Origin of the sequence: Alkalinema pantanalense CENA528, from assembly GCF_050753345.1 — a bacterium.
GTDB classification, from domain to species: Bacteria; Cyanobacteriota; Cyanobacteriia; order Leptolyngbyales; family Leptolyngbyaceae; genus Alkalinema; species Alkalinema pantanalense.
Window position 1 is genome coordinate 1 of record NZ_JBLZFX010000007.1, and the last position, 109,887, is coordinate 109,887.

At 49.6% G+C, this 109,887-nt stretch carries 90 protein-coding genes; 42 read left to right on the forward strand and 48 right to left on the reverse strand.

All coding sequences use genetic code 11. The annotated features are described in order from the left end of the window. Both ACN4EG_RS03865 and ACN4EG_RS03870 read left to right on the forward strand, forming a co-directional pair. Positions 1–1,166, forward strand: a 1,166-nt coding sequence (locus tag ACN4EG_RS03865; RefSeq protein WP_431627869.1) for an ISAs1 family transposase, incomplete at its 5' end; no start/stop codon positions are given. Between the two features lie 67 nt (positions 1,167–1,233). Beyond that, complete coding sequence (locus tag ACN4EG_RS03870) at positions 1,234–1,599, forward strand: HEAT repeat domain-containing protein (RefSeq protein ID WP_431627870.1); 366 nt, start codon at positions 1,234–1,236, stop codon at positions 1,597–1,599. On the opposite strand, the gene ACN4EG_RS03875 is transcribed toward ACN4EG_RS03870, so the two are convergent. From ACN4EG_RS03875 to ACN4EG_RS03910, 8 genes are all read right to left on the reverse strand, one after another. Next, positions 1,596–1,787 (reverse strand): hypothetical protein, encoded by a 192-nt coding sequence (locus ACN4EG_RS03875; RefSeq protein ID WP_431627872.1) that lies wholly within the window; start codon positions 1,785–1,787, stop codon positions 1,596–1,598. The genes ACN4EG_RS03870 and ACN4EG_RS03875 overlap by 4 nt on opposite strands. A 258-nt stretch (positions 1,788–2,045) precedes the next feature. After that, on the reverse strand, positions 2,046–4,145 hold the full coding sequence (locus ACN4EG_RS03880) for a C2 family cysteine protease (RefSeq protein WP_431627873.1): 2,100 nt from the start codon (positions 4,143–4,145) through the stop codon (positions 2,046–2,048). 111 nt (positions 4,146–4,256) lie between these two features. Then, positions 4,257–4,799 carry a carbohydrate binding domain-containing protein gene (locus ACN4EG_RS03885; RefSeq protein WP_431627874.1) on the reverse strand — a complete coding sequence of 181 codons (543 nt, stop codon included), beginning with the start codon at positions 4,797–4,799 and terminating at the stop codon, positions 4,257–4,259. A 108-nt stretch (positions 4,800–4,907) separates the two neighbouring features. Then, positions 4,908–7,265, reverse strand: a complete 2,358-nt coding sequence (locus ACN4EG_RS03890) for a CHAT domain-containing protein (protein WP_431627875.1) — start codon at positions 7,263–7,265, stop codon at positions 4,908–4,910. Between the two features lie 3 nt (positions 7,266–7,268). After that, positions 7,269–8,909, reverse strand: coding sequence for a filamentous hemagglutinin N-terminal domain-containing protein (locus tag ACN4EG_RS03895; protein WP_431627876.1), 1,641 nt, complete (start codon positions 8,907–8,909; stop codon positions 7,269–7,271). A 19-nt stretch (positions 8,910–8,928) separates the two neighbouring features. After that, positions 8,929–9,714, reverse strand: a complete 786-nt coding sequence (locus tag ACN4EG_RS03900) for a DUF928 domain-containing protein (RefSeq protein ID WP_431627878.1) — start codon at positions 9,712–9,714, stop codon at positions 8,929–8,931. Between the two features lie 144 nt (positions 9,715–9,858). Next, positions 9,859–11,160 carry a glutamate-1-semialdehyde 2,1-aminomutase gene (gene hemL, locus ACN4EG_RS03905; protein ID WP_431627880.1) on the reverse strand — a complete coding sequence of 434 codons (1,302 nt, stop codon included), beginning with the start codon at positions 11,158–11,160 and terminating at the stop codon, positions 9,859–9,861. A gap of 45 nt (positions 11,161–11,205) precedes the next feature. Next, complete coding sequence (locus ACN4EG_RS03910) at positions 11,206–12,180, reverse strand: DNA adenine methylase (RefSeq protein ID WP_431627881.1); 975 nt, start codon at positions 12,178–12,180, stop codon at positions 11,206–11,208. A gap of 107 nt (positions 12,181–12,287) precedes the next feature. Between ACN4EG_RS03910 and hisIE the strand changes: the two genes are divergently transcribed. The 3 genes from hisIE to ACN4EG_RS03925 all read left to right on the forward strand — a co-directional run bounded on the left by hisIE (position 12,288) and on the right by ACN4EG_RS03925 (position 16,292). Continuing rightward, the gene (gene hisIE, locus ACN4EG_RS03915; RefSeq protein ID WP_431627882.1) at positions 12,288–12,929 is read left to right on the forward strand and encodes a bifunctional phosphoribosyl-AMP cyclohydrolase/phosphoribosyl-ATP diphosphatase HisIE; all 642 of its coding nucleotides are present in this window, start codon (positions 12,288–12,290) and stop codon (positions 12,927–12,929) included. A 5-nt stretch (positions 12,930–12,934) separates the two neighbouring features. Next, on the forward strand, positions 12,935–13,342 hold the full coding sequence (locus ACN4EG_RS03920) for a hypothetical protein (protein WP_431627883.1): 408 nt from the start codon (positions 12,935–12,937) through the stop codon (positions 13,340–13,342). Positions 13,343–13,535: 193 nt separating this feature from the next. Next, positions 13,536–16,292 (forward strand): AAA family ATPase, encoded by a 2,757-nt coding sequence (locus tag ACN4EG_RS03925; RefSeq protein WP_431627884.1) that lies wholly within the window; start codon positions 13,536–13,538, stop codon positions 16,290–16,292. A 146-nt stretch (positions 16,293–16,438) separates the two neighbouring features. On the opposite strand, the gene ACN4EG_RS03930 is transcribed toward ACN4EG_RS03925, so the two are convergent. From ACN4EG_RS03930 to ACN4EG_RS03940, 3 genes are all read right to left on the reverse strand, one after another. After that, positions 16,439–17,095, reverse strand: a complete 657-nt coding sequence (locus ACN4EG_RS03930) for a hypothetical protein (protein ID WP_431627885.1) — start codon at positions 17,093–17,095, stop codon at positions 16,439–16,441. A gap of 599 nt (positions 17,096–17,694) precedes the next feature. Continuing rightward, entirely contained in the window at positions 17,695–18,603 is a 909-nt protein-coding gene (locus tag ACN4EG_RS03935) for an AAA family ATPase (protein ID WP_431627886.1), read from the reverse strand. Between the two features lie 208 nt (positions 18,604–18,811). Further along, entirely contained in the window at positions 18,812–19,006 is a 195-nt protein-coding gene (locus ACN4EG_RS03940; protein WP_431627887.1) for a hypothetical protein, read from the reverse strand. Between the two features lie 121 nt (positions 19,007–19,127). Between ACN4EG_RS03940 and ACN4EG_RS03945 the strand changes: the two genes are divergently transcribed. Genes ACN4EG_RS03945 through ACN4EG_RS03955 form a run of 3 tightly spaced genes read left to right on the forward strand, consistent with a single transcriptional unit; the run spans position 19,128 to position 21,692 of the window. Continuing rightward, entirely contained in the window at positions 19,128–21,194 is a 2,067-nt protein-coding gene (locus tag ACN4EG_RS03945) for a tetratricopeptide repeat protein (RefSeq protein ID WP_431627888.1), read from the forward strand. A 41-nt stretch (positions 21,195–21,235) separates the two neighbouring features. Next, positions 21,236–21,502 (forward strand): DUF4258 domain-containing protein, encoded by a 267-nt coding sequence (locus ACN4EG_RS03950; RefSeq protein ID WP_431627889.1) that lies wholly within the window; start codon positions 21,236–21,238, stop codon positions 21,500–21,502. Beyond that, a complete protein-coding gene (locus ACN4EG_RS03955) occupies positions 21,492–21,692 on the forward strand; it encodes a DUF2283 domain-containing protein (protein ID WP_431627890.1) in 201 nt (66 codons plus the stop codon). Before ACN4EG_RS03950 ends, ACN4EG_RS03955 begins: the two co-directional genes overlap by 11 nt. A gap of 65 nt (positions 21,693–21,757) precedes the next feature. Here the strand turns inward: ACN4EG_RS03955 and ACN4EG_RS03960 are convergent, their stop codons facing one another. Continuing rightward, positions 21,758–22,708, reverse strand: coding sequence for a bifunctional riboflavin kinase/FAD synthetase (locus ACN4EG_RS03960; RefSeq protein WP_431627891.1), 951 nt, complete (start codon positions 22,706–22,708; stop codon positions 21,758–21,760). Positions 22,709–22,908: 200 nt separating this feature from the next. Then, a complete protein-coding gene (surE, locus tag ACN4EG_RS03965; protein ID WP_431627892.1) occupies positions 22,909–23,694 on the reverse strand; it encodes a 5'/3'-nucleotidase SurE in 786 nt (261 codons plus the stop codon). A gap of 220 nt (positions 23,695–23,914) precedes the next feature. On the opposite strand from surE, the gene pheS reads away from it, so the two are divergent. Both pheS and glgA read left to right on the forward strand, forming a co-directional pair. Further along, positions 23,915–24,922: a phenylalanine--tRNA ligase subunit alpha gene (pheS, locus tag ACN4EG_RS03970; RefSeq protein ID WP_431627894.1), complete on the forward strand. Its 1,008-nt coding sequence runs from the start codon at positions 23,915–23,917 to the stop codon at positions 24,920–24,922. Between the two features lie 339 nt (positions 24,923–25,261). Beyond that, positions 25,262–26,674 carry a glycogen synthase GlgA gene (glgA, locus tag ACN4EG_RS03975; RefSeq protein WP_431627895.1) on the forward strand — a complete coding sequence of 471 codons (1,413 nt, stop codon included), beginning with the start codon at positions 25,262–25,264 and terminating at the stop codon, positions 26,672–26,674. Between the two features lie 63 nt (positions 26,675–26,737). On the opposite strand, the gene ACN4EG_RS03980 is transcribed toward glgA, so the two are convergent. Further along, positions 26,738–27,589, reverse strand: coding sequence for a peptidoglycan DD-metalloendopeptidase family protein (locus tag ACN4EG_RS03980; RefSeq protein WP_431627896.1), 852 nt, complete (start codon positions 27,587–27,589; stop codon positions 26,738–26,740). Positions 27,590–28,569: 980 nt separating this feature from the next. On the opposite strand from ACN4EG_RS03980, the gene ACN4EG_RS03985 reads away from it, so the two are divergent. Both ACN4EG_RS03985 and ACN4EG_RS03990 read left to right on the forward strand, forming a co-directional pair. Further along, complete coding sequence (locus ACN4EG_RS03985; RefSeq protein WP_431627898.1) at positions 28,570–29,532, forward strand: glycosyltransferase family 2 protein; 963 nt, start codon at positions 28,570–28,572, stop codon at positions 29,530–29,532. 103 nt (positions 29,533–29,635) lie between these two features. Next, on the forward strand, positions 29,636–30,220 hold the full coding sequence (locus ACN4EG_RS03990) for a prolyl hydroxylase family protein (protein WP_431627899.1): 585 nt from the start codon (positions 29,636–29,638) through the stop codon (positions 30,218–30,220). Between the two features lie 133 nt (positions 30,221–30,353). Here the strand turns inward: ACN4EG_RS03990 and ACN4EG_RS03995 are convergent, their stop codons facing one another. Further along, positions 30,354–31,370, reverse strand: coding sequence for a sulfate/molybdate ABC transporter ATP-binding protein (locus ACN4EG_RS03995; protein WP_431627900.1), 1,017 nt, complete (start codon positions 31,368–31,370; stop codon positions 30,354–30,356). A gap of 277 nt (positions 31,371–31,647) precedes the next feature. Between ACN4EG_RS03995 and ACN4EG_RS04000 the strand changes: the two genes are divergently transcribed. After that, a complete protein-coding gene (locus tag ACN4EG_RS04000; RefSeq protein WP_431627902.1) occupies positions 31,648–32,937 on the forward strand; it encodes a hypothetical protein in 1,290 nt (429 codons plus the stop codon). Positions 32,938–32,949: 12 nt separating this feature from the next. After that, complete coding sequence (locus tag ACN4EG_RS04005; RefSeq protein WP_431627903.1) at positions 32,950–33,945, forward strand: pentapeptide repeat-containing protein; 996 nt, start codon at positions 32,950–32,952, stop codon at positions 33,943–33,945. Positions 33,946–34,009: 64 nt separating this feature from the next. Here the strand turns inward: ACN4EG_RS04005 and ychF are convergent, their stop codons facing one another. From ychF to ACN4EG_RS04025, 4 genes are all read right to left on the reverse strand, one after another. Continuing rightward, entirely contained in the window at positions 34,010–35,101 is a 1,092-nt protein-coding gene (gene ychF, locus ACN4EG_RS04010) for a redox-regulated ATPase YchF (protein ID WP_431627904.1), read from the reverse strand. Positions 35,102–35,478: 377 nt separating this feature from the next. After that, positions 35,479–35,928, reverse strand: coding sequence for a YlqD family protein (locus ACN4EG_RS04015; protein WP_431627905.1), 450 nt, complete (start codon positions 35,926–35,928; stop codon positions 35,479–35,481). A gap of 157 nt (positions 35,929–36,085) precedes the next feature. Beyond that, complete coding sequence (locus ACN4EG_RS04020; protein WP_431627906.1) at positions 36,086–38,008, reverse strand: AMP-dependent synthetase/ligase; 1,923 nt, start codon at positions 38,006–38,008, stop codon at positions 36,086–36,088. Between the two features lie 240 nt (positions 38,009–38,248). Then, entirely contained in the window at positions 38,249–38,746 is a 498-nt protein-coding gene (locus ACN4EG_RS04025) for a hypothetical protein (protein WP_431627908.1), read from the reverse strand. Between the two features lie 961 nt (positions 38,747–39,707). Between ACN4EG_RS04025 and ACN4EG_RS04030 the strand changes: the two genes are divergently transcribed. From ACN4EG_RS04030 to ACN4EG_RS04065, 8 genes are all read left to right on the forward strand, one after another. Beyond that, positions 39,708–40,235 carry a Csu type fimbrial protein gene (locus ACN4EG_RS04030; RefSeq protein WP_431627909.1) on the forward strand — a complete coding sequence of 176 codons (528 nt, stop codon included), beginning with the start codon at positions 39,708–39,710 and terminating at the stop codon, positions 40,233–40,235. 158 nt (positions 40,236–40,393) lie between these two features. Then, positions 40,394–41,203, forward strand: a complete 810-nt coding sequence (locus tag ACN4EG_RS04035) for a fimbrial biogenesis chaperone (protein WP_431627910.1) — start codon at positions 40,394–40,396, stop codon at positions 41,201–41,203. A 122-nt stretch (positions 41,204–41,325) separates the two neighbouring features. Continuing rightward, positions 41,326–43,749, forward strand: a complete 2,424-nt coding sequence (locus tag ACN4EG_RS04040; protein ID WP_431627911.1) for a fimbria/pilus outer membrane usher protein — start codon at positions 41,326–41,328, stop codon at positions 43,747–43,749. Next, positions 43,746–44,237 (forward strand): Csu type fimbrial protein, encoded by a 492-nt coding sequence (locus tag ACN4EG_RS04045; RefSeq protein WP_431627912.1) that lies wholly within the window; start codon positions 43,746–43,748, stop codon positions 44,235–44,237. Before ACN4EG_RS04040 ends, ACN4EG_RS04045 begins: the two co-directional genes overlap by 4 nt. Before the next feature lie 418 nt (positions 44,238–44,655). Then, a complete protein-coding gene (locus ACN4EG_RS04050; protein WP_431627913.1) occupies positions 44,656–44,874 on the forward strand; it encodes a hypothetical protein in 219 nt (72 codons plus the stop codon). A 511-nt stretch (positions 44,875–45,385) separates the two neighbouring features. Continuing rightward, complete coding sequence (locus ACN4EG_RS04055) at positions 45,386–45,613, forward strand: type II toxin-antitoxin system Phd/YefM family antitoxin (RefSeq protein WP_431627914.1); 228 nt, start codon at positions 45,386–45,388, stop codon at positions 45,611–45,613. Next, complete coding sequence (locus ACN4EG_RS04060) at positions 45,610–45,996, forward strand: type II toxin-antitoxin system VapC family toxin (protein ID WP_431627915.1); 387 nt, start codon at positions 45,610–45,612, stop codon at positions 45,994–45,996. The genes ACN4EG_RS04055 and ACN4EG_RS04060 overlap by 4 nt, the downstream gene beginning before the upstream one ends. 270 nt (positions 45,997–46,266) lie before the next feature. Then, positions 46,267–46,512, forward strand: a complete 246-nt coding sequence (locus tag ACN4EG_RS04065; protein ID WP_431627916.1) for a hypothetical protein — start codon at positions 46,267–46,269, stop codon at positions 46,510–46,512. Positions 46,513–46,831: 319 nt separating this feature from the next. On the opposite strand, the gene ACN4EG_RS04070 is transcribed toward ACN4EG_RS04065, so the two are convergent. From ACN4EG_RS04070 to ACN4EG_RS04085, 4 genes are all read right to left on the reverse strand, one after another. Further along, a complete protein-coding gene (locus tag ACN4EG_RS04070) occupies positions 46,832–47,563 on the reverse strand; it encodes a phosphoadenylyl-sulfate reductase (protein ID WP_431627917.1) in 732 nt (243 codons plus the stop codon). 128 nt (positions 47,564–47,691) lie between these two features. After that, positions 47,692–49,230, reverse strand: coding sequence for an FAD-binding oxidoreductase (locus ACN4EG_RS04075; protein ID WP_431627918.1), 1,539 nt, complete (start codon positions 49,228–49,230; stop codon positions 47,692–47,694). Between the two features lie 147 nt (positions 49,231–49,377). Continuing rightward, on the reverse strand, positions 49,378–51,264 hold the full coding sequence (locus ACN4EG_RS04080; protein WP_431627919.1) for a serine hydrolase: 1,887 nt from the start codon (positions 51,262–51,264) through the stop codon (positions 49,378–49,380). 169 nt (positions 51,265–51,433) lie between these two features. After that, positions 51,434–52,321: an RNA methyltransferase gene (locus ACN4EG_RS04085; RefSeq protein WP_431627920.1), complete on the reverse strand. Its 888-nt coding sequence runs from the start codon at positions 52,319–52,321 to the stop codon at positions 51,434–51,436. A gap of 90 nt (positions 52,322–52,411) precedes the next feature. Here ACN4EG_RS04085 and ACN4EG_RS04090 point away from each other — a divergent pair, with 90 nt between their 5' ends. Then, positions 52,412–52,576 carry a DUF2256 domain-containing protein gene (locus ACN4EG_RS04090; protein WP_431627921.1) on the forward strand — a complete coding sequence of 55 codons (165 nt, stop codon included), beginning with the start codon at positions 52,412–52,414 and terminating at the stop codon, positions 52,574–52,576. A 61-nt stretch (positions 52,577–52,637) separates the two neighbouring features. On the opposite strand, the gene glmU is transcribed toward ACN4EG_RS04090, so the two are convergent. The 3 genes from glmU to ACN4EG_RS04105 form a co-directional block, all read right to left on the reverse strand. Further along, positions 52,638–54,050, reverse strand: a complete 1,413-nt coding sequence (gene glmU, locus ACN4EG_RS04095) for a bifunctional UDP-N-acetylglucosamine diphosphorylase/glucosamine-1-phosphate N-acetyltransferase GlmU (protein WP_431627922.1) — start codon at positions 54,048–54,050, stop codon at positions 52,638–52,640. Between the two features lie 399 nt (positions 54,051–54,449). Further along, complete coding sequence (locus ACN4EG_RS04100) at positions 54,450–55,490, reverse strand: response regulator (protein WP_431627923.1); 1,041 nt, start codon at positions 55,488–55,490, stop codon at positions 54,450–54,452. 515 nt (positions 55,491–56,005) lie between these two features. Next, positions 56,006–58,684 carry a DEAD/DEAH box helicase gene (locus ACN4EG_RS04105; RefSeq protein WP_431627924.1) on the reverse strand — a complete coding sequence of 893 codons (2,679 nt, stop codon included), beginning with the start codon at positions 58,682–58,684 and terminating at the stop codon, positions 56,006–56,008. A gap of 193 nt (positions 58,685–58,877) precedes the next feature. Between ACN4EG_RS04105 and dnaA the strand changes: the two genes are divergently transcribed. Then, complete coding sequence (gene dnaA / locus ACN4EG_RS04110; protein WP_431627926.1) at positions 58,878–60,290, forward strand: chromosomal replication initiator protein DnaA; 1,413 nt, start codon at positions 58,878–58,880, stop codon at positions 60,288–60,290. A 398-nt stretch (positions 60,291–60,688) separates the two neighbouring features. Further along, complete coding sequence (gene dnaN / locus ACN4EG_RS04115; protein ID WP_431627927.1) at positions 60,689–61,936, forward strand: DNA polymerase III subunit beta; 1,248 nt, start codon at positions 60,689–60,691, stop codon at positions 61,934–61,936. 474 nt (positions 61,937–62,410) lie between these two features. Here the strand turns inward: dnaN and ACN4EG_RS04120 are convergent, their stop codons facing one another. The 4 genes from ACN4EG_RS04120 to groES form a co-directional block, all read right to left on the reverse strand. Then, complete coding sequence (locus ACN4EG_RS04120; RefSeq protein WP_431627928.1) at positions 62,411–63,052, reverse strand: DUF3226 domain-containing protein; 642 nt, start codon at positions 63,050–63,052, stop codon at positions 62,411–62,413. A gap of 3 nt (positions 63,053–63,055) precedes the next feature. Continuing rightward, positions 63,056–64,111, reverse strand: a complete 1,056-nt coding sequence (locus tag ACN4EG_RS04125) for an AAA family ATPase (protein WP_431627929.1) — start codon at positions 64,109–64,111, stop codon at positions 63,056–63,058. A 185-nt stretch (positions 64,112–64,296) separates the two neighbouring features. Continuing rightward, a complete protein-coding gene (groL, locus tag ACN4EG_RS04130; protein WP_431627931.1) occupies positions 64,297–65,931 on the reverse strand; it encodes a chaperonin GroEL in 1,635 nt (544 codons plus the stop codon). Positions 65,932–66,057: 126 nt separating this feature from the next. Beyond that, positions 66,058–66,369: a co-chaperone GroES gene (gene groES, locus ACN4EG_RS04135; protein ID WP_190574193.1), complete on the reverse strand. Its 312-nt coding sequence runs from the start codon at positions 66,367–66,369 to the stop codon at positions 66,058–66,060. Positions 66,370–67,419: 1,050 nt separating this feature from the next. Between groES and ACN4EG_RS04140 the strand changes: the two genes are divergently transcribed. Together ACN4EG_RS04140 and ACN4EG_RS04145 are read left to right on the forward strand one after the other, a co-directional pair. Continuing rightward, positions 67,420–68,223 (forward strand): exosortase-dependent surface protein XDP2, encoded by an 804-nt coding sequence (locus ACN4EG_RS04140; RefSeq protein ID WP_431627932.1) that lies wholly within the window; start codon positions 67,420–67,422, stop codon positions 68,221–68,223. Between the two features lie 30 nt (positions 68,224–68,253). Next, positions 68,254–68,373, forward strand: a complete 120-nt coding sequence (locus tag ACN4EG_RS04145; RefSeq protein WP_431627934.1) for a PEP-CTERM sorting domain-containing protein — start codon at positions 68,254–68,256, stop codon at positions 68,371–68,373. Positions 68,374–68,716: 343 nt separating this feature from the next. Here the strand turns inward: ACN4EG_RS04145 and arsB are convergent, their stop codons facing one another. The 9 genes from arsB to ACN4EG_RS04190 form a co-directional block, all read right to left on the reverse strand. Beyond that, positions 68,717–69,871, reverse strand: a complete 1,155-nt coding sequence (arsB, locus tag ACN4EG_RS04150; protein WP_431627936.1) for an ACR3 family arsenite efflux transporter — start codon at positions 69,869–69,871, stop codon at positions 68,717–68,719. A gap of 4 nt (positions 69,872–69,875) precedes the next feature. Beyond that, on the reverse strand, positions 69,876–71,138 hold the full coding sequence (gene arsJ / locus ACN4EG_RS04155) for an organoarsenical effux MFS transporter ArsJ (protein ID WP_431627937.1): 1,263 nt from the start codon (positions 71,136–71,138) through the stop codon (positions 69,876–69,878). Between the two features lie 46 nt (positions 71,139–71,184). Then, complete coding sequence (locus ACN4EG_RS04160; RefSeq protein ID WP_431627938.1) at positions 71,185–72,195, reverse strand: ArsJ-associated glyceraldehyde-3-phosphate dehydrogenase; 1,011 nt, start codon at positions 72,193–72,195, stop codon at positions 71,185–71,187. A 169-nt stretch (positions 72,196–72,364) separates the two neighbouring features. Beyond that, positions 72,365–73,459 carry a PstS family phosphate ABC transporter substrate-binding protein gene (locus tag ACN4EG_RS04165; protein WP_431627939.1) on the reverse strand — a complete coding sequence of 365 codons (1,095 nt, stop codon included), beginning with the start codon at positions 73,457–73,459 and terminating at the stop codon, positions 72,365–72,367. Positions 73,460–73,585: 126 nt separating this feature from the next. Continuing rightward, the gene (locus ACN4EG_RS04170; protein WP_431627940.1) at positions 73,586–73,915 is read right to left on the reverse strand and encodes an ArsR/SmtB family transcription factor; all 330 of its coding nucleotides are present in this window, start codon (positions 73,913–73,915) and stop codon (positions 73,586–73,588) included. 152 nt (positions 73,916–74,067) lie between these two features. Further along, entirely contained in the window at positions 74,068–75,303 is a 1,236-nt protein-coding gene (locus ACN4EG_RS04175; RefSeq protein WP_431627941.1) for a GTP cyclohydrolase II, read from the reverse strand. A gap of 112 nt (positions 75,304–75,415) precedes the next feature. Beyond that, entirely contained in the window at positions 75,416–76,612 is a 1,197-nt protein-coding gene (gene mutY, locus ACN4EG_RS04180) for an A/G-specific adenine glycosylase (protein ID WP_431627942.1), read from the reverse strand. A 219-nt stretch (positions 76,613–76,831) separates the two neighbouring features. Further along, positions 76,832–77,152, reverse strand: a complete 321-nt coding sequence (locus ACN4EG_RS04185) for a DUF760 domain-containing protein (protein ID WP_431627943.1) — start codon at positions 77,150–77,152, stop codon at positions 76,832–76,834. Positions 77,153–77,388: 236 nt separating this feature from the next. Then, on the reverse strand, positions 77,389–77,865 hold the full coding sequence (locus ACN4EG_RS04190; RefSeq protein WP_431627945.1) for a Dps family protein: 477 nt from the start codon (positions 77,863–77,865) through the stop codon (positions 77,389–77,391). 498 nt (positions 77,866–78,363) lie between these two features. Here ACN4EG_RS04190 and ACN4EG_RS04195 point away from each other — a divergent pair, with 498 nt between their 5' ends. Then, complete coding sequence (locus ACN4EG_RS04195) at positions 78,364–78,885, forward strand: hypothetical protein (protein WP_431627946.1); 522 nt, start codon at positions 78,364–78,366, stop codon at positions 78,883–78,885. Positions 78,886–78,985: 100 nt separating this feature from the next. On the opposite strand, the gene ACN4EG_RS04200 is transcribed toward ACN4EG_RS04195, so the two are convergent. Beyond that, positions 78,986–79,117, reverse strand: coding sequence for a hypothetical protein (locus ACN4EG_RS04200; RefSeq protein ID WP_431627947.1), 132 nt, complete (start codon positions 79,115–79,117; stop codon positions 78,986–78,988). Between ACN4EG_RS04200 and ACN4EG_RS04205 the strand changes: the two genes are divergently transcribed. From ACN4EG_RS04205 to ACN4EG_RS04215, 3 genes are all read left to right on the forward strand, one after another. Beyond that, entirely contained in the window at positions 79,105–82,221 is a 3,117-nt protein-coding gene (locus ACN4EG_RS04205) for a DEAD/DEAH box helicase (RefSeq protein ID WP_431627948.1), read from the forward strand. The two genes, ACN4EG_RS04200 and ACN4EG_RS04205, sit on opposite strands and share 13 nt — an antisense overlap. Positions 82,222–82,417: 196 nt before the next feature. Continuing rightward, positions 82,418–82,678, forward strand: a complete 261-nt coding sequence (locus ACN4EG_RS04210; protein WP_431627949.1) for a type II toxin-antitoxin system HicA family toxin — start codon at positions 82,418–82,420, stop codon at positions 82,676–82,678. Continuing rightward, a complete protein-coding gene (locus tag ACN4EG_RS04215) occupies positions 82,668–82,880 on the forward strand; it encodes a type II toxin-antitoxin system HicB family antitoxin (protein ID WP_431627950.1) in 213 nt (70 codons plus the stop codon). The genes ACN4EG_RS04210 and ACN4EG_RS04215 overlap by 11 nt, the downstream gene beginning before the upstream one ends. Positions 82,881–82,952: 72 nt before the next feature. On the opposite strand, the gene ACN4EG_RS04220 is transcribed toward ACN4EG_RS04215, so the two are convergent. Next, entirely contained in the window at positions 82,953–84,023 is a 1,071-nt protein-coding gene (locus ACN4EG_RS04220) for an AAA family ATPase (RefSeq protein WP_431627952.1), read from the reverse strand. A 435-nt stretch (positions 84,024–84,458) separates the two neighbouring features. On the opposite strand from ACN4EG_RS04220, the gene ACN4EG_RS04225 reads away from it, so the two are divergent. From ACN4EG_RS04225 to recF, 8 genes are all read left to right on the forward strand, one after another. Beyond that, the gene (locus ACN4EG_RS04225) at positions 84,459–87,308 is read left to right on the forward strand and encodes a cation-translocating P-type ATPase (RefSeq protein WP_431627953.1); all 2,850 of its coding nucleotides are present in this window, start codon (positions 84,459–84,461) and stop codon (positions 87,306–87,308) included. A 1,103-nt stretch (positions 87,309–88,411) separates the two neighbouring features. Next, positions 88,412–90,673 carry a TonB-dependent hemoglobin/transferrin/lactoferrin family receptor gene (locus tag ACN4EG_RS04230; protein ID WP_431627954.1) on the forward strand — a complete coding sequence of 754 codons (2,262 nt, stop codon included), beginning with the start codon at positions 88,412–88,414 and terminating at the stop codon, positions 90,671–90,673. A 12-nt stretch (positions 90,674–90,685) separates the two neighbouring features. Beyond that, the gene (locus ACN4EG_RS04235) at positions 90,686–91,618 is read left to right on the forward strand and encodes an ABC transporter substrate-binding protein (protein WP_431627955.1); all 933 of its coding nucleotides are present in this window, start codon (positions 90,686–90,688) and stop codon (positions 91,616–91,618) included. Between the two features lie 341 nt (positions 91,619–91,959). Then, positions 91,960–94,002, forward strand: a complete 2,043-nt coding sequence (locus tag ACN4EG_RS04240; protein ID WP_431627957.1) for a TonB-dependent hemoglobin/transferrin/lactoferrin family receptor — start codon at positions 91,960–91,962, stop codon at positions 94,000–94,002. A 13-nt stretch (positions 94,003–94,015) separates the two neighbouring features. Continuing rightward, positions 94,016–94,903, forward strand: a complete 888-nt coding sequence (locus ACN4EG_RS04245) for an ABC transporter substrate-binding protein (RefSeq protein WP_431627958.1) — start codon at positions 94,016–94,018, stop codon at positions 94,901–94,903. Between the two features lie 50 nt (positions 94,904–94,953). Then, positions 94,954–96,003 carry a FecCD family ABC transporter permease gene (locus tag ACN4EG_RS04250; RefSeq protein ID WP_431627959.1) on the forward strand — a complete coding sequence of 350 codons (1,050 nt, stop codon included), beginning with the start codon at positions 94,954–94,956 and terminating at the stop codon, positions 96,001–96,003. Beyond that, on the forward strand, positions 96,000–96,818 hold the full coding sequence (locus tag ACN4EG_RS04255) for an ABC transporter ATP-binding protein (RefSeq protein ID WP_431627960.1): 819 nt from the start codon (positions 96,000–96,002) through the stop codon (positions 96,816–96,818). The genes ACN4EG_RS04250 and ACN4EG_RS04255 overlap by 4 nt, the downstream gene beginning before the upstream one ends. Positions 96,819–97,348: 530 nt before the next feature. Then, positions 97,349–98,548, forward strand: coding sequence for a DNA replication/repair protein RecF (recF, locus tag ACN4EG_RS04260; protein ID WP_431627961.1), 1,200 nt, complete (start codon positions 97,349–97,351; stop codon positions 98,546–98,548). Positions 98,549–98,649: 101 nt separating this feature from the next. On the opposite strand, the gene ACN4EG_RS04265 is transcribed toward recF, so the two are convergent. The 4 genes from ACN4EG_RS04265 to ACN4EG_RS04280 form a co-directional block, all read right to left on the reverse strand. Then, the gene (locus ACN4EG_RS04265) at positions 98,650–100,344 is read right to left on the reverse strand and encodes a CocE/NonD family hydrolase (RefSeq protein WP_431627962.1); all 1,695 of its coding nucleotides are present in this window, start codon (positions 100,342–100,344) and stop codon (positions 98,650–98,652) included. 14 nt (positions 100,345–100,358) lie between these two features. Further along, positions 100,359–100,946 carry a hypothetical protein gene (locus tag ACN4EG_RS04270; RefSeq protein WP_431627963.1) on the reverse strand — a complete coding sequence of 196 codons (588 nt, stop codon included), beginning with the start codon at positions 100,944–100,946 and terminating at the stop codon, positions 100,359–100,361. 617 nt (positions 100,947–101,563) lie between these two features. Continuing rightward, a complete protein-coding gene (locus ACN4EG_RS04275) occupies positions 101,564–101,983 on the reverse strand; it encodes a type II toxin-antitoxin system VapC family toxin (protein WP_431627964.1) in 420 nt (139 codons plus the stop codon). After that, a complete protein-coding gene (locus ACN4EG_RS04280) occupies positions 101,983–102,213 on the reverse strand; it encodes a hypothetical protein (protein WP_431627965.1) in 231 nt (76 codons plus the stop codon). The genes ACN4EG_RS04275 and ACN4EG_RS04280 overlap by 1 nt, the downstream gene beginning before the upstream one ends. Before the next feature lie 681 nt (positions 102,214–102,894). Here ACN4EG_RS04280 and ACN4EG_RS04285 point away from each other — a divergent pair. The 3 genes from ACN4EG_RS04285 to ACN4EG_RS04295 all read left to right on the forward strand — a co-directional run bounded on the left by ACN4EG_RS04285 (position 102,895) and on the right by ACN4EG_RS04295 (position 104,464). Then, a complete protein-coding gene (locus tag ACN4EG_RS04285; RefSeq protein WP_431627966.1) occupies positions 102,895–103,107 on the forward strand; it encodes a hypothetical protein in 213 nt (70 codons plus the stop codon). Between the two features lie 222 nt (positions 103,108–103,329). Next, the gene (locus ACN4EG_RS04290; protein WP_431627967.1) at positions 103,330–103,980 is read left to right on the forward strand and encodes a hypothetical protein; all 651 of its coding nucleotides are present in this window, start codon (positions 103,330–103,332) and stop codon (positions 103,978–103,980) included. A 28-nt stretch (positions 103,981–104,008) separates the two neighbouring features. Beyond that, positions 104,009–104,464 (forward strand): hypothetical protein, encoded by a 456-nt coding sequence (locus ACN4EG_RS04295; protein ID WP_431627968.1) that lies wholly within the window; start codon positions 104,009–104,011, stop codon positions 104,462–104,464. Between the two features lie 162 nt (positions 104,465–104,626). Here ACN4EG_RS04295 and ACN4EG_RS04300 read toward each other — a convergent pair whose 3' ends face one another. From ACN4EG_RS04300 to ACN4EG_RS04310, 3 genes are all read right to left on the reverse strand, one after another. Then, positions 104,627–105,136, reverse strand: a complete 510-nt coding sequence (locus ACN4EG_RS04300; RefSeq protein ID WP_431627969.1) for an O-acetyl-ADP-ribose deacetylase — start codon at positions 105,134–105,136, stop codon at positions 104,627–104,629. A gap of 82 nt (positions 105,137–105,218) precedes the next feature. Beyond that, complete coding sequence (locus ACN4EG_RS04305) at positions 105,219–107,510, reverse strand: HD family phosphohydrolase (protein ID WP_431627970.1); 2,292 nt, start codon at positions 107,508–107,510, stop codon at positions 105,219–105,221. Positions 107,511–108,390: 880 nt separating this feature from the next. Continuing rightward, positions 108,391–109,509: a hypothetical protein gene (locus ACN4EG_RS04310; RefSeq protein WP_431627972.1), complete on the reverse strand. Its 1,119-nt coding sequence runs from the start codon at positions 109,507–109,509 to the stop codon at positions 108,391–108,393. Positions 109,510–109,887 lie beyond the last annotated feature (378 nt).

The window sequence follows — 109,887 nt, forward strand, 5'->3', positions numbered from 1 at the left end:
AAGCGTCTGTCTTAAGTGAACGCTTAAGAGAGAGTTTTGCCACACTGAAAGACCCTCGTGTGGAACGGACTCGATTACATCTGTTGTCTGATGTAGTGACGATTGCGATACTCTCGGTTGTGGCTGGGGGAGAAGGTTGGGAAGACATGGAATTGTATGGGATAAGTAAGCAAGCTTGGTTATCAACCTTTCTGGCATTACCCCACGGAATTCCGAGTGCAGATACGTTTCGCCGAGTGTTTGAGCGACTGAATCCCAAGGAATTTGAGGAATGCTTTGAGCAATGGGTGCAACAACTGGTGAGTGAATTAGGAGTGCGCCTAATAGCGATTGATGGCAAGAGTGCTAGGGGGTCGTATGACCGAGAAGGAGGAACGTCAGCGTTGCATCTGGTCAGCGCTTGGGCCAGTGAACATCGCTTGGTGTTAGCCCAAGCCAAAGTGCAAGATAAATCTAATGAAATTACTGCGATTCCTGCTTTATTGGAGTTGCTGGACTTAAGTGGATGTATTGTCACACTCGATGCAATGGGAACTCAAAAAAGCATTGCGCGTCAAATTTATACTGCTGGTGCAGACTATATTCTCAGCTTAAAGTCCAACCATCCCACGTTGTTCCAACAAGTCAATGGATGGTTTCAAGCAACTCAGGCCGACAACGCACTCCCAACACCCCTGTCATGCGTCACTGAAACGGGTCATCATCGCATTGACACACGCACAGTTTGGACGATTCCAGTCCAGCAGTTGACTGCACTGCATCAAGCCGATGAGTGGGCCGGACTACAAACCATCGTCGTCGTCGAGCGCACCCGGCGGTTGTGGAACAAAACCACACACGAAGTGCAGTTCTACCTCACCAGCTTGCCGCATCAAAATCCGCAAATTGCAAGTGCCATTCGTCAGCATTGGGGCATTGAAAATGGTCTGCATTGGGTGTTAGATGTCACCTTTAACGAGGATGCCTCTCGCGTGCGATCTCTGCATGCACCGCACAACTTGTCCTTGTTACGTCGCTTTGCTCTCAATGCACTCTATCAAGCTCCAGGCAAGCGCAGTCTCAAGCAGAAGTCGAAGCGAGCCGCAATGGATGACACGTTTATGCTCCAAGTCTTAGCCGCTGCGTTGCCCGACTCGGGTAAAGACTCCACCCCTAGTTGTCAATAGCGTTTGAGATGCGCTTACCCTGGTATATGCACTTTCGTTTCTATCGAATTGCGAAGGGAGTCAGGAAGTGATTGGTACGCTGACTGAAATAGCAGCCAACAACGCGGAGGCTCCTGCTATCAGAGCACAAGCATTAGAAGGAATTGGTAATCGTCTCTCCACGGAATTACCAGGAAATCTATATCAGCGAGCAGTGGATGTAATGATTCAATCATTGGATGATGCTGAAGCGGAAGTTAGATTTTGGGCCTGTTTTGCTGCGGGTGCGACTCAAACAAAGGAGGCATTACCCAAGCTGCAAGTCTTGGCAAAGAACGATCGAACCATCATCGCTGGTTGGTGGGCGGTGGGAGAGGAAGCCCAAGACTCAATCACGCTGATGAATGGAGGAACCCCTCCACTTCGTCAACCCTACAAACCATCTATGTCCTAATCCCGTAGGGGGCAGGTGAGATAAGGGTTGCAACGAGAGCTTGTCATATTTCCAACGATTGCTTGAGTCGTGGTCATCTCTGTTGTACGCGATGCTGGAGTATTGTTGCTATTGGCATTGGATAAACTACAGGTATACAACGAGATCAACACGATCGGGGTGGCAATTAAATAACGTACAATTTTCATGATTTTGGGTCTCCTTGATCACTTGAGTCAAAGCTGTTGGGAGTATCTGGAAAAGGCTTGCTTTGCTTCAGATAGACACCTATCGGCTTGAGATTCAGATATTACGCAAAAATCTCAAAAATCTCAAAAATCTCTTTTGCACTTTGTTTGCAAGACGATTAACCATGAAAAAAGCCCATCTGAGAGAGACTTTCACCGGATTGGTAAGAGTCCGATCGGACGAGCTAACGATTAGGACAGCAATTCAATACAGCACAGTTAGGCCGTGACTGTGGCATCCCAACTATCAAAGTCTTCCAAGAGCTGGCTCGCCGTCTTGTAGACGATGGGGTATTGCCCAGTTGGGTTGCTCGCACTTTCTGGGTTACTGTGCCAGGGATTGTAGAGGCTGAAGTAACCCGTATTCGCATCATACCCAGCCAGGATATAGGCATGTTTTCCGACAACATCCGCATTGTCCGGTTGAGTGGTGTTGACGACCACCATCCGACCTTGATTGAATGCGGTCATCATTTCAGCGATCGTATTACTGGCCCAGAATAAGGCTCCGCTGCTGAGATCCTGATGTGGCATCGCATTGAGTCCTGTGATGTGAGTCAGTGCATTGAATGCCCAACCACCTGAGATTCCCTCGTAAGTATTGCTACCGTCTTGACTAATTCCCAATAAGCCTAGGGCTGGGAGGTTAAAATATTCTTGGTTTAGTTGAGCGTAGGCTTTTTCGGCTAAGGCGACCCAGAGTTCATTACGCGAATCCCAATAGCCCAAACCGGAAGAATCATTAGCGTAGACAAAAGTACCGCTCTTATAGGTTGGCAGATAACGATCGACGGTCACATAGTTTTCTTGACCATCAACAAAGAAACGGACGGTGAAAGTACCATCAGCGTTATCTGTGAACATATCAGCAATGCGATTGGGCGCATGTAATGCAACCGCGCCAAGGCTAGCCAGGAAATAGCAATCACCGACTGCGCCTTGATCAATATCGAAGTAGCTAATCCCATCCTGGAAGAGTGAGCCTTCAGCTTTTTGGTAAGCGATCGGAGCCTGATGGTATACAGGCAGTAGCACACCGTTTTCTGTGGATAATGTGACTGAATCAATCGTCATGGGAATTCCAGGTCGATCGGTACCCAAAAACCATTTCCCAATCAGTTGTTCCAAATGGGCAGCACTACTCCCCGCCCCGAATCCACCCAGATTCGACTTATTATTGGCAAGGTTCCAGTTCAAAACTTTATTGGCTAAGACCTGAGTGGATTTTGAAATGCCGAGATTACTACCTTGATTTACGATTTTCTGGAGATCCGCTAGTTCAGTGGCATCGACAATGAACGCATCTTGGGCTTGGCGCAGAATATCGCGCATTTCAGTATGGCTGATTACGCCGTCTCCAATGTAAGCCGCCCGCGCTGTCGTTAAAATTGAGTCATCCGTGATGGAATTACTAAACCAATCACATCCCATCATGATCTGATAGTTGCTCTCACTGCTATAAATCTGACTTTGGTTGACTTGCAGAAAATAGCTACCTTCCCCTAATTGACGGTGCATCAAGGTGATTGGCTGATTGGTCTGACCTTGGTAGTAGTAGTCAACAACGACTTCTCCTTCATCCAGCCGCCCGTTATTGTTCCCATCACGCACAAGCCGGAAATCTGTCGTATTTGATGCGCTAGTTAGACTGAGATGGAAGTTCTGAGGTTGATCGAGCGTGAAATGATAACTGTCAGAGCTATTGGAATTATTAACAGTACCACTCACGATCGTGGCACCTGTGAAATTCATTTCTCTGTTCAGCACATCATTGAATTGTTCGTAGGAAACCTTCAACTTGTACTCATTACGGATAGGGGAAGTATTTCTAATTTCAAGATAATACTCACCCATATACATCCCTGAGAAATCGAGCGTTGCGTCAGTAGTATTGTTGATTGCCCACGCACGGCCCAGAATCTCTTCCTCTTCGATCTGCTGATTGCCATTTGCATCCCGGAATAAATGAATAGTCGCATCCCCTGAAAGACTAATGTGAATGTCAGATCCCCCCATGTGGTAAAGCGGAACATTAAACTTGAGCATATCGATCGGGTCACTGCCGCCCACTGCATCACTCATTTGCCATTGACGGTTACCCATCATGGAGGCTAGGGGAGTACCCGCTTGTGCAAACGTATCACCATAGCGATCGTAGTTAAGGACTGTACCCTGACCGATGTCTAGCAAAGAACTTGCTGCATTGGATTTGAAGGTGCTAATTGCGCTTAAATCACTGGGGGTAAGGGCTGTGATAGGAGAGGCTTGCAGCGGTGTTGTGGCATTTAAGGGATTGATCGATCTCATTAGGGTATCCATTATGGGGCTCCTGGCTAGTGCTGGTATGGAGGGCAAAAATTGAAGACTTGACTTGAGTTAAAGACCTATCGGGAGCGCGATCGAGAATTACGCAAAATCGCTAATTTTTTTCTATTCCGTATCGGGACAATAGCTGCTCCCTTCGAGACTCAGGTTATCCACTTGCACCCAAGCATCTGCGCCTGGTGCCCAGAAACCCGCAAAAATGTTGTATTCCGTGGCGTCCCCTGTGCGAAAGCGAACCGTCAACTGTTTGTACTGCGCTTGAGGCCCAAATTTCACTTCCGCCAAAACCGCTTGATTCCCATGACGCACCCCAAAATAGCCATCCTGCACATTGCCCGAAGTCCTAACATAAGCACGAATGACATAGTTGCGATTCGGGACTAACCGCACCTTCTGCCGGAGCGCATTCCAACCCGATGTATTGCGCATCCAGGCATTATTGCGCCCTTCATAGCTATAGCCTTGATTGATATCGATTCCGGCACGACCTTCCGCAACCCAAGGAGGCAGTATCCGGCCAATTTTCTGTTCTTCAAAGCGGCTATCTTTAAGCGGATTAGCACACATCGCTTGGGCAGGAGTTGCGGCCAAATTCCAGCCGAGCAAACCCGTCAAAAGCACGATCGAGCAATGAGCTTGAAATTTCATAGGGAGGCTTCTCCATTGGCAAAGATAGTCACCTATCAGGGCAATGGCGGGACATTATGCAAAGTCTTGAAATTTTTTTTGAGCCATTTTTCGACAGCAGCGATCACATCAACGCCGATCGCTGCCCATGATCAAGAACGGTGCCCAATTCAGCGGTTCTGGATAGGACTTCATGGTTTCCAGCATCGCCGATCGCAATGCTTGCGCGTCAGGAACCTTCTGGCCTTGTGTATAGAACTGTTGCATCAGTTCTGCCGTGGAATCATCCGGCACCTGCCACAGCGAAACAACCACCTGCCTCGCCCCCGCAATCATAAAAGCCCGCGATAAGCCAATCACCCCATCCCCACTAATCGTTCCCCGCCCCGTATCACAGGCACTCAACACCACCAAATCCGCTTGCAACCGTAATTGAGCAATTTCATCACTGGATAGAAACCCGTCATTGCCAGCACTTGGCGCAAAGGCAAGGGCACCGGGAATCCCCGATCGCCGGAAGTCATCTAATAGGCCATGGGTTGCGAAATGGATGAGTTTGGCCTTGGGCATTTGGGCGAGAACCGTTGATTTGAGTGCGTGGGCTTGGGTCAGAACAGGCACCTGTAAACGTTTTCCGATCGCGATCGCTTCTTTTTCGGCAAAGGGTAAGTTGGCGAGGGGCTCTGCTGTATTGGTCGCTAAATCGAAGATTGCTGGCATGACTGGATTCCCCACAATCAATGCTGCTGTGGCGGTGGGAGATGTTTTTTGAGGCGAACTCGCTAAATCTAGGACTTGAATGGAAGGTGCATGGACGATCGTATGCTGCTCAATCAAGAAACGACCTTGTCGATCTTGCAATGCCGCAAAGGGTAAGACAAATAAGCTTTCCTGGGGCACAAACACAACGGTTTGATCGGGCTTTTTAGGCAGGAGATCGGCGATCGGGGTAATTAAAATCTCGTGCAACTTCTGCATTGCCGGATTGTAGGGCACTTCATTACTGTCGGGGGGTGGAAATTCTTGGCGCAGTGGGGCTAAAATTTGACCGCAGACAGGGGGATCTGCCGATCGCATAATGCTACAAAGAGCCGCTGAGACTAGCAAATCAAAATCACTCTGCTGTTTCCACAAAAAGGTTAAATCAACAAAGCGGTAATGGACTGAGCCATTCGGTTGCACCACCCAAATATATAACCCCGCCGATCGTGCCCGTTGCTTCCCTTGAAATTGAAAGGCATCGTCTGGCAGTAAGGCGTATTCCACGATCGTCGCTTTTTGCGCTTGGGCGATTCGCTTGATTCGCGCTAAGTTTGGGGCTTGATTGCTGACATTACGATCGACGGATTGTGCTGCTGCTGTTGACTGCTGCTGCGCCAATTGTTTAGCAAAAGCCTGGGCACGGCCTTGTTCAGAAGCCTCTAAAGCTAATTCTGGTTGATTTTTAGCGATTAAGACCTGCTGCAATAAATTGTAAGTGGCAACTTGGGTATCGAATAGCGCGATCTGCTGCCGATCGCTCAAGCCTTGGCGGAGTTTGTCGCGTAGCTGCACCGCTTGCCGCAAAGCCGACTCCGCCCGATCGAACTGCCGATCTCCCAAATAAGCATGGCCCAAATTATTCAAAGCCGCTGTCTGGGTCACAATATCCTGAGTGGCTTGGGCAATTTTCAAACTTTGCTGGAGGTAGTCGATCGCCTGTTTGTGATCGCGCAAATAGGCAAAAGCTAGACCCAAGTTATTCAAAGCCTGCCGCGTTCGGATTAAGTCTTGATGGGTTTGGGCAAGTTTGAGGGCTTGGCGATAGTCGGCGATCGCAGCGGGAAATTGGCCTCGAATCTGTTTGATATTGCCAAGATTCAGCAAGGTTGAACTTTGACCGATCGAATCATTCTGCTGTTGCTGGAGCTTGAAGCTACGATCGTATTGCTCTAACGCCTTTTGATAATCCTCCGAATAGGCATAGACCACGCCCAGATTGCCTAACACCTTGCTCTGGTGTCGGTCATCGGACAAACCCTGCGCCAGCTTCAAACTCTTTTCAAACTGCACGATCGCTAAATCATATTCCCCTAAATAGGTGTAAAGATTGCCCAGACTATTCGTACCACGCATTTCTCCTGACTTATCTTGAAGTTGTTCAGCGATGTTAAGCGCAGTTTGGATAGCAATTAAGGCTTTTTGGTAGTCGCCAATTGCCGTTCTTTCCAACGTGTTTTTTTCCAATTCGGTTTGAATCACGCTGAGGTTCGATCGAATAGCCTCGATCGCAGCAACATCCCGTTGTTGCTGAACGATCTGCAACGTCTTGAGCCAAAGCTGTGCCGCTTGCTCTATTTGCCCATTTTGATAGGCATTCACACCCTGCTGGAATACAACATCCGGATCGCCGCTAGCCTCCACCGCGATCGCGGACATCATCTGAAGAGAACAGCAGCTAAACAGTAAACTAATCGCTGCAATCCAGCAGCCACGGTCATGGTACATGGCTTATGGCGCTGGCACAATCTGAAGAATCTGGCCTGATTGTGCTGGGAGTGCAACTTTATCCGAAGTACAAGTGATGTTGTTATTATTCGATCGAGCATTCGCAATACTATTCTGCCCAACGGCACAACTAATTTCCGGCGGGCGTGGTTTGGGCGGTATTGCTGGATTACCTAATGGCACAGTACCTTTGAGTCTCAGGGTCGTGAAAATTGTGATATCACGAGTCCCTTTAAGGCTACTATCTTGCAGACTTCCCAGTAATGTCCCATTGCCTTCCGAATCCTGCACAACGACCAACCCTTTTGTATAACTTGCTAACGGGTTTATTTGAGTCAAACTAAAAGCTGCATCAGCTGGTGTACTGATTTGTGCATTCGGATTACTTGGATCAGTATCAAAACTTGCCCCCGTATCTTTATATTTGAACTGGTTTACCTGGGTTTCTGGAAGGCCAGGTAAACCACCGCCTTGGCCATCTAGTAAAAGTCTTTGCCCATTAAGATCGCGAATGACAATCCCATCCGCATCCTTTTGATAGCCGATCGCTTCTGTAAAAGATGTGCCGCCATGATTAATCGTTGTTTTGCCAATGCTCCGAATACTGACTGGCAAGGTGATATTCTCATTCGAGTTAATCGATTCACTAGGGACTGTCCCGATCGCCCTAAACGTCTTCTGTGCATCAATCCACACATCATAAATATCACCTAGCTTATTACGATTAAAAATCTTAATCGAGTCCACTACAATATCACCCGAACTGACCGTGATAGGCTCTGGATTCGCGACGGACAAGATAATGCGCCCATTTGCATCCGTCGTTATTTGGGTCGCACTTTGGACATCGCCACCGGTCAGCAATGTGGGCAAAGTCACGATCGGGGTTGTCCAACGATTTGGAATGGCATCACCCACTTGCATTGGCGTAACTTTCACCGTTAGTTTCAATAGCTGCCCCGGCAAGGTTAGCTCGACCACCTGAGCCCCTTCAACGGTCACGAGTGCCAAGGCTCCATTATTTTCCCAATATTGCGTAGCCACGATCGTTCCCCCAATCAAGGCCAAGGGCTTGTCATCTTGAGTACTCAATTTCCCTGCATTGATAATGACACCAGGATTACTTTCGGTAAACGCAAACTGAGTCGGCGTTCCAGATAATTGAGTAAAATCATTCGCGCCACTTGCGCTGAACCATTGACCATTGCCAAAGCCAATGCCATTGGCTGTAGTACCCACAAAAGCAGACGGTACATTCAACGTTGCGTTATTACCAAAGACAATCCCAGCAGGATTCATCAAATAAAGATTACTATTGCCCCCCGTTAGTTGGATGCGGCCATCCACGATCGAAGCGGCACCCCCACTCACCCGCGCCAACACATTCTGAACCTCTGGCAACACAACGAAATTAGCGATCTGTCCTGTCTCAACATTGAATTGCTGAAAACTGTGGAATAAGTTATTTCCCGATCTCGTCCCGTTCGTAATATCCAATTGATTAGGCGTTGGGCTGTTATTGACGATCGTGCCAATTCCATCCCCTGCCGCGCTAATCTGTGCCAGACTGGGGGCTGCAAAGAGTCCCAATACGCCAAACGCCGATAGGGGTAGACTGCGTAGCAAATACTTGGGAAATTGCATGATCTAAACCTTGGGTGATTTATCGACCAAATTGAGTCGGGTCAAGATTGACCGATCGTAGCAATTCTTCCCAATTACTTTTCAAATTCGGCTCATTTTGTTCACAACCACTCAGCAAATCCAACGCCTCAAACCAAATGCCATTTTCCGCATATTGTTGAGCTTTTCCGATCGGGGTGAGCTCCGCTGCAACCTGTTGCTTTGCTGTTTCTGATAAATCCACCCGTTGTACCATTCCCTCAACTTTTAGGGGAACGCCTTTTCCTGCTTCGCGACAATCGATCAAGAATTCCCAATAGTAAGATTGATTAGTCTGCAACGCAGGCATTTTTTCCGGGAGCGTGACTTTCAACAATCCTGGGCGCGCTGGCAATTGGACAGGTAGACTGTCGATGATATTCCCATGTTTATTTTTTTGACGAATGACGAAACTAGCCTTGAAGCGATCGCCTTGGTTATAGGGGCTATAGATCCAAAAATTGGGCTTTTCTAATGTAGTGAGTCCCCAGACATCTTCGATCACTTTGCCATTCTTCGATCGGGTGGTAGCGGGTACCAACGCCGTCACAGGAACGACGACATCGGGACAAGTATCGCGCCCACCGCCACCGCGCCGTCGGCCTGCGGGAGGATCCCCAGGGGGGAGTTTGGGTAATTTTAGTCTGACTTTATTCGATCGCGCTTTCTGCGATCCCTTCAGAGAAACGGGTTGAGCCATTGCCGCCTGTGGAACGATCGCCGTCAGCAAGACTACGATGCACAATGGCAGGCTGATCATCTTCCGTAGCCAACTAGAACGATTCATAAGTTCACCCAGAAACCCCATCGTCTTGTGCGGGGGGAGCCATCGGTGCACTCTGGGACTACCCCAATTCTCAGACGCAATCATTAGACGCAATGATTGAAAGCCCCTACCCCCGCTCATGCTGAGGGTAGGGAGAATTGTCAATTAAGCCAGTTTGGAGAGCACCGTCCGAGCCGCTTCCAGGGTGCGATCGATATCCGCATCCGTATGCGCCAAGGAGGTAAAGCCCGCCTCAAACTGCGACGGAGCCAGGTACACCCCTTGCTCTAACATTGCGCGGTGGAATTTGCCAAACTTGACGGTATCCGCTTTTTTGGCATCTTCGTAGCTGTGCACTGGGCCTTCACAGAAGAAGAAGCCGAACATTGCACTAATGGATCCACCACACATCGCGTGCCCCGTTTCCTTCCCGATCGCCAGCAGGCCGTTGATCAGCTTCGTGGTGATCTTATCTAGGTATTCGTAGCTGCCGGGTTGCCTCAGGATTTCTAGGGTCTTAATCCCCGCCGTCATCGCCAAGGGATTGCCGGACAGCGTTCCCGCTTGGTACATCGGGCCAGCAGGAGCCACCAATTGCATGATTTCCCGCTTACCGCCATAGGCCCCCACGGGCAAACCGCCGCCAATCACCTTACCCATCGTGGTGAGGTCAGGCGTAATCCCAAACTTCGCCTGCGCCCCACCGTAGGAGATGCGGAATCCGGTCATCACTTCGTCAAAAACCAGCAAGGCACCATGTTCCGTGGTCAGTTCCCGCAGGCCCGCCAAGAAACCCGCATCGGGGGTGATAAAGCCAGCGTTCCCCACGATCGGCTCCAGAATCACCCCGCAAATTTCGCCGGGATTTTCTTCAAACAGCTTCCGCACAGCCTCCAGATCGTTGTAGGGAGCCGTTAGCGTATTCGCGGTAGTGGACTTGGGAACTCCAGGGGAATCCGGCAAGCCCAAGGTTGCCACCCCCGATCCGGCTTTAACCAGGAACATGTCGGCATGCCCATGGTAGCAGCCTTCAAATTTGATGACTTTTTCCCGTTGGGTGTAAGCCCGCATCAGGCGCAGCACCGCCATACAAGCCTCGGTACCGGAATTGACGAAGCGCACCATCTCCACGCTGGGAACGGCATCGATCACCATTTCTGCCAAGATATTTTCCAGTACGCAGGGGGCACCGAAACTTGTGCCTTTTTCCGCAGCGGCTTGGATGGCCTTAATCACATCGGGATGGGCGTGACCGCAGATCGCAGGCCCCCAGGTGCCCACATAGTCGATATATTGGTTGCCATCGACGTCCCAAGCGTAGGCATCCTTCACCCGATCGAAGACGATCGGCTGGCCACCCACAGATTTAAACGCTCGAACGGGAGAACTCACGCCACCGGGCATGAGCTTCTGGGCCGCCGCAAAGATTTCTTCTGATTTGGTTGTTTTGAAAGTCCCCGTGATCAAAGCTCTCTCCTTAAAAGTGCGTCTGCAATGAGGGTCTGTTTTGAATTATCCCACGAGGTTGGAGTGTGCGGCATCGCAGCACCTCTCAGGAAGAACATTGGCCAGAGGGGCAGCCAAGGAAGCAACTAGGGGATCGGCAAGGGGATCGGCGATCGGGGCCGCAAATTCGGGCGCAATCACGATGGCTTCGGCGATCGCCCCCCGCAGGGTTTCAAAGGAGCCGACATGGTAGAAATGCTGGGTCGATCGTAGGTCTAAGCCGTCCCAACATTCAGCCAGATGGGTATTGTGGCGATGGGCGTTGGACAACCACATGGAGAGTGCAAAGCCACAGGGTAAGGCTTTTGCAGTCGCCGCCAGAGCCTCGGCTTCAGCGATCGACCATTGGTTAAAGTAATCCGTATGGCGGCCAATATAGGGTGGATCGAGGTAGACAAAATCCGTCGATCGCGCTTGGGCTAGGCTCTCTCGCCAATCCGCCACCTGGAACTGCCACTGTTTCCCTTGCATTTGCTGGGCCACCCAAGCCACTTGATTGACGATCTTGGTGATGTAGGCCGGGGTAAAGCGTTGGGGCTTGCGGCAAAAGGGCACGTTAAATCCTCCCTTGGCGTTAAATCGCATCAGGCCGTTAAAGCACGATCGATTTAAAAAGAGAAAATCGAAGGAATCGTGGTGCTGATTGAAGCGATCGCGGACTGCGTAGTAGTAGTCTTCGCCCTGACTGCGCAACTGTTCCCCCGCCTGGGTGAGAAATTCGCGCACTTGGCCAGGAGTGATCTGCCCCTGTTGGATCGATCGATAGAACTGGATCACATGGCGATTGGTGTCGCAGAGCAGCGCATGGGTCGGAACCAGATTCAACGCCACCACCCCGGATCCCAAAAAGGGTTCAATCCAACGGGACTCTGGCGTCGGTTGCCAAGCCACATTGGCCGCAATAAAGGGAACCAGCTTCGTTTTGATGCCCTGGCACTTAATAGGCGGGGCTTTCACCGATCGGACAGAACAAGGCAGCATGGGCAAGCACTCACATCACAACGGAGAGACGGGCCAGACAAGAAGAACTTTCAAAGGGGAGGAGGGCTGTGAAATAATATTGATTTGGTCATTTCCAGGATATCGCCATGTCTGACGTTGTTTCTGCCCAGTCCATTCCTGTTGAGAAAATTAAATATAACGAGCAAGGCTTAGTGCCCGCGATCGTACAGGACTATCTGGATGGGACGGTGCTGATGATGGCCTGGATGAATGCGGAGTCATTGCAGAAGACCTTGGAAACCGGGACGACTTGGTTTTGGAGCCGATCGCGCCAGGAATTTTGGAACAAGGGCGCAACCTCCGGTCATACGCAAAATGTTAAATCGATTCGTTACGATTGTGATAGTGACGCCATTCTCGTGACGGTTGAACAAATTGGTGACATTGCCTGTCATACGGGTGAACGGAGCTGTTTCCATCAAGTGGATCATGGCATTACACCTCCACCAGCGGATACATTATCCCAAGTGTTTCAAGTCATTTGCGATCGGCGGGACAATCCCAATCCCGATTCCTACACCTGCAAATTGCTGGCGGGTGGAGATAATAAGATTCTCAAAAAGGTGGGCGAAGAGTCGGCGGAAGTGGTCATGGCCTGTAAGGACGATGATGCTGAGGCCATTGCAGGGGAAGTTGCTGATTTGTTTTACCACACCCTAGTTGCCATGGCGGCCCACAAGGTAGACATCAAGGCTGTGTATCGGAAATTACAAGAACGGAGACGCTAGAAACAATGCTACATGGATTACTCTGGTTTCCGCTGTTGGGAGTCTTTCTTTGGTTGGCTTGGGCAGGGTGGAATGAATACCAAAAGGTTGAAGGCTACCGGGTTTGGGCGCAACAATTCGATCGCTCCAAATACGACATTCGATCGGCCTTGGGGCAAACGGGCGATCGCTTAGTCTGGGGCGTACCGAGTCGCAAGGGATTGGTCGATCGCCAGGAACTTGCCCTACAAACGGTGAAAACAGTGCAATTGCGAGTGGATGGGCAGGTTGTGGATTTAGCCAAACCACCGGAAAACGGAAAGACGATCGTGCTAGAGCTGCTAACGGAAACGGCTCCAGAACCAACTCAAATTCCCTTTACGGAAGTGACGATCGCGGTGGAATGGGCCAAGTCCTTGCAAGGAGGTTGTTAACCCCTAACAGATTCAGGGGCCGAGCTCGTTCAGGATTTTGCAAGCATTTGGGTGCGATCGTACCCATCTTCGATCGTTACAGGAGCCAGATTCTAGGTGTTGCCGCAGCAATTCCTATAAAATCCGTCATAATTTGACAAGGAGATTTGCAGTCATTACAACGCGATCCGCCATACCCTTGGTTCTGGTTCCCATGGAAATTCTGTCAGTCAGCCTCACTAATTTCAAAGCCCACAGCGATCGGCATTTTGTGTTTCAGCCCGGAACCAATGCAATCTGCGGCGAAAACGGGGCAGGGAAAACCAGTATCTTGGAAGCGGTGGCCTGGGTACTGTTTGACCATCGTGGTAGCTATCGTGTGGAAGATCTCGTGCGGAACGGAGCCAATACGGCCCAAGTGCGGGTACAGTTCATTTCCAGCCGCGACCATCGCACCTACGAAGTTCAGCGCTGCACCAAAGCAGGCTATACCATTTACGATCCCCAACTGGGCCAAAAACTGAGCTACACCCGCATTAAGGAAGAGGTTCTACCCTGGCTCCGGCAACATTTAGGCGTTTCCCCCGGAACAAATCTGGCGGATTTATTCGCCAATACGATCGGCGTCCCCCAGGGCATGTTCACCGCTGACTTTCTGCTGGAACCCAGTAAGCGCAAAGCCACCTTTGACCAAGTGCTGAAGGTAGAAGAATATCAAAAAACCTATAAGGAACTGAATAGCCTAGAAAAATACGCCAAAGCTGAAACGGAACACCTTAGCCGTGAGATTGAACAATATCAAACTTTCCTCCAAGACTGGGATCGTGTAACGACTCAATACAATAATCTCAGCCAAGAAATCCAGACGATTCAGCAAGACCTGGATCAATGCAATCAGCAACTTCAGAGACTCCATGAACAACAACAGCAAGCCCAACAGCAAGTACAAACGCTACAATCCCTAAATCAATCGATCGATCGATTGCAAGCCCAATCTCACACCTATGAGCAATTACTGGAACAACGCCAACAAGAATTAAACGCTGCCCAAAAAGCCGTCGATATCTGTACCGTACGCCGAGAACCCTTTCGCCTGTTTCAAGAAGCGGAACAAGCTTTACAGGTTCTAGAGCAACAACGATCGCGGCAGCAGCAACTTCTTCAGCAAAAACAAGCCTTAATTCAAGCCAGTAGCGATCGACAAGCTCGTCTAGCCACGCTTTCCAGCCAACTCGATCGCTGCCACACCGCAGAACAAACCCTAGCGACCTTGGCTCCCTTCATTGAGCAGCAGCTTCAATTAGAAGCCCAGCAACAGGACATTCGACAAAAGCTGCAAGCGTGCCAAACCGGACGGCAAACCCAACTGCGCGAACAAAAACGCTTGAATCAATTGCACCAGCGGCGACAAAGCTTACAAACGACGATCGACCAGTTACGATCGCTGGCCGATGGGGTCGCGACCATTCCCCAGCTAGAGGAGCAGCAAGCCCGCTATCAACAGCAATTAAGCCGCATCGCCGCCGCCAGCCAATTTGAAACCGATCTGCGCCAGATTGTGGGACAGGCCGACCAACGCGGTCACATCCACAGTCAACAGTTGCAAACCGCCGAAGGGATTTTAGAAGAACTGCAAGAGGCAGCACCGTTGTGGGCCAATCCGTTGGATCAGATTCGATCGACCTTGCAAGCGGGCGTTCACCTGCAAACCCAACTCCGAACGGATCTCCAGGACATTCTGGAAGATTTGGCAGAACAGGTCTTGGTCGATCGACTCCAACACCATCTCCAAGAAGTCCAGCAGGCGTTGCAACAAGCTCGACAGCAGCAAGCCCAATTTCTGACGCTACCTAGCCAAGAACAAACCTTGGCAACCCTTGATCGGGAAATTGCAGAAGTTCAGCAACATTTGCAGGAAATGGCGGCCCAGTTTGCCGATGAACCCCATTGGAAAAAGCAAGTTGAACAAATTCAAACCGATCTCCAAACCCTGGATGATCCACGTGGGCGCAGTCGTTTACTGCAACAGGACATTCAGAAAAAAGCACAAATTCAGAAACAGCTACAGGATTTACAAAAATCCCTAGAAGTCACTCAGGCTGAGATTGCAGCGATCGACCAAGAACTTTCCGATTATGATGATCTTGCGGAGCAGATTCAGCAACAGCAAATCCAACGGGAAACCTATCGAGCTGACTACACCTTATATCTCAAGCATCGGGAACTCGCCAACGGCTATCGCCAACGCTACCAGGAATTAGAAGATACCCAAGCACAATTTGCTCAAATCACCGAACAAATTACCCATCTAGACACCCAAAAACAATCACTGACCGCAACGTTTGACCCCCAGCAGGCGATCGAGCTCCAATCTGCCTACCAAAATGCCCAAACCCAGCAGGCAAAGTTAAGCGCCCAGTTACCCCTCAATGCCAAGCTGCTAGCGGAGTATTCAGCGCAATTGCAGAAGCTCGAAACCGTGCGATCGCAACTGACCACGGCCCAAACGGAACTGAAGCAGAAACAGCGGATTGAACGATTTATCAAGTTTGCTCGCAAAGCTTATAAAGAAGCAGGGCCACGCATTACCGAACGCTATGTGCACAATATTTCCCGCGAGGCCGATCGGCTATTTCGGGAACTCCTCAACCGTCCTAATGTCGCCCTGCAATGGACGAGGGACTATGAAATCATCGTGCGGGAAGGAGCCAACGATCGCCGGTTTGTCAATCTCTCCGGTGGGGAACAGATGTGTGCAGCGATGGCTGTTCGTCTCGCCTTGCTGAAAGTCTTGGCGGATATCAACATCGCCTTCTTCGATGAACCCACCACCAATATGGATCGCCTGCGTCGAGTGCGCCTAGCAGAAGCGATCGCCAATATCAAATCTTTCCGTCAGCTATTTGTGATCAGCCACGATGATACGTTTGAGCAAGTTACGGAAAACGTTATTTTTGTACAACGGGAATAGAGATTTTCCCCAACAGATTGCGCACCAATCAATCTATAGAATCGATCGTGAAATCCATTAAGCAATAGAAATAACAAGATTTGAGATAGAAATATAGAAAAGCAAATGTTCTAACGTTAAACCCACTAACGTTAGAACTATTTGACTTATTTTCGCTTCTGTTTACGGACCACCTGAAGACCCCAGACGATCGCGCCGGGTAGTAGAGCAGGAACTGGAATAGGTTGGGGCTTGGGAATTGCTTCGTTATACACAAAGTCATCCATCGCAAACTGCTCGCCGAAACCATTAGGATTGAGGCTGGGATTTTTTATCCCACCAAAGGAAGAGAGCCAAAGTTCGTCAATCCCCGCAAAGTTCAACACCTGTTTGAGTGGCGTATCAGTATTCACCTTAAAGACCAGCTCTGCAATGCGCGTCCCCTTGAAATAGCCTTGGGCACGCACTTGCAACCCATCGTTCCAAGCCGCTGTGAAATAGGCGCTGTTAAAGTTGAACAGGCTGCGATCGCTACGGACAATGCGAGTCACGCCACCACCACTGTTATAGGCAACATTATCAATGGAGACTATCGCATTGTTATAGCCAGAATTCGCGATCGCGCCTCCATCCAGAACTGCCATGTTATTCCAATCAAACCCACCGTAACCCGACGGAATAAATATTCCTGCAGGATTGGGAAATTGTTGATTGAGGACACCATCATCAAAGGTGAGGGTTACAGCAGTAGCCGGAAAGCTCACAGACAGAGAAGCTATCGTCACGCCTACAGCAGATAGGCAGAATTTTTGCCAACGGTACATTACTTATCTCCGCAATTTCTCAGTTTAATAAACGTTGCCGGATCGCTCTTGGCATTGGCCGCCTAGCCACCAAAAGATCCAACACGATCGACGAGTTACAAGCAATGCAACACGATCGTGTTTCTGGCAGATGAGTGACCCCTGAGAAAATTGGTAGATAGATCAATAGAAATAAGATAGATCTTGAAATTGCCTAGTTAAGTTCTGGGACTGTCCGAAGAGTTATTTTACTCTAGTGAGTGTAACAAACAGTGAGAGGTTCCGTGATTACACTGAAGTCAATCAAGCCTCTTCTTACTTTTCATAGCCACCTGAGAAAAATCCGTAAAGTTTGCCCTCAATTATTAAAAATTTGACAAAGAATATTGGATTTCTCCGAAAAAGCACGGGTTCAGCAGATCATTCCACTAGGAGCGTACGATCGCTGTTGCCCGTGACGTTTCTGAACACGCAATTGTTTCCGTGAAAATACGTTGTTGACAAATCAACAACATTGTTGGGCCAGACGTTTTTTTGACCGACAGTTTTGACCAACGGTTGTTGAAAATCGTCTTAACAAGGGAAGAGGCAACAATTCAGAATCTGGGATTAGTCAGGATTTAAGCGATCGCGATCGTTCGTAACAACCGTTCCACAATGGCCCGCGATCGACGCCCGCCCGCCGCAATCATGCGATGAGACAGAACATAGGGCGCGAGGAACTTCACATCATCGGGAATCGCGTAGTCCCGATCCTCTAGAAAAGCCAACGCTTGCACCGCCCGCACCAATGCCACAGTCCCCCGAGGACTGATGCCCAAAAGCACATCTTCATCCCCACGGGTCGCCCGTACCAAGTTCAAAATATATTGCTGGAGCGAGGCTTCCACCTGCACTTGCCGACATTGAGCTTGCAGGGCTTGCACCTCCGCCAAGGTAATGCAGGGCTGTAACGGTGGTTGAGTTTGGGCATTTTGGAGTCGCTGGATCATCAGTAACTCCTCGGACTCGCTGGGATAGCCCAAGGACAGCGACAGGGCAAAGCGATCCATTTGCGCTTCCGGCAAGGGAAAGGTGCCTTGGTATTCCACCGGGTTCTGGGTCGCAATCACAAAGAACGGATCGGGAACCGGGCGAGACACCCCATCGATCGTCACTTGGTGCTCTTCCATCACCTCCAACAGCGCCGACTGGGTTCTGGGCGTCGCCCGGTTGATTTCATCCGTCAGCAACACATTGGCAAACACCGGCCCCGGCAAAAATTCAAATTCTCCCGTCTTCGGATTCCAAATACTGGTTCCGGTCACATCCGTTGGCATCAAGTCTGGCGTACATTGCAACCGTTGAAACTTGCCTTCGATCGACTTCGCCAGGGACTTGGCCAGCAGTGTCTTGCCCACCCCCGGCACGTCTTCTAGCAACACATGGCCCCCGGACAGCAATGCCACCAACACCAACCGAATCGATTCGGTCTTACCAACAATAACCTGATGCAAATTGTGATTGAGTTGTTCAATACGATCGCGCATGGTTTGCCCCCGGACAGACTGGCTTCATGATAACCAGAATGCCCAAAAGTCGGGGATTCTCCATGATTTATAATCTTCTGCTGTCAAATATTTTTACGGATCCACATACTAGTGGTGTAGTTGAAGATTTTCTTACTGGAACTAGAATATTTCTAGACTTACTTTGAAGCGATCGCACCTCTGCTAAAGCACGATCGCTTTAGGCTGCCTAACGATACGATCTAGCCTTCATAATCACCTGCACCAATCCCGTAAGGCTTGCGGTGAAGGTAGAAATTAGAATGGCGATCGCTAAAATCACTGCTGTTGGAGATTCAGATTGGGCGATCGGGGTGGGATCAATCGGAGCAATCTGCGAAGTGGCTTGATGAGTTGATGTAGGCTGTTGTTGATGCATTGGCATGACCTTTTAAACTCGATGCTCCAATTCTCGCAACCCGCTCCAGTCCTGTCGTTACGAGAAATTCCGAAAAAGTAAGGTTATGATCGAGATGATTTTCTTTCTTCACGTCTTGCGGTGAGCCATGACTCCAGAAGAAGCCATCCAGGTTGCCGATGAAGTGCTGCTTGCTCATGCTGGCAATCCTTTAACGGATATTCAGCGCTTGATTCTGCGTGAGTCTCTTGCGGGTAAGGGCTATGAGCGCATGGAAGGCTATGCGCCCCAACATATTAAAAATGAGGGTAAGAACCTGTGGGACTTACTTTCTGAGGGTTTAGGGGAGAGGGTCAGTAAGACCAGTTTTGCAGGGGCGTTGGAGAAACGCTACAAATTAGGCAAGCTGATCCCCACTCCGCCGATGCTGTCGATTTACAATTCTCAGACTTGGGTGGGGCGCAAGGCGATTATTAATGAATGTCTGCCTAAATTACAAGGACAGGCCAGAATCCTGTGGATTACGGGTCTTTCGGGGATCGGGAAGACGGCACTAGGAGAATGTCTCGCCAGCCAAGCCTGGAAGTGTGATCCGACCTTCCAATGGCTGTATCTAGAGATTTTGGAGGGGCAAAGCCCAGAATTTGTCTCGGTGGCGGCGGATCTCCTGGCGAAGTTAGGGGATGGCGATCTCGATCCGCAGGAGCGCAATGACCCAAAACGATTAATAGAGAGGCTATTACAAAAGCTGAAAGTCAGTCGCTATTGGCTTCAGGTGGATTCGTTAGAACGATTACTCAGTTCTGAACAACCGACTGAGACGGAATTTGTCGATCGGCACTGGGTGACATTTCTTCAACTTTGTTTGACAGAACCCAATTTTGCCAGTCGGTTAGTGTTGACGGCGCAAGCGTTACCAAATTCATTGGCAGAATTGGAGGAGCGCTATCCCAACCGTTGGCAAGCCATTACTTTGCAGGGGTTGTTGGCGCAGCAGCCAGATGTTCAGCAACAGAATGAGCATCTTGAGCTATTTGCGAAGAATGGGTTAAGTGTAAATGACAGCAGTGCCAGCCATTTGCGACGTATTGGACAAATCTATGAAGGACATCCTTTAGTATTACAGGTAGTTGCTAAAGAAATTCTGGCTGCGCCGTTTGATGGCAATGTGGCGATATATTGGGAACGTTATGGCAATGAGGTTGAACAGGTCACACGGGAACTACCAACTGAAAGGCTTAGCTTAGAGCTCTACAATCAAGCGTTAAAAAAGCGAGTTCACCGTCGGGTAGAACTATCACTGAAGCAATTGCCTATAGATGCGTTGGATTTACTCTGTCGTAGTTCGGTCTATCGTCGTCCTGTTCCTGAAACATTTTGGCTATCGATGTTTGAAGAGCAAACCTCTCAGCGACGGCAGCAGGCTTATCAAATATTAAATGAACGGGCTCTAGTAGAGCGAGAAGGGATTTACCAAAACCAGTTTTTGATTCGCCAACATAATCTGGTGCGGATAGTTGCCTATGATTTGCTCAAAGCTGACACTCATATTTGGCATCAATCGGAACGGCAAGCCGCTCACCTTTGGCTAACGGCCTATGTACTCCCTGATAATCCAACTTTGGAAACGGCGCTCAGCTATCTGGAAGCGCTGCATCATTACTGCGAAATTAAGGATTGGGAAGCTGCCGAAAAACTTCTTTTTCCTAGACCTCCAGAACTTCAAATTTGCTCGCCAGAAGGAATCTGCCAGACAGTACCCTTCCGCATTGCACCAGAATTCATCCGGCGATGTCAAGCGACCGGGCCAAGCTATCTGGGAGATGTGTACTACAAGTTGGGGAAGTATGAGCAGGCAATTGATTACCATCAGCAACACTTGATAATGATGCGGACGATTGGAGAACGTCAAGGTGAGGGCGTTGCTCTCGCAAACATTGGCGCAACCCAGCTCAAACTAGAACAGTATCCAGAATCGTTGACCAACACGCAAACAGCACTCAAGATTTTTCAAGAGATTGGCTTTCGATCAGGTGAAACCAAAGCCCTCCAACAGTTGGCCGAACTGCATCAAGCTTTAGGTGAAGTCGAGGTGGCGCGGCAGTATTGTCAGCAAGCCTTGGCACTGGCGACAGAGTTGGGCATACCCTTAGCCGACGAATGCAGGAAATTGCAGAGAGAGATTGATAATAGTATCTCGATCTCGTCCGGGTAACCCGTATACTTTCAAAAAACTGAAGAGCTGAACTGACAGCAATGCAAATCGTTTGGACAAAGCACGCAGAGGAGCGTCAACACCAATGGCAACAACGACTCGAAATTACCCGCGAAGAAATCGAAACTATCGTCGCTCAACCCCAACAAATCGTCACCGAAGATGAAGTCCGCATCGCCCAATCCCTTCGAGGCGACGGACTACTCAGAGTCGTCTTCACCGACATCGGCAATACCCGCCGCATCATAACCCTCTACTGGACAAACCAAATCAACCGCTATTGGCAGGAGGAACCCCATGAAAGTTAAATACGATGCTGAAGCCGACATCCTCATCTTCGTTCTACTCGACCAGCCCCCCGCCAACGCGATCGCGGAACCCGGCGGCATTATCGTCAGCTACAACGACACCAACGAACCCGTCAGCATCGAATTTCTCAACGCCTCCCAGCGCCAACTCTTCAATCCTGCCGAGTTGAACCTGACGATTTCGACCTAGAGTCGGCAAACCCTACTGCAATCAACCACCCAAATGCCAATCTGCTATTTGCAAAGCGTTAGTCGTTATTTGCACAGTGCTAGCCGTTGACGAGCGATCGCGCAATCCGTCGTAATTTGCGCCTTGAGCGCATCCAAGGACGAGAATTTTTGCTCCATGCGGATAAATTCCAGCAATTCCACCGTCAGCGTTTGCCCGTAGAGATCGCCACTCCAATCCAGCAAATGCACTTCTATCGTTTGCTGAAGCCCATCCACCGTCGGACGATTGCCAATATTCATCACCCCTAGAACCGGATGGGAAGTCCCAACAATCCCCGAAACCCGCACTGCGTAGACCCCTTGGTGGGGAATTAATTTACGCGCAGGCAACGCCAAGTTTGCCGTCGGGAACCCGATCGTCCGCCCTAGCTGCTGACCCTTCACCACTTCGCCCACCAAGCTGTAGGAGCGTCCTAACATCCGGTTGGCAGTGGCCAAATCGCCCGTTTGCAGCGCCTTGCGAATGGCTGTGCTGCTGATCCGCTCACCCTGGAAGGTTTCCAGCGCCACCAGAACCACCTCAATGCCATAGGTCGCCGCGATCGTTCGGAGGTCTTCCGCTGTTCCCGATCGGCGACAACCAAACCGGAAATCTTCCCCCACGCTGACAAACCGCGCCTGCAAATGGTGAACTAAAATTTCTCGAACAAAGTCCTCCGGCGTCAACCGGGCCAAAGCATGGTCAAACGGTAATAGAACTAGCTGATCAACCCCCATTTGCTGAAGTTGATAGGCTTTTTCATTCCCTGGTGTTAGGGTAGGCACGGTTTGTCCCGAGAAAAACTCCACGGGATGGGGTGAAAAGCTCACCACCGTTGAATAAATCCGCTCAGACCCATGGGCGAGGGTTTGCCCGACCGACTGAGTCAAAATTGGCTGGATAACCTGTCGATGTCCGCAATGCAGGCCATCGAAATTGCCCAAAGCAGCGACAGTTGGCTTAAGCACAGTCTTTAAAGATGACGAAATCTGCACGCTTTACATTTTGACATAATGACTTTCCCTATTGTTACTGATCAACCCGCCCATATCCCATCCTCCAGATGGCTGAAACACTCGTAAAAATACAGTATCTGGGTGAATTCACCAGTTAGTTTTTCATTAAACGCCCTCGATTCAGGGCCATATCAGCTAACTGGAGAAATTGATCAACTAAGTATTTTTTCCAGCATTCTCTACACTTGCGCTAACCAATTCTCGAGGGGTTTTAAGTTTTTATGGGCCGTTAAGTTGTATTGGAGCGGCGTGATCGTGATGAAGTTTTGGCGAATGGCCTCGACATCGGAGGGAATTGCATGATTGGCATCGGGATCATCTACCTCTTCGATCGCTTCGCCAGCCAACCAGTAGTAGGTCTTCCCCCGTGGATCCTGCCGTTTTTCAAAGACTTCAATGTATCGTCGAATGCCTTGGCGGGTCACGATCGCCCCTTTAATTTGTTCCGCCGCCACTGCCGGAACGTTGACATTCAGGAGAATTAACTCCGGTAATGGATGATGGGCTAATTGAGCCAGCAGGGTTTGCGCATAATCGGCAGCGGGTTGAAAGTCCGTAGCGGCAAAACTGGTTAAACTCATGGCAATGCTGGGAATTCCTTCAATCACCCCCTCCATCGCCGCTGAGACCGTCCCAGAATACAGCACATCCGTTCCTAAATTGGCCCCATGGTTAATCCCAGACACCACAAAATCGGGGGGATGATCAAGCAATGACCAGAGGGCTAACTTGACGCAGTCCGATGGAGTACCGGAACAAGACCAAGCCGTCACCTGGGGATGGAAAATACCTTCCACTAGGTTGGCACGAATCGGTTGGTGCAAAGTCAATCCATGGCCCGTGGCCGATCGCTCCCGATCGGGGCAAACAACCGTGACTTCATGGCCCGCCACTGCCAAAGTATTCGCTAACGTCCGCACCCCGATCGCAAAAATGCCATCGTCATTGCTAATCAAAAGCCGCATAAAACTTGCCGCACAAAACTGAAGGTAGTAAGTCCCAGGTTTCTAGGGTACAGAACTTTGGCCGGAACAGGAGTGATCGACAACGAATCCCCCGCGAATCTCTAACGAATCCTAGGGATTCACTAGTGAATCCCTAGGGAATCCTTGAGCGAATCCCGACGACTTTCCTCTACACTGGTATAGTCCAAAGCTATAAGTCCTAAAGCGTTCCATTCCCGGTATGACGACGGTGCAAATTTCCGATCTTGAAGCCCAATTGGAGTTGATCAAACAAGAGGCCCAGGCCGCGATCGCCGCTGTCTCTGACTTAGATCAACTGGAACAACTGCGTGTGAAATACATGGGCAAAAAAGGCCCGATTCCGCAGGTGTTGGGAGGAATGGGTAAACTCGACCCTGCCGATCGGCCCAAAATTGGTGCAAGGGCCAACGAGGTCAAGGAAGCCATCCAAACAGATTTGGACAACCGCCGGACAGAATTGCAAGCCGCCGCCATCCAAGCTCGACTGGAAGCAGAAACCCTGGATGTGACAATGCCAGGAACCTATCGCCCCCAGGGGCGTATCCACCCGCTCCATGGCACGATCGACACTGTTTTAGATATTTTTGTGGGCATGGGCTATGCCGTAGCGGAAGGCCCGGAAATGGAAACCGACTACTACAACTTTGAAGCCCTCAACTTCCTACCGGATCACCCCGCGCGGGACATGCAGGACACGTTGTACTTACCCGATGGCAACCTGCTGCGCACCCACACTTCTACGGTACAAGTGCGTTATATGGAGAATAACGAACCTCCGGTACGGATTGTGGTGCCGGGGCGGGTCTATCGCCGCGATACGGTGGACGCAACCCACTCGGCGGTCTTCCATCAAGTGGAAATTTTGGCGGTGGATGAAGGACTGACCTTTACCGATCTCAAAGGCACGATCAAGGTGTTCTTGCAGCAATTGCTGGGGGATGACTTGGAAGTGCGGTTCCGGCCTAGCTTCTTCCCGTTCACGGAACCCTCGGCGGAGGTGGATGTGAAATGGAAAGGCCGCTGGTTAGAAATCCTAGGCTGCGGCATGGTGGATCCCAATGTTCTAAAAGCGGTGGGTTACGATCCGGAAGTTTACACGGGTTTTGCCGCAGGCTTTGGCGTGGAACGGCTGGCGATGGTCATGCACCAAATTGACGATATTCGTCGTCTGTACAACAGCGATTTACGTTTTCTGCGCCAGTTTTAACTGAGCCATGAAAATTGCGACTGCACCATACTTTAGTCGATAGTCGATTTCACCTTTAGTAGGTGTCACAAAAGACCTTTAGTAGGTATCACAAAAGAGCTAGGCGGTCTGGAGGCTAGCGATCGGAAATCTTGCCATCTGACCAACTGTCTTCTGTCCTCCTGCTTCTCCCGCCTAGATCGCAGGGATTTCTTGCCACCGATTTGTCTAGCGTTTACCTTCACTAACGTTTGGCTTTAGAGTGAGCGTAACGATCTACCAAATCTGCCAAAATCGACACTGCTCCGATCCCCAAAGTCGGTATGATGGCTCTTATGTCAGACTGACCAGGAAAGCAGCATGCGGATTCTATTTGTCTCAGCAGAGGTAGCCCCGATCGCGAAAGTCGGAGGAATGGGCGACGTGGTCGGTGCACTGCCCAAGGTGCTTCGGCAAATGGGCCATGATGTCCGCATTTTCATGCCTTATTACGGCTTTTTAAACGATAAATTGACCATCCCGACCGAGCCGATTTGGCGGGGCAGTGCGATGTTTAATCAGTTTGCCGTCTATGAAACGCAATTGCCTGGAACGGATGTTCCTTTATATCTATTCGGCCATCCTGTCTTTGATCCGCGCCGCATCTATGCAGGTGAAGATGAAGATTGGCGATTCACGTTTTTCTCGAATGGGGCAGCGGAATTTGCCTGGAACTATTGGAAACCCCAAATTATCCATTGCCACGATTGGCATACGGGCATGATTCCCGTATGGATGCACCAGGATCCTGATATTTCAACCATTTTCACCATCCACAACCTAGCCTACCAAGGGCCTTGGCGCTGGAAACTGGAAACCATGACCTGGTGCCCCTGGTACATGCAAGGTCACAACACCATGGCTGCTGCGGTGCAGTTTGCCGATCGGGTTACCACCGTTTCCCCCACCTACGCTGACCAGATCAAAACCCCCACCTACGGGGAAACCTTGGAAGGGTTGTTATCCTTCATTAGTGGGAGAACGTCTGGAATTCTAAATGGGATTGATACAGAAGCCTACGATCCTGCCGTTGACAAAGCCCTAGCCCAACCTTTCACGGCTGAAACGCTGGAAGACCGGGTTAAGAACAAAATTGCACTCCAAGAAGAAGTGGGGCTGGAAGTCAATTCCCAAGCCTTCATGATTGGCATGGTGTCCCGATTGGTGGAGCAAAAGGGATTGGATCTCGTTCTGCAAATTCTCGATCGCTATCTGGCTTATAACAACGCCCAGTTAGTCATTTTGGGAACGGGCGATCGCTATTACGAAACGGCTCTCTGGCAGTTAGCCTCCCAGTATCCTGGACGGATGGCCACCTATTTACTCTATAACGACGCCCTGGCTCGCCGGATTTATGGAGGAGCCGATGCCTTCTTGATGCCATCCCGGTTTGAGCCCTGCGGCATTAGCCAAATGCTCTCCATGCGCTACGGATGTGTACCGATCGTCCGTCGTACCGGTGGACTCGTGGATACCGTCTCCCATAATGATCCAGTGGCAGGCACAGGTACCGGGTATTGCTTCGATCGCTACGAACCCCTTGATCTCCTCACCTGTATGGTGCGGGCAACGGAAGCCTACCGATTCAAACCCCAGTGGAAAATGCTCCAGCAGCGGGGCATGAATCAGGACTTTAGCTGGGAAAAATCCGCCCAAGCCTATGCCAAGCTCTATTGTCAGATGCTCGGGCTACCGGAGGATGCGGCATTTCCTCAGCCAACCACCGTTGCCTAATCCCGTGTAGTGACTATCTAGTCGCCGAATCCATCCGCATTTCCCAATCCTTAGGTTGTCTCGCTATTTTGACGACGGCAAATAATTAGCGGGATTTTCGGCCACCCAACCCAGTTTAGAGTTCGATCGCACTTCAAAATGCAAGTGGGACGGGCTTGAGCTGGGTGTTCCCGTTTGACCCACAGTGCCGATCGTAGCGCCTCGTTTCACCTGCTGCCCGAGCTTGACTTGGATGAGATCAAGTTGGGCATAGCGGGTTTGATAGCCCTGGGCATGGTTAATCACCACCATCTTGCCAAAGGCTCCCTGGTTTCCCGCAAAGGCAACGGTACCATCCGCCGCCGCCAACACCGGAGTCCCCAGCGGAGCCGCTAGATCAATGCCACTGTGGGGCGTAACGGTTCCTCGATCGCGCAGTTGAAACCCAAACCCCATCAGAACGTTTCCCACTTTGGGCAGGGGATAACCGATCGGGAACTGGGCGAGGGATCCTTTCGTCGGTTGAAGCGGAGTCCACACGACACCGGGCACAAACACGACGGAGGGCGCAGATTGACACCCATTTACCTCAAACAAAACATCCGATCGCACCTTATACTGCGCTGCTAAGTCCCGCAGACTCTTTCCCGGCGGGACTTCGACTCGAATCCCATTGAAAGGCGGAATCACAATATTTTGCCCCACGGGTGCTTGGCGATCGCGCAAGCTCGGATTCAGCCCCATTAAAGTCTCGGGCAACAGGTCGTACTGTCGAGCAATCTTCTCGAGAGTCTCTCCTGCGGCAATCCGATGGGTCATCATTTGCTCAAAGACAGAAGGGCAGAGATTGCTATCTGATAACTTGCTATCTGATAACTTGGCATCTAACTTGGCATCAGCCAACTGCCTCACACTCAAGGGACGACCTAGGGCCATGACAGGTTTTTCCTGATAGCTCAGAATTCCGCAACTGATGCCTAGACCAGTCAAAAGGAGCGTCACCCCCTTAAACAAGGGTATGGGGCATAGAACCCTCCACCCCGATCGATGATTCATTGATCGATAATTCATTGAGTTTAGACAGATATTATGTGGCATGAATAGATCCCCTAATCTCAACATACTCTTTTTTCAGAACAGGCTCTGTTACTGGAAGGCGACTAGAAATATTAGCCGAATCCATGCGGAATGCGGACACCAAAATGGAGACCCCGTTCAGTTCAAGCATTATGTAATTCACATTGAAATCACCGCACCATTTGCCGTTGTGACATCCAGCGAAGCATGAAGGTTCCCCCTTCCATGAAGCACCTAGAGTCAAATTCTTCTAGCTAAAGTTCCTGTAACCAAAATTCCTAGAGCTAAATGTTTAGTGTGAAAGTATTACAATCAACTTCAAAAGAAAATTCGCTATAAAAATAATTAATTTTTTAGTATTTCTTAAGCCTGTTATGACCCAAGACAACTACAACATGATTCCCATACCCCATCAGTTAGAGGCACTAGTGATACCAATTTCACCTTGCCAGTGATCTCTATCTCCATCTTTACCAAGTTTTATCAGGTATAGTCTTACCAGATAGAAAGAATCTTCTAACTTTATGACGATTTCGCCATGCCGAGTTTAAAGCTAGACTTGAGCTAATTCAGAAGTCATCTACAATAAGTTCAGTAAAAATAAAAATCTCTTTTCTAAGGTAGAGTTTCCTTAAACGAAGAGATTATCCTGATTTAATGAGGATGAGTTAGGTTTAGAGAATATTCAAATGGACTATCCAGAGCTCGCGGTGGCCATTCTATCGGTTTGAGCCATGGCCTGAACAGCGATGGAAAAAGTTCTATCTAATCTTTGTACAAGATGATGTGTTCCTTAGCAATCTATCCCGGTTATCTGCTGTAGAGAGAGTTCAATTGTCATGAAAATTGCTGCGGTCGTCACTTGTTACAACCGAAGAGAAAAGACCCTGCGGTTCTTGAGATCCATACAACAGCAAACCTATCAAAGCTTGGATGTGATTCTCGTTGACGCTGGCTCGATCGATGGGACGCCAGAAGTCGTTCGTCAGTATTTTCCCAAGGTTCGAATTTTACAAGTGGATGATCAGTGCTATTGGGCATCTGCCACCAACCATGGGGTGCAAGCAGCGATAGACGCAGGCTACGACTCTATCCTTACGATTAATGATGACTGTGCGATCGTCCCCAATTATGTAGAGCGTCTTGTAGAAATCGCCCAACGGAATGATGTCAAAATCCTCGCTAGCCGCATTGATTACCTAGGTCATCCCGGCTTGATCTGGGCATTGGGCACCCAAGTGTCTTGGGGCATTCGAATTCTGCAATTAGCCTGGCATGATGTCCAAGAAACAGATTTACCCCCTGAAATTCGGGCTGCTGAAGTCATAGATGTGGAGGCTGCCGCTGGAGATGGCGTCTTGATCCATCGGTCTGTCTTTGAGCAGATTGGCCTATATGCTGACAAATTTTTGCCGCATTACCATGCCGATTCTGAGTTAATCCTGCGAGCGAGGAAGGCGGGAATTCGGGCCTGCGTCACCCCTCAAGTGGTTGTGTACGATGATTCGCCCAGTCCTGAAACTCAGCGTCATAATGCCCAGCAAGCATTTGCTCGCCCATGGTTGCCAGAATTTATTTACACATTTTTCCATCAGCGATCGAGTTGGTTTTTGCCGACTCGCGTTTACTTGATCTGGCAATACTGTCCCTTACCCTGGAAAATCATCGCCCTGTTACAAGTAACCATTGTGGCAATGCTGGGATGGTTGGCTAAACGACAACTTAAATTTCTAATGATAGCTATGACCTCGCTGAAATCCAATTCCAACAAGGTCGTTGCCAAACTATTAGGCATTGTCTAGATCTGGGTGCACTGTTCGATAATCCTGTTGCAAATCTATAAATCCTGTTCCAAATCCAAATTCCTGTGGAACGATAGAAGGGTCATGGGTTGAGATGACTGCTGTGGATTATTCTATTCGTGATTTAGGCGCTGATGTTCTACTGATTGAAAATCTGTTGGAACCGGAACTCTGCACACAAATTATTGATGTCGCAGAGTTCTGTCATTTTGAGTCCGCCACTATTTTACTGAGGGCGATCGATACCGACGTTCGTAATAGTGGAATTTTGCCACTGGATCTTCGCAATCCTGTACAGAAATCAACCAATGATTTGCTGGTTAAAAAAATTGGGATTGTCCAAGAAGCCCTGTACAAGACCTATGGCATTCGGTTTCCCCATGCTGAAACCTGTTCCATTTTGCGTTATTCTCCTAGTCAACAATACAAACGCCACGTAGATAACATTTTGTTAGCAAGTCGGTTTCAAGAAGTTGACCAAGGTATTCCTACTCGTGATGTCAGTATTGTTGGTTATTTGAATGAAGACTTCCAAGGAGGAGAAACGTTTTTCGATCGGCAAAACCTCAAAGTCAAACCTAAGATGGGTAGCGCGATCGTCTTTCCTGCCTACTATACCCACCCGCACCAATCACTCCCCGTCACCCATGGGCGCAAGTACGCTTGGACAAGCTGGCTTTATCATTAACCCGTTATCCTAAACAAGCCTAAACGGCTGGAATATTTATATCAATATTGCTGAATCTGAATGCCCTATTTCATTCGGTATTCAACCAAGTAATGCAATCACAGGTGTTCAATCAAGTGATGCAATCACTGAGCTAAATTTCATAGTAGAGCGGAAAAGATTTGGCATCCTTTGGCTTAACGTGAATGCGTTGATTTTCCGTCAGATTCAGTTGGTCAAACCGTTCCCGTGTCAGGTGTGCCACCATTTCCTGGCCGTCATCTAAAACCAGTTCCGCCTGGATTTCCCACCCTAAATGAATCAAGCGGCGCACCCGAGCCGGCACTGTTGACGCATTGGGCTGGAGCTCCACTTGAATATCATGGGGCCGCAAGAACATTTCAGGATTGGCTGAATCAAATCCACTTTCTTGGAAAATCCGTGAATTGGTCGGTAATACATTCACCGGCCCGATGAAGCTCATGACAAAGGCACTGGCCGGATGGTCATAGACTTGGGCCGGAGTGCCCACTTGCTCAACCCGACCTTTATTCATCACAACAATCTGGTCTGAGACTTCCATGGCCTCTTCTTGGTCATGGGTGACAAATACGGTGGTGACATGCACTTCATCATGCAGGCGGCGTAACCAGGCCCGCAAATCCTTACGCACCTTTGCATCCAACGCGCCAAACGGTTCATCCAGCAGCAAAACCTTGGGTTCCACCGCCAGCGCCCTCGCCAGCGCCACCCGTTGCCGTTGTCCCCCGGATAACTGGGAGGGATAGCGATCGCCTAATCCAGATAGTTGCACGAGATCCAGCAGTTCCTCGACCCGTCGCTGAATTTTGGCAGCGGGCATTTTACGAATTTCCATGCCAAAGGCAATATTGCGCCGCACTGTCATATGCTTAAACAGCGCATAATGCTGAAAAACGAAGCCAATGTTGCGAGCTTGCACGCTCTGATAAGTCGTATCTTTCCCCGTCAAAAAAATCTTGCCGTTATCGGGCATTTCCAGTCCTGCAATCAACCGCAACAGCGTCGATTTACCAGATCCCGATGGGCCTAACAATGCGACTAGGGAACCACTTTCAATGGAAACATTGACTTGGTCGAGGGCCTGGAAGCTACCAAATCGTTTAGAGACTTCTTGAACCGTAATACCCATAAATGCAAGGGAAAAGCAAAAAAATGAGGAAAGCAGGTGCAGAGGCTAAGATAAATCCCCGGTTTCTCGACGGATTTACTGTAGATTACAGTACCATATTCCCAACGATCGCATCTATGTCTAGTCCCCATTTCCAGATAGTTCAGGTTTCAAGCCTGCCAATTTTTAGACCGTTCTAAATCTTGCCTAAACGTCCAAAATCCGCAAAATAACGGAGTTAGCTCCTAGGCTAGGTGGGAATTCTAGTGCTATATTGTCACCTTTCAGAGTGCTCCGCATGGGAGATGTTTCCGAGATCGCGCGTCGGCTAGCCCAAGCGCCCCACGCAACTCGAATCCTTAAGCTACTCGTTTATCTTTGCCGAAACGTGTGGCCAACTCAACCTGCGCAATATCAAGGCTTAGAAATGACCGTACTGCTGAGAGAACTCAGGCAGTCCCATCCTCGTTTTTCATCCCTCCAAAGTCGAGTGCATCGGGTCGTCAATACCCTGAGTAAGCCGATCGAATATTCCCAGGTCGCAGAATTTTTTTTAGACTGCATTCAAGACCTCTATGATTTGCACGATCCCATGTTAGAAGCAGAGGAAACCACTGTGGGAATCCAAGGTCAGATGTCAGTATCTTCCAACAGCCCGATCGAACTATTTCAAACCCAAGCCAAAATTGGGCAACTGCTCGATCGTCATCCCCAACACCTGCGCTTGAAAAAGCTGATGCTCTGCGTGATTCATCACACCTGGGAAACCGATCCGAACAAGTTAGCAGAAACCCAATTTACGCGCATCGTTGATGATTTGTGGCGGCTCTATAACACGTTTCCTGAACTCAAAACAGCGTTCTATCGTATCGTCCAGCACCTTAGTAAACCCGTTGAATACCAACCCATCGCTGAAACAGCCCTAGAACATCTTGCAGCGCTGTATGGGGATATGTTAACGATTGAAGCGCTAGAACAACATAGTTCCCTAAGACAGCCTAGTTTCCTAGAACCATCCAGTTCAACGGCACTCTCCACTAATCTTCACCGCCCGATTCCTAAGCCACCCACCAGCCTGCTCTTTTATGATTTGCGACAGGAGATTATGAAGGTGGCCAATCCCCTCCGTGCCAAGATCCTGTTAACGGCATTACTCCACTCCGATCTACCCGAGGTAGCAGCTAGCTCGACCGCTGGTCATGCCGACGACTATACCCCCTGGCGGGCCCTGAGCCTCGGCCACCTATTAGAAGAACTCTTCAATAGCTATAAGCATCGCCTCGATTTTCTCGCGATCAAGTTACGCAACGAAGCGGAGAAATTACCGGATACGGCCGAGTACGAAGCCATTATTGAAGTCTTAGTCAAGCAGTTACAACGGGATCAATCCCAATCAGACATCGTTGCACCCATCCCTCAGACCATTCTCTCAACGGCGGGTTTGCTGCCTACGAACCTCTCATCTTCCCGTCCGCCTTCCCCCAATAGACAGAAAGAACCAGCCCCCCAACCGCTAGAGAATGTCCAACCAACCGATCGCGATCGCGAATCAGAGATTCTCAAGACTGTCATGATAGCCAGAGATTAGGGGGAGATGCCGATGAATGCCCAAGAATTACTCGATCGCTACCAGGCGGGAGACATTCAATTTAGCGGATTGAATGGCAGCAACTGGAATTTAGCGGGAGCAGACTTGATCGGTGCAGACTTCAAAGGCGCTGATTTTCACCATGCCAATTTGATCTTTGCCTACCTGAACCGAGCAGATTTGAGCCAAGCAAACCTCTGTCACACCAAACTTTGTGGAGCTAATCTGAGCCAAGCAGACCTGCTGAATGCTCACCTACGGGATGGAGATTTACAAGGAGCAACCCTTGCAAGGGCCGATCTGCGTGGCGCAGATTTATCCCTAGCGGTTCTTATAGACGCCAACCTCATGGGGGCAGATTTACGGGGCGCGGATTTGAGTGGTGCAAACCTCCAAGGCGCTTGCCTGCGGGGAGCCAATTTACGGGAAGAAGGCCGAGTCCAAGCTGGGGCCAATCTGCGGGGAGCCGACCTGCGGGAAGCCGACCTGCGGGGCGCTAACCTTACTGGCGTAGATCTCAGTCGCGCCAATCTCTCCGGTGCAATCTTGAGCGAGGCCAGCTTAAAAGGAGCCAATCTGAGCGAAGCAACCCTCACCGGGGCCACCCTAGTCCATACCTTCCTCAGTGATGTAATTGCAATACAGGCAAATTTTCAAGGGGCATTTCTCCATGAAGCCAAAATGAACCGCATCGATCTGACGGGCAGCGACCTCAGCAACGCCGTTTTAATCGACGCCACGCTGAATGGCGCTAAACTCAACAAAACCAATTTTCAGAACTCTAGAATGGATCGGGTACGCCTCAGTAAAGCAGAACTAGGACGCGCCAATCTTCAAAGCGCTATCCTCACCGAAGCCAATCTAATCGAAGCATACCTGGGGCGAGCCGACCTGCGGGGAGCCGACCTGCGGGGAGCCAACTTAATTCGTGCCGAGGTCAGCAGTTCCATGCTGGCGGGAACCCAACTAAAGGGAGCGACCTTGGCCGACGGTAGCGTACATGATTAAGTTAAGCGTGCATGATTAAGTTCATGATTAAGTTAAAGCTTGAGGTGGGTTAGAGGGTAATGGGTTAGACATTAAACCGGAAGAGCATAACATCGCCTTCCTGCACCACGTATTCTTTGCCTTCGCTACGGACTAAGCCCTTTTCCTTAGCGGCATTCATCGCACCGCAGTCCACCAGATCCTGGTAAGCAACCGTTTCCGCACGGATGAATCCCCGTTCAAAGTCAGTGTGAATTACGCCAGCCGCCTGGGGAGCAACCATGCCTTTGCGAATTGTCCAGGCGCGAGTTTCCTTAGGGCCGGTGGTGAAGTAGGTTTGCAGTCCTAGGAGGTCGTAGGTGGCGCGGATGAGAGATTGCAGTCCGCCCTCGCTCACCCCCAACGACTCTAGAAACTCTGCTCGTTCTTCTTCCGGCAATTCGATCAGTTCTGATTCCACTTGGGCGGAAATAATGACGACCTGTGCATCTTCCTCTGCCGCGATCGCTCGCACTTTTTCCACGAAGGCGTTGCCCGTGGCTAAGTCATCTTCCGAAACGTTGGTGGCGTAGATCATGGGTTTGCGGGTCAGGAAGCCCATCGCTTTGATGGCGAGTTCTTCTTCTTCGTTGAGTTCAACCGATCGGGCCGATTTTCCTGCATTCAGCGCCGCAATGATTTTATCCAGAGCGTCTACTTCAACCTGGATTTCTTTTTTCGTCCGGGCATCTTTGCGGGCACGTTCAATCCGCTTTTCCGCTTGGGCCAAATCAGCCAAGCCCAGTTCCAGGTTAATCACTGCCACATCGCTTAGGGGATCCACAGAACCAGAAACGTGGATGATGTCGTCGTTTTCAAAGCACCGCACCACATGGACGATCGCATCCACTTCACGAATGTTGGCTAAGAACTGGTTCCCCAATCCCTCCCCTTGGCTTGCACCTTTGACTAAGCCTGCAATGTCCACAAACTCCACCCGAGCGGGCAAAATTTCTGCTGAACCGGAAATTTGAGCCAACACATTGAGGCGGGGATCGGGAACGGCCACAATGCCAACGTTGGGTTCGATCGTACAAAAGGGAAAGTTAGCCGCTTGGGCCTTGGCATTGCCGACGATCGCGTTAAACAGCGTAGATTTTCCAACGTTGGGCAGTCCGACGATTCCGGCTCTCAGCATAATGACTTTGGGTAGGTGGGCTTGGGTGGATAGGCTTAGACAGACGATTAATCATCCTAGTACATTTCGTTTTACATTTTGTTGCAGGTTTTGGTTATTGTAGGTTTTGGCATTGCGAGTTACTGGCATTGCAAGCTGCTGGAACTGCAAGTTGCTAGCAGATTTTGATGGCAGGTAGGCAGTGACAAAAATCGGCCTCATCCTGCCCCATCAAAAATGGGTCGATCTTGAGATCGACCCATTTTTGCATTGAAGATTGAGATGATCAGGCTGTTGAGCTTACAACGTGCAGACAACGTAAGGCAATCTGTAGATACCAGACAACCTGTAGATACAGACCTCCAAACGATCGGCCCAAGAACTACAGGGCCTTAGAACTACACATCTCCGCGAATTTCTTCCACAATGCCGTCGCGCAGCACAATTTCCACGTTCATTTTGCCAATCAGGTTATCGCCCTTTTCAATCTTGAAAACACTGACAACCTGACCTTGATTCACTTCTTGATTCAGTTCTAAGGTTTGTACCTGCTGAAGTTGTTGCAGAACTTGATTTTTTTGTTCTAGCAACTCACTTTTGCCTTGGTTGAACTGGATTTTGACATTTTCGATCTGTTGAACCGTTTCTGGCCCCGGCGGTTGCAAGCTTTGCTTTTGAATTTCGGTCAGGACTTGTTGCAATTGCAAATCTAACTGTTGAAGCTGGCTATCTACTTGATTCAGTTGACTTTGCAGTTGCTGTTGGGCTTCTTCCTTCCAGCGGGGAGTGACGATCGCAGTGACTGCAACGTTGCGCTGAATTAACAGATGAGAATTAGAAACTTCCATAGAAACCTGGGGGGAGACTAATTTTAAACGTGATGTTGGGGGCACATTGGTTCATTATTGGTTTATTCACCATGGAACCCGGCAATCCGGCGAAATCGGCCTCAGCAATTGAGTTCAATCCCTTAAGTTCAATTCCTCCAACAGAAGCCGACCGCAATTAGCTAAACATCTCGTCAATGATACCCGCATAGCGATCGGATACAACATTGCGACGAATTTTCAAAGTTTGGGTTAGTAAACCATTGTCGATCGTAAAAGGTTCGTCTAGTAACCGAAAAACACGAATTTGGTCATCGGGACGATAGCCTGGGCGATCTCTAACGCGCTGGGTTAACTCAGTTTTAAACAAATCTTGAATTGGCTTGCTATTGAGATCCACATCAGCATAACCTTGCTCTGCGGCCCAAGCTGCCAGGGCATCCAGATTAGGCACAATCAAAGCCCCCAGCACTTTTTGATCCTGACCCACCAGCATAATTTGGTCGATGTAAGGACTACAGAGGCAGACATCTTCGATCGGCTGGGGTTCAATGTTTTCGCCATTGGTCAAGACGATCGTGTCTTTGGCTCGCCCGGTAATCACGAGATCCCCCGTCGCCGTCAGGAACCCCAAATCGCCGGAGTCAAACCAGCCGTCGGGATCGATCGCCTTCCGGGTTGCTTCGGGATTGTTGTAATAGCCCTTCATAATCTGGGGTCCCCGCAGGAGGACAACCCCCTGTTTCCCAGCGGGCAAGGGTTGACGAGTTTCTAGATCAACAATTTTGGTTTCCGTATCGACCAATGCTTCACCATCGGATCCGCGAATATTTCGCCAGGGTCGCCGCACATGGGTAATGGGTGCCGTTTCCGTCAAGCCATAGCCACCGAGGATATCAATGCCAACAATCTCAAAGAAGTCTTCTAGGTGATCGGCGATCGATCCCCCTCCACTGACCACAAATTTCAACTTCCCGCCTGTGCCTGCTCGAACTTTGGAATAGACCAGACGATCGCCCAGTTTGTGTAGGATCCATAGGACAGGAATTTGCAGCAAGGCGGTTAATTTTTCGCCCGCCGATGGGGTGAGATTATCCAAACTCAGATTTTGCAGAATCCGTTTAGCTTTGATGTAGCGATCGCTCTGGGTCAGGAAGAAATTCACTAGCTTTTGCTTATCCGCCGGTTGGGAGCGGAACTGCTTTTGGATGCCTTCGTAGATCGATTCCCAGAGTCGGGGCACACCCACCATGTAATGGGGATGGTGATCTTTCAAATCCTGCTTAACGTAGCGAATGTTGGTGTAGATCTGCGTGCAGCCCCGCGAAAAGATGAAGTACTCGAAGGTGCGCTCATAGCAATGCCAAATCGGCAGAATACTCATGACCCGTTCTCCAGGCATGGGTTGGGCAACCCCCGACGCTGCCACAACCTGATGCAGCAGATTACCATGGGTCAACATCACCCCTTTAGGCATCCCGGAGGTTCCGGAGGTATACATCAGGGTTGCCAGGGTATCGCGGGTTTGTTGAACAGGTTTGAGGGCAGCGATCGCGCCTTGGTTGAGGACTTGGCTGAAGGTCAGCACTTTGAAATCCGGATCTTCTGGTAAGGCTTCTTCCGAGAGCAGAATAATAAAGGCGAGGGCGCTGTCTTCCAATCCGGGACGCAGTTTTTTGTACGTGGCTAAATCTTCCACAATCAGCCCGATCGCGCCGCTATGACGCAGGATGTAGAGCAACTCCTCCGTATCGGCCTGGGAACTGCGCACCACATCCACAGCACCCGCCTGCATAATGCCTTGGTCAGCTACGGGCCAGCGGGGACAGTTATCTGAAAAGAGAGCTACTCGCGGCGGGATGGGATCCCGAGTAGGTTGGATGCCAAGGGCTTGCAATCCGGCTCCAAACTGCTGCATTTGCTGGTATAGCAACTGATAGGTCATCTGCACCATTGGCTTAGCATGGGGGTCGATCAGTGCAGTGATATTGGAAAATTTCTGACTGACGATCGCCCACATTTCTGGAATCGACTGGGCCTGCAAATAATCCTGCGATCGCGCTAAATTTTGACGTTCCTGCTCAGCTAATCCCCCACCCATGGGCTTTCCTCCTAACTCAACACGACACTCAAACACTCTAAACCACTCTAGGTGAGAACCATTATTGCCAAAAATTCCAGGCTTGGACATAAAGAATTCCAAGTCTGAAGGCTAGAAAAATGGCGGTTGGCGTTGAGTGAATGCTGGTTCCAGCCTATCGCCAGTGGTGCATGACTGGGGGATCGCACAGGACAGTAGCGCAAGTGGGTCGGAACCGCAAGGGGGTCGGGAGACCAGAAGCTATTTGATGGGTAGGATGGGCAGAATGGTTTTGAGAAACTTACGGAGCTTGAGCAAGCCCACGGTTTGGCGCACCTTGGGGGAAACTGTGGGGTCTACTTGATTGGCTTGGTCAATTTCTACCAGCAGTTCAGCATACTCCTGGGCTGTCAGGGGTTTACCGTCGATGGGAGATCGGGCATCCACGATAATTTCAGTGCGCAAAACTTCTTCCGGTAAATCGTTTTCTGGCAACTCGTCTGTAGCGTGCAATTCGATCGTGTTCGGTGGGACAGTCTGAGACGGACTGTTGGCTCGGGATGCAGGGGTTGAAAGGGAAAGGGGAGCGGCGATCGTGCGGGCAGGCCATAGGCTCGCAGACAGCACCGTCAATAGACTCAGGCGGACAAGGATTTGCCGAGATAAGGGGATCTGCCGCAGGGGTGGAGCGGACGGAACGGCCTGGGTCAAAGGCTGAAATCTAGCTATTGTCAACGGCGTGAACGTCTGCATCCCCATCTGTTTTCATCCAAGGTCGAGTAGGCTGGGCGTTTTCTTATTTCCATCCTACTGATCATTTGGGGTCTCAGCAGGGGAATATTGAAGGAGTTTGCGCAATCACAACGCCGTACCCATCAAGCCGTACCCATCAAGCCGCACCAGTTAGCTGCACCCATCCGTTATGAACCATTGAATAAGCACTAGCCCTATTGTGATCTTGATCAGTTAATCGCAGAGCTAAGATCACGCTAATTAAAGGTAGAGCATACTTCGCAAACGATTCCATTACATTCCAGAAAGTTCATAGGAGAGCGCAATGGAGATGCAATTCGAAGATGAACTGACTAAGAGCCAGCTAGAGAATCAAGGAATCTAAAAATCGACTTGATTTAATATCAATCGACCTTTCAAATCACCGTATCTTTTCAATGTGATTAAGATCACTTAGAAACATCAATTAAATCGATTTAAAACAAAAAAGAAATACCTTAAGGAGTATTTCTTGAAGCATATTTTTTGACGAAAGAATCAATAAAAATGCAAACAATAGACTTCAATTAACAGGAAGTCTAAAACTCTTTATCTCAAAAGAGATCGGGCAATTGATCTGCCTATTTCTAAGATACCCAAATTGAATCGATCGTCTATCACTGATCTCTAAATTGATTTGAGTGAATTCTGAGCAAATCCGAAAATCAAAAAAATCAACGACTTTCACTTCATTTCACAACTTTTTCACCTTTAAAGTTTTAACTAAGTTTAGAGCAGAGAAAGCGCTCGAAATCAAAAAACGAGATGAACCTTGTTTCTATCGGAGTCATGATTCAGCGAGCTTCTAGAACTGCTTTCAAGAGGCTTAAAGTTTCAGAACAAGCCGTCTTAACTGCAAAATAGAGCACTCTCAATTTTTAGCAGCTTAGCCCGATCGAACATTTTTGAAGTCACCAATCTCAGCCTTAATACAGAGGAGTCTACCATCATGTCTAAGTCTTTCATTCGCTCTATCGCTATTGCTTCTGGTTTAGTTCTGGGCGTGATTACAGGGGCTTCCGCTGCTTCCGCGGGCACTGCAACCGCCAACTTGGGAACCTCCGCTTCGGTTACCGCAAACTGCACCATCAGCACTGCCCCGATTGCTTTTGGCGCTTACGATCCCATCGTTGCCAACGCAACAGCTCCCCTTGACTCAACAGGAACAGTAACCGTCACCTGTACCAATGGAGCTCCTACCACAGTAACCTTGGGCCAAGGGGCAAATGCAGCGGCAGGCTCCAGCGATGCTGCCCCCCTTCGTCAAATGACTAATGGCACTAGCCAGATGGCTTACAGCCTGTATTCCGACAATGGCTACTCCACCGTATGGGGCAATACAGCAGGTACAGGTACCAGCCAAAATGGAACGGGGTCTGCACAGAATTTGACCGTTTACGGTCGTGTTGCGGCTGGTCAAAATCTTATGACCACTGGTAACTATGCTGACACGGTTGTTGCTACTGTCTCCTTCTAGTTCTATTAACTAGTTTCATCGACTAGCACAACTGATAGCAAGAATGTTGCATAAACAATTAACTTTGGGATTAATAAACCGAGTATTGTTTATGCAACTCTAATTAAATCCGTTGAAGCAGGGGACTTTCTCCCTGCTTATCTCACGTATGGGTGATTATGTTACGTCTACCATCTTCCTGGAAATCAACCGTTTTACTCACTTCACTGCTTTCGCTAGGGTTTCTTGGACAAGAGAAACCAGCGTTCGCAAGTAATTTTGGGGTTAGCCCGATTCAAATTTATCTAGCCCCAAAAGCCGATCGAGCCGCAGCTAGTACAATGCTCTCAATTCGGAACGAGAGTTCTAATCCATTACGGTTTCAAGTGAGTGCTTTTACCTGGTCACAAACCACGCAAAATCCCATTCAACTTGAGCCAACGGAAGATATTATTTTTTTCCCAAATATCCTAAGTTTAGCTCCGGGAGAAAGCCGCACGATTCGCCTCGGTGTAACCGCTTCTCCCACTGAGCAAGAAAAAACTTATCGCATTTTGGTGGAAGAATTACCACCATTGAAAACTGCGAAACCTGTGAATACCACTCCCCAAGTTCAAGTGCTCACCAAAATGAGCATCCCTATTTTTATTCAACCTACCCAATCTCAAATTAGTGGTGAAATTCAAGAAATCAGTGCAGAGAAGGGGCATGTAGCTTTTCAGGTCAAGAATACTGGAAATACTCACTTCACTGCCCAACAAGTCCGTGTTAAAGGATATGGCGCGGCATTGGATAAACCTGTGTTCGATCGCTCCACTGCGGGATGGTACATCTTAGCTAAGAGTGCGCGTAGCTTCGATTTAGAAGTCCCAAAGGCGGATTGTGCCAAAGTTCAATCTGTGACGATCGAAGTTCAATATGGTAAAAACCAAAGCTTTACCCAAAGCACAAAAACACCTAATGGCCTGTGCCCTGTGACTTCCCGCTAATTCACCTACGAGTCCATCCACAAACCTAAAAGGTACGCTGTTCCGATCCAACCTGTTTGCAAAAGTCGATTCTGTTCCCTCACTCAATATATTTCTTGTTATTTAACTCCTAGGAAGTACTCATGGAGTGGTCTCTTCGTTTTAGCCCCCGACTTGCAGCATCCGTTGCAATTACCACTGCAATCACCTCACTAATTACTGCTTCTCCAACGATCGTCCGTGCGGCTGAGCAAGGCACGGCTGCACAACATATTGCTAATCAACGTATTACTAATCAACATACTGCTAATCAAAAGGCTACTGAACAGCGGGCTATTTTTGATCTTGTTGTTAACTTAGTTAAAAAGCAAGAAATCGCCATTCGTCTACGATCGGGCGATGCATTGATTCGATTAACGGATCTGCAACAAGCGGGGATTCATAACTTACCAACATCCCAAGAAACGCGGAATGGTGAAGGCTACGTGTGGTTGAGTTCCCTTGCACCTGCTATTCGCTATGAACTGGATGAAAACACGACAACCCTCAAACTCACCGTTCCCCCAGCGCAATTAGACACCACAGTTGTCAATGTATCTAGCCGCAGTCGTCCTGCCAAATTGGTTTATAGCAAAGATACCAGTCTATTTATCAACTATGCAGTCAATACCCAAGACTTCCAACGCTTGAACTTATTCGGCGAAATGGGTTTGAGTTTTGGCAATCAGCTTTTCTACAGCAGTGTCAATCGGGGTCGCGAGGGCAAGCTGGTACGCGGCCAGACGAATTTAACGATCGACAATCCCGGCAATATGACCCGCTGGGTTGTGGGCGATCACTTCGCCAATACGGATGAATTAGGCGGATCAGCTTTTTTTGCGGGAATTAGTTACGGGCGGGAATTTAGCCTAGATCCCTATTTTTTACGATCGCCCACTCTGGGACTCTCCGGCGCGGCACTGACCCCGTCCACGGTAGATGTTTATGTCAACGACGCCTTAGTCAAGCGGGAACAACTCCCGCCGGGGCCGTTTCGGATTAAGGATTTGCCCGTGGTGGCAGGCAGTGGGGCGGCGCGGTTAGTCCTGCGGGATGCCTTTGGTCGGGAACAGCAAATCAATTATCCCTACTATTACTCCGCAGGCTTGCTGGCCCCTGGGCTATCGGAATTTAGCTACAACGTGGGATTTCGCCGCAATAATCTCAACACTGAAAGTTTTGACTATGGGTCACCTGTATTGCTAGCTCGCCATCGCTTCGGGATTACCAATTCCTTGACGGCTGGATTGCGGTTGGAAGCATCTTCGAGCTTGATGAGTGGGGGAGCCAACCTGGCGACTCGATTGCCCTTTGGGGAGGTGGGCTTGGCGATCGCGGCGAGCCATGCTGACGGTCGCTCTGGGAGTGCCGCTGCCCTGTCCTATACCTACTCTGGCAAGAAGTTCGGCTTCGGTTTTTCTGCCCGCGCCATGAGTCCGTTCTATGCGACGACGAGTTTGAATCCTACGGACGATCGGGCCACGTTAGACTTCAATGCCTTTACCAGTGTTTCTGTTAGTCGAAATATCAGCCTCTTTGGGCGCTATGCCTATGCCCATTGGCGGGATCAAGGCACCACAACCAATGTCACCCTAGGCAGTACCCTGCGGCTGAATTCGCAGATAAACCTGTCCCTCTCGGCCAGTCGAAACCAACGGCAAGGCAGCAATCCCAGTAACGAGCTCTATGTTGGACTGAATTACAGCTTGGGGGATGGCCGCACTGCCAGCCTTTCCCATCAACGTACTAGTGAGACGCAATCCACCACGGCTCAAATCCAGAAACCCATTGCCAGCTACACGGGATTGGGCTATCGCTTACAGGGTCAAACGGGTGATCTCAGTAATAGTTCTGGAGCGATGTTCCAATACTATGCGCCCTTTGGCCGCTATGAACTCACCCATGATCGTTTTAATGATCGACGTTCTACTAGCTTAAGTGCTTCTGGTAGCATTGTGGCGATCGGTGGCAAGGTTTTATTTTCTCAACCATTAATGGGAAGCTTTGCACTGATTGATGTTCCTGGAGTCCAAGGAATAGAGGGCTTGTTGAACAATCAAGTGATTGGAAAAACCGATCGTAAGGGCAGTTTGCTGATTCCAAATCTGTTGCCCTACTATGGGAATCGCTTGGGCATTACCACAGAGGATATACCGCCCAACTATGAAATTGGCGGGACGGAACAGGTGGTTGCACCGCCCTATCGAGGAGGAGCGATCGTACGGTTTGCGGTGGAAAAAGCCCAGGCGATTATCGGCAATCTGGAGATCGACAGGGCAGGTAAGTCGGAAATTCCCAGCTATGGCCAAATAACCGTTGAGGTGCAGGATCGTTCGATCGTGTCGCCGATCGGCAAACAGGGGGAATTTTATTTAGAGAATGTCCCCGCTGGCACCTATGGGGCAGAGGTGGAGTATGAGGGGGGCGTTTGTCAGTTTTCGATCACGGTGCCGCAGTCCAAGGAGTCGTTTATTAAGTTGGGTCAGGTGCGTTGTGCGATGGCAATCCAGGAGGCAAAACGTCCATGAAGTTGCAATGGCTAAACTGGAGTAGGGTGCGTTGGCTGTCCTATTGGGTAATGCTCAGCACAATGGGAATGGCAACGCCAAGTTTTGCGGTTCCCAGTTGCTCGATCGAATCGGTGGTGGGGGTGAATTTTGGAGCCTATGATGTGTTCAATAGTGCGCCTAATGATTCAACGGGAAGTATCACCTATCGCTGCACGGAAGTGGCTCCTGGGACGATCACGATCGACATCAGTCAAGGTAACAGTGGCAGTTTTGCCACCCGCCAGATGCGCCAAGGGTCAGATTCGTTAAATTACAATTTCTATCTCGATCCGACGCGAACGACGGTCTGGGGGGATGGTTCCAGTGGAACGTCGCAATATGGCCCGGTGGCTCCAGGGGAGAATGTGAGTACGTCGATTCCAGTCTATGGCAGAATTCCGGCGCAGCAAACCTCAGTTCCGGTGGGCAACTATAGCGATACGGTGTCGATTACGATTAATTTTTAGCGGAAGGTTTCTGAAAAATACGGGTGCTGAATGATACTTTGGGAATTTTAAGCTACGGATTGACAGCCACTGTGGTTTGTCCGTAGTGTGTTTCTCAGAGCGATCGCCATGGACATCCTTCTTTCAACGGGTCGGTATGAAGCATGGGGCGCTGGGTTCCAAAAATTTAGGCCACTACTCGGGATTGCGCTAACAACCCCAAGTAGCTATTCCCCCTCGCTGGATCAGCAGCAAGGAGGCTTGTTGAGAATTGTAACATTCGATCGAGCCACTCTTGTTTGTGATGTCAAACGGGGTGGCTCTAAATTTTTGGGCTTCTTAAGACTGCCCTCATCCCCGGCCCTTCTCCCACACGCGGGCGAAGGGAGCAAGTTTGCTGTGGGGAAGGGATTCACTACAAACAGGAGAAGCTCACAATATGGCAAAGGGTTTTAGCGATCGGAGCGATCGTGAAGTTCAACATGAAAAACAACGCTTACAGTTCCACTTAATCGGTCATCCAGAATTCATTCAAGACACGATTAATCAATTGCATGTCCATCGGATTGCAGACAGGATTCATTGGAGTCAGCCGATGAAGATTTTACATTCGGACGGGCAATACATCAGCATACTGAGTCGCGAACGCCAGCGTTAATGGTTTTACAACTGAGGTGCTCTACAGGTTTGTTCATCTGGCAAACTGTAGATACCTCTGCTAGATCGATCGAAGTTCTAGCAAAGGTGATCGACTCATTTTCCCAGGAACCCGTCCGCGAAAGCAGAAATGGTGGTCGTTGAGAGCGATCGAGTATTTTCTCCCTCATTTGTGTGATGCAAAGCTCGATCGGCTTTTCAGGCTGATTCGTGAGCAGTCATTGTCAGGCAAAAAATCTAGAAAAACTTCATGATTAGCCCAGCCTAACCGATCGTCGCACCTGACTGGCAATGCTAAACTAGTTTCAGCTCTCCCCTTACCTTGTCTTTAGCCTCGGAAAATCTGGAAGAGGGTATCGATGATAGCTTCTCCCAAGTCATCAGTGTGGCTCAACTGTCTGATGTGAGTCCGTGCAGCGTCCTAAGTTTGATGAGTACATGCTTCGCAGATTGAAGCCGCCGAGTGAGAAGTGAATAGTTGTACAGATTTAGAAATTTGGAGCTGACAGTCCATGCATCAAGTTAACCTTCAAGAAGCTGGAGCTCAACTTGCTAAACTCATCGAAGAAGTCGCTAGCGGTGAAGAAGTTGTGATTACACGTAGTGATGGATCAGCGTTCAAAATTGTCTCAATAAACTCAACAAAACCACGTCCTAAATTTGGCAGTGCCAAAGGTCTAATTAGCATGTCCGATGACTTCGACGATGCTCTAGAAGACTTTAAGGATTATGCTCCATGAAGCTTTTGCTGGATACCCACACGTTTCTATGGTTTATTGAGGGTAATCTCAATCTCAGCAACACTGCGAGAAACTTGATTGAGGATGAAGGAAATCAGCGATTTCTGAGCATTGCTAGTCTATGGGAGATGGCGATTAAGGTCAGTATGAATAAGCTGACCCTTCAGACACCGTTCACAAACTTGGTCACGCAGCACGTCTACAGTAACGCTATTGAAGTGCTTGAGATCCGCCCAGAACAATTGGATGTGCTAGCAAAAATGCCTTTTCACCACAAAGATCCGTTTGATCGGCTTATCATTGCTCAAAGCGTAGCGGAAAGCATGGCTGTGATATCGAAAGATAGTGAATTCGGAAGATACCCGATAACATTATTATGGTGATGGCTGCTACGGGCTAATCGGGGCGAGGAGGGAATTTAACCCTCCCCTTCCACACCATCCATCGTGCGGTTTCGCAATGGGCGGATCAGGTCGCCGCGCAAACAACACTGATGACTTAAGTGTAACCTTGGGCTTTCTTCCCAAGTTGCTTAATTGAAAGCAATCCCTGTTTCTTCAACCACTCATTCGTCATTCCCGTTTGCGTTGCTAAGGTCTTTGACAAGCGCCAATAGCCTTTACGACATATATCGGTGGCAAGGAGGTTCAATTATGAGGATTGTTGAATTACAAAATCAGCAATTCACCTTAGATGAGGTCATCACTTTAGCAAAAGGCGAAGCGATCGTATTACGAAATTCCGATGGCATTCTGTTTGCCCTTGCTCCGATCGATGATTTCGACGTTGAAGTAGAGTTGCTCAAGAAAAACCCTGAGTTCATGACTTTTCTAAAAGAACTCTCTCAAGAACAAGCAACCATTTCTCTCAAATCATTACGAGGAGAGCTAGGGCTGTAGAACGCTAAAACACCGCAATTGGCACAGACTAGCGTAGTGAGTTGATGTTGTAATCAAACTATTGACTGTCACTCAGCCATAACGTTACACCGCTTCAATCTTAGTTGAGAATGCGATCGTTCTGATTCCCACAGATCATTCCTGAAATACTCTACTGAAGAGCTTAGAGCAATTCTCAGAAGATTTTATGACCGCTAGAGAGCAACTACCCTTCAGCATTTACCCAGTGTTCTAAATGCAAATCCCGCTTCAACTATCCTCCCAGATTAGGCAGCTAACCTAGCCGCCTAACCCTAGATTGATTTAACCCAACAAATCCTTAACCCTGCTGGTTAATCGCGTGTAAGCCACATTCCTTCTTACCAGCATCTTCCCACCACCAGCGGCCTTCCCGCTCATGCTGGTTCGGCAGCACCGGACGAGTGCAAGGCTCACAACCAATACTGACAAACCCCCGCTCATGCAGCGGATTAAACGGCACATCATAGGTGCGGATATACATCCACACATCCGCCGAAGACCAATAGGACAACGGATTGAACTTAATCAACTGATTGTCCGGCGTCGAAAACCCATTATCCACCTGCACCACAGGCACCTTGCCCCGCGTCGCCGGATTCTGATCCTGCCGCTGCCCCGTAATCCACGCTTCCACCGTGCTCAGCTTGCGGCGCAGCGGCTCCACCTTGCGGATATCACAGCACTCCTTATGGCCATCCTCATAGAAGCTAAACAGCCCCTTCTCCTGGACAAACACCTCTAACTTCGCAGTGTCAGGACACATAATTTCGATCGTAATTCCGTAATGCTTCCGCACCCGATCGATAAACTGATAGGTCTCAGGATGCAGCCGCCCCGTATCCAGGCTAAAAACCTTGACATCCTTCTTAATCTTGTGGGCCATGTCAATCAGGACAACATCCTCCGCCCCACTGAAGGAAATGTAAATGTTGTCAAACAACCCAAGGGCGCGTTCCAGAATTTTTTGAGGACTTTGTTGGGATAGCTCCGCCTCAAGGCTGGCAATATCCAGCCCAGTTGCCTGTGCCATGGTGTGTTCTCCAGAAACGATCGTTCAATTAGCAGGATCCCATTCTACCAAGCAGAATTACCTACTAGCGCCATAGCCCATGAACTATTGAGTCCTACCAAAAGGTCAGTTCTACCCAAAAGTCAGTTCTACCGAAAAGCCTCGTACCATTTGTTGGAAAACACTTCAGTCGGGTCGTACTGGCGCTTGAGTTGAAAGAGGGTTGCCAGGTTGGGATACATTTGGTGGATTTGAGATCGCATGTAATAGCCTCGGTAAGCCAAATAAAACTTGGCATCGATCGTGTTGAGATAGTCCATTAGGCTTTGCGTGAAGCGGGTCATCTGCGCCAGACCAGATTCATCTTTGTTGATTTTGTAGTAGGACACAAAAGCATACATATCCGTTGTGGCATAGGAAACCAGAGCAGCGTCATCCTGCTTAACCTTGCGCACCGTGACATTCAGCAATTGCATTTTGTTCGCCTGCAACTGCCTTTTGTACTCCGTTAAAAAAGCATTCACCTGAGACGTCGGAATGAAATATTCTTGCAGTACATCCGTTGTATTCGGATCCTCCAGTTCCAGGGTGCGAAACGGGGCTGCCATCGCTGAGTTACGGGTAATGCGTTGGGGATCAAGCTGCGGGCCAACTTGCTTTTGCATGAACCAACGAAACTGTTTGCCCCAGTCACTGGTACGCGATGTCCGATAGACCAGTTTGCGTAGCCAGATGTTGTTTTCCCCCATCACATCATCCTGCAAGGTCGCATCCGTTGGAATTTTGTTGAAATAGTAGATCTGCGCTTCCTGCAAAAAATTGGACTGGTCAATTGCCATCTGGGCTTCAATCATCTCCAAGTCTGGCTGCTGAATCTGGGCTTCCATGAATGCAATCATGTCCTGGAGAGGTTTGTGGACAACTGTGTAATGATAGGTAGCATTTTCATCCGTATTTAAAGTGACTTCTGTGATCACCCCAAACAAGCCCATCCCACCGATCGCAGATCGAAACAGCTCAGAATTCTGGCTGCGACTGCAAACCACTTCCTGACCTGCTGCATTCAATAACTTAAAAGAAACGACACTCTCAATCAAAGAACCAAAGCGAGGATCTTTACCGTGGATATTGGACGACAGGGAACCCCCCACCGTAAAGATGTTGGAATCCTGCATGACCCGCACTGCGCGACCGTGTTGACCCAGTTCTCGCTGAATTTGCTTCCAGGTCGCACCACTCTGGACAGTAACGGTACGATCGCGATCGTTGTAACGTAGCCGATCAAAGTGCCGCATATCCAGATGTAGCGCGTTAGGAAAGGCAATTTGTCCTCCCATGGTATGGCGGGCACCCGACATCGAAATTTTTTGCCCCAGTCGTGTTGCTTCAGCAATCAGATCGCGAATTTCAGCCACGGATTTGGGTTGAAAAATTCCCGCAACGAGCGTTGCATCTAGCTTACTGGCGTCAAGAACCCAAGCAGGTTGTAATGGCTGTTTGTGGGTGGAAATAGGCTCTAGATCTGGGGCGATCGTCAACTTTGCTTCGATCGGAGGACGGTAATAGAGATCTCGAATCAGCCAGCGATTATTCTCTGGATCCCAAACACAGACTTTCAGAATCACCAACCCCGAAATAGCCGCAAGACAGACAATTAATCGCTTTTTCAGAGAGTTCTTGCGTTTCATGCATACTCCATTACAACTCTCGTTTGACCCCACAGCTAGCGTTTGGCCTTACGGCTGTAGCTTGGCCCTCTGGAGATCTATACAAATGTTGGATGGAGAATTCCCGAGATCGGCTCTGTCATCAGTCGATCGGATCTCGATGACCCATTACGGTTGAGCAATCCGCGATCGACCAATATTGTTGTTTTGGTTATTCTGGTTCGGGCGATTATTGGAATCCGGAGAACCTTGAGAACCCGGCATCTCTGAATTTTCAGGAGCCGGAACCGCCGCCTGGGACTGATTAAACGTTTTATAACTCAGCTTCGAAATTTGCTGAATCAACGTCTCCGCCCGATCGTCATCCCGAGGCCGCTTCACCAATACCGCCGCCACATAGCGATTCCCATTGGCCGTATCAATTAACCCCACATCCGCCAACAGTTCCCCGATCGTCCCCGTCTTGTGCGCGATCGACGCCCCCTCGCCCAATCCCTTCGGCAACAAACTATGGGCCTGACTCTTGCGCATGATATCCAAAATGCGATCGCGGGACTTCATCGACACCAGCTTGCCCTCATTCACCAACGCAAACAACGTCGCCATATCCTTCGGGCTCGTCGTATTCGTTCCCTTCACATCTGGCAACCAATTACGGATCTGCGTACTCGTCAGGCCCCAACTGGCAAACCGTTGGTTCAACGCCGCCGCGCCCCCGACCCGATTGATGATCAGATTCGTCGCTGTATTGTCACTAATCATCATCATGTCGGTCACGGTTTTAATCGCCGAAAACTTTGTGCCGACGGGCTGGAACTGCATTTCCCCCGCCTCATCCGCCACCAGTTCCTTCGTCATCGTCAGCATTTCATTCAGCGTCGCCCGCCCCGCATCCACTTCCTGGAAAAAGGCCACTAACACCGGAAACTTAATCGTACTGGCCGCCGCAAAGGTCTCCGATGCATTGATATCCACATAGGCTTGGGTATCCAAATCTGCCAACATCACCCCAGCGGTGAGTTTCTCATTTTGGGCTAAGACCGATTGAATTTGCGCCTTGAGCGTAGCCGCCTCTTGGCCTAAGGGCAAAGCAGGTGTTTCCTGGGTTTTTTCTGGCTGATTGGCCGTCTGCTCCCCAGAGTTAGCCCCGGCCATATGCGCTGTGGGATCCCAAACCGAGAACACCGTCCCCACAATTACCCCCAACCCCACACCCAGGATCAGCAACCGCACACCCACCAGTAAGGCTTTGCCCGATCGCGATCGCGGCGTAGGTAGCGGAATCGGATTCTCCGGCGGAGCAAACATCGAATTTCTGTCCACCCGCTGGCGATCGCCCCCCGATCTGCCCTCCGCCGAGCTCCGCCGCGAGCGACGACGACTGCGCAATTCTTCCAAAGTCGGGCGATTAGAGGTCGATCGGGATGATCCCGATGCCGGATTAGAGGAGGAGTGGTTGGAACCAGGGGGATTAGACACGGCTGCAAAGGTAGACACAATTTGATTAGATGGCTTAGCCCGCTTGGGAGAACGCAAGGGGACCACAGAACTTGGACGGTTAGATTTAGATTTGTCCATTCTGAGGGTGCGGGAACCCTCTGGGGACAGGGGGACAAGCGTTGGCTGATTCAGTTTGGGATCTCCCTTGGCGCTGGATTTTCCCTGGCTGGTGGGCCGTGTGGGAGCAGGTTGTGCGTGAGTCGGCTGTGGGCGGGTCGGCTGTGGGCGGGTCGAACGTTGCCCCGTTGCTGGGTTCTTTGTCCCTTTCAACTTTGCAGCAGCTTGGAGCCGAGCGAGCCAGTCCAAGGAGAATGATTTTGCTGAAGTCGCTGCAGTAGAGGATTTCGTCATTTCCCGAAGCTTCCGGCGGCCCAAAAGTTCCCGAGAATTACGATCGTCGGTCAGCCCAGCTTGTGGGGAAGGGGGAGAGTCTACCCGAGGAGTTCGAGTTGCAGAACGCTGCCGTTGAGGCTCTCGGGAGGAACGAGGTTGTTCGCGAGGTTTTTGGAACCCAGTCAGAAACGTAAACCGAAATAACCCACGCGATTTTTTCATACCCTTATCCGTACTAAACCGTCATGCCAGCGACTCAAACACCGACGGAGAACCCACATTATTCATCAACTCACGACTCCTGCAACCTGGAGTTCCAGGGATTTTACCTCAAACTCCTCCAGATCAGAGATAGATTCTTGCATAAGTTTGCGGTTCTTAGTTTTGAGTTTTAAATCAATTGAGATGAATCAGAGCCTACGGGGTCATCCTCCGTCCCTCGATCGGTTGATGGATCAGCCGTTGTATCCTCTCCTATTCGACAGGCTGATTGAGACTTGGTCGATCGCCCATGGCCCAACGCCCAATGAGCCTGCCGGAGGATCCCCCGCAGCATTGAAACTTCCGCAGTGGAAGGCTGCGATCGATTTAACAAACTCCGAAACTTTTGCATTCGGCTGAAGGCCGTTTGAGGGTAGAGATAGCCAATTTGCAGCAGTAACGCTTCCAAGCCTTGATAAAACGCCTCCAATGCCTGGAACGAAGCAGGCGGTTCCCCAGATGGCGGGATCCCCACAATTGGGTTAGGGGCGATCGCCGCCGCCCCGTTGCCTTGGGCTTGCAACACCTCATAGCAGACAATCCCAACCGCCTGGGCTAAATTGAGCGACGGATAGGCGGGATTGCTCGGAATCGTCACCAGACGCTGGGCATATTGCAGTTCCTCATTGCTCAAGCCGTGATCCTCCCGACCAAACACGATCGCAACGGGATAGTCTACCGGCTGATTTTCAGTGCCTGTGGCAGCCCGATCGAGGAGCCAAGGAATGACCGATCTCAACGGTTCCACCGATCGCGTTGTCTCCCGACCCACGGTGGCGATCGATCGGTAACAGCCTTGTAACGCCGCTGGCAAGCTGTCCACGATCCGCGCTGAGGCCAAAATTTCCTTTGCGTGAACCGCCATGTGTTGAGCTTCTATCCCCTGAGGATCACACTCTGGATTGACGATCCACAACTGTTGCAGCCCCATATTTTTCATCACCCGCGCGATCGACCCTACATTCCGTGCTCCCGCCGGTTCCACCAAAACAATCCGGATACAATCTAAAAGTGTCATGCTGCTTCTATCCCGGTTGTTTTCTACCTTGGCCTTTGCCCCTTTTGCCTCTTTTGCCCCTAGTTGCTTTGTCTATTTCGATTGATCCCCATGGCGAAACAGCGTAAGAAATCCGACTTTCCTAGCAAACCTTGTGCCGTCTGTGGCCTCCCCATGACCTGGCGCAAAAAGTGGGCAGACTGCTGGGATGAGGTGAAGTATTGCTCCGATCGCTGCCGCCGCCGTAAATCCCAAGCCACGGAAGCCTCTGAGTAATCTTGCACCTGCTCCATTTCCGTTCGAGTTTCTCACCAGAACGCGCCGCCTCAGCGTTGACCTATTCCGTCGGAGTCGCATCCTGACGCAGCCACTTCGGTCGCCAACCGGGCTTCACCACCTGTTTCGCACGGGCAATCGCTAGACAATCGTTGGGCAGATCTTCCACAATTGTGGAACCCGCAGCCGTTGTAACATCCGAACCGATCGTCAAAGGAGCCACAAGGGAACTGTTAGAACCAATCCGGGTACGATCGCCAATCACTGTGCGGTGCTTGAATTTGCCGTCGTAGTTCACCGTAATCGTCCCCGCACCTACATTCACCTGCTGGCCCAGGGTGGCGTCTCCAATGTAGGACAGGTGGGAAACATTGGTACGATCGCCAATTTGGGAATTCTTCACTTCCACAAAGTTACCAATTCGGCAGCCTGCACCCACCGTAGCCTGAGCCCTTAGATGGGCATAGGGGCCAACGGAAGTCCCTGCGGCAACCGTGCTATCTGTAACAACGGAATAGAGAATCGTCGTGTTTTCGCCGATCGTGCTGTTTTCGATGAGACTCCCTGGCCCAATCCGACAGCCTGCACCAATGGTTGTGTTGCCCCGCAGATGGGTTTGCGGTTCGATCACCACATTCGGTTGCAGGTTCACTGTGTCGTCGATCGTCACACTAGTGGGATCCACAATCGTCACCCCTCGGATGAGCCAGTCGGTTTTGACGCGGGTTTGCAAAATCTGATAGGCATCGGCCAACTGACGGCGATCGTTAATGCCCCAAATCTCCTGATAATCCGGCACATCCATCACCATCACGGGTTTAAGGAAATTCACCGCATCGGTCAGGTAATACTCGTTTTGATCATTCTCCGGCGTCAGATTCGGCAACACCGCCGCCAAGTCTGGCCAACGGAAGCAATAAATCCCCGCATTCACCCGACTATTTTGTCGCTGCTGCGGTGTGCAGTCCCGATCTTCAATAATCGCCGTCAGATAGCCTGCCTCATCACAAAAGACCCGGCCATAGCCCTTGGGATTGGGCAATTGTGCTGTCAGAATCGTCGCCGCATTTTGGTTTTCCCGATGGGTTTTCAGCAGGTTTTCCAGCGTTTCGGGTCGCAGCAGAGGCACATCCCCATTCAGAACCAACAAATCCCCTTGGAAATCTGTGAGATAAGGCAACAGTTGCTGCACTGCATGGCCGGTTCCCAGTTGCTCCGTCTGTTCCACAAACTCCACCGATCGATGGCTGAGGGCCTCTCGGACTAACTCACTACGGTATCCTACGATTGCAATTTGGCGTTCTGGATGCAACGTAGACCCCGTATCCAGCACCCGCTCTACTAAAGACCGATTTCCCAACGAATGCAGCACCTTGGGCAAATCCGACTTCATTCTTGTCCCTTTGCCTGCTGCCAAAATTGCGATCGCGACCATGAACTCTACTCCGCCAAATTCCATAAGGGAGTTTGACATAATCTCCATGCAAATCAAAGATGATGCGCGGAGATTCTTTGAGTCACCCCAAAGACTTCCTGCTGCAGCACCAACCAACTAACCTGAGTAACCTGAGCCCCCGTCACCTCGACTCCACAGGCAGTTGCAATTCCCTATTGCCCACGGGTACCAATCCCTTGCGCGGCAACAGATCTCTCGGTTTGGTTAAACCACAGTCAGGACATTACGCACTCCTACGCGCCAGTCTTTTCTCACCTCAATCCCGCAAAGTGGGCATTCCTGAGTGGGCATTCCTGAGACGTAACCCGTACATTCACCTTCCCGTAATCCACCTAGAGGAGCAAGGGGCACCCAAGGAAGGGCAGAAGGCAGGAAATTGCTAGACTTTACTTTATCCATCCCAACGGGACTGTCTCCCTAAGAGACGCTACGGTGGAAAGCCGACCGTTTGACGTATCGCCCCATCCAGTTATCCCGCGCAGGCTTCTGCATTTCTGTGGTGTGGATAAATTCAGAAAATAACTTGACCAAATCGGGATTGCGCCATCCCTTGGCTGTTTCTTCCTGGAGAATGCCGAGAGCCTCTTCAGGAGCGAACGCATGTTTGTAGGGACGTTCACTGGTCAGAGCATCGTAGATATCAATGATCTGGAAAACCTGAGCCAAAAAGGGGATTTCCCCACCCTTGAGGCGATCGGGATAGCCAGAACCATCCCAGCGTTCATGGTGGTGTCGAATAATTGGGATAACGCCTCGCATTGTCCGTAGTGGTTGGCAGATGCGCTCTCCAATCAGCACATGCTGCTTCATAATTTCCACTTCCTCCGGGGTAAACTTGCCCGGTTTCAGTAAGATCGCGTCAGGAATGCCCACTTTGCCAATGTCGTGGAGGTAACCGCCCCACATCAGATCGCGAATCTCCGATCGCGACATCTTCAGGAACTCTCCAAAGGCATTGCCCCGTTGCACCAGACGCTCACAATGATCCCCTGTATTTGGATCGCGACTTTCTACGGTTCGAGCGATGGAAAACAGCACCTTCTCGGCATGATCTAAATCTTGATTCAGCCGCCGCTGCCGTACTAGAGAACGAACACGCGCTGATAGCTCCAACTGATCGAAGGGCTTGGTGATAAAGTCATCGCCTCCAGCTTCGATGCCCCGCAGTCGAGCCCGTCGATCGTCTAAAGCGGTAACAAAGACGATCGGAATCAGCCGGGTATGTTCGTCCGCTTTCAGCCGTCGGCACACTTCATAGCCATCCATTCCAGGCATCATCACATCCAGCAGGATGAGATCGGGATCTTCTTCTAAAACTTTGTTGATGGCCGCAGGGCCACTCTCCGCCTGCAATAGATCGTATCCCTCTACGGCTAATAGGGAAACAGCAGCCATCCGGCTTGATGGATGATCATCGACAACAAGGACTTTGGGACGTTCCAGATCCAGGCTATTCACGGCAAGCAAAAAACCTATAAAACCGATTTAGACAACACAATCTTCAGACTTCTTAGCAACTTATAAGACGTTCCTAGTCAGGCATTCTTGATTATGAACTGGACAATTATGAACTAGATAATCGCAGGGACAGTCGAATCCACTCCATTGGCCACACTGTCCAGACTTAAGATTGAAATGAGTTAGCTTTTTAAGATCCTCCAGTGACTCAGTACATGAGGAACGAGAACTTTCATTATCAGGCAGTTTATCGTTCGAATAGGGAAAAACTTGGGAATAGTCTACAATTCACTGCCAAAATTCAACGCAGGAACTGATCTTTGACCTCATTCCCAGTATTCCGTAGGCCATGGATTAGGGCCGTAACAAAGCCACAACATCAATAAAACAGCATGACTTAAAGAACTTTTCTTAGTATGGGCAAAGCCACGTTGTAATCAATCAGGTTTTTTACGGATCTGTAGAGGCTGACTCCTCGATCGCAGAAGAATCAAGAGTTTATCGCTATGGAGCGGTTACTCCAGATCTTCACTAACGGGGAATCGATCGATCAACTGTTTAGCCCGCAGGGCATTTGCCACCAAAGAAGAAGAAGCATGGGGCACATGGGGAATTTGGGACAGCAGATCCAAGGTACGGCGCAGCATCCTGACAACATCCCCTTCATCCAAACTCGTATTGGCACACAGGTCTGACCACTCCGCCCCTAGAGCCCATTGCTCGATCAAGGCTACCAAATCATCCTCCAGCCAGACCGGCAGCATGATGCCATGGCGACGCTGTTGTTGGAACAGTTGCCGTCGGGTACTGCGCAACGCACCCAGGGCCTCTGCCACAGCCTCTGAGAGGCCATAGCGCACCCAACTATCGGGGCGAGACACATCGGTCACCAAACCCGCGCATACAGTGGCTAAATGGTGGGGATCCAGATCATTGAGTTCCCCAGACATCACCGCCAGTCCAAGCCACAATTCATTTTCCCCACGAATGGCAGCGGTCGCTTGGCCCAACACCGTCGGCGTGACACCTTCTAATGCCCCAAAGTGTTGCAAAATACTAATCAAACTTAAAAATTCTTCCCAGTGGCGTTGCACATGGCGACCCATTTTTTCCCGCCGATCGCGCAGTTCCTCTTCCAACGATTCAATGCGCTGTTGAAACTTAAGCACCTTAGCGCGATCGCCCCACTCATGCACAGGATGTTCATCCCTTTGGGTTTGCACCGCCTGCATCCGCTGTAACTGGGCATAGACCTCTGGCGGCAGAATCTCTTCATCCTCTGGTTCAACAATCTGCGACGCAATCTTGGCTGTGATTTCATCCCCCTTACGCATCTGGCCTAACTTCGGAGGCGGATCAGGAGGAGCCAAGCGATCGACAGCTTCAATGCGCGGTAAATCCGTCCGTAGGGTAACCACATCCGCCAAGCTGACCACGGCCCAACGATTGGTTTCCGTTAAGCACAGCAGATAGGGAAATTGCCCCGAGCCTTGAATTTTACTGACCAGCACGGCCCCCATGGGAGCCCCAATTTTGAGATGTTCTCCCTTTAACGTCAGAATCGACCCTGACAAGGCATAGGCCAAAGTCATGGACAGTTCTTCAGCCCGATCGCGAGCCGCCTGTTGCTGTAAGGTTTTCAGCAAACGCCGCTCTTCCCGCAGCCGTTCTTGCAACTTTTCATACTGGTTCAACAGTTTCCAATCCACGGAAGCTACTGTTTCCCGCAGCAATTCCAAATCCGCTTCGAGGCGATCGATTTCCGACTGTTGGGGACGCAGAACTAACGTTGCCAGATACTGGGCAAAACTGCGCTCCACCAATTCCTTAGCCTGCTCTAAGCTATGGGTTTGCAGCAAATTTAGCACCATCCCATAGGTCGGCGTGAACTGGCTGACGAGGGGATCGGCCCCACTAGTTGCCAAATAGGCTGCTTCCCGCGCCCCTTCGTAGGGAGATTGCACGGTGACCACATAGCCCTTTTCATCCATGCCTCGGCGACCTGCCCGACCCGCCATTTGTAAAAATTCCGAGGCATTCAGAAGCCGATGGCCCGCATCCGTGCGCTTGGACAGGCTAGAGATCACCGTCGTTCGAGCAGGCATATTAATCCCCGCCGCTAGGGTTTCCGTGGCAAAGACAACTTTGATCAGACCCTGCTGAAACAGTTCTTCAACCAGCACCTTCCAAGCGGGTAAGATGCCAGCATGGTGAGCCGCAATGCCCCGTAGCAGGGGGGCAACCTGTTTCTCACGAACTGCTTCTGGCGCGCGGGCTATCAATTCATCCAAGTGAGCTTTGATGCGGGCCGACTCCTCGGGGGTCACCAGGGTTAGATCACCGAGTTCCTCCACTGCCCGATCGCAGCCTTTGCGACTGAAGATAAAGTAGATCGCTGGCAGCATGTCGTAGTGGCGAAGCTTGCCGATCGTAAAGGCTAAAGCAGGTGGTTCCGCTCGTTTGGCCCCCCGTTGGTTGGCCCCTCGAGGACGCTGCCGTCCTCCCTTGGGTCTCAGGCGAGGATTGAGCCGCTTCCCGGTGTCATCCAGCAGTGGAAACACACCATTGGGGTTGGCAAAGAAGAATTGCAACGGAACCGGACGAAAGTCAGAGTATATCCGACGAGTGGTTCCGTGGATTTGGTTGATCCAGTCAGTGAGTTGTTCACTATTGGCCACGGTTGCGGAAAGGGCCACGATCTGAATTGCTGCTGGACAGTAAATAATTGATTCTTCCCAGACGGTGCCCCGCTGACTATCATTCATATAGTGGCACTCATCTAGCACCACCGCTTCTACGCCTATTAGAGAAACTCCCACTTCACCGATCGGGGTACCATAGAGCATGTTGCGAAAAATCTCCGTCGTCATAACGACGATCGGCGCATCCCGGTTGATTGAAATATCCCCTGTGAGCAAGCCCACCTGATCCTGGCCAAATTCTTCACGAAAGTCTCGAAACTTCTGGTTCGACAGGGCTTTGAGGGGGGTGGTATAAAAAACTCGACGGTTCCGCGCCAAGGCTCTGTAGATAGCATATTCCCCAATCAGTGTCTTCCCTGACCCCGTGGGGGCACAAACCACAACGGACTCCCCCGCATCTAGTGCCCGAATTGCCTCTTGTTGAAACCCGTCTAAGGCAAAAGGAAATACTTTCTCAGGGTCGATACCAAAATGTTGCAAAGAAGTAGACACGTAGAGCCAGGGGGTAATGGAAAATTTGCTTCTCTAGTCTAAGGCGGAATTTGGGTGCTCGGTACATCCTCCCTGGTTATTGATGTTGAAATCTCCAATTCTCTTCAGCCGCTCTACTTGTCTAAATCCGATCTCGTGATCCATTAAGACCAGAGTAGATTAGTCTATACTTTGTATTTTCTGTTCCTGGATCATGACCGTAGACTCTAACGCCGAAAGCCTTTGGGCGCAGGTTCTCGAACATCTGCGGTTCAAGATGAATCCCACCACATTTGATACCTGGGTGGGAAAGACGGTTGCAGAAAGTTTTGAGAACGACTGCCTAACCATTCAAACTCGCCATCCCTTTGCCCGTCGTTGGCTGATGCGCTACTACATGGCGACTATTTTGCAGGTGGTTCAGGAAGTAGCAGGTCGCCCGATCGATGTGCAATTTACCAGTCCGGCAGGCTCAGAGGAGTTAATGGGTGGCGGAACGGAGTCAGCCAGTCCTACCCCAACGCTCTCAGACTTAGTTCCTAGCATTGCTTCTGCTGCCGATTCCTTTCAAGTGCTGAGATCGACGAATTCCCGCCGATCGGATCTCAATCCTAAATATATCTTTTCCCGGCTTGTAGTAGGCCCTAGCAATCAAATGGCCCACGCGGCTTCTTTGGCAGTTGCGGAGTCCCCTGGACGGGAATTTAATCCACTCTTCCTCTGTGGGGGGGTGGGATTGGGCAAAACCCATTTAATGCAGGCGATCGGGCATTATCGGCTGGAAATTGATCCCTTAGCCCGGATACATTACGTGTCCACTGAACGTTTTACCAATGATTTGATTGCAGCCATTCGTAAGGATAATATGCAAGCCTTTCGGGAGCAGTACCGGGAGGTAGATGTCTTACTGGTGGATGATATTCAATTCATTGAAGGGAAGGAGTATACCCAGGAGGAATTTTTCCACACGTTCAATTCCCTCCACGAAGCGGGTAAGCAGGTGGTACTGGCCTCCGATCGGCCCCCTAACCAAATTCCCCGATTGCAAGAGCGTTTATGTTCTCGGTTTTCCATGGGGTTGATTGCAGATATTCAACCACCGGATTTTGAAACACGAATGGCGATTTTGCAAAAGAAGGCAGAGTACGAGGATTTGCGCTTGCCCCGTAGCGTAATTGAGTATATCGCTTCGACCTATACGTCCAATATTCGGGAGCTAGAGGGGGCACTAACTCGGGCGGTCGCCTATATTACGATTTCGGGGGTCTCCATGACGGTGGAGAATATTACCCCGGTTCTGAATCCGCCTGTACAGAATGTCCCAGCTTCCGCTGAAGTTGTGATCACAACGGTTTCTGAGCATTTCAAGGTACCGATCGAGGATCTAAAGGGAAATTCCCGCCGTCGGGAAATTAGCGCAGCGCGGCAAGTTGGTATGTATTTGATGCGGCAACATACAGATTTGAGTTTGCCAAAGATTGGTGACGAGTTTGGCGGTAAGGATCACACAACGGTGCTTTACAGTTGCGAGAAAATTGAAAATCTTAAAGGATCCGATCGGGATTTGGCGCAGACGTTACGTCAACTGAGCGATCGGATTAATCTGGCTAGCCAAAGTCGTAAATAGGACTGTGGTGAACACAAGGAAATTGAACATAATTTTTCGTTATCTTATTTGCAGTATCAATAGGGATTGCTGATTTTTGTGCGATCGTTAGAGCCGGACTGTGGAAAACGGCAAAGCTTCTGTGGAAAACCCTGTGGAAACTCTGTGAAAACATCTGTGAAGGATTGAAAAGTGGTCGATTTGTGGTTGAGGGAGAATCCGGAAAAGCTTTAATTCTTAGCAATTTACTCTCAAATCCTCCTGTTTTTAATCAGGCACGATCGAGAATCTGAGTTTTCCACACCCACTTTGCAAGGACACGTTTTAAAGTAAAGTCTTTCTGAGTTGATTTAGAATCTAAAGCCGAGTTGATTTTGACTGGTCAATTTTAAGCGGGTGGGTTCCAAGCATCCTAAAGCATGGTTTTTAGTGCGATGTTCTGGATCAGTGATGTTCTAGAACCCCTGCTGCTGAATCTTTCTATTTTTAACTTCTTGCAACCTGTCATCCAAACTACTGCCATGAAACTGGTTTGTCCCCAAAGTGAACTGAGTACCCATCTATCGCTGGTGAGCCGAGCGGTGGCTTCCCGTCCTAGTCATCCAGTGTTGGCCAATGTTCTGTTGAGTGCTGATGAAGAAAAGCAGTTGGTTAGTCTCTCGGCCTTTGATCTCAGCCTAGGGATTCAAACGAGTTTTCCGGCGCAGGTAGAAGTGGGTGGCAAATTAACGTTGCCTGCCAAGTTATTAGGAGATATTGTGTCGCGGTTGCCAAATGGCGAGATCGTTTTGGATGATGCGTCGGAGGATCCGGATGCCGGGATTCTGACAACCTTGACCTATGCGTCGGGGAAATACCAAATGCGCGGGATGGCGGCGGATGACTTTCCGGAGCTGCCGATCGTGGAGGATGGGGAAGTGGCGCAGTTGTCTGCAGAAGCGTTAATTGAGGGCTTACGCAGTTCTCTGTTCGCGGCTAGCAGTGATGAAACGAAACAGGTGTTGACGGGCGTGCACCTGAGTTTGCATGCTGAAGGTTTGGAATTTGCGTCTACGGATGGTCACCGTTTGGCAGTGGTGCAAACGATGAATCAGCAGGACAGTGGTGACGATGTTCCAAAAATTGATGTGACAATTCCGGCGAAGGCGCTGCAAGAGTTGATCAAAATGTTGGAGCGGGGCAGCAGTGCAACCGTGGCGGTGAAGTTTGATCAAGGTCAAGTGGTGTTTGAATGGGCTGATCAGCGTCTCACAAGTCGATTATTGGAAGCGCAATATCCCAATTATCGCCAGTTAATTCCTCGATCGTTTAGTCATCAGATGACGATCGATCGTCGATCGTTATTAGGCGGCCTAGAGAGGATTTCAGTGATTGCAGATCAGCGTAATAACATTGTCAAATTGAATATTGATAGCCATCAACAATCCGTCATGCTTTCTGTTGATGCTCAGGATGTGGGTAGTGGTCGCGAAACTATTGCAGCCCAAGTGACGGGTGAAGATTTGGAAGTAGCGTTTAATGTGAAATACTTGATTGACGGACTCAAGGTATTGAACACGACGGAAGTTCAAATGCAGTTGAATACGTCCACTAGTCCTGTGATTTTGTCGCCCTTAGGGAATCTCAAGATGACTTATTTAGTCATGCCTGTGCAGGTGAGAGGTTAGGGGGCGATCGGTGCTCTGGAAGTTGGCTGCTCCAGATGTGTAAAGCGTAGTAATACAGCCTTGAGATCTCACTGTAGAAAGTTTGCTTCTCTGATGGATGCCCCGCAAGGGGCTTTTTTTCATGGAATGAGAGTTATGGCAAAAGTGGATTAGGGAACAGCGTATAAATAAACTCCCAATTGGGTAGGGGTAGGAGAGTAAAAGGGTAGGAGGGTAGGGGAATGAAGAGGGAATATTATTTCTTTGCAAATCCCTTAGGTCAATAGCCCGATCTCGCCCCATCATGCTGACGTATTGCTAATCCGAACCCGGCACAGGTATTGGCGAACTCCAACGAATTCGATCACTAAAGCGCAAACCATGCAACTGATTAATCGCCGACGGCACTTCCTCACGGATCTCAAACAAATAAAAGCGAAAGGACTTGCAATCCGCTCACCCACGCGAAATGATCAACTATTACAACATGCATCTCTACAAGCCATAGAGTGTCTTAAACCAACCGACAAAATCCTGGGCTTGAGGGTGTTGAGGATTCAGAATTCGTCTTTGCAGTGCAGTATGTAACTGCTGACCTGGCTCATCTTGCCATGCCAGCCAAGTATGAATATTCGCCTTATCCTGCTGAAGTATTTTAAAAGGAGCGCCCTGGATTTTAGCTTCTGTAACCGCAGATTGGGCATACTGCCAAACTGGATCAGTAGACTCTACACAATTTGACAAAAAAGTTTCTATCATACCGCGCAATTGATTATCCGGCATCATCCATACGCCAAATTGGATACCTGTCTGCGTTGTATGGATTAATCCTTGGGATGGAAGTGTTTTTGGCATATCTACAATACTTTTCGCGCAGGCCACCTGTAAACTTTGCCATCGCGCAGCAGGATTTTCATCCGCATCTACCACAATCCCCATCGCCCGAAGCCCGCTTGCCTGAAGCCTAGTAGCAATCCGCCTTGCATCAATTAATTTATCGTATCCCCCGACCTCTTGAATATGAATAGGTGGATTCTGAGATGGCCAAGGAATTTGATTCGCTTCCGCAAGTTCAGCAATCACAAAAACATCTTGCTTCCCTTCAACAAACAGTATTTTTGGATGTTGATCAGCCATTGTCTAACGAACCTCAATTCCTTCTTCCACCGCGATCGCCATTTGCTGAGAATCAAATGTTACTGAAGATGATTTCGCTTTTTCAATGCGGTGAATCATGATTTCATTCTCTCCAGCCATTTCCGATTCCGCCATTTCCGCCAGACTCTCCCAGCAATCTCGGCTGTGGGTTGTCGCAAACACTTGCACATTAAGTTTTTGTGCCGTTTTCCAGATCATCTTCCACATATCAACCATAGCTGTGAAATGCAGCCCTGTATCAATCTCATCAACCAGCAAAACCCCTCCTTGAGCATTCGCCATCCCCAACGCTAACCGAAGGATACGGCTCATCCCATCACCCATACTGCCCAAGGGAATGGGTTGTTCTTGACCAGCAAGCTTGACTTCAAATCGATTGTGCGTTGGTTTACCCGCAATGCGTTCACATTGGGGTTCGATCGTGCGGAGTGCTTGGTAAACCAGATTCTCCTGGGGGGTCAGTTGAATATCTTCAAAAAGCTTGAATAACTCCTCAATCACGATCGGAGCCACAGGAATGAAATAAACCTGAGGAGATTGCAATTTTTTTTCTTTTCGAGAACGCTGTGCTGAAGGCATGGGCCATCCTCCAGATGGGGAGAGATTTAAAGAACGGTGTTGAAGTTCTGGAGAATCTTGCTCTTGATGCTGTAAGACCCATTCAATATCTAACTCTAGATCACCTAATAATTCACTAAAGCCTTGTGGTGTGAAGGTTTCACGCACCGCTAAAGTTAACTGCTCTTGAAAAGAATCATGCTGGCCACGAATGCTTAATCGCCCTAAATCGTGGTCTCTAAATAAATGACAGAGATCTAATTCTGTTTGAGCTTTCGAGTTGATAAAAAATTCACCACGGGCGATCATGATTCGTCCTAGCGGTTCTAGATCCCAACGAGATAGCAATAAAATTAGAGCCTCTAAAACGGAAGTCTTACCACTGTTATTTTCGCCAACCAGCAAATTAACTCGGCCAAGCTGCTTTAGCTCGAAGGAGTCAAACCTCCGGAAATTCTCGATTTTCAGCGACTTGAGCATTGGCTCGCGACCTAAATAACACCTTCGTTAATAGCACCTTACGTTTTGGTGAGTTTGCCAACAACATCTTGATTGTAGCAATGCCCATATAAAAAACACGATCGAAGTTTCTCAACAACCTCGATCGTGCTTTCTGATTTAGTCTAAAACGTTAAACAACGCTTTCAGACTCGTGATGGGTTCAATTAGTAATCGAAGTCACCCATGCCGCCCGCGCCGCCAGCGGGAGCCGCTTCCTTCGGTTCAGGCTTGTCCACCACAATGCACTCGGTGGTCAATACCATTGCCGCGATCGAAGCAGCATTTTGCAACGCGCAACGGGTCACCTTAGCCGGGTCAACAATCCCTGCGCTAATCATGTCCACATACTCATTGGTTGCAGCATTGTAACCGCTGTTGAAGGGCATTTCCTTCACACGCTCTGCTACCACAGCACCATTTTGACCTGCGTTTTCAGCAATCCGCTTCAGAGGAGCCGTCAACGCACGGGAAACAATCATCGCCCCGGTCAACTCTTCCGCTTGCAGGTTGCCAGAAGCCCAAGCTTCCAACTCAGGAGCCAAGTGCGCCAAAGTGGTACCACCACCCGGAACAATCCCTTCTTCCACCGCAGCCTTAGTTGCGTTGATGGCATCTTCCAGACGCAGCTTACGATCCTTCATTTCGGTTTCGGTTGCCGCACCGACCTTAACCACTGCAACGCCACCCGCCAACTTAGCCAGACGCTCTTGCAGCTTTTCCTTGTCGTAGGAAGACTCAGTTTCTTCCATTTGACGACGGATTTGCTCAACCCGAGCCTTGACTTGTGCTTCGTTGCCTTCAGCGACGATCGTCGTGGTGTCCTTGGTGATCGTGATGCGACGGGCTTTACCCAGCATGTCCAGCTTGGCAGCATCGATCTTCAGACCTGCATCTTCGGTGATCAGCGTACCGCCGGTCAGCACTGCGATATCTTCCAGCATTGCCTTCCGACGATCGCCAAAGCCAGGAGCCTTGACTGCAGCCACATTCAGGACGCCGCGCAGACGGTTCACCACCAGGGTTGCCAGGGCTTCCTTCTCGATGTCTTCAGCGATGATGACCAGAGGACGACCGGCCCGAGCCACTTGCTCCAGCACAGGCACCAAGTCTTGCACCAGGGCAATCTTCTTGTCGGTGATCAGGATGAAAGGCTCTTCCATCACAGCTTCCATCCGCTCGGTGTCGGTGGCGAAGTAGGGAGAAATGTAGCCCTTCTCGAAGCGCATCCCTTCGGTGACTTCCAATTCGGTGGTCATGGACTTCCCTTCTTCCAAGGAAATCACACCTTCTTTACCCACCTTGTCCATGGCGCTCGCAATCATGGCACCCACTTCTTCGTCGTTACCGGCGGAGATGGAACCCACTTGCGCGATCGCCTTGGAATCTTCCACAGGACGAGACTGTTCCTTAATCTTGTCCACCAAGAAATTGGTAGCCTTGTCGATTCCTTTCTTCAGCAGGATCGCATTGGCACCCGCAGCCACGTTGCGCAGACCTTCTTTGACGATCGCGTGGGCCAACACCGTTGCAGTGGTGGTACCATCTCCAGCGGCATCGTTGGTCTTGGAAGCCGCTTGACGGATCAGGGAAACCCCGGTGTTTTCAACGTGATCTTCCAGTTCAATTTCCTTGGCGATCGTCACACCATCATTGATGATTTGGGGTGCGCCGAACTTCTTCTCCAGTACCACGTTGCGACCTTTAGGCCCGAGGGTCACTGCAACGGCTTCTGCCAGGATATCCATGCCTTTTTCGAGGGCACGACGGGCATTTTCGTTATAAATAATGCGCTTAGCCATGGTTTAAGTCTTGTCTACTTCTGAGAGGTCAATAGAAGGAAATGAAAAATTGAAATTTAGGACTTGAGAATTGGGAATTGAGAACTAGAAACGATCATTCTCTTTCCCGCCTTCTCCAGTTCCGACTTACTGCACAACGGCCAGGATGTCACGCTCAGTCAGCAGAACGTAGTCGTCGCCACCCAGCTTGATGTCGGTGCCAGCGTACTTGGAGTACAGGACTTTGTCGCCCACTTTGACTTCCAGTTCTTGGCGAGAACCGTCATCATTGCGCTTACCAGGGCCAACTTGCACGACTTCACCGACTTGAGGCTTTTCCTTAGCGTTGTCGGGCAGGATGATGCCGCCAGCAGTTTTTTCTTCTGCTTCCGACACTTTCACAAATACGCGATCGCCTAAGGGTTGAACAGTAGACACGCTCAAAGATACGGCTGCCATACAAAGTCTCCAAACTCTCTATAATCTTGTGCAAACAATAACGTTCACAGATTGCCGTGACAGGCTCAAGTTCCACCTCGCCCAGACGAGTATTCGGTTCAACTGCGTCTGCTCAAGAAGGTCAACTCCTGCGGGTTGCAACTGTGGACGATGACTGAACATTGGGGCTTGGATTCAGTCCCCGACTACCCAGTCTATCGGAGTTTGGACTCAAAATTAGCACTCCCAACTCCTGAGTGCTAATTTAACGAAGCTTGATGTTCGATGCAACTGCGTAGACTGTACGGCTTCCCGAACTGAGCGATCGACCCGCTACTTTAGGCACTTGCTTGCTTTTCAGGTTCGCGGTTGGTTCATTAAAATTGTGGAATTTACGGCTTAAATGGGTCTTAACTCAAGTTTTCTATTTCTTTAGAAGTAGGTTTATGTAGTTTCCGTAAAGATACGTCCCTCCCTAGGACATATACCGAGCTGCCTGTGATATTAATGACGTATGGCTTCTATGAGGTTTCACTCAACTCCGTTGATTCCCTTAGGGGGGTTGAGCGAAGTGAGGAGACTTCTTAGCAGACAACTGAGTGTAGCAAAGGCGTAGGGTGAGTAACTGCTTACCCTATTTTTTTTGTCCTACCATTTTTTCTTGGTCGCGGTAATCTCGGCTATATCGGTGATTTCCAGTGACTTTAGTGATGGTGTCATCTCAGAAATCTCGGAAATCTTGGGAATCTCGGTGGGCTCTCTCCCTACACATCGATCGAGATTGTTCCATCGCTCTGCTTTTCTATTTCTACAAAAAATATGGTTTATGAAGACAGGTTGGGCATAATCCCTGTAGGAGATTTAGCTTCTATAAAGTCTGCGTGTAAGTACTGACAGTGATGTGATTAATGTGGCATCTTTAGAACAGGAATACGGAATTCATTTGCACTAGTTTCAGGATTGCTCCCGCCCCCAGAGCCTCTGCTGAGATTCTTTGTCTTTGAGGTATTTTCCTTCAAAGCAAGGGATTCAATAAACCATTCAGTTGATCGTTGCAAGAGGAGCATGACCATGAGTTACAAATTTTCCTGGGTGATCGCTAGCGGCCTGTTCGCCACCCTAGCCTCGATCGCCCCAGCCCAAGCTTTTACGACCTTTACGTTTGATACCAGCTATTCCCCCAAGCCAGCGGATCCGACGAAGGATATTAAACTAGAGTCTGTCACATTGGGTGACACCACCGTTAGTTCTTTTAACTTGGTGAACCGCGCCAAGATTTTGGTCAACAATCTACCTACCCCCGGCCCTAATACTGTGCAAGGCCCTGGTAGTAGTGATGCAGGGACGAATACCGCTGCTGATCCGCTCTTGCCGGAAGGCCCCGTGGTCGAAAGTCCGACGGAAGCCAATATTGTGGCGAGCTTAGGCAATCTCAACCTCAACAGCATTATTGATACGGAAGATAAGTGGGGGACATCCAGCTTCAACTTGTTCTTCGATAAGCCTTCGGATCACTTTTTCCTCTATGAGCGAGGGATGAACAGTGATTTGTTGGTGGAGGCGATCGATGCATCGGGTAATTTGCTGGGTGAGTCCTTCAAAATTACCCGCGATTTGTGGAAGAGTGCTGGGTACTCCATCATGACCCACGAAATTGCGGATCAACCTCAGCCGCAAGCAGTGGGTTCCTACGGTCTCAAAACCAAATCCACGATCGCGGGGTTACGACTCACCAGCTTCAACAGCAATCCCAACAGTTTCAATGGGCCAGATTATAAAGTCGTAGCAGCGAAGGTGCCCGAACCCACGGTGCTGCTGGGTCTAGCTATGGCGGGTGGTAGCTTGCCGCTACTGCGTCGTCGCAAGCTTGCTTAGTTTCTCGATTCTTTTCGGCCAGTCGTCTTGATGTTCCCTGGGCCAGATTATAAAGTCGTAGCAGCGAAGGTGCCCGAACCCACGGTGCTGCTGGGTCTAGCTATGGCGGGTGGTAGCTTGCCGCTACTGCGTCGTCGCAAGCTTGCTTAGTTTCTCGATTCTTTTCGGCCAGTCGTCTTGATGTTCCCTGTGTTTGTTTTGATTGCTTAATCTGTTGTATTTCGCCTGCTGTCAGTAGTTTATTAGACTTCAACATCAGTTCAAAATCCAACATCAGTTCAAAATAGGAGGTGAGCTGGGCTACGGAATCCCACTGTAGAGTAGCCGGTGTTCAAAGCTAAAACGATAGCATGAGCCTTTCACGATCTCCCTTCAGGGGACAGTCTACAGTTTGGATTCCGTATGCAACTCATAAATGGATCAGCAATAACGCATCAAGTTGAGCAACATTAATGATCGCGATTATTCGCGATGATGAGATATCAAACATTCGTTACTGCAAAGAACGGGAGGAGATACAGCGCGGATCGAGTAGGGTTGCTTTTTCAGGTTCGCGCGGAAACCAAGCTGCGGTTCGTTTACAGACCTCCACTAGCATCAGCATGACCGGGACTTCGATTAGTACCCCGACAACGGTTGCTAGGGCAGCGCCCGAGTTGAGTCCAAATAACATTACTGCCGTTGCGATCGCGACTTCAAAATGATTGCTTGCCCCAATCAATGCCGCCGGAGCCGCATCCTCATACGATAATCGCAGCTTTAATGCTGCTACATAGGAAATCAGAAAAATAAAGTTGGTTTGTAGAAACAACGGAACTGCAATCAATAAAATGTGCAAGGGATTGTTAACAATCAGCTCTCCTTTGAACGCAAATAATAAAATCAGCGTAATCAATAGCGCAGAAATGGCAACGGGATTGAGATACTTGAGGAATTTTTGCTCAAACCAAGCGCGTCCTTTGTGCTGCAAAATCCAGTGCCGGGAGTACATTCCAGCGATCAAGGGTAAGCCCACATAGATCGCAACCGAAAGCGCGATCGTTTGCCAAGGAACGACGAGATCATTAGCAGCCAGGAACCAACGTCCTAACGGTGCATACAAAAATAGCATCGCCAGAGAGTTCACAGCTACCATCACTAAAGTATGACCTTGATTGCCGTAGGAGAGATAGCCCCACATCAAGACCATTGCGGTACAGGGTGCAATCCCTAGCAAAATTGCTCCTGCAATGTAGGAATTGGAAAGGGCAATTTCCGTTCCGCGAATCATCTCCGCTCCGCCAATCAGAGGACGAAATATTCCCCCCAGAAACACCTGAGCAAATAACACCATCGTAAACGGCTTGATCAACCAGTTCACGACCAACGTCAGAATCACAGGTTTGGGAGTGCGAACGGCTTGCTTTGCCTGGGAAAAGTCGATTTTGACCATGATGGGATACATCATGAAAAACAGACAGATTGCGATCGGGATCGACACCTGATAAATGCTCATCCCATCTAAGGTCGTTGCGATCGTCGGAAACAGTCGTCCCAGGACAATCCCAATCCCAATACAGAGAAAGACCCAAACCGTCAGATATTTCTCAAAGAAACTAAGATGACTTCCCGCCTGTACTAGGGACGTCGATCGAGGATGAATACCCATGTGCTTAATCTCCACCTTTTGCTTTCCAGGCAATGGCTTTATTGGGGCGGGGCGTTGGCAATTTCAAGGAAATCAATGCAGCCGCTAAAACAAACGCAGCTGAAGTCCATAGACATCCCACCAGTCCAGCCCATTGATAGATCAAGCCTGATAGAACTGTTCCAGCAAGCCGTCCGCCGGAGTTAGCCATGTAGTAAAACCCAACATTCAAAGCGACCTTATCGTCGTCGGTGTACGCCAGAACGAGGTAAGAGTGAACGGCTGAGTTGAAGGCAAACACCACCCCAAACAACATTAATCCCACCACGATCGCATAGTTGGGATTGATGCCAGCAATCAGCGCGATCGCAATCAGCGCCGGAACGACGGTTAACGCAAACGTCCAAAATCGAATCGTACTGGTCGAAGGTGGACGGCCCGAGCCAAATCGTTTAATCAGAGTTGGGGCAGAGGACTGAATGATGCCATAGCCAATTACCCACAGGGCCATAAACCCGCCCACTTGATAGAACGACCAACCCAATGGCCCGCGCAGAAATACGGGTAAGCCAACGACAAACCAGATATCCCTGGAGCCAAACAGAAAGAATCGTGCGGCTGATAAAACGTTGATTTCGCGGCTCTTAGAAAACAGTTGGGTAAACTTCACCTTCGCTTTGATTTTGCCCATGCCCCTCGGCAGCATCAAACCCGTAAACAGGAGCAAAAATAGTCCACTTGCCATCAGCCAAAGCGAATTCATAAACCCGATCGACGCAAGTAACGCAGCGCCTAGGAAAAACCCAACTCCTTTGAGAGCATTCTTTGATCCCGTCAGGATCGCGACCCACTTGAAAAGTGATGATTGCGCGTCCTGTGGCACCACCAATCGGATCGCACTCTTGGAACTCATTTTCGTCAGGTCTTTGGCAATGCCCGAAAAGGCTTGTGACACCATTACGTAACCCACCGCAAACCATTGCGCCCAGTTGCGATCGAGAAACGATAACATCACCAGCGCAAAGATTTGCAACCCAATTCCGGCGTAGAGCGTGACCTTCAGCCCAAGCTGCGATCCAATCCAACCGCCTAGAAAATTGGTGACAACGCCAAATACTTCGTAAAACAGAAATAGAAAGGCAACTTGGATCGGTGAGTAGCCAATTTCGTAGAAGTAAAGTAGTACCAAGAGCCTGAGCGCCCCATCGGTAATCGTGAACCCCCAGTAGGCCAGCGTCACGAGAATGTAGTTTTTGAGATTGGCGCTAGACGCCAGAATGGAAGACATAGAGTTTTTTCAGGCAAGGGAATTCAGACGGGTTAATTCAAGCAAGTTAGTTTAAACTGAGGGCAACTTTGCGAGCGAGTTCAACCATGCGATTGGAGTAACCCCATTCGTTGTCGTACCAAGCCAGGATTTTCACTTGGGTTTGATCGACCACCATGGTGGAGAGGGCATCAATGATTGAGGAGCGCGGATCGTCTTTGTAATCGATCGACACTAACGGGCGTTCTTCATAGCCCAAAATACCTTTTAAAGTGCCTTCAGAGGCGGCTTTTAGTAATTGATTAACTTCTTCAACTGTGGTCGATCGGGCGACTTCGAACACACAATCGGTGAGTGATGCATTGAGTAATGGAACACGAACCGCCAGACCATTTAGCTTGCCATTCAATTCTGGATAGATTAACCCGATCGCGGTTGCTGATCCAGTTGTAGTGGGAATCAGTGATAAATTGGTTGCTCTAGCACGACGGAGATCTTTATGTGGGGCATCCACGATCGTTTGCGTATTGGTATTGTCGTGAATCGTTGTAATGACGCCATGCTTGATCCCCAGCCCTTCGTGAATGACTTTCACGACTGGGGCAAGGCAATTGGTTGTGCAAGATGCAGCCGTTAATAAATGATGCTCATTCGGCTGATACAAATGGTCATTAATGCCCATCACAATATTGAGCGCACCTTGTTTAACAGGAGCTGCCACAATCACTTTTTTCACACCCCGCTTGAAATACGGATCAAGGGTTTCAGGGGTGCGAAACTTGCCTGAGCATTCCAGGACAATATCCACCCCGTAATCCTCCCAAGGCACATCGCCCGGTTGCGCGTACTCGCTGAAGGTGACAGGTTTGCCATCAATGAGAATGCGATCGACGCCGACTTCCACCTCCGGGAGCCAGCGACCATGCACCGAATCGAATTTCAGCAGATGGGCAGCCGTTGCCGCTCCCCCTTTGACTTCGTTGATGTGAACAAACTCAAATTCTGAGCAACCCCATGCAGCACGAAAATCTAGCCGTCCAATTCGACCGAACCCATTGATTCCAACCCGTATAGTCATAGGATTCACTTTGAGAGATTATCAAATACATCAATTTAATTTAGTATAATCTACAAAATGAATCTTTCTAGTTTGATATTTTAGATTTTCTGGATTTTATACACTTAAAAAAGTTGGTATATTTCCAGAATCCCCTTTGGTTGATTAGCAGGTTGGCTTAAGCAAGCTTCTAGAACACGGCTTGCTTCCGCAGCAATTCACTGATGGTTAAATCTGGCTGCGGCACCCCCTCAAACACAGTTCCGACTTTGCCTTGGGAGAAGTGCAGATTCGTCAAGCGGTAGCCCTCATCCGGCAGTGGGATGTAGCCAACCTGCGGAACCAGTTGTTTCGCGTTGTTGAGGTAGTACGTCACAAAGGCTTGCAATTCTGGCTTATTTTGAACCGCAACGATGTTGACGTAAATGAATAGGGGACGGGAAAAGGGGCGATATTGGGCTTTTTCCACCGTTTCTCGTGAGGGCAAAACTGCGCCTCGACCATTCCCTGGATCAACCGCTAAGGCTTTGAGTTGGTTTTGCTTGGCTTCATAGTAGGCCAGTCCAAAGTAGCCCAGGGCATTCGGGTCTTGCAGCACGCCTGCAACGAGTTCATTGTCGTCCTCACTGGCGGTGTAGTCTGTCCGGCTGGCTTGGGGTTTGCCAGTTGTCACTTCGTTGAAGTAATCAAACGTTCCAGAATCTTTGCCTGCGCCATACAGCTTGAGCGGTCGATCGGGATAGGAAGCGCGAATCTGATTCCAGTTGGTGATTTTTCCCTGGGCAGTGGGTTCCCAAATTTTCTTCAGTTCAGCTACAGTGATATCCTTTGCCCAAGTATTTTGCGGATTCACAACCACTGTGAGCGCATCAAAGGCGATCGGGAATTCATAGAAGCGAACACCCGCTTTTCCACAAGCTTCTATTTCTTCTTTGAGGATTGGACGAGAGGCATTATTGATGTCCGTTTCGCCCGCACAGAATTTCTTAAAACCACCTCCCGTTCCAGAGAATTTGAGGTCGATCGGGCCTACTTTGGCATCGGTGGTTCGACGGTACTGCTTCACCATCAATTCAGAAATGGGAAACACCGTACTCGAACCATCAATTTTGATTCCTGGGGAAGGCGGCATCACTGTTTTTTTCAGATCTTGGGCCGCATTAGCCGCTTGGGGTTGAGTGGAATCGGTTGTGGGATTGGAAGTCGTACAACCTGCGATGCCCAGGGCCATTACAATACAAGCACTCAGCAGGCGGTGGAAGGAAATGAATGTTTGAAGGGTCATATTTGAAATGTCATTGTGTCTCTCACCGAGGGGCAGTGAGGAATGCAATAATCATTTCAAGTAAATTTGATATTTTCAAGTGTTCTATAAAACATCGAGCGTTAAGAAAAGTGAAAACTTGATGGATTACCCTTCATCGCGACATTTCCGTGGGGGCAGAATGGGGCTTAAACGGCGAAACTCTGCTAAATACTGTTCTAAAACGACAAATTGAGCTAAATTCAAACTGTAGTAAACCCAACGGCCTTCTTGTCGGGCTTGAACTAGCTGGGCTTCTTTGAGCGTCTTGAGGTGGAAGGAGAGCTTCGACTGGCTGACTTCAAGGGTTTCGCACAAATCACAAACGCAGAGCTCACGATCGCGCAATAGATCTAACACCTGAACACGCAAGGGATCAGAGAGCGCATGAAATCCCGCAACAATAATATTTGATGAAAGGTCAACAGTCTTTGGCATCAACTTTTCTCGAAATAATAGAAGGGTTAGTACTCTCAGTTTAGTTTGCGTTCAGAGGGATTGGGAAACCTCAATCCAACAATGCCTCGATCGTGCTGACGGTATCTCCATAGGTATAGCGAAACATTTGCATTTTTCTAGATAGTTTTCAACTATTCCAGGTGACGCCCTTTGATCTGTTGTAAATCTTCTGGGTTTAGCGTTTCTCCGATCGTGTAATAACCTGCGGCCTTCTTCGCTTCCATTTCCACCCAGGCATCGGCTGGAATCCGATCGTCCGGCAATGGCACCCGTTCTACGACGGTAATTCCAGACTCGACGATCGCGGTATATTTCATGTCACTCATGGAAACTAGGCGATCGATCTGTTGTACCCCTAACCAATGCAACACATCCGGCATCAATGCCTGATACCGGGCATCCTGTACCCCTGCCACACATTCCGTCCGCTCAAAATAGCGATCGGCCCGATCTCCCGATCGCTTCCGTGCATTGTAAACCAGATATTTCGTCACCTCCCCCAGCGCCCGCCCTTCCTTGCGGAAATAGACCACCAAGCCCGTTCCGCCCGCCTGCGCTGCTTGAATACATTCCTCAATGCCATGCATCAAATAGGGCCGACAGGTGCAAATATCCGAGCCAAAGACATCGGAGCCATTGCATTCATCATGGATGCGTACGGTTAAAGGTCGAGTTACCTCCCCGATCGCAGCCACCTCGCCCACGATATAAACCGTTGTCCCACCGATCGGCGGTAACCACACCTTCAAATCAGGCCGACTCAGGAGTTCTGGAAACATGCCCCCGGTTTGATGGTGCAGGGCTTGGCGCAGGCGATTCTCATCCACGCCCAACCGTTCCGCCACCCCCGGCAAATACCACACTGGATCGATCGCCACCTTCGTCACCCGCACATCCCCGGACTCTAGTAACCAGTGGCCATCCGGGTGCAACCGCCCCGCCGTCATGGCCTGGTGGATTTCCGGCAGATTTAAATGGGCTTGGGTAATCGCGATCGTGGGTTGAATGTTGTATTCCTTGACGATCAACGGCGCAAATACCTCCGTCACCCGTGCGCCCCAGGGATCCAATGAAACAATGCGCCGCCGACTACACCAGGCCGGATTGGGCGGAATCTGGACGATCGGTTCCGTCTGGCTCAAATCACTGCGGTGGTCTGGACTCAGTTGCCCCGTGGCCACGGCCAATGCCCGATAGACGCTATAACTGCCGCCATGGGTGCCAATTACATTGCGGTGCTTCGGGTTGGTCACCGTTCCCACGATCGCACCCCGTTCCAGCGGATCGCAAGCGCCCCAACGGATGCGGGGCTGCAATCCAGCCAGTTTCAGCGAAGAATTTTTAGGAGGAAGCGGTTGGCTGACCATGGGTTAACCCGTGCAAGGGAGAAAGGGAAAAAGGGACGAGATCGCAAACCTGACGAGCGAATGACTCGTCTACTAATGACTCATCTATTACTGTTGATTAGCCATCCATTGATTAGCCATCCATGCTGGCTGGACGACCTGCCTGCCGCAGCGCTTCAATAATTTGCACATTGGCTTTTGGGAAGGGATATTGATCGATCGTCTCCAACGTGACCCAGTTCACCTCATCGCATTCGATCGTCTGGGGTTCGCCCGCCACATGGCGACAATGGTGCACATGCAGCGTCACTTTAAAGTGGGTATAGGCATGATCCACCGTGATTAGTTTTTCTCCCACCGCGATTTCGATTCCCAGTTCTTCCCGGATTTCCCGCTGGATGCAGTCTTGGATCGTCTCGTTGGGTTCTACCTTCCCGCCCGGAAATTCCCAAAGCCCCCCGAGCAGCCCCTCCTGCTTGCGGCGATCGATCAAAATGTTGCCTTGGTCATCCCAGATCACAGCAACGCCAATAACTTTGTGGGGGAGTGGTGCCTTGGTTTCTGTCATAGGTATGTTTGTCTGAACCCCTAAATTGTAAGCCTTGCAGTGTGCATTCCATGGACAGAGCAAACAGCCGGGATTGTGCGGGGTGCAGAGGGTGGCCCCCAAGTCCATCAGCGCTTGGTTAAAGTCCCGGCCCCGATCGGGCGGCACCAAGGCTTCCGAGATGGCCCAGAGGCGATCGAGGGCTTTCGCCGGGGGAACCTCGAGGGCTAGCAATCGCGCCAACACCCGCTTCACGTTGCCATCCAAAATCGGCAACGGTAGATTAAACGCCGCACTTAAGATGCCCCCCGCCGTCGTCCGGCCAATTCCTGGCAGTGCGAGGGTTGCTTCCAGTGTTTCAGGAAACTGTCCTTGATACTGTTCAACGATCACTTTTGCGGCCTTGTGCAAGTTGCGGGCACGGGCATAGTAGCCCAAGCCTTCCCAAGCCTTCAAAACCTCCTGCTGATCCGCTGAGGCTAGGATTTCCACCCGGGGAAAGCGATCGAGCCAGCGCTGGAAATACGGAATCACCGTTTTCACCTGGGTTTGCTGCAACATGATTTCGGAAATCCAAATGGCATAGGGGTCCCGCAGCTTGCGCCAAGGCAAATCCCGGCCACGGTCGCCATACCAATCCAGCAGCGATCGCCGCAGGGTGTCCAGCACGGTGGGTGAACCGATTTCCCCAGCCCGATCGGATGACCACAAAAAATTCGGCAGATGAGGATCCACCGAATCAAGAGGGGTTATTTGTTGTGTTGTTTGTCTAGAGGAAGCCATTGGATTCAAAATGCAGGTTCACCAAACACAGATGCCACCGTGGTTCAGTCAAACAGTGGTTTCGCCAATGTACAGACCTTCCATCGGCAACAGAGGCCAACTGTATCGCGTTCGTCTTGCATTTTCAATGTTCAAGTCTCGATCGAGAAATCTAAGGCGCTGCATCTGATGATTTCCAACCTCAGATTGCCCATCAGCCTGTCGTAAATGACCAAATAGCTAAACTTCAAAGTTGGAGAGCGTTTGTTCAAGGGCCATTCGCTGTTCCACATTGCGGAGGAAGTAGCCGCTCATCATCGCCGAAGCCAATAACTGCCCCAAACTTTCGCGATTGGTTGTAATTGCAACATCAAAGGCTCCAGATGGCAGTCCACCTAACAACCCGATAATATTGCGCTCCATCACTTGAAGCACTTCTGAAGAATCAGGGCGAGATAACTGAGCTACGGTTTCTGGACTTAGCGCCTGAACATACTCCCACAATTGGCTGGGATCGTTGCCATGGGAATTAAATTCAGAAAGATTAATCGCGTCGTTCACGGGAACCTCCATCGGAGAAAACAGGCTAACACTGTTGGACGGACTGCGTTGATAGGTTTAGGTATCTGACGAATTGTGTCCAACGGGTCGAGTAAAAGTGTTTCCTGAGGGATGCACCTAATTTAACAAGCTAATCTCAACTCGGCAGTAGGCAGAACCGAACCCAAGGGTGGGGGGTTTCTACAAACATCCGGTTAATCGCGATCCAAAATTCCCCAACCCTTGGCATGACAGGACTATTCCAGTAAGCTGCGCAGCATCCAGGCATTTTTCTCGTGGAGTTGCATCCGCTGGGTCAGCAAGTCTGCGGTGGGTTCATCCTGGGCGGCATCAACGACTGCAAAGAGCGATCGAGCCGTGCGAACCACCGCTTCCTGGCCTTCTACGAGGAGCTGAATCATTTCCTCCGCCTTGGGCACCCCAGCGGTTTCAGGAATGGAGGTCAGCTTGGCGTAGTCGCTGTAGGTACCGGGAGCCGGAAAGCCCAGGGCCCGAATCCGTTCTGCGATCAAATCCACCGCCAGCGCCAATTCTGTGTACTGCGTTTCAAACATCAAGTGCAGCGTGTTAAACATTGGCCCCGTCACGTTCCAGTGGAAGTTGTGGGTTTTAAGGTACAACGTGTAGGTATCGGCTAATAGTCGCGATAGACCATCTGCAATGTCTTTGCGGGCCGCATCATCAATTCCAATATTGACTGCTTTAGTTGCCATAGTTTTTCCTCTCTTCTTACGTTTAAAGCGATTTTTGCAGTTGATTTAATACCAACCATTCAATGGGTTGATTCGATTCACTGGCTTGTAGTTCTTGCAGCTTCCTAGAAAAGGCTCACAGACGAATGAGGAGTAAGGGATCAGTTTTGAAAGGCCAGGAATGATTGAATCTATACAAATCATACTCGTAATGAGTACGACTTGCAAGCAGGATCTTGGGGATCGTGCTTTTCCCGATCGCCCCTTACAATAGTTGGCAGGATCTTAAGTCATCATCCAAAGACATCCTCAGTCATCGTCTACAATCATTAGCAACCGCTAAGAGTCAGACCTCGATCGGCTCGCATTGGCGGAAGGGCGAACTATCATCTGTGCTTATCAAGCTGATAAATATAAGCTTAATAAGCTTCCGGTTGATAAGCCGCCTTTTTCCGCAGTTTGCTTCCTATTCAGAGTTACGCTTTCGCAGTTATACCCTTGCAATCAACGGAACCCGCCATGCATCCCGTATACCAAATTCAGCCGCCCATTGGTTGGAATCCTCCTACCAATCCTGACGAACAAACGATCGCGCCGCCCGTCGGTGGCATCCGAACCTATGCGATCAAACCGCCGATCGGGGCTGCTGACACGAGCCATTACAATGTCATTCCGCCGATCGGGTCAGAGCCTGCCACGATGGTGCCTAGCCAACCGGTTACAGTTCCCACTGGTGCACCCGCTTGCCCGTCGTTGCATCCTGCTTACAGTGTGTCGCCAGCAGGGATGGACACCACTCCTTGCCCCATTGTTCAACCGCCGATCGGGTCGGAACCCGCCACGATGGTTCCCAGCCAGCCAGTAATGCCTCCCTATGGGGCCAATCCCGTTAATCAACCTGTGGATCCCGCGATTGGGTCAACGCCCAGCACAATGGTTCCGAGTCAGCCGATTCAACCCCCAATCGGATCGACCCCGATGACCTTGATTCCTAGCCAACCGATCCAACCCCCGATCGGCGGCCCTCGCTGGAATCAGTAGAGAATCTGCATTATTGTGTCAGCCTCTTGAAAATTACGAACTAATCACGGCATGATTAGGGCGTTGGCAACGTTCTGAAGCTGCTGGTTTGCAGTGGTGATCAGGAGGCTTGGCGTGGCAGTTTTGCATGGTAGTTGGATTCCGCAAACCAGCCAATTTTTTCTATGGGGAGAAACTTGGCGGCATCTTGATTCGCTTCCTGAGGCACAGGGTGAACCTTTGCCGCATCCATATCTGCTTAGTCCCCAAGAACTGTGGGATGGTCTAAAGGCGGTTGATCTGAGTGCGTTCAGTGCGAGTTCGCCTTCGGAACCGGTCAGAGAGACGGGGCGATCGCGCAAAAAAACTGTGGCTCCTTCAGATGATTGCTCAGTCACCCAGCCTTGGGGCGATCGGTGGGTGAGTCAATCCCTTCTGCTGCCGACCCACGATCGCTTACCGATTCTCTCGGGGACAGATTTCGATCCCGCTAGCCAGTCCTCCAGCGATCCCTCGCAGGCCCCAACGTTACAAGCTTGGCAGGTATCCGGGGTCGCGTTGGAGATTAGCGATGCCCTGAAAATTTTGCACACCATTCCCCTTGGCTTACTGAACGATCGGGATTCCCTCTGGGGCGAAGATTTGCGTTTTTGGTGCCATAGCGTGCGCTGGGGGTTGGATTTATTGGCAAGAGGTAAGTTTTTGCCCACACTCCAAGCGACTGAGGAGGTAGCCCTGTCCCAATGGCAGGTGGTGCTGGATAGCGCGATCGATCAGGAACGATTGGGCCACCTTGCGCACCGGATGCCCTTGGTGTGTCAAGTTTACGGTCAAGTGACGCCTGGGCAATTTGAAACTGTAGGACGACAGGGCCGATCGCAGATTATTGATTTTTTGAACTACAGCGTTGACCACTTTATTCGTCAGGCGTTTTCTAGCAATCCCTTAGCGATTCCTAAAGTCATTCCCAAAGGCTTGCAATCCTGGATTCAGTCCCTCCAACATTCTCAAGCGAACCTTGATGCAACCCTTGCGGAAGGCTTAATGCCAGCCTTAACTGCTTGGACCGCAACCCTGCAATTGCAAATTGACCAGTTTCGGCCTTGCCTGCGGCTACATCCCCCGACAGCCGGGGAGAAAACCTGGATTGTGGAGTATGGCCTTCAGGCGATCGGGGATCCCCAGTTTTGGGTTTCAGCCCCCGTGATTTGGCAAAATCCGGTGGAAACGTTAATGCTCTCGGGACGATCGATCGTGCGGCCCCAGGAAACGCTGTTGCGGGGGTTGGGGTTGGCCTGCCGGGTCTATCCCAGTTTGGAAAGTAGCTTGCAAACGGCCTGTCCAGAAGTCTGCCATCTTGCGCCAGTGCAAGCCTATGAGTTTCTGCGATCGATCGCCTGGAAATTGCAGGAACGGGGCATCGGGGTTATTCTGCCGGAGAGTTTAGCCAACCGATCTGGCTGGGCCAATCGCCTCGGCTTGAAAATCACAGCCACCACACCTAAAAAATCTAAGCAGCAACGGTTGGGATTGCAAAGTTTACTCAATTTCCAATGGGAACTTTCCATTGGGGGACATAGTTTAAGCAAGGCGGAGTTTGAGAAACTCGTAGCGCTCAATATGCCGCTGGTGGAAATCAACGGTGAATGGGTGGAACTTCGATCCCAAGACATTCAGGCTGCTCAAAACTTCTTTGCCAGTCGCAAGGATCAAAAAAACCTTTCCTTGGAAGATGCCCTGCGTCTCAGTACGGGCGACACGCAGACGATCGAAAAATTGCCCGTTGTCAGCTTTGAAGCCTCGGGTGCTTTGCAGGAATTGGTGACAACCCTGACCGATAGTCAATCCATCACCCCGATCGCCCAACCGAAGGGCTTCCAAGGAGAATTACGACCCTACCAAGCGCGGGGTGTAGGTTGGTTAGCCTTTCTAGAACAGTGGGGCTTGGGGGCTTGTCTAGCCGATGACATGGGTTTGGGGAAAACGATTCAATTTATTGCCTTTCTGCTGCACCTCAAGCAAAATAAAGCCCTGGAAAGCCCTATTCTGCTGGTCTGTCCCACTTCCGTTTTAGGCAATTGGGAACGGGAAATTAAACGGTTTGGCCCTAGTGTAAAGGTGTTATTGCACCATGGTGATAAGCGATCGCAGGGCTTTATGTTCACGCCGCAGGCTAAAAAACACGATTTAGTGATTACAAGTTATGCGCTGATTCATCGGGATGTGACAACGCTGAAAACAGTAGATTGGCAAGGGATCGTGCTCGATGAAGCGCAGAATATTAAAAACGCTGAAGCCAAGCAGTCCCAAGCGATCCGTCAATTGGAAGCCCAATTCCGCATTGCCCTGACCGGGACTCCGGTGGAAAATCGCTTGGCTGAACTGTGGTCAATTCTCGACTTTCTCAATCCCGGTTATTTAGGGAGCAAGCAGTTTTTTCAGCGACGATTTGCTATTCCGATCGAACGCTACGGGGATACCACTTCGCTGCAAACCCTACGATCGCTGGTGCAACCGTTTATTTTACGCCGACTGAAAACCGATCGATCAATTATCCAAGATCTGCCCGAAAAGCAGGAAATGACGGTGTTTTGTGGATTGTCAGAACAACAAGCGGCAATTTATCAACAAATTGTTGATAAATCATTGGCGGAAATTGAGAAAGCAGAAGGGATTCAACGCAAGGGAATTATTTTAGGATTGCTGACCAAACTCAAACAGGTTTGTAATCATCCTTTGCTACTTTCAGAAAAATCCAATGCTACGATTGATGCCCAGTTTTCTCCGGCTTCAGGGAAGATTCAACGTTTAGAAGAAATGCTGGAAGTGGTCTTGGCGGAGGGAGATCGGGCGTTGATTTTTACCCAGTTTGCGGAATGGGGCAAACTCCTAAAAGCGTATTTAGAAACTACTACCCGTCAAGAAGTTCTCTTCCTCTACGGCAGCACGTCTAAAGTCCAACGGGAAGCCATGGTCGATCGCTTTCAGCAGGATCCCCGTGCTCCACGATTGTTTATTCTGTCACTGAAAGCGGGGGGCGTTGGGCTCAATTTGACCCGCGCCAATCATGTGTTTCATTTCGATCGCTGGTGGAATCCTGCTGTGGAAAATCAAGCCACCGATCGGGTCTTTCGCATTGGTCAGAAGCGCAATGTTCAAGTCCATAAATTCGTCTGTTCTGGCACGCTGGAAGAACGAATTCATGACATGATTGAAAGTAAAAAAGCCCTCGCAGAAAATGTTGTGGGGACTGGCGAAAATTGGCTAACGGAACTCAATACTGATCAACTTCGCGATCTTCTTCTGCTCGATCGACGCGCGGTTATTGCCGATGAGACCCCCAATCCATCCCCCTAATTCGATCACCGCTCTAATTTGTTTGCGAACTATTCGATTTGCCTTGTATCCAGTTGCGCCCAGTTTCCTGTTGCCAAAAGTGCATCAAAATCTCAAGTAAGAAAGAGTAAGATTGGAGAATCATCAGCAAAGGGATTCCTACCAGTAAGAACGTTTAAACTGATTCAGTGTGCACTTTTCAAAAAAGGCTGGTTGAATGGGGCAGCGAGATAAACTACTAGTTAGAATTCTTGGGGGGATCTCCGATGCCAACATTCCGTTTGAACCCCTTCGTCAACTGCTCCGTACTTTTGGTTTTGATGAACGAATACGCGGAAGTCACCATATCTTCTCAAAAGAAGGAATTGAAGAAATTTTAAACCTTCAGCCCAAACAAGGAAAAGCTAAAGCTTACCAAGTCAAACAGATCCGCGACATAATTTTAAAATATCGCCTAGGAGATCACGATGCAGATTAAATACGAATTAATCATTTATTGGAGCGAGATTGATCAAGCCTTCATTGTTGAAGTTCCTGAACTCCCTGGTTGTGCAGCGGATGGCCAAACCTACCAAGAAGCTGTACAAAATGCCGAAATCATTATCCAAGAATGGATTACAACCGCCCAGGAATTAGGACGCTTTATCCCAGAACCCAAAGGTCGATTAATATTTACTTAACTCAAACGTTACGCAATAAATCCCATAATCAAGTAACCACGATCGTCGATATTGAGCGATCGTACCTTTTCCCTACCCCAACCGATGCTTTAACCATAGCCCCAACATCGGCAATGCAATGCGATAACCATAATCCGCCCCGTAAATCAAACCCTTCTGCTCCAAACTCGACAACGCCCCCTGTAACGTTCCCCCCCGCGACAAATGGTGCTTCTGGATATACTCCTTCGCGTGGGGACTATCCGTCGGGTCAAGCGCCAAACTCTCCAACACCCGCACCTGACTATTGGGCAGTAGCAAAATCAACGACTCAAACGTTACCGCCAAATCCTCAATCAGCGATACCGCACTGCGATAAACCTGATGCGCTCGCACAATCTGACCGCTGCCACGATGATCTACCCAAATCCGTTTCACCAAAGCGATCGCATCGCCAAAATGCCCCTGTACGTAGCTCAAAAATAACCCGATCGCCTCCTCATCCAGCGCCAACTGCCCACTCGCCAGCGCCAGTTCTAGCCAATTCCGCAAATCCCGATCGGACAACGGCCCCAACAACACTGTCTCCAGCGCACTCTGCTCCGTCCACTTCTCCGCCACCGTCGCAATAATGGCATAACTCACCCGCGTTTGCAGTTGAATCTCCTGCCGCAGATAATGCTCCCACTTGCCCTGCCGATCCCACGATCGAATGTGCGGGAAACTCTGGAACACCAACACCACCCGACAATCCAACCACTCCGCCAATATCTGCGGCAACGCCAAAAATGCCTGTAGTAACGGCCACTCTTCACCCTTGGTAAAATCAAACAATAGCTTCGGTTGACCTGTACTATTGGTATCGAGAATTAATGAAAATTGCTGGCTCCAACGCTGAATTAAACTTAACTCCATCGCTGAGTTAAACGTTGCTAGAATGCCTTCTGCTAACAACTGAATAAACCGTCGATAATCCGTTGCCCGCAGACAATCAATTTCCACCACCTTGGCTCGGCATCTCTGCGCAGCCGATCGCATCAAGCGCCGTCGCCCAATTCCCGGCACTCCCGCCAACAACAAGTCACCATCGTCCGCCAAAATTTGACTCACGATTGTCAACTCAGCTTCTCGACCAAATAATTGTGCGGGCAAAAAGGGGTTCATGGGAGTCCGTACTTCTCTCCAAGGCAATCAATAGCAACACCTAACCCAAACGTCGATCGCAGCCTCCCATTGAGATTTCCTATCGAATTCATCAATTGGAACTCATTCAGAACTCATCAGTTAAAACTTGTCAGTTAAAAACCACCAGTTAAAACTCATCAATTAGTCGGACATAGCGTAATCCCTAGGACTGACTTAAGACTGATTGATCAAGCTCTCCAATCCTATAAAGTCGTGATGATTAGTCACGATTACCAGCCATGGTCATCGGTTGTCTGAGAATCGTTGTTCTGAGTTAAGCGTTTGAGTTAAGTGCCTTAATAGTTCTCAAGAATAGCGGATTTTTTGCAAATCCACACTAAAAAATAGTGCTATTTTGGGGCATTAAACACTATGATTAAGTGCTATACCATTCGTCTCTGATACAGTTTTCCTATGTCTGCAAAGTTATCTCCCCAGTTTGAGTCGGCATGGCATACGCTAGAGGCCGATCGCGCGGTAGAACTCCTGCAAACCGATCGGGCCAACGGTCTGTCCAATCAGCAGGTGCAGGATCGCCAGATTAAATTCGGCCCTAACGAACTGGAAGAAACCGCAGGCAGAAGTACCTGGGAAATCTTGCTCGATCAGTTCAAAAACATCATGCTGATCATGCTGATCGGCGTGGCTGTCATTTCCGGCATCATGGATGTGGTTGCGCCTAAGGATGGGGATGTGCCCTTTAAAGACACGATCGCAATCATGGCGATCGTCATCCTCAACGGGGTCCTAGGCTACCTCCAGGAAAGCCGTGCAGAAAAAGCATTAGCCGCCCTCAAACAACTGTCTTCGCCCCAGGTGCGCGTCCTGCGGGATGGTAAGCTTTCGGAAATTGACTCCAAGGAGTTAGTGCCCGGTGACATCATGCAGGTGGAAGCCGGGGTACAGGTTTCAGCGGATGGCCGCTTGCTGGAAGGGGCGAACCTGCAAATCCGTGAGTCGGCCCTGACCGGAGAAGCCCAAGCCGTCAACAAACGCGCTGCTCTCGTGCTTCCGGAAGATTCTCCCTTAGGAGATCGGCTCAATAGCGTTTACCAAGGTACAGAAGTTCTGCAAGGTCGGGGCACGATCGTCGTTACCCAAACCGGGATGAACACCGAATTGGGCAAAATTGCCACCATGCTGCAATCGGTGGAATCGGAACCGACACCCCTGCAACAACGCATGGATCAACTCAGCCAAGCGCTGGTGACGGGTTCCTTGGCGCTGGTCGGTTTGATTATTTTGGTGGGGGTGGGTAACCATTGGTTCACCAGCGGTCGGATTGCCTTTGATAAGTCGTTCATTGATTTCTTTAAGGAACTGGTCAACGTCTCCCTTTCCATGGCCGTGGCTGTGGTTCCCGAAGGTTTGCCCGCTGTAATTACCGTGACCCTGGCGATCGGGACCCAGCGTATGGTGCGCCGCAACGCCCTGATCCGCAAATTGCCCGCCGTGGAAACCCTCGGTTCCGTTACCACCATCTGTACCGACAAAACCGGTACTCTCACCCAAAACAAAATGGTGGTACAGGGATTGCACACCGCATCCCTCACGCCCAAAGTCACCGGAGAAGGGTACATTCCCAAGGGCCAATTTTCCCAATCCGGGCAACTGCTTCAGCCCATGGAGTCGGCGGAATTACGCGCCCTGCTCCTAGCCTGCACCCTCTGTAACGACTCAGTTTTGCAGAATGAGGGTGGCAATTGGTCGATTCTGGGCGACCCCACGGAAGGGGCGTTGGTGGTGGTTGCGGCTAAGGCCGGATTTGAAGCGGATCAGTGGAACGCGAAATTGCCTCGGGTCGGGGAGTTTCCCTTTTCCTCTGAGCGCAAACGCATGAGCGTGATTGTCCAGGATGCTACAGGCTTGCTACAAGCGGAAACGGGTGTTCTGTCCCAACCCTACCTGATGTTCACCAAAGGTTCCCCGGAACTGATTCTGGAACGGTGTGCGCAGATTCAAGTGGGGGATACGGTGCAGGATTTATCTCCTACCCAACGGGATCAAATTCTTCAACGCAATAATTACCTCGCATCGCGGGGGCTGCGAGTACTGGGCTTTGCCTATCGTCCGTTGGCCACGCTTCCGCAGGAAGGCAGTGATGAAGCCACCGAACGGGAATTGGTTTGGTTGGGCTTAGTGGACATGCTGGATGCGCCACGCCCTGAGGTGAAGGATGCCGTCGATCGCTGTTTGACCGCTGGCATTCGTCCTGTGATGATCACGGGTGACCACCAATTGACTGCCCAAGCGATCGCGGAGGATTTGGGGATTTCCCAACCGGGCGATCCGGTGGTGACCGGGCGCGAACTGGAGAAAATGAGTCAGGCGGATCTGGAAGGTATTGTCGATGACATTAGTGTCTATGCCCGTGTTGCACCGGAACATAAACTGCGGATTGTTAAAGCGATTCAGCGGCAAGGCAAAATTGCGGCGATGACGGGGGATGGCGTCAACGATGCACCTGCGTTGAAGCAAGCCGACATCGGGATTGCTATGGGGATTACGGGAACCGATGTGAGTAAAGAAGCCAGCGATATGGTGTTGCTGGATGATAACTTTGCCACGATCGTCGCAGCGACAGAAGAAGGCCGCGTCGTTTACAGCAACATTCGCCGTTTTATTAAATACATCCTGGGTTCCAACATTGGGGAAGTGATTACGATCGCGGCAACACCCTTGTTGGGCATCGGCGGTGTGCCGTTGTCGCCGTTGCAAATTCTTTGGATGAACCTGGTAACCGATGGTCTACCCGCCTTGGCTTTGGCGGTGGAACCCGCAGAACCCAATGTCATGCGTCGTCCGCCCAATAACCCTCGGGAAAGCATTTTTGCTCGCGGGTTAGGGGCTTACATGCTGCGGATTGGGATTGTCCTAGCGATTTTGACGATTTCGTTAATGGTCTGGGCGGTGGGCTATACCGAGCAAACCGCCAATCCTGCTGCTGGACTAGATGCCGATCGCTGGAAGACGATGGTCTTTACGACCCTCTGTTTAGCGCAGATGGGGCACGCCATGGCGATTCGATCGAATACGCAGCTCTCGATTCAGCTCAATCCTTGGTCTAATCCCTACGTGCTGGGTTCGGTGGTATTAACGACGCTATTGCAATTGGCATTGATTTATGTCGTTCCGCTGCGTAACTTCTTTGGTACCCACTACATTAATTTGACTGAACTCATGATTTGTGTAGGTGTCAGTATGTTGATGTTTGTGTGGATTGAACTGGAGAAATTTGTCCGTAATGCGGCTAAGCATCGTTAGTTGGAACTGCTGAGGCAGAGGCATCTCCGACCTTTCCAGCTACCGTGCAAGGATGTCACCCGATTGATGCCCTGCGGCTTCCAGCCAGGAAACCGCAGGGCAAACGCATTTTAATTACTGGAGTTTAGACTAATTCAAGAAATGCACTATAGGTAGAGGATTATATTCAGGATAATACGCTACTAATAGTGGGAATTTGCATTTAGTCTCAACTCAAATTCTTAGAGTAACACCTTCAGTAAGTAGTCCTCATCCCAAACCGCTTGCAAGCGTTTGTTCTTAATGCCCAGCTTGAAGGAGGTTTATTGGAAAAGTAAGTTCAAGGCGATCTGCCGAACCACCACTAGATTTTCAGGGGCATAATCTTTGCGGATGGGGCAGGCATCTTCGAGGAACGCGATATCTAAGAGAGTGTTTGTAAAAGAAGGTTAAGCCGTTTCTTTTTTCCACTGCCTGCAATTGTTTTCTAGTCACAGTAGCATCAATCGAATCATTGCAACATAGACCATGCCCTCATGATTCTCTGGTAGTTGTTCATCGTCTCATGTCAGGGCACGACCATTTTCTAGCCATGCCCAAGTCCGTTCAACAATTCAGCGCTTCGGTTGCACTGAACAACCTTTGCCCTCTTTGCTCCCCCGCCTCAACCACCACGCCATACACCGCTTCAATATCCTCCTCCAAATTCCCTTGATGCCAAAATCTTGGCTAATTGTTCATAGCGCTTCAATTGGCTTGCTCCGGCTATCCCTCCTAACTAGCAACCACTTAACTAGCAACTTGGGTTATTCGGGATTTTTAGTCATAGTTATTAAGAAATAATTGCAATAAATTGTGCCAAGCCTAGATTGGTCATTCTAATGCTTGGGGCGTCAATCTGATGTCCTTAGTTTAGAAGCTTTTGGGTCGGTTATGATGCCGTATCTTCAGGCAGTGGGTGTAGCATAATACTGACTTTATTCAGTATTATGCTACATATTTTTGAGATTTTATTGCTATTGACTTGCATTAAAACTCCAGCTAAGCTCAATATAATTGAACTTTATTCCTGAACAGATATGCGCTACAACCGCATTCCTGGTAATCCTGTTTTCGTAAACTGTTTGTTTTTCACATATCTGTTGCTAATTGCCATTCCAGTCAATGCAGAAACATTTGTACCATCTCGTTTGAGAGATCGACCTCAAGTGCTGACCACGGCGGAAGCCTTAGTTGCACAGCAGGCTCCAGTTGCACAGCAGGTTTCTCTCGAAGAAGATGAAGAAGAAATTACGATTACCGGGACTCGGACAGAACGGACGACGCAGGAATCGCCGTCTAGTATCACGGTGATTGAAGTAGAAGATATCGATCGAGGGCTAGTCAACACCTTAGAAGACTTGATACGCTACGAGCCGGGAGTTTCTGCGGCGCGTGATCCTCGCCGATATGGATTCCAGGATTTTAATATTCGCGGCCTTGAAGGCAATCGTGTTTTGATTCAAGTGGATGGGATTCGCCAGCCGGAATCCTTTAGTTTTGGTTCAACGCGGGTTGGGCGCGATGGGATCGATCCTGATGCATTAAAACGAGTGGAAATTATTCGAGGCTCGGCTTCGACGCTCTATGGTAGTGATGCGATTGGGGGGGTGGTGACATTCCTAACGAAAGATCCCAGTGATTTTTTGACAGAGATAGGAGATGATGCATTTCTTGGGGTCAAGCTAGGTTATGATTCCGCGAATCAAGGCTTGAGCCAAACGGTGACCGCTGCGGGACGCCTTGCCCAGGCGGAGGTTTTGGCGATTTATACCAATCGTAATTTCCAAGAAACGACCATTCGTAGTGACACTAGCCCCAATCCAGAGGTCAGTAAATCCCAAAATTGGTTGCTGAAAGTTGCCTATAAACCCGATCAATTCAATACCTTCAAACTGACTGGAGAATTTCTGCGGCGGGATTTTGAGACTGAGGTTTTATCTTCCGTTGGTATTGCTAATCGAGTCAGTACAGCGAGCTTTTTGGCTGATGATCAAAATCGTCGCGATCGCTTTAGTCTCAGTTATGAATTTCGCAATCCTAGTAGTAATCTCTTTTTCCAAACGCTGCGATCTCAAATCTATTACCAATCGGCTGAGACGATCGAAACAGCACAGGAGCTTCGCCGCACTCTGAATCCCCTCTCAGGAACACCTAACCAGCGCCGCGATCGGCAATCCCTCTATGGCCAGTACACCCTCGGTGGTGACCTACTGCTAGAAAGCAACTTTAAAACGGGTGCGTTGAGCCATCGTTTGGTCTATGGATTAGATGTTTCCAGTACTCAGAATGTACGAATTCGTGATGGTTCTCAAACGAATCTCTTGAATGGTGCGATCACTAAACAAGTGGGGCCAGATCTGTTCCCTGTGAAGGATTTTGCGGATACTCGCAATTTTAAGCTGGGGCTATATATCCAGGATGAAATTACCGCTGGTAATCTCACGATTATTCCTGGAATTCGCTTTGATGCCTACGAACTGCAACCCGAAGAGGATAGCCTATTTCGCCAAGCTGCTGGTTCGTTTCAAACAGGTCGCTTTCGGGATTCAGCCCTATCTCCCCGTCTTGGTTTGGTCTATAAATTAAATCCTGAGACCGTCATTTTTGCCCAGTATGCCAAAGGATTTCGTGCGCCTACTTCAGTTGATATTAATCCCGCTTTTACGAATCCTGGCATCTACCGGGCGATTCCTAATCCCAACTTGGAAGCAGAAAGTAGCGATGGTTTCGAAGTCGGTTTACGGGGAAATTATCAACAGTTCAAATTTGGAGTGAGTGGTTTTTACAATACCTATCGTAACTTTATTAATACCTTTGGGCGTGTCATTCCCACTCCAGGATTAGCTGTCGGTAGTTTCCAAACTGTGAATATTGAAAAAGTGCGAATTTGGGGCTTGGAAGGTAGGGCAGAAGCCAAGCTGGGGGGTGGATTTAGTCTGTTAGGTAGCATTGGTTATACCGTTGGTGATGATTTAAGGGCATCTGGGGATGCGCGACCTTTAGCGTCGATCGATCCTGTCAAAGCGGTTGTTGGGTTACGTTATCGCGAGGAGGGCGATCGCTGGGGGACGGAATTGAGTGCCACGTTTGCAGGTCGTCCCCGTTTACCTAAAACTAGCGATTTACCCAATCCTTTTGTGGCTGATGCTTATACCACTGTTGATTGGACAGCGTTTTATAAATTCAATCCTAATGCTAGTTTGAATGTTGGTGTTTACAATTTATTCAATACCCAATATTTCCTTCGTAGCAGCACCCGTGGATTAGCGGCCAGCGATCCCTTATTGGGTTTATTTGCGCAACCGGGTATTACATTTGCAGCTAACTTCAGCTTTAGTTTTTAGGAGAATTCTAGGATGCAACTAACGACTCTTTCCTGTAAAGCTGGGATTGTGATGATCGTGCTGAGCCTTATGTTAAACGGTTGTGCTTCATCCGTTAACCAGGCGAATAATACAACCCGTGACGAGGCTAATAGTGTTGTTCCCCCAACAGGTAAGGTCGCCAGCCCAACAGCGCCGATCTCCCAAGCTAAGCGAGTAGTCGCCCTCAGTTCTCTTTCCGCTGACATCATTCACCGTTTGGACAAAACTAAATTAGTTGGCATTACAGGTAGCCGCCTGCTCAACCAAAATCCCGAATTTGCCCAAATGACCCGTGTGGCGGAAGGCCGTACCCCACCCAATCTGGAAAAAATTTTAGCGCTCAAACCCGATCTCGTCATCGGATCTCAAGGGTTTCATGACCAAGTCCTTCAGCAGCTTGGCAATAGTGGTATTGCTACCTTGGCGACGGAAGTGGATTCTTGGCAATCCTTGGAGGCGGTGACCCGCCAACTGGCCGCAGCGATCGGGGTTGACCCCAATCCACTCCTCCAGTCCTATCAAAGCTTTATTCGCAAAGGTAATTCCAGCAAATCCGTCTTAGTGCTCGCAGGCGATCAGCCAATTATGACTCCCAATAAGCAAAGCTGGACGGGGGATCTGCTACAACAATTTGGTCTCAAGAATGTCACGGCTGACCTACAACAGGATAGTCCTATGCGTGGCTATGTAAGCCTTTCACCCGAAAAGATTCTGCAAGCCAACCCTGATATTTTGATCGTTGTTGACACGGGTGAAGGGATTGAGAAGTTTAAATCAGCAGCGTTTTGGAAAGATTTGAGGGCTGTGAAAGAAAATCAAGTCTATACATTTGACTACTATGGGCTGGTCAATGCTGGGAGTATCGGCGCGATCGAACAAGCCTGTAAAAAGCTGCAACGGGAAATCCTAGCTTTGCAATCCTAGGTTCCCTAGAGCATTGAATCAATAGCAATCTGTGATTTGACAACCTGACGTGAGAATGATTATCATTCTTGTTGGATTGAAGGTATGTATTTCAGGGATTGAGTTATGAATCGTTCGGCAAGCTGGGCTTTGGGGCGTTATTGGGGGGTGGTTGGTAGTCTAAGCAGTGTGGTTGGAGTCCAAGTGGGGATCATGTCTGGGGCGATCTCACAAACGCTTGAGGTCGATGTAGCGGAAGAAGAAGTGACCATTACAGCAGAGCAGGAAAATCAAGCTGCGCCTGTGCCGGGGAATCAAACAACCCTAACGATTGAAGATATTCGCAAGCAGCAGGGGGGACGGTGCGGGATTTGCTGCGCTATGAACCGGGGATATCTGTGCCGTCGGATAATCGCGGGGGGGGGCAGGGGATTAATATTCGGGGAGTGGATGCCAATCGGGTGGATTTGCGAGTGGATGGGATTCGCTTGCCCGATAGTTTTAGCTTTGGGGTGACGCGGTTGGGGCGAGATTATGTGGATTTGGAAACGCTGAATGCGCTGACGATTTTCCGGGGAACATCGGCGGGAGAAACTGATAGCGCGGCATTAGGTGGAACAGTTTTGTTTGAAACGGCGACAGCGAAGAACTTGCTCGATCGCATTGGCAAGGACTTCTACACGAATTTACGTGGCCTATATAGTGGCAGTGATAATACTTTTTCTGGAACCTTTACCCAAGCCAATCGATTTGGGGCAGGGGATTTGTTATTTATTTATACTAGGCGTGATGGCGGTGACTTTCGGATTAAGGATGAACGATTTCGCGATAATGCAGTCAGGGAACGCAATAATTTCCTCGTAAAGTTTGGCTATCAATTGAATTCTAAAAGTCGGCTTGACTGGACTGGGGAAAGTTTTGTGGATGAAGTGGACAGTCGATTTTCCACTGCCAACTTACCCGGTATGGTGTTTGAAGGATCGACACAGAATTTATTTGAAGAACGTCGTACCGATCGTAAACGGATCAGTCTCGGCTACAGTTTTGATAACTCAAAAGATCCCGGCTGGTTACAATCGGCCAAAGTGCAGATTTACTACCAAGATGTAGAAGTGAATGAGGAGAGCGATCGAACAGTTTTAACCCGTGGCAGGATTACGCAGGATCAGGCTGAAAAGGAATTTATTGAACGGTCGATCGGCGGGAGTCTGAAGTTCCGTAGTAATTTCAAGCTGGGAACATTGGATAGTAAGCTGATCTATGGTCTGGAAGCCTCGAATAGTTATAACGAGCGAAATGACGATCGCTTTGATATTATCCGGGGTACTCGGATTCCGCAAATTGGCTATCCTCGAAAAGATTATCCGGACAGTAACACCCTGCGCGTGAGCATTTTCGCCCAAAATGAACTGAGCTTTAATCAAGGTAAAGTAAAACTGATGCCGGGGCTACGGTTTGATTCCTACCGTTTAAGCGTTGAAGCAAATCCTGAATATTTGCAAAAGCGAGAGCAGCCAGTAGAATTTGCCGATACGAATTTCTCACCAAGTTTGGGGCTGATTTACCAACCGAATGCAAATGTCATGTTGTTTGGGCGCTATTCCCGTGGTTTTCGGCCACCACTGTACAGCGAACTCAATACGTCCTTCCGGGCAGATATTCCGGTCAGACCCCATAAGGGCATTCCCAATCCCGATTTGACATCAGAAACAGCAAATAATTTTGAACTGGGGATCAAGACCCGATCGAAGCAATTCGACTTTGATGTGACAGGTTTCTATAACCGCTATCAGGATTTCATTGAGGCCAATAGGTTTGTCGGTTTTGACTTCAATGACATTAGTTTTGGCGTCCCGTTTCAGATTATTCAAAGTACCAATATTCCCAAAGTAGAAATCTACGGTCTGGAAGTCAAAGGTGCTTATCGCTTTAGTCCTAATCCCGGTGGTTTGTATCTACGGGGAGCTTTCGGTTGGCAGTATGGTAATGATTTGAGTAACGATCAGCCCTTATCCACGGTCGAACCCTTGAAACTGGTTGTTGGGCTAGGCTATCAAGATAGGGCCGATCGTTGGGGTGTGGAATTGACCACAACTTTTGTAGCTAAGGCGAGGGAACAAGCTAACTTCATCAGTATAGCCAGCCAAACCTTTAGCAATGCTTCCCCCGTGCTTGTGAATCCCTATGAACCACCTGCCTATACATTGGTAGATGTGCGTGGCTACTACAACATCACGCCCCAACTAGGCATTACCCTAGGATTGTATAACTTGTTTGATATTGAGTATTACCAGTATTCTGATGTCCGTTCGATCGATACGAATTCCCGCGTCTTTGAAGCTCAACGGGGGAGATCGGGGCAAGCAGGTCGCAATCTTTCGGTTGGCTTAAATTGGCAATTTTAGTGAGGGAAATGGTATGAAAAATTCTGTGATCTATGGCGGTATTGTTGTACTTTTGGGTGTCAGCTTAATCGGTTGCACCCAAGCTCCGATGGTTTCGAATAATCCGCCAACTGCAACTACATTGAGCGATCGTAAGCCTTCGGCTAAGCGGATTGTGGCTCTGTTACCCTTGGGGGCCGATTTAGTCCATCGGTTGAATGCCAGTAAGTTAGTGGGTGTCCCTAGTGGAAGCTACATTGATAAAGATGCGCGATTCAAGGATATACCAAGAGTGGGGGAGCGATCGGCCATGAATCTGGAAAAAATCATTGCATTGAAACCTGATCTGGTCATTGGCTCTGATGTAATACAGGGGCAGTTGTTAGATAAACTGAAACAAACAGGGATTGACGTCTTGCCCTTGAGAACTAGCAGTTGGCAAGATTTGGAAATTGCGACGAAGTCAATTGCCGATCTGATGGGGGCTGATCCCATGCCGATTTTGCAAAAATATCAAAGCTACATCACTAATCCACCGCAAAATGGTCAATCCGTTCTAGTCATTGCAGGTATCCAACCCACATCTTCCCCAAATAAACAAAGCTGGGCTGGCGATTTACTCAGCAAATTCGGCTATCGCAATATAGTGGCTGATTTCCCTGCGAATGGCCGTTTTCAGGGCTATCTTACCCTTTCCCAGGAAAAGATTTTAGAAATGAATCCCGACAAGATTTTTCTCATTGAGGGCGGTGGTGTGCGGCAAAGACCCGAAGAAATTACAACCTTACCTTTCTGGAAAGATCTAAAAGCGGCGAAGAATAATCAAGTTTACATTTTTCACCATGATGGCTTGATTAGTCCTACTAGCGTTGATACAGTAGAGGCAGTCACAGCCCAGCTACGCCAAGCAGCAAAGCCCTAGCAGTCTGGTTACAACTTCAGTCTGGTTAGAAGTTTTTTCTCTAGTACCCCATGCCCTTATTAAACTCATCTCGATCGCATCCCCAATCACTACAAAAGTCACCTACCCCAGCGATCTCGCATCAATCCCTAGGCATTTTATTGGGTGGTGTCATCGCCTTAATCGCAGCAATTTTGCTATCCCTTTCCCAAGGAGCAGTTCAGTTGAGTTTATGGGAACTGTATCAGGCATTGCTACGACAAGGAGATGGCATGATGCAAACGATCGTTTGGGATTTGCGAATTCCTCGGATTGTGGCGGGGGTGTTAGTGGGGGCTGCCTTGGGAATGTCTGGTGCAATGCTTCAGGGAATGTTGCGAAATAGCCTGGCGGATGCCTTTGTTTTGGGGATTTCATCGGGGGCTGGATTGGTAGCGGTGCTCTTAATCACAGTGCTAAAAATGCCGCTATTTGTTCCGATTGGGGCTTGGAGTGGGGCGTTAATGGCTGCGATTGCAGTATATGCCTTGGGCTATCGGGCTGGGCGAATTGTTAATGAGCGCTTGATCCTAGCTGGCGTGGCGATTAGTTCTCTCTTTGGGGCTACGCAAACGGTGATGATTCTGTTTGCCGAAGAGGGGCGTGTACAAACGGTTTTGAACTGGTTGATTGGCAGTCTGAATGGGCGCGGCTGGCCAGAAATTAATCTGGTTGCCCCCTATGTTGCGATCGCGTTAATCATCGGTTGTCTTTTGGGTAAAACGATTAATTTGCTCAATCTTGGGAATGAAATGGCGATCAGTTTAGGTGTAAACTTGGTGCGATCGCGGATGTTGATTGGAGCGATTGCTAGCTTGCTGGCGGCCAGCGCAGTGAGTATGGCGGGATTAATTGGTTTTGTGGGATTAGTGGTTCCCCATGGAGTGCGTTTATTAGTGGGTAATGATTATCGTTGGCTATTGCCCTTGAGTGGCATTATTGGAGCGTTGGTCTTAACGCTTTCAGATTTGCTGTGTCGATTGGGGGCGATCGAGTTCCCAGTGGGTGCGGTGACCGCATTGCTCGGTTCGCCACTCTTTATTTGGCTCCTGTATCGTCGTAGACAGGGGGCTTTATCATGACTTTTACAAGTTCGCAATCAAGCCCAATTTCACGGCCAATCCTAGAAGTGCAGAAAATATCGGGGGGCTACACGGCGGAACCGATCGTTAAAGATATTTTTCTGGAACTCCAGCAAGGCGAATGGCTGAGTCTTGTGGGGGCAAATGGTTCTGGAAAATCAACTTTATTGCGATTGCTCAGTCGGGTATTGCAGCCGCAAGGTGGCATTGTTTTACTGGATGGTAAATCAATTCACCATCAACCGGCGAAACAGGTTGCACGACAGTTGGCAATGCTGCCGCAACAGCAAACAGTGCCGGAAGGACTAACGGTAGAGCAGTTAGTCGCTTTAGGCCGAACGCCCCATCAGGAATGGTGGCAGTGGGAATTAAATGGAGATGATCGTGAGATCGTTGATCGGTCTCTAATCCAAACGCAGTTAGCTCACTACCGCGATCGATCTGTGGAAGAACTCTCTGGGGGTGAGCGTCAACGGGCATTTTTGGCGTTGGCGCTAGCCCAGCAACCGAAGGTTTTACTACTGGATGAGCCAACTACTTACTTGGATATTCACTACCAGTTGGAATTGCTAGAGTTAATACGCCAACTGAATCAAGACCATCAACTGACTGTGGTAACGGTATTGCATGAATTGAATTTAGCAGCACGATATAGCGATCGTATTGCTTTACTCAAAGAGGGCTGTTTATGGGCGATCGGTGCTTCCATGGAGGTTTTAACACCCGCTAATTTACGGGAGGTTTTTCATATTGAGGCGACTCTAGTTGAGACTCCCATTGGTTTACAGATGTGTGCTCTACGATCGCTCCATTAGAGTTGTTGGGAAATAAAACCGTCTCTGGGACAGGGTTTGCCAATCGCGTTACCGATTTATACTGCATCGAGATACCAGTTCCACAAACCTGCTGTATCCAGCATTAAGCGGTTATCGAAATCAGTTCCACAATTACGGTAAATATCCGAGACCAAACGATACTGCTTGATGCTGGCATAAGCATGATTACACTAGGGCAAATGCATCATGTCAATAGGTAGCCATTTTGCCTGCCTTATTGAGAAAGCCAGCAGGAATGGAGTATGATTGAGAATAACCTTATTCCTAATAGTGTTACTCATAGCTTCAGGCACTACTGATATTTTCTGATTAATTTAGATGCGTTTGTCGGCGTTGCTGAACCGGGCCATAAAACAGTTGGTGAGAGCCTTGTGGCTTTATCCCCCATCTGACGAAATCATAGTGTTATTCAGCAATGCCCGTTTGCTCTGATGGAAACCGCTTTTTTCTTGCAATGGCATGGCTTTATGCGTTAACATTTCCTGTTGCCTGCTGCTCTGGTTGACGGTATGTATCTGCGATCGCTGAACCTACGCCATTTTCGGAATTACACTGAGCAGTCTGTGGAGTTTACGGCGGCCAAGACGATTTTGCTGGGACAGAACGCCCAAGGCAAGTCGAATTTATTGGAAGCGGTGGAATTGTTGTCGGCGTTGAAATCCCACCGCACCAGCCGCGATCGGGATTTGATTCAGACCGATGCGGCGGCGGCGCAGATCGTCGGACAGTTGCAGCGGGAAACGAGTGGAGATTTGGAATTGTCGTTGACGCTGCGGGCCAATGGACGGCGATCGGTGGCGTTGAATGGGGTGGCAATGCGGCGGCAGGTGGATTTCCTGGGCACGCTGAATATGGTGCAGTTTTCCAGTTTGGATCTGGATTTGGTACGGGGTGGGCCGGAGTGCCGTCGCCATTGGGTGGATGGGTTGCTGGTGCAGTTGGAGCCGATTTATGCCCATGTGTTGCAGCAGTACAACCAAGTTTTGCGCCAACGGAATGCCCTGCTGAAGAATTTCAAACGGGACACCGATCGGCCCTCAAATTTATTCGATCGGGATTCTTCTAGTGATTTATTGGCGAATTCTCCTAGCAATTCTTCTAGTGATTTAGAAGCTTCGAGTTTGTCTCTGTGGGATGCTCAGTTGGCGGTGGCGGGGACGCGGGTGATTCGGCGGCGGGCGCGGGTGATTCAGCGGTTGATTCCCTTGGCGGAGGCATGGCACCGGGCCATCAGCGCCAGTACGGAGGCGTTAACGCTGCGGTATGCGCCCAATGTGGAACTGCTAGAAGATAGCCCGGAGGTTCTGCAACAGGCGTTTTTGGAGAAGATTCGATCGCGCAGTGTGGCGGAGTTTCACCAGGGGACAACGCTGGTGGGGCCGCACCGGGATGATATTGAATTTACGATTAATCAAACTCCGGCGCGTCAGTACGGTTCCCAGGGTCAGCAGCGCACGTTGGTTTTGGCGTTGAAGTTAGCGGAGTTGCAATTGATCGAGGATGTGATTGGTGAGCCGCCTTTGTTACTGTTGGATGATGTGTTGGCGGAGTTGGATCTGATCCGGCAGAATCAGTTGTTGGAAACGATTCAAGATCGCTTTCAAACGATTATCACTACGACTCATCTGGGTGGATTTGATGCGCAGTGGCTAGACTCTTCCCAGATTCTCTACGTGAAGGCAGGGCAGTTGGTGCCGGAGGAGTTTTAGGGATTTGCAAAGAAATAATATCCCCTCTTCATTCCCCTACCCTCCTACCCTTTTACTCTCCTACCCCTACCCAATTGGGATTTTATTGATGCGCTGCTCCCTTAGGGCGTTTTTGGGGACTCCTCGGTAACGATCGAACGATCGAACTGCACTGAGCCAGCGTGGATTTGGAGGGTGATAATTTGCGCGTCGATCGTGCGGGCGGCGGCGGGTAGTGTTCCAGTGCCGGGATTGACGGGATAGGCAGGGAAACAGGCGGCACTGATGCTTAATCGCAGGGCTGCATCGGCTGGAATTTGAATATAGGTCGCTTGTAGGGGAATGGCAAGGGTAATAGGGGACTCGATCGCTTGCTCAGGCGAGGGCTGCACACGACGATACCCTTGGGCGATCGGCAGCACCTGACCGTTGGGTAATACCTGGGAAAGCACGGCGCAGAGGTCAAAGCTGACGGCATCGCTGTCCACGGTGAGGTGAACGATCGGGGTGCCGCGTAGGTGCCAGGGTTCCGTGCAGGGTTCCGTGGTGTAGGTGAGTACGTCGCTACGATCGTCGAGACTGGCCCGATCGAAAACGCCAGCAGGGGCACTGGCATGGCCTCCAATTGCGGGAACGGGTCGCCAAGGGTCGTGGACGAGGCGATCGGGGGTTGGTGCGGTTGTTGGGGGCTGGGCTGCTAGCGGGGCGGACATGGACGCTAGGCCGGTGGGGTGGAGGTGTAGGAGGGTAGGAGGGTGGGAGGGTGGATGGGTAGGTGGGTGCGTAAAGCTGGTGGGTAGTTGTTTTAGGGATTGCCAAGTGTTGCTGCCCATGGCGAATAATTGCACAGGGTGCTCGATGGTGATTCCGTTGTCGATGCCTTTGAGCCAGTAATCGAACCAGCGAATTTGTAATCGATCGACGGGACTCACCGCAGCGTTGCCGTAGTCAATGATTCCTGTTTTGCGGCCCCAGGGTAAATGCGCCCAAGGCCCGATGATCAGGTGTTGGGGAGCTTGTTGCCGATCGGCTAGGGCTTGATACAAATTCAAGGTGCCGCGCAGGTAGGGATCGAACCAGCCGCCGATGTGTAGCATGGGGAGATCGGCAACGCGATCGTGGTAGGTTTTGGGGGAGAGGGTGGCCCAGTAGGAATCGTTGGAGGGACGGTGGAGCCAGTCGTGGTAGAACGAGTCGGGGGCAAGGTGTTGCAGGAGTTCGGGATTGGCGGGGATGGAATCTTGCAGCGGCAGGTGTTGGGCGGCTTGGCGTAGGCGTAGGAAGGCGGCTTCGTTTCCCAATCGGCGGGCGGTTTCTGCTGCCAGTTGGATGGCCCAGCCCAGGTTGGCTTGTAGGCAAAAGGCGTCGCCTTCGTAGGCCCAATCGGCGTAGAGGTCATTGGCCAGCATGGCGGGGCAGAGGGCTTTCAGGGGGGCGGGGCGATTGACTGCTGCGTAGAGTTGGGTCATGCCTTGGTAGGAGAAGCCGTACATGCCGACGCTGCCGTTGCTTTGGGGCAGGTTGGCGGCCCAGTGAACGCTGGCTTCTCCGTCGCTGATTTCTGAGGCAAAGAGCCGAAATTCGCCTTCGGAACTGCCCCGTCCGCGCACGTCTTGGATTACCACAATGTAGCCGTGGGCGGCGTACCAAGCGGGATGGGCATAGACGACGGTGGAGGCGATCGCGCGTCCGTAGGGTTGGCGCATCAGCAGGACGGGAAAGTCACCGGGGCGATCGGGGGTGTAGATGTCGGCATCGAGGCGGATTCCGTCGTTGGAGAGGAGCGATCGGGTTTGTGGGGGACGGACGGGTAGCATGGAGTTGTGTTGCTTTATTGCAGGGTTTGGAGCAGGGAATTGAGTTGCAGCGATGCATCCGCAGTCATGACGTGACTTTGATAACGCCGCCATAAGAGGGCTTCAACTAATGTTGCTTTGCGTTTTTCGCTTAACTGTTCACCGAACATGGCTAAATCTGGATCTCCGTTGGCTTTCCACTGCTCAAAGACTTGGGCTAAATGGACGTCTGATTCGACGGTTTGTAGTTTTTTGGCTTTGTCGCTAGCGGTTTTAAATGCGGCGCAAGTAAAGACGCCTAATTTGATCAAGGTGTCGCCTGCTTGAGCTTCTACAAAGATTCGCGGCCAATTGATAAGCAGATCTGGGTAGGTGGCTCGCAGCGTTTTCATGGCAGTGGCGCAGGCGGCAATTTCAGATTCTGCTCTCCGGTAGCCCTGTCCTGTGGCTTGAATGACCCGTCCGTCGGCAAAGGTGACGGTTGCGATCGTAGTGTGCAAGATCGTCATATTTTCAGGGGTGGGTGGGACGACGGTTTGGGTGGTTTGAAAGTGGACACAGTCTTCAGGGCAACCTAGACTTTTTAGAATGTCAAAAAGCCGATTTTTTGCATTGTTTTTCATGGGATATCCATTCATTCAGGTTTGGAAAAATGTGCTGTTAGCGTGTTGGTCGGCTAACAACCCTAAAACTGAAAGTTGGGTTTGCACAAAGTTATCTGGAGGGAAGTTGCTCCAAAACCTAGAGCCACCCCTGTTTGATATCAGAAACAAGGGTGGCTCGATCGAATGTTAAAATTCTCGACAAGCCTCCTCGCTGGTCTCAACAGCTTGGGGGATTAGCTGCCCCGCGTTGTAGTCAGCAAATCGGGGTAGCGCTCTAAATTTTCGGGAACCTAGCAACTCCATGCTGGATGCCGTGTCTTCTGGACGGACTTCATGCCATGTCCCCAAGGGTGAACGGAGCTGGCAGGGCGTTGCTATGAGAAACAAGCCTACGGATAAACCAGGGTCGTTGTCAATCCGTATTTTTTGAATTTTTCTTGTATCATTAAGCACCCGTGTTGTTTGGGGTGAAGGTGTGATGGGACCCAAGATGAATTAATGCTGTCGATCGTCGTTTGTTTGTGTTGGGTTTAGGATTGTCGATCGTGTTGCCTTATGTATTTGATAATAAGTTTTCAGATTTCACAAAGGGTTTTCTTTTGAAGGTTGACGACGATCGGGTGGTTTAAGAATGGTTAAATTGTCCAATCTTCAAGGGTGAGGGTTTGAATTTGACCGAAGTCTTTGGTGTTGCGCGTGAGGAGGGTGGCTTGATGGGCGATCGTGATAGCAGCAATTTTCAAATCGTTGTTGCCTAGGCGGAGATAGGATTGCCGGAGGTTTTGGTGGATTTGGGCGGCGGCGGTGGAAAAGGGCAGAAGGTCGATCTCGCGATAGTGAAGGGTATGGTTTTGGAGGAAGCCATAGGCGATAACCTGTGCATCGCTCGTCTTGGCGTTGGAAAGGTAGGCAAGCCAACCCCGCGATTGTTCTTCGTAGGTGACGATCGTTGTGGCGAAGGGTTGATTGGTTGCGATGAGGCGGGTGAGGAGGGTTTGGCCAAGGGATGAGCCGCGTTGGATGAGGCTGAGATGATCGGTATCCAGCAGGTACATTATTCGGGTTGGGTAGGTTCTAAGGAATCAGGAGATGAGTTACGCCATGCTTGGCCGAGGCGTTCCATTTCGTCGAAGGCGGGACAATCGGCAAAGGTGCCGAAGACATTTTGCCACCAGGGGTGAAGGCTGGGTTGGAGGAGTTGTTTGATTTGGGCGAGTTCGGTTTCTAGTTGGGAGACCCGGTGTTCGAGGGTTGGGGTGGCTGGCTGGGTGTTTGGGGTGCTCATAGGTTTCTATTAGCAGAGGGACTATGTTTCGATTATAAACGATCGTTCCTAGGCTTTTGGGTCAGGCTAAGTTGTGGATTTTGCAAGGTCGATCGTAGTTTGTTTGTGTTGGGTTTAGGATTGTCGATCTGGTTTCCCTAGGGATTCAGCAGTGTTACTTTCGAGGATGGCACTTAGGGATTCGCGGTATTGTTTGCCGAGGTGCATGGCTTCATCGTAGTTGGGGGCATCGGCGAAGCTTTCGAGGATTTCTTGTCGCCAAGGTTTAATAAGCTGTTTTGTGGGGGGGGAGTTGGGATTTCATGTGGGCAACTTCTCGTTCAAGGTTGGCAAGGTGGGTTTCAATCTCAGCATTGGACATGAATTTATAATTTTTATCACTAGGGTTGACTTATCTCTGGTTTCTTCGTAAGCTTACTTGCCATAGCGATCGCCATGGACATCCTTCTTTGAGTTGACAGGTTGGCATGAAGCGTGGGGTCGCTGGGTTCCCAGGAATTTAGGGCACTACTCGGGATTGATGGCACAACCCCAAGTAGCTATTCCCCCTCGCTGGTTCAGCAGCAAGGCGGCTTGATGAGGATTTTAGCATCTGACCGAGCCACTCTTGTTTGTGATGTCAAACGGGGTGGCTCTAAGTTTTTGGGCTTTCTTCCAATGCACAATAGGAGAAGCTCAATTATGGCGAAAGGTTCTAGTGATCGCTCCGATCTCTCGATCGAACAGTTGCACCCATACTATCGACTCCAGCTTTTTGGCACAAAAAATACGGTGGAGTCAATCATTAATCGATTGCATACGATGGGGTTTGTCGATCGGGTGTATTGGGGTAAACCTATGCCGGTTCCCGGTGTGGATGGGGAATGGGTGAGTGTGTTGCAGCGGCGTTGGTGAAGCCTGAGGTGCAGCAGTCCCGCAGATTTCACTGGAGTTGACTAATCTGCGGGCACCTTCTATGACAAGAAAAATAGAAGAAAGCTCAAGCTGCTGTTCCTTATCGTCATCAGCAGAGACATTAAATGGGTAAGAATAGCTATACTGAAGCCAGTGTGCTCCATTGGTAACTGAGCTTATTAAGTTGACTAGCGTTCATTTCATCCAAAGTTAGAGTCTACAGTGAATTCTATTCTTGCCGAACGAATCAACCATATAGAGAGTTTAGAAGCTCTACATCTAAAATATCTCACAGAGATGATGCAGGCTGATAGTGGAAAAATCTTCGGAGTAGACTTGCTTGCTCAAGCAGCTTTCAAGCGTTCTATGTCATTATGTGCTGGCTTTGCTTGTCTTGTTAAGAGCAAAAACTATTTATCTGCAGCAACCCTCGTAAGACTACAACTGGATACATGCTTACGTTTCTTTGCTGCGTTTATAGTCGAGCATCCTCATGACTTCGCCCAAAGCATCTTGATGGGTGTCCCGGTCAGAAATCTCAAAGACCGCTCCGGGCAGCTCATGACGGATCGTTATCTAGTCGAAACTCTTGGCAAACAATACGATTGGATGCCTCGCGTATACACAGCAACCTCTGGCTTCATTCATCTTTCAGAGAGGCATATGTTTTCTGTTTGGCAGCCGAGTGCAGAAGGAGAACTGATGATTGTCATTGGGCCAACTGATGATCAACTAGAGGATGATCTTTGGATAGAACTAGCTGATGCTTTCCTTGCTTGTACAGACGCATTATTTGAATACCTAAAGAGTTGGATTTTTACTAAACAAAATCCAGGGCTAGTTGCCGAGGTGATGCGACAGCAAAAAGTGTAGCAATTTTAGATCACATTAGGAGCTTTAGATGAGCCGATTTGATGATGCAGTAGATGCACTTTCCCAACTTAACTCTCGTGAATTTGGCTATTTATTAAGTGCCAGTCGTTATGCTGGCAACCTCGCTGATTCTGCTCAACTTGATGACCTACAAGATGCTCTTGAACAATTGACTCAGGGATTGGCAATTGTTTATCTGTTTGCAATTTTTGAGGACTATTTCTCAATCGATGAGATCAAAAAAAAGCATGGCGCTTTAGATGAATATCTCGCATACCGCCATATCAGACATTCGTTTGCTCATAAACCACTAGGGAAACGTGCCAAAGTGCATCGAGCAGAATTTGAGAAATTAATAAACACAGGTAATCTGGATCACCTGTTGATATGGGATCAGCAAAATGATTTGATTTATCTCAGGACTGGGATTGTTGAACAGATACGGACGTTTCTAGTTAATTCTGTTGCCCGCATTGCAGTTTGAGATTAGTACTTAATGTGCAGTAGATTGCTTAATAATAAGCAACAGGTACAACTCTTGAAGCTTCTACACGTCAGCATGATGGAACGCGATCGCGCCTTGGAGGCTACGGAGTAAAGGTCTTTTCTAAAAACCGAGGTTTTCAGAAAATTTCGGTTTTTAGAATCAAGAATTCACGGCTTGCCAATACGCTTGATACATCTCCTCGGAAAAACAGGTGAATACAACTTGCTCGATCGTGGAATTCGCCTCTAAGAACTGGATTGTTTCCGCGATCGCGATTTGTGTGGCCTGATCGATCGGATAACCATACACCCCACAGCTAATGGCCGGAAAGGCGATCGTTTTGACCTGCTGTTCCACCGCTAGCGCCAACGAATGTTGATAACAGGATGCTAATAAGGCTGATTCCCCTTGGGTGCCCCCCTGCCAGACAGGCCCAACGGTATGAATAATCCATTGCGCAGGTAAGTTATATCCCCGCGTGATTTTAGCCTGTCCCGTTTTGCAGCCGCCCAGCGATCGGCATTCTGCCAGTAGTGCTGGCCCTGCAGCTCTGTGAATTGCACCATCCACGCCCCCACCGCCCAATAAAGACGTTTTTGCTGCATTGACAATGGCATCCACTTTTAGTTGGGTAATATCTGCTTTAATAATTTCAATTCGACTTAGCATAGCGTTTTTCCATTGACTTTTTATCGAACTTAATACTCTCAACACCGATCTCAACGCAGCGTTGTCTTTCCTATCCTCATAATTACTTCGGATAACTAATTCGTTGATGGTTAGATTGTTGCCAAACCTGTAGAAAAATTTTGCCAATTTGGGAAAGATCCTCCCGCGACAGGTTAGAGTTCGCGAGTTGTCCGTCTTGCCACCGAGCGCGAAGAATTTTTTGAATCATATTGTTGGCAACTTCCGGAGTGGCGTCTTTAAGCGATCGTAGCGCCGCCTCACAGGAATCCGCCAGCATCACAATTCCCGTTTCCCGCGACTGGGGTGCAGGCCCGTCATAGCAAAAATCAATATCCTTGATAACCTTACTCGTATCCTGTTGGGCTCTCTGCTGGGCGCGATAGTGAAAATAGGCGATCGCCATGGTTCCTTGATGTTCTGGAATGAAGGCTCGAACGGCTTTTGGTAATCGTGCTTTTTTCGCCATTACAATACCTTCAGTGACATGCTTTTTAATGATTTTCGCACTTTCCCAAGGATCATCGATCAAATCATGTTTATTGACCCCACCCATTTGATTTTCAATAAAGCCCATGGGATCATGCATTTTACCAATGTCATGGTATAGCGTTCCTGTGCGTACCAATTCAACATTACAACCCAATTCCCGGGCCGCCGCTTCCGCAAGATTGGCGACAAAAATCGTATGCTGAAAGGTACCGGGAGCTTCCGCTGCAAGGCGCTTGAGCAACGGTCGGTTGGGATTAGCCAATTCCAGTAGACGAATGGTGGGAGCGAGGTCAAAAAATTGTTCGAGGTAGGGACTCAGCCCGATCGCAGCAATGCTCCAAATGACACCTAATAGTGCTTGCATTCCCATCTCCGTGACTAGGGTATAACTCACCCCCCCCGTCACCAGACCGATGAGTCCGTAGGCAATGCCTTGCAGCAAACCAATCAACAAACCTAACAATGCTTGCTCTTCCCGCGATCGTAGTTTCCCAGCCACCATAGCGGCCAGCAGCCCCCCCAACAGACTCGGCAACCATTGCTTAAGCCCTAAAACCATCCCGACCGGAAGCAGCCCACCCAGTCCTGCGGTAATCAAAATTGCAACGGGTGAGCCATAAAACGTACTCGTTAAAATTCCAATCATTGATAAATTTGGGACAGGAATTTTTAACATAATTAGCAATGGTGTGGAGAGTGCTAACAAAAGGACTAACACATCATCCCGACGACGCCACTGGGGGCTTAAGGCAAGAATTAGCCGAGAAATACTAATCACCACAACGGCCATCCCACCCCCAAAAACCAGCAATCCAATCCAATTGGTTCGCCGCTGACTAAGGCCAAAATGCTCTAAGAGTAAAAACTGCGATCGTTCGATTTTTTCACCACCGTAGATGATCACAGCATCTTTGCGAATGGTAATCATCTGAGGCGGAACTTCGTTGGCACTTTTTTCCGCCGCCGCCTGAATGCGGGTAACATCGGGAACTAAATTTGGCTGGAGCGCCAATTGCAGCAGATTTTTAGCCGTAGTTTGTGTATTGGCCGGGAGGCCGCCTTGAACTTGTAAGTCGATCGCCTGACGTAAGCTTTCTTCAGGCAATCCTGGAGAAATGCCCTGCGCCAACATGCGATCGGTAATTTTGCTAATCGTGGCTTGTACCTGCTTCCACGAAGAGTCTGACCAATCTAACAAAGCCGGATCAAATTGGAATTTAGAATCAACAAATGTAGCATCTTGAAGTGCTGAGATTGCAATTTGATAAGCTTGACGGCTCTCTTGAACAGTGCGCAGAAATGGGCTAAAGTCCGCAGAAGGTTGGCGACGGAGATAGGCTTGAATCGCTTGAATGACTTTTTGTTGAACAGGATTTTTGCCAGCCGTTAATTGCAATCGTTTGAGGCGCTGTGGGTTTTTGCCGATCGCCTTGGATTGCTTGAGAATATCGGTCTGAATCGCCTGCCACTCAGCATCACTTAACTTGCGGAGAGATTGTTGAATGGCGATCGTAAAATCTGCCGTTTTTAAATAAGGCAATGGCCCTGCTAATTTCCGAATGCGGTTACCTTGCTCAAACATCCGTTGTAATTTCTGTTGGGTTGCCGCCTGCACCTGCGGATCGATCATGACAAAGCGATTGACATCTTTACGCGCCTGTTGCTGCTTTGCTTCGGTCGCTTCGGTGTCCTCCACACTTCCATCGGTAGGGGCAATGATCGTTTGGGTCGCTGTTTTCCCGATCGCAAGTTGGGGCTGGGAATAAAATCGTTGTCCTAGTGCAATGGTCAATGAAGTCACCGCAATCAATCCAAACAACTGAGGATGAAGATGACGAATAACTTGAGCGAAACGTTTTGACATAGTAAGTTCCTGATCAATAACGTTATGAAATCAGCCTGATTCCTAGTAAAAGTCGGGTTGTTTCTTCAATCTCCGCTCATCGATCGAGGCATCTTGATTTGCAGTAAATGGGTGCACCCCACTTTGGTAGCCCTCATCCTAAATCCCTTTCCCAGAGCGGAAGAGGGATTTTAAGTCTGACCTTCCTATCTTGGGAGAAGGGGCTGGGAGATGAGGGCCAATTTGCAAAACGGGGATGCATTCGCAGTAAACTTAATGTTGCTCTAGAAATTCCTAAATACCCATTCACAAGACAAGTATGGGGTTCCGCTACACTATTTAATTTCGTTACATTGAAATTGAATTCAGAAATTATTCGCTCACAAATATCCATTTTTGACTCATCTTTGAGGTCATTAATTGGGGCGCACGATTCAACTTTAGATAATCAAGTTTTATGAGTAATTAAATTTTGAATAAAACATAAACTAAAAAGGGAAATGAAGCCGCTGAGCTTATGCTAAATCTAGAGCGTATCTGTAAAAGATAGGTATCTGTAAAAAATAGGTGAAAACCATTACATTTTTTTGAATAGGAAGCTGCCGGAAATAGGAATCTATTGAGACAGTAAATTGCAACAGTTATTAGACAAACTCTAGCCTCCTAAGCATCCTGACAAAATCGCAATTCACCGATTCTCTTGGCCATAATACGGCTGGTCAATGAAGGTGTCCGGGAAATCACCGTTTAGAAAGCCCCCATTACGCCAATCTCATACGCCAATTTCAATTGTGTCAAATTCTAATTACGTCAAATCCCAATTACGCCAAACCCTAATTACACCAAGTTGCCTACAATAATCACTCTCCATTATTACAGCGAAATCATGATCCATTCTTGGTTAAGGTCGATTGCGCGATCGCAGATTCAAGGCCCGAGGCGCTGTAACCGCTGGAATGGTCATGGTCGATCGCAGTTGTGGATCAACGCCCGCCCAAGCAAGCAGCAACTGCATCGCCAACAATTCACACTGATACTCATTCAAGGACCCATTCAACCAGTGCCCATTCAAGTGCTCATTCCAAGCTGATTCCGAGAACACCTGGTTTTCTCCCATCGGTTTTTCTAGTCCCAAGTCTGCCAATCCTGAGTCCGCAACCGTTGTCCCTCTTCGCCATGCAATCGGGAAGCCCATCACACCATTGTAAGCTCCACCCAACGCGCCTGCCAGGGCTCCAACTAGGATTAAGTTCTCCGTTGGGTATATGGATTGATGGATCGCCCGGTTGATGGTTGTCATTACATCCTCGGGCGTTGCAAGGAAGCAATAAAGAACCTGCAAAACCTGCTGAAATTCCACGGGAATCTGCGATCGGGTCTGCAACCATTGCTGCACAAAATATAGACTGCGTTGCTGGGTCAGCCAGTCTTCCAAGGCCCGCAAATGGAACTGTTGGACCCCCCATTCTGTGCTGAAATCTTTCCAATCCGTCCTGGTAGGAAACGCCGTTAACCAAGGTTGCAGGGATTGGGCTGGGGCAGCGAGTTTTCCGGGATCCCCGAGGGCAAGGGCCAGTCCCCCTGCTACCAGCCCCAGCAGGGAGCAATGCCGCGGACTCAGATGGGGGATGAGTGTTTCCAGGGTATGGTTCAGTGCCTTCGGACTTTCATGGCCGTACAACAAATAGGGTAACAACCCGATTGCAACGTTGAGCGGATGAGTAGTCTGATGCAACCAAGACTCATTCAAGCCAGGATATGGATTAGTCGAAGACGAGTCCGAGGAAAGTGCATCAAGGCTAGCCAGCAGGCGATCGTCGTTGGTTTCTCTTCTGACTGCCAGTAAATTCTGGGTAGACTGGATCAACCGTTGACCCAGAGAAGACGCTGGGGGCAATTGTCCCAAATCCTGGGGGGGAGATTGGGGGCAAAAGTGCTGTGCTGCCATTAATTCTCCAAGAACTGCCCCGAAAAGACTGCCCTGGAACCGGAGTAGTAAGGGATAGGGAATCCGGGTCATCGTTGCTTGCTCCGTAAATTAATCCGTAAACGACTCTAATCAATGGCTCCGCGAAGGACGAAACAATGAGGAATCGCAAGATTTTGTCCCCGGACAGGTATCGTAGAGCACTGACGATCCTTGAGCAGAGAATCTACGATCGCCCCTCCATCCACGGCCTCTGAGTCAAATTGGCAGTCCGAGTCACATTCAAGCCTGAGTCAAATCTAAGTCCAATCTAAGTCAGAGATAGTATAAACTTCAGGGGAGTTAAACGTCTTCGTGACAAGCCTAGTGGAGTGTCAGGATTAATTTTGTGAGTTTGAGCGAGAATGGATTTAGGATCTGATTGGTTCTGAAATCCACTCTTGTAGGAATATCGTATGGGCAAAGTGTACA

Bases quoted from the DNA above. Each gene is read 5' to 3' on its own strand.
- ACN4EG_RS04190 (WP_431627945.1), bottom strand. From the start codon at position 77,865: ATGGCAACTAAAGCAGTCAATATTGGAATTGATGATGCGGCCCGCAAA.
- ACN4EG_RS04215 (WP_431627950.1), top strand. From the start codon at position 82,668: ATGCAGATTAAATACGAATTAATCATTTATTGGAGCGAGATTGATCAA.
- ACN4EG_RS03880 (WP_431627873.1), bottom strand. From the start codon at position 4,145: ATGGATACCCTAATGAGATCGATCAATCCCTTAAATGCCACAACACCG.
- ACN4EG_RS03885 (WP_431627874.1), bottom strand. From the start codon at position 4,799: ATGAAATTTCAAGCTCATTGCTCGATCGTGCTTTTGACGGGTTTGCTC.
- surE (WP_431627892.1), bottom strand. From the start codon at position 23,694: ATGCGGCTTTTGATTAGCAATGACGATGGCATTTTTGCGATCGGGGTG.
- ACN4EG_RS03895 (WP_431627876.1), bottom strand. From the start codon at position 8,909: ATGCAATTTCCCAAGTATTTGCTACGCAGTCTACCCCTATCGGCGTTT.
- ACN4EG_RS04225 (WP_431627953.1), top strand. From the start codon at position 84,459: ATGTCTGCAAAGTTATCTCCCCAGTTTGAGTCGGCATGGCATACGCTA.
- ACN4EG_RS04270 (WP_431627963.1), bottom strand. From the start codon at position 100,946: ATGAAAAACAATGCAAAAAATCGGCTTTTTGACATTCTAAAAAGTCTA.
- ACN4EG_RS04075 (WP_431627918.1), bottom strand. From the start codon at position 49,230: ATGAAACGCAAGAACTCTCTGAAAAAGCGATTAATTGTCTGTCTTGCG.
- ACN4EG_RS04045 (WP_431627912.1), top strand. From the start codon at position 43,746: ATGAAGTTGCAATGGCTAAACTGGAGTAGGGTGCGTTGGCTGTCCTAT.
- ACN4EG_RS04300 (WP_431627969.1), bottom strand. From the start codon at position 105,136: ATGCTAAGTCGAATTGAAATTATTAAAGCAGATATTACCCAACTAAAA.
- ACN4EG_RS04200 (WP_431627947.1), bottom strand. From the start codon at position 79,117: ATGGATGCGGCAAAGGTTCACCCTGTGCCTCAGGAAGCGAATCAAGAT.
- groES (WP_190574193.1), bottom strand. From the start codon at position 66,369: ATGGCAGCCGTATCTTTGAGCGTGTCTACTGTTCAACCCTTAGGCGAT.
- ACN4EG_RS04220 (WP_431627952.1), bottom strand. From the start codon at position 84,023: ATGAACCCCTTTTTGCCCGCACAATTATTTGGTCGAGAAGCTGAGTTG.
- ACN4EG_RS04040 (WP_431627911.1), top strand. From the start codon at position 41,326: ATGGAGTGGTCTCTTCGTTTTAGCCCCCGACTTGCAGCATCCGTTGCA.
- ACN4EG_RS04025 (WP_431627908.1), bottom strand. From the start codon at position 38,746: ATGGGGATGCAGACGTTCACGCCGTTGACAATAGCTAGATTTCAGCCT.
- ACN4EG_RS04000 (WP_431627902.1), top strand. From the start codon at position 31,648: ATGGGAGATGTTTCCGAGATCGCGCGTCGGCTAGCCCAAGCGCCCCAC.
- ACN4EG_RS04085 (WP_431627920.1), bottom strand. From the start codon at position 52,321: ATGACACTTTTAGATTGTATCCGGATTGTTTTGGTGGAACCGGCGGGA.
- arsB (WP_431627936.1), bottom strand. From the start codon at position 69,871: ATGGGTATTCATCCTCGATCGACGTCCCTAGTACAGGCGGGAAGTCAT.
- groL (WP_431627931.1), bottom strand. From the start codon at position 65,931: ATGGCTAAGCGCATTATTTATAACGAAAATGCCCGTCGTGCCCTCGAA.
- ACN4EG_RS04050 (WP_431627913.1), top strand. From the start codon at position 44,656: ATGGCAAAGGGTTTTAGCGATCGGAGCGATCGTGAAGTTCAACATGAA.
- ACN4EG_RS04060 (WP_431627915.1), top strand. From the start codon at position 45,610: ATGAAGCTTTTGCTGGATACCCACACGTTTCTATGGTTTATTGAGGGT.
- ACN4EG_RS04080 (WP_431627919.1), bottom strand. From the start codon at position 51,264: ATGAAAAAATCGCGTGGGTTATTTCGGTTTACGTTTCTGACTGGGTTC.
- ACN4EG_RS04005 (WP_431627903.1), top strand. From the start codon at position 32,950: ATGAATGCCCAAGAATTACTCGATCGCTACCAGGCGGGAGACATTCAA.
- ACN4EG_RS03910 (WP_431627881.1), bottom strand. From the start codon at position 12,180: ATGCTGCCTTGTTCTGTCCGATCGGTGAAAGCCCCGCCTATTAAGTGC.
- ACN4EG_RS03950 (WP_431627889.1), top strand. From the start codon at position 21,236: ATGCAAATCGTTTGGACAAAGCACGCAGAGGAGCGTCAACACCAATGG.
- ACN4EG_RS03875 (WP_431627872.1), bottom strand. From the start codon at position 1,787: ATGAAAATTGTACGTTATTTAATTGCCACCCCGATCGTGTTGATCTCG.
- ychF (WP_431627904.1), bottom strand. From the start codon at position 35,101: ATGCTGAGAGCCGGAATCGTCGGACTGCCCAACGTTGGAAAATCTACG.
- ACN4EG_RS03890 (WP_431627875.1), bottom strand. From the start codon at position 7,265: ATGTACCATGACCGTGGCTGCTGGATTGCAGCGATTAGTTTACTGTTT.
- ACN4EG_RS03985 (WP_431627898.1), top strand. From the start codon at position 28,570: ATGAAAATTGCTGCGGTCGTCACTTGTTACAACCGAAGAGAAAAGACC.
- ACN4EG_RS04295 (WP_431627968.1), top strand. From the start codon at position 104,009: ATGAGCCGATTTGATGATGCAGTAGATGCACTTTCCCAACTTAACTCT.
- ACN4EG_RS04030 (WP_431627909.1), top strand. From the start codon at position 39,708: ATGTCTAAGTCTTTCATTCGCTCTATCGCTATTGCTTCTGGTTTAGTT.
- glmU (WP_431627922.1), bottom strand. From the start codon at position 54,050: ATGTCAAACTCCCTTATGGAATTTGGCGGAGTAGAGTTCATGGTCGCG.
- ACN4EG_RS03920 (WP_431627883.1), top strand. From the start codon at position 12,935: ATGCTACATGGATTACTCTGGTTTCCGCTGTTGGGAGTCTTTCTTTGG.
- ACN4EG_RS04065 (WP_431627916.1), top strand. From the start codon at position 46,267: ATGAGGATTGTTGAATTACAAAATCAGCAATTCACCTTAGATGAGGTC.
- ACN4EG_RS04265 (WP_431627962.1), bottom strand. From the start codon at position 100,344: ATGCTACCCGTCCGTCCCCCACAAACCCGATCGCTCCTCTCCAACGAC.
- ACN4EG_RS04250 (WP_431627959.1), top strand. From the start codon at position 94,954: ATGCCCTTATTAAACTCATCTCGATCGCATCCCCAATCACTACAAAAG.
- ACN4EG_RS03945 (WP_431627888.1), top strand. From the start codon at position 19,128: ATGACTCCAGAAGAAGCCATCCAGGTTGCCGATGAAGTGCTGCTTGCT.
- ACN4EG_RS04195 (WP_431627946.1), top strand. From the start codon at position 78,364: ATGCATCCCGTATACCAAATTCAGCCGCCCATTGGTTGGAATCCTCCT.
- ACN4EG_RS04170 (WP_431627940.1), bottom strand. From the start codon at position 73,915: ATGCCAAAGACTGTTGACCTTTCATCAAATATTATTGTTGCGGGATTT.
- ACN4EG_RS04070 (WP_431627917.1), bottom strand. From the start codon at position 47,563: ATGGCACAGGCAACTGGGCTGGATATTGCCAGCCTTGAGGCGGAGCTA.
- ACN4EG_RS04035 (WP_431627910.1), top strand. From the start codon at position 40,394: ATGTTACGTCTACCATCTTCCTGGAAATCAACCGTTTTACTCACTTCA.
- mutY (WP_431627942.1), bottom strand. From the start codon at position 76,612: ATGGCTTCCTCTAGACAAACAACACAACAAATAACCCCTCTTGATTCG.
- ACN4EG_RS04235 (WP_431627955.1), top strand. From the start codon at position 90,686: ATGCAACTAACGACTCTTTCCTGTAAAGCTGGGATTGTGATGATCGTG.
- ACN4EG_RS03955 (WP_431627890.1), top strand. From the start codon at position 21,492: ATGAAAGTTAAATACGATGCTGAAGCCGACATCCTCATCTTCGTTCTA.
- ACN4EG_RS04245 (WP_431627958.1), top strand. From the start codon at position 94,016: ATGAAAAATTCTGTGATCTATGGCGGTATTGTTGTACTTTTGGGTGTC.
- ACN4EG_RS03925 (WP_431627884.1), top strand. From the start codon at position 13,536: ATGGAAATTCTGTCAGTCAGCCTCACTAATTTCAAAGCCCACAGCGAT.
- ACN4EG_RS04140 (WP_431627932.1), top strand. From the start codon at position 67,420: ATGAGTTACAAATTTTCCTGGGTGATCGCTAGCGGCCTGTTCGCCACC.
- glgA (WP_431627895.1), top strand. From the start codon at position 25,262: ATGCGGATTCTATTTGTCTCAGCAGAGGTAGCCCCGATCGCGAAAGTC.
- ACN4EG_RS04210 (WP_431627949.1), top strand. From the start codon at position 82,418: ATGGGGCAGCGAGATAAACTACTAGTTAGAATTCTTGGGGGGATCTCC.
- ACN4EG_RS04310 (WP_431627972.1), bottom strand. From the start codon at position 109,509: ATGACCCGGATTCCCTATCCCTTACTACTCCGGTTCCAGGGCAGTCTT.
- dnaA (WP_431627926.1), top strand. From the start codon at position 58,878: ATGACCGTAGACTCTAACGCCGAAAGCCTTTGGGCGCAGGTTCTCGAA.
- pheS (WP_431627894.1), top strand. From the start codon at position 23,915: ATGACGACGGTGCAAATTTCCGATCTTGAAGCCCAATTGGAGTTGATC.
- recF (WP_431627961.1), top strand. From the start codon at position 97,349: ATGTATCTGCGATCGCTGAACCTACGCCATTTTCGGAATTACACTGAG.
- ACN4EG_RS04090 (WP_431627921.1), top strand. From the start codon at position 52,412: ATGGCGAAACAGCGTAAGAAATCCGACTTTCCTAGCAAACCTTGTGCC.
- ACN4EG_RS04255 (WP_431627960.1), top strand. From the start codon at position 96,000: ATGACTTTTACAAGTTCGCAATCAAGCCCAATTTCACGGCCAATCCTA.
- ACN4EG_RS04165 (WP_431627939.1), bottom strand. From the start codon at position 73,459: ATGACCCTTCAAACATTCATTTCCTTCCACCGCCTGCTGAGTGCTTGT.
- ACN4EG_RS04285 (WP_431627966.1), top strand. From the start codon at position 102,895: ATGGCGAAAGGTTCTAGTGATCGCTCCGATCTCTCGATCGAACAGTTG.
- ACN4EG_RS03930 (WP_431627885.1), bottom strand. From the start codon at position 17,095: ATGTACCGTTGGCAAAAATTCTGCCTATCTGCTGTAGGCGTGACGATA.
- ACN4EG_RS04145 (WP_431627934.1), top strand. From the start codon at position 68,254: ATGTTCCCTGGGCCAGATTATAAAGTCGTAGCAGCGAAGGTGCCCGAA.
- ACN4EG_RS03940 (WP_431627887.1), bottom strand. From the start codon at position 19,006: ATGCCAATGCATCAACAACAGCCTACATCAACTCATCAAGCCACTTCG.
- ACN4EG_RS04120 (WP_431627928.1), bottom strand. From the start codon at position 63,052: ATGGCTGATCAACATCCAAAAATACTGTTTGTTGAAGGGAAGCAAGAT.
- ACN4EG_RS04280 (WP_431627965.1), bottom strand. From the start codon at position 102,213: ATGAGCACCCCAAACACCCAGCCAGCCACCCCAACCCTCGAACACCGG.
- ACN4EG_RS03935 (WP_431627886.1), bottom strand. From the start codon at position 18,603: ATGCGCGATCGTATTGAACAACTCAATCACAATTTGCATCAGGTTATT.
- ACN4EG_RS03995 (WP_431627900.1), bottom strand. From the start codon at position 31,370: ATGGGTATTACGGTTCAAGAAGTCTCTAAACGATTTGGTAGCTTCCAG.
- ACN4EG_RS04175 (WP_431627941.1), bottom strand. From the start codon at position 75,303: ATGGTCAGCCAACCGCTTCCTCCTAAAAATTCTTCGCTGAAACTGGCT.
- hisIE (WP_431627882.1), top strand. From the start codon at position 12,288: ATGTCTGACGTTGTTTCTGCCCAGTCCATTCCTGTTGAGAAAATTAAA.
- ACN4EG_RS04020 (WP_431627906.1), bottom strand. From the start codon at position 38,008: ATGGGTGGGGGATTAGCTGAGCAGGAACGTCAAAATTTAGCGCGATCG.
- arsJ (WP_431627937.1), bottom strand. From the start codon at position 71,138: ATGTCTTCCATTCTGGCGTCTAGCGCCAATCTCAAAAACTACATTCTC.
- ACN4EG_RS04275 (WP_431627964.1), bottom strand. From the start codon at position 101,983: ATGTACCTGCTGGATACCGATCATCTCAGCCTCATCCAACGCGGCTCA.
- ACN4EG_RS04125 (WP_431627929.1), bottom strand. From the start codon at position 64,111: ATGCTCAAGTCGCTGAAAATCGAGAATTTCCGGAGGTTTGACTCCTTC.
- ACN4EG_RS03980 (WP_431627896.1), bottom strand. From the start codon at position 27,589: ATGGCCCTAGGTCGTCCCTTGAGTGTGAGGCAGTTGGCTGATGCCAAG.
- ACN4EG_RS04305 (WP_431627970.1), bottom strand. From the start codon at position 107,510: ATGTCAAAACGTTTCGCTCAAGTTATTCGTCATCTTCATCCTCAGTTG.
- dnaN (WP_431627927.1), top strand. From the start codon at position 60,689: ATGGTTTTTAGTGCGATGTTCTGGATCAGTGATGTTCTAGAACCCCTG.
- ACN4EG_RS04015 (WP_431627905.1), bottom strand. From the start codon at position 35,928: ATGGAAGTTTCTAATTCTCATCTGTTAATTCAGCGCAACGTTGCAGTC.
- ACN4EG_RS04160 (WP_431627938.1), bottom strand. From the start codon at position 72,195: ATGACTATACGGGTTGGAATCAATGGGTTCGGTCGAATTGGACGGCTA.
- ACN4EG_RS03900 (WP_431627878.1), bottom strand. From the start codon at position 9,714: ATGAATCGTTCTAGTTGGCTACGGAAGATGATCAGCCTGCCATTGTGC.
- ACN4EG_RS04055 (WP_431627914.1), top strand. From the start codon at position 45,386: ATGCATCAAGTTAACCTTCAAGAAGCTGGAGCTCAACTTGCTAAACTC.